The 83,188-nt window shown below is 69.7% G+C and carries 76 protein-coding genes; 21 read left to right on the top strand and 55 right to left on the bottom strand.

Features of this window, described 5'->3' with window-relative positions:
• The first annotated feature begins 403 nt into the window (after positions 1 to 403).
• Positions 404 to 952 carry a bactofilin family protein gene (locus tag FFS10_RS09350; RefSeq protein WP_137893871.1) on the top strand — a complete coding sequence of 183 codons (549 nt, stop codon included), beginning with the start codon at positions 404 to 406 and terminating at the stop codon, positions 950 to 952.
• Positions 953 to 1,229: 277 nt separating this feature from the next.
• On the opposite strand, the gene FFS10_RS09355 is transcribed toward FFS10_RS09350, so the two are convergent.
• Genes FFS10_RS09355 through FFS10_RS09370 form a run of 4 tightly spaced genes read right to left on the bottom strand, consistent with a single transcriptional unit; the run spans position 1,230 to position 5,353 of the window.
• Positions 1,230 to 1,865, bottom strand: coding sequence for a hypothetical protein (locus FFS10_RS09355; RefSeq protein WP_137893874.1), 636 nt, complete (start codon positions 1,863 to 1,865; stop codon positions 1,230 to 1,232).
• On the bottom strand, positions 1,862 to 2,842 hold the full coding sequence (locus FFS10_RS09360) for an MlaD family protein (RefSeq protein WP_137893876.1): 981 nt from the start codon (positions 2,840 to 2,842) through the stop codon (positions 1,862 to 1,864). The genes FFS10_RS09355 and FFS10_RS09360 overlap by 4 nt, the downstream gene beginning before the upstream one ends.
• A 6-nt stretch (positions 2,843 to 2,848) precedes the next feature.
• On the bottom strand, positions 2,849 to 3,646 hold the full coding sequence (locus tag FFS10_RS09365) for an MlaE family ABC transporter permease (RefSeq protein ID WP_137893878.1): 798 nt from the start codon (positions 3,644 to 3,646) through the stop codon (positions 2,849 to 2,851).
• 36 nt (positions 3,647 to 3,682) lie between these two features.
• Positions 3,683 to 5,353 carry a putative bifunctional diguanylate cyclase/phosphodiesterase gene (locus FFS10_RS09370; protein WP_171016128.1) on the bottom strand — a complete coding sequence of 557 codons (1,671 nt, stop codon included), beginning with the start codon at positions 5,351 to 5,353 and terminating at the stop codon, positions 3,683 to 3,685.
• A gap of 276 nt (positions 5,354 to 5,629) precedes the next feature.
• On the opposite strand from FFS10_RS09370, the gene FFS10_RS09375 reads away from it, so the two are divergent.
• Both FFS10_RS09375 and FFS10_RS09380 read left to right on the top strand, forming a co-directional pair.
• Positions 5,630 to 6,259 carry a chromate transporter gene (locus FFS10_RS09375; protein WP_137893882.1) on the top strand — a complete coding sequence of 210 codons (630 nt, stop codon included), beginning with the start codon at positions 5,630 to 5,632 and terminating at the stop codon, positions 6,257 to 6,259.
• On the top strand, positions 6,256 to 6,852 hold the full coding sequence (locus FFS10_RS09380; protein ID WP_137893884.1) for a chromate transporter: 597 nt from the start codon (positions 6,256 to 6,258) through the stop codon (positions 6,850 to 6,852). Before FFS10_RS09375 ends, FFS10_RS09380 begins: the two co-directional genes overlap by 4 nt.
• Positions 6,853 to 6,862: 10 nt before the next feature.
• Here the strand turns inward: FFS10_RS09380 and FFS10_RS09385 are convergent, their stop codons facing one another.
• The 3 genes from FFS10_RS09385 to FFS10_RS09395 are packed head-to-tail and all read right to left on the bottom strand — an operon-like array spanning position 6,863 to position 8,690.
• The gene (locus FFS10_RS09385) at positions 6,863 to 7,213 is read right to left on the bottom strand and encodes a hypothetical protein (protein WP_137893886.1); all 351 of its coding nucleotides are present in this window, start codon (positions 7,211 to 7,213) and stop codon (positions 6,863 to 6,865) included.
• An 11-nt stretch (positions 7,214 to 7,224) separates the two neighbouring features.
• On the bottom strand, positions 7,225 to 7,962 hold the full coding sequence (rlmB, locus tag FFS10_RS09390; protein ID WP_137893888.1) for a 23S rRNA (guanosine(2251)-2'-O)-methyltransferase RlmB: 738 nt from the start codon (positions 7,960 to 7,962) through the stop codon (positions 7,225 to 7,227).
• Positions 7,963 to 8,000: 38 nt separating this feature from the next.
• Entirely contained in the window at positions 8,001 to 8,690 is a 690-nt protein-coding gene (locus tag FFS10_RS09395) for an ABC transporter ATP-binding protein (RefSeq protein ID WP_137893890.1), read from the bottom strand.
• Here FFS10_RS09395 and FFS10_RS09400 point away from each other — a divergent pair.
• Together FFS10_RS09400 and mnmH are read left to right on the top strand one after the other, a co-directional pair.
• Positions 8,689 to 9,339 (top strand): arylesterase, encoded by a 651-nt coding sequence (locus FFS10_RS09400; protein WP_137893892.1) that lies wholly within the window; start codon positions 8,689 to 8,691, stop codon positions 9,337 to 9,339. The two genes, FFS10_RS09395 and FFS10_RS09400, sit on opposite strands and share 2 nt — an antisense overlap.
• A complete protein-coding gene (gene mnmH, locus FFS10_RS09405) occupies positions 9,336 to 10,397 on the top strand; it encodes a tRNA 2-selenouridine(34) synthase MnmH (RefSeq protein ID WP_137893894.1) in 1,062 nt (353 codons plus the stop codon). Before FFS10_RS09400 ends, mnmH begins: the two co-directional genes overlap by 4 nt.
• A 48-nt stretch (positions 10,398 to 10,445) precedes the next feature.
• On the opposite strand, the gene FFS10_RS09410 is transcribed toward mnmH, so the two are convergent.
• The 26 genes from FFS10_RS09410 to FFS10_RS09525 form a co-directional block, all read right to left on the bottom strand.
• Entirely contained in the window at positions 10,446 to 10,628 is a 183-nt protein-coding gene (locus FFS10_RS09410; protein ID WP_137893896.1) for a hypothetical protein, read from the bottom strand.
• 15 nt (positions 10,629 to 10,643) lie between these two features.
• Positions 10,644 to 11,195: a hypothetical protein gene (locus FFS10_RS23455; RefSeq protein WP_249931230.1), complete on the bottom strand. Its 552-nt coding sequence runs from the start codon at positions 11,193 to 11,195 to the stop codon at positions 10,644 to 10,646.
• A 23-nt stretch (positions 11,196 to 11,218) separates the two neighbouring features.
• Complete coding sequence (locus tag FFS10_RS23460) at positions 11,219 to 11,716, bottom strand: hypothetical protein (RefSeq protein WP_249931231.1); 498 nt, start codon at positions 11,714 to 11,716, stop codon at positions 11,219 to 11,221.
• Complete coding sequence (locus FFS10_RS23465) at positions 11,692 to 12,198, bottom strand: patatin-like phospholipase family protein (protein WP_249931232.1); 507 nt, start codon at positions 12,196 to 12,198, stop codon at positions 11,692 to 11,694. The genes FFS10_RS23460 and FFS10_RS23465 overlap by 25 nt, the downstream gene beginning before the upstream one ends.
• A gap of 52 nt (positions 12,199 to 12,250) precedes the next feature.
• Positions 12,251 to 13,141, bottom strand: coding sequence for a DUF2189 domain-containing protein (locus FFS10_RS09420; protein WP_502702734.1), 891 nt, complete (start codon positions 13,139 to 13,141; stop codon positions 12,251 to 12,253).
• 94 nt (positions 13,142 to 13,235) lie between these two features.
• Positions 13,236 to 14,468: a PLP-dependent transferase gene (locus FFS10_RS09425; RefSeq protein WP_502702736.1), complete on the bottom strand. Its 1,233-nt coding sequence runs from the start codon at positions 14,466 to 14,468 to the stop codon at positions 13,236 to 13,238.
• Between the two features lie 76 nt (positions 14,469 to 14,544).
• Positions 14,545 to 15,069 (bottom strand): phosphoribosyltransferase, encoded by a 525-nt coding sequence (locus FFS10_RS09430; protein WP_137893900.1) that lies wholly within the window; start codon positions 15,067 to 15,069, stop codon positions 14,545 to 14,547.
• A gap of 79 nt (positions 15,070 to 15,148) precedes the next feature.
• Positions 15,149 to 16,525 carry an adenylosuccinate synthase gene (locus tag FFS10_RS09435; protein WP_137893902.1) on the bottom strand — a complete coding sequence of 459 codons (1,377 nt, stop codon included), beginning with the start codon at positions 16,523 to 16,525 and terminating at the stop codon, positions 15,149 to 15,151.
• A 25-nt stretch (positions 16,526 to 16,550) separates the two neighbouring features.
• A complete protein-coding gene (locus FFS10_RS09440) occupies positions 16,551 to 17,711 on the bottom strand; it encodes an ATP phosphoribosyltransferase regulatory subunit (protein ID WP_137893904.1) in 1,161 nt (386 codons plus the stop codon).
• A gap of 51 nt (positions 17,712 to 17,762) precedes the next feature.
• Complete coding sequence (locus FFS10_RS09445; RefSeq protein WP_137893906.1) at positions 17,763 to 17,951, bottom strand: DUF2065 domain-containing protein; 189 nt, start codon at positions 17,949 to 17,951, stop codon at positions 17,763 to 17,765.
• 22 nt (positions 17,952 to 17,973) lie between these two features.
• Positions 17,974 to 18,873, bottom strand: coding sequence for a protease modulator HflC (gene hflC / locus FFS10_RS09450; protein WP_137893908.1), 900 nt, complete (start codon positions 18,871 to 18,873; stop codon positions 17,974 to 17,976).
• A 10-nt stretch (positions 18,874 to 18,883) separates the two neighbouring features.
• On the bottom strand, positions 18,884 to 20,269 hold the full coding sequence (hflK, locus tag FFS10_RS09455; protein WP_137893910.1) for an FtsH protease activity modulator HflK: 1,386 nt from the start codon (positions 20,267 to 20,269) through the stop codon (positions 18,884 to 18,886).
• 41 nt (positions 20,270 to 20,310) lie between these two features.
• The gene (gene hflX / locus FFS10_RS09460) at positions 20,311 to 21,489 is read right to left on the bottom strand and encodes a GTPase HflX (protein WP_137893912.1); all 1,179 of its coding nucleotides are present in this window, start codon (positions 21,487 to 21,489) and stop codon (positions 20,311 to 20,313) included.
• Positions 21,490 to 21,550: 61 nt separating this feature from the next.
• Positions 21,551 to 21,799, bottom strand: a complete 249-nt coding sequence (gene hfq, locus FFS10_RS09465) for an RNA chaperone Hfq (protein ID WP_502702739.1) — start codon at positions 21,797 to 21,799, stop codon at positions 21,551 to 21,553.
• 115 nt (positions 21,800 to 21,914) lie between these two features.
• Positions 21,915 to 23,255, bottom strand: coding sequence for a ribosome biogenesis GTPase Der (der, locus tag FFS10_RS09470; RefSeq protein WP_137893916.1), 1,341 nt, complete (start codon positions 23,253 to 23,255; stop codon positions 21,915 to 21,917).
• Between the two features lie 14 nt (positions 23,256 to 23,269).
• The gene (gene bamB, locus FFS10_RS09475) at positions 23,270 to 24,403 is read right to left on the bottom strand and encodes an outer membrane protein assembly factor BamB (protein ID WP_502702753.1); all 1,134 of its coding nucleotides are present in this window, start codon (positions 24,401 to 24,403) and stop codon (positions 23,270 to 23,272) included.
• A gap of 2 nt (positions 24,404 to 24,405) precedes the next feature.
• The gene (locus FFS10_RS09480) at positions 24,406 to 25,083 is read right to left on the bottom strand and encodes a YfgM family protein (RefSeq protein ID WP_137893920.1); all 678 of its coding nucleotides are present in this window, start codon (positions 25,081 to 25,083) and stop codon (positions 24,406 to 24,408) included.
• A 12-nt stretch (positions 25,084 to 25,095) separates the two neighbouring features.
• Positions 25,096 to 26,415 (bottom strand): histidine--tRNA ligase, encoded by a 1,320-nt coding sequence (gene hisS / locus FFS10_RS09485; RefSeq protein ID WP_137893922.1) that lies wholly within the window; start codon positions 26,413 to 26,415, stop codon positions 25,096 to 25,098.
• Positions 26,416 to 26,422: 7 nt separating this feature from the next.
• Positions 26,423 to 27,688 (bottom strand): flavodoxin-dependent (E)-4-hydroxy-3-methylbut-2-enyl-diphosphate synthase, encoded by a 1,266-nt coding sequence (gene ispG / locus FFS10_RS09490; protein ID WP_502702740.1) that lies wholly within the window; start codon positions 27,686 to 27,688, stop codon positions 26,423 to 26,425.
• The gene (locus FFS10_RS09495) at positions 27,688 to 28,656 is read right to left on the bottom strand and encodes a helix-turn-helix domain-containing protein (RefSeq protein ID WP_137893926.1); all 969 of its coding nucleotides are present in this window, start codon (positions 28,654 to 28,656) and stop codon (positions 27,688 to 27,690) included. Before FFS10_RS09495 ends, ispG begins: the two co-directional genes overlap by 1 nt.
• Entirely contained in the window at positions 28,649 to 29,464 is an 816-nt protein-coding gene (pilW, locus tag FFS10_RS09500; protein WP_137893928.1) for a type IV pilus biogenesis/stability protein PilW, read from the bottom strand. Before pilW ends, FFS10_RS09495 begins: the two co-directional genes overlap by 8 nt.
• Positions 29,465 to 29,500: 36 nt before the next feature.
• Positions 29,501 to 30,649 (bottom strand): dual-specificity RNA methyltransferase RlmN, encoded by a 1,149-nt coding sequence (gene rlmN, locus FFS10_RS09505; RefSeq protein WP_137893931.1) that lies wholly within the window; start codon positions 30,647 to 30,649, stop codon positions 29,501 to 29,503.
• A 20-nt stretch (positions 30,650 to 30,669) separates the two neighbouring features.
• Positions 30,670 to 31,095 (bottom strand): nucleoside-diphosphate kinase, encoded by a 426-nt coding sequence (gene ndk, locus FFS10_RS09510; RefSeq protein WP_137893933.1) that lies wholly within the window; start codon positions 31,093 to 31,095, stop codon positions 30,670 to 30,672.
• Positions 31,096 to 31,233: 138 nt separating this feature from the next.
• Positions 31,234 to 32,517 (bottom strand): pseudouridine synthase, encoded by a 1,284-nt coding sequence (locus tag FFS10_RS09515; RefSeq protein WP_137893935.1) that lies wholly within the window; start codon positions 32,515 to 32,517, stop codon positions 31,234 to 31,236.
• Positions 32,514 to 33,236, bottom strand: coding sequence for an SMC-Scp complex subunit ScpB (scpB, locus tag FFS10_RS09520; protein WP_137893937.1), 723 nt, complete (start codon positions 33,234 to 33,236; stop codon positions 32,514 to 32,516). The genes FFS10_RS09515 and scpB overlap by 4 nt, the downstream gene beginning before the upstream one ends.
• A gap of 129 nt (positions 33,237 to 33,365) precedes the next feature.
• Positions 33,366 to 34,388, bottom strand: coding sequence for an RluA family pseudouridine synthase (locus tag FFS10_RS09525; protein WP_502702743.1), 1,023 nt, complete (start codon positions 34,386 to 34,388; stop codon positions 33,366 to 33,368).
• Positions 34,389 to 34,402: 14 nt separating this feature from the next.
• On the opposite strand from FFS10_RS09525, the gene FFS10_RS09530 reads away from it, so the two are divergent.
• A complete protein-coding gene (locus tag FFS10_RS09530) occupies positions 34,403 to 35,209 on the top strand; it encodes an outer membrane protein assembly factor BamD (RefSeq protein ID WP_137893941.1) in 807 nt (268 codons plus the stop codon).
• On the opposite strand, the gene yoaA is transcribed toward FFS10_RS09530, so the two are convergent.
• Together yoaA and FFS10_RS09540 are read right to left on the bottom strand one after the other, a co-directional pair.
• Positions 35,172 to 37,199, bottom strand: a complete 2,028-nt coding sequence (yoaA, locus tag FFS10_RS09535) for a DNA repair helicase YoaA (RefSeq protein WP_137893943.1) — start codon at positions 37,197 to 37,199, stop codon at positions 35,172 to 35,174. The two genes, FFS10_RS09530 and yoaA, sit on opposite strands and share 38 nt — an antisense overlap.
• Positions 37,199 to 37,402, bottom strand: a complete 204-nt coding sequence (locus tag FFS10_RS09540) for an HP1242/YdcH family protein (RefSeq protein ID WP_137893945.1) — start codon at positions 37,400 to 37,402, stop codon at positions 37,199 to 37,201. The genes yoaA and FFS10_RS09540 overlap by 1 nt, the downstream gene beginning before the upstream one ends.
• Positions 37,403 to 37,528: 126 nt before the next feature.
• Here FFS10_RS09540 and FFS10_RS09545 point away from each other — a divergent pair, with 126 nt between their 5' ends.
• Positions 37,529 to 38,335, top strand: a complete 807-nt coding sequence (locus FFS10_RS09545) for a PP2C family protein-serine/threonine phosphatase (protein WP_137894007.1) — start codon at positions 37,529 to 37,531, stop codon at positions 38,333 to 38,335.
• 5 nt (positions 38,336 to 38,340) lie between these two features.
• On the opposite strand, the gene FFS10_RS09550 is transcribed toward FFS10_RS09545, so the two are convergent.
• The 11 genes from FFS10_RS09550 to FFS10_RS09600 form a co-directional block, all read right to left on the bottom strand.
• Positions 38,341 to 38,697, bottom strand: coding sequence for a hypothetical protein (locus FFS10_RS09550; RefSeq protein ID WP_137893947.1), 357 nt, complete (start codon positions 38,695 to 38,697; stop codon positions 38,341 to 38,343).
• Positions 38,694 to 39,791 carry a cell division protein ZapE gene (gene zapE, locus FFS10_RS09555; RefSeq protein ID WP_137894009.1) on the bottom strand — a complete coding sequence of 366 codons (1,098 nt, stop codon included), beginning with the start codon at positions 39,789 to 39,791 and terminating at the stop codon, positions 38,694 to 38,696. Before zapE ends, FFS10_RS09550 begins: the two co-directional genes overlap by 4 nt.
• Positions 39,792 to 39,867: 76 nt before the next feature.
• Positions 39,868 to 41,295, bottom strand: a complete 1,428-nt coding sequence (gene lpdA / locus FFS10_RS09560) for a dihydrolipoyl dehydrogenase (protein ID WP_137893949.1) — start codon at positions 41,293 to 41,295, stop codon at positions 39,868 to 39,870.
• A gap of 10 nt (positions 41,296 to 41,305) precedes the next feature.
• Positions 41,306 to 42,568 (bottom strand): 2-oxoglutarate dehydrogenase complex dihydrolipoyllysine-residue succinyltransferase, encoded by a 1,263-nt coding sequence (gene odhB / locus FFS10_RS09565; RefSeq protein WP_137893951.1) that lies wholly within the window; start codon positions 42,566 to 42,568, stop codon positions 41,306 to 41,308.
• Between the two features lie 41 nt (positions 42,569 to 42,609).
• Positions 42,610 to 45,486, bottom strand: coding sequence for a 2-oxoglutarate dehydrogenase E1 component (locus tag FFS10_RS09570; protein ID WP_137893953.1), 2,877 nt, complete (start codon positions 45,484 to 45,486; stop codon positions 42,610 to 42,612).
• Positions 45,487 to 45,684: 198 nt separating this feature from the next.
• Positions 45,685 to 47,580: a propionate--CoA ligase gene (locus FFS10_RS09575; RefSeq protein WP_137893955.1), complete on the bottom strand. Its 1,896-nt coding sequence runs from the start codon at positions 47,578 to 47,580 to the stop codon at positions 45,685 to 45,687.
• 167 nt (positions 47,581 to 47,747) lie between these two features.
• Positions 47,748 to 48,350 (bottom strand): isochorismatase family protein, encoded by a 603-nt coding sequence (locus FFS10_RS09580; RefSeq protein ID WP_137893957.1) that lies wholly within the window; start codon positions 48,348 to 48,350, stop codon positions 47,748 to 47,750.
• A gap of 62 nt (positions 48,351 to 48,412) precedes the next feature.
• Positions 48,413 to 48,784 (bottom strand): DUF2784 domain-containing protein, encoded by a 372-nt coding sequence (locus tag FFS10_RS09585; RefSeq protein WP_137893959.1) that lies wholly within the window; start codon positions 48,782 to 48,784, stop codon positions 48,413 to 48,415.
• Positions 48,785 to 48,826: 42 nt separating this feature from the next.
• Positions 48,827 to 49,717: a ribose-phosphate diphosphokinase gene (locus FFS10_RS09590; RefSeq protein WP_137893960.1), complete on the bottom strand. Its 891-nt coding sequence runs from the start codon at positions 49,715 to 49,717 to the stop codon at positions 48,827 to 48,829.
• Entirely contained in the window at positions 49,717 to 51,246 is a 1,530-nt protein-coding gene (locus FFS10_RS09595) for a thymidine phosphorylase family protein (RefSeq protein WP_249931237.1), read from the bottom strand. The genes FFS10_RS09590 and FFS10_RS09595 overlap by 1 nt, the downstream gene beginning before the upstream one ends.
• Positions 51,247 to 51,359: 113 nt before the next feature.
• Positions 51,360 to 52,442, bottom strand: a complete 1,083-nt coding sequence (locus FFS10_RS09600; RefSeq protein ID WP_137894011.1) for a PQQ-dependent sugar dehydrogenase — start codon at positions 52,440 to 52,442, stop codon at positions 51,360 to 51,362.
• A 204-nt stretch (positions 52,443 to 52,646) separates the two neighbouring features.
• Between FFS10_RS09600 and FFS10_RS09605 the strand changes: the two genes are divergently transcribed.
• From FFS10_RS09605 to FFS10_RS09620, 4 genes are all read left to right on the top strand, one after another.
• Complete coding sequence (locus FFS10_RS09605; protein WP_502702747.1) at positions 52,647 to 53,213, top strand: C40 family peptidase; 567 nt, start codon at positions 52,647 to 52,649, stop codon at positions 53,211 to 53,213.
• 351 nt (positions 53,214 to 53,564) lie between these two features.
• Positions 53,565 to 55,550 (top strand): TonB-dependent receptor plug domain-containing protein, encoded by a 1,986-nt coding sequence (locus tag FFS10_RS09610; RefSeq protein ID WP_171016126.1) that lies wholly within the window; start codon positions 53,565 to 53,567, stop codon positions 55,548 to 55,550.
• Positions 55,551 to 55,572: 22 nt separating this feature from the next.
• The gene (locus FFS10_RS09615; RefSeq protein ID WP_137893966.1) at positions 55,573 to 56,502 is read left to right on the top strand and encodes an ABC transporter substrate binding protein; all 930 of its coding nucleotides are present in this window, start codon (positions 55,573 to 55,575) and stop codon (positions 56,500 to 56,502) included.
• Positions 56,499 to 57,812: a diguanylate cyclase gene (locus FFS10_RS09620; protein WP_137893968.1), complete on the top strand. Its 1,314-nt coding sequence runs from the start codon at positions 56,499 to 56,501 to the stop codon at positions 57,810 to 57,812. Before FFS10_RS09615 ends, FFS10_RS09620 begins: the two co-directional genes overlap by 4 nt.
• 19 nt (positions 57,813 to 57,831) lie before the next feature.
• Here FFS10_RS09620 and FFS10_RS09625 read toward each other — a convergent pair whose 3' ends face one another.
• On the bottom strand, positions 57,832 to 58,155 hold the full coding sequence (locus tag FFS10_RS09625) for a hypothetical protein (protein WP_212744111.1): 324 nt from the start codon (positions 58,153 to 58,155) through the stop codon (positions 57,832 to 57,834).
• Positions 58,156 to 58,392: 237 nt separating this feature from the next.
• Between FFS10_RS09625 and FFS10_RS09630 the strand changes: the two genes are divergently transcribed.
• The 3 genes from FFS10_RS09630 (at position 58,393) to FFS10_RS09640 (ending at position 61,264) form a co-directional block, all read left to right on the top strand.
• Positions 58,393 to 60,051, top strand: a complete 1,659-nt coding sequence (locus tag FFS10_RS09630; RefSeq protein ID WP_137893971.1) for an MASE1 domain-containing protein — start codon at positions 58,393 to 58,395, stop codon at positions 60,049 to 60,051.
• Positions 60,029 to 60,697 carry a response regulator transcription factor gene (locus FFS10_RS09635; protein ID WP_249931233.1) on the top strand — a complete coding sequence of 223 codons (669 nt, stop codon included), beginning with the start codon at positions 60,029 to 60,031 and terminating at the stop codon, positions 60,695 to 60,697. Before FFS10_RS09630 ends, FFS10_RS09635 begins: the two co-directional genes overlap by 23 nt.
• A 195-nt stretch (positions 60,698 to 60,892) precedes the next feature.
• Positions 60,893 to 61,264, top strand: a complete 372-nt coding sequence (locus FFS10_RS09640) for a hypothetical protein (RefSeq protein WP_137893973.1) — start codon at positions 60,893 to 60,895, stop codon at positions 61,262 to 61,264.
• A gap of 113 nt (positions 61,265 to 61,377) precedes the next feature.
• On the opposite strand, the gene lpdA (FFS10_RS09645) is transcribed toward FFS10_RS09640, so the two are convergent.
• Genes lpdA (FFS10_RS09645) through aceE form a run of 3 tightly spaced genes read right to left on the bottom strand, consistent with a single transcriptional unit; the run spans position 61,378 to position 67,587 of the window.
• Positions 61,378 to 63,198 (bottom strand): dihydrolipoyl dehydrogenase, encoded by a 1,821-nt coding sequence (lpdA, locus tag FFS10_RS09645; protein WP_137893975.1) that lies wholly within the window; start codon positions 63,196 to 63,198, stop codon positions 61,378 to 61,380.
• Between the two features lie 12 nt (positions 63,199 to 63,210).
• Positions 63,211 to 64,848 (bottom strand): dihydrolipoyllysine-residue acetyltransferase, encoded by a 1,638-nt coding sequence (gene aceF, locus FFS10_RS09650; protein WP_137893977.1) that lies wholly within the window; start codon positions 64,846 to 64,848, stop codon positions 63,211 to 63,213.
• A 21-nt stretch (positions 64,849 to 64,869) separates the two neighbouring features.
• Positions 64,870 to 67,587 (bottom strand): pyruvate dehydrogenase (acetyl-transferring), homodimeric type, encoded by a 2,718-nt coding sequence (gene aceE, locus FFS10_RS09655; protein WP_137893979.1) that lies wholly within the window; start codon positions 67,585 to 67,587, stop codon positions 64,870 to 64,872.
• 178 nt (positions 67,588 to 67,765) lie between these two features.
• Here aceE and FFS10_RS09660 point away from each other — a divergent pair, with 178 nt between their 5' ends.
• From FFS10_RS09660 to FFS10_RS09680, 5 genes are all read left to right on the top strand, one after another.
• Entirely contained in the window at positions 67,766 to 70,303 is a 2,538-nt protein-coding gene (locus FFS10_RS09660; RefSeq protein ID WP_212744112.1) for a PAS domain-containing sensor histidine kinase, read from the top strand.
• A complete protein-coding gene (locus FFS10_RS09665) occupies positions 70,300 to 70,926 on the top strand; it encodes a response regulator transcription factor (protein ID WP_137893981.1) in 627 nt (208 codons plus the stop codon). Before FFS10_RS09660 ends, FFS10_RS09665 begins: the two co-directional genes overlap by 4 nt.
• Positions 70,927 to 71,014: 88 nt before the next feature.
• On the top strand, positions 71,015 to 71,866 hold the full coding sequence (folD, locus tag FFS10_RS09670) for a bifunctional methylenetetrahydrofolate dehydrogenase/methenyltetrahydrofolate cyclohydrolase FolD (RefSeq protein WP_137893984.1): 852 nt from the start codon (positions 71,015 to 71,017) through the stop codon (positions 71,864 to 71,866).
• A gap of 6 nt (positions 71,867 to 71,872) precedes the next feature.
• On the top strand, positions 71,873 to 73,903 hold the full coding sequence (locus tag FFS10_RS09675) for a M3 family metallopeptidase (RefSeq protein WP_137893986.1): 2,031 nt from the start codon (positions 71,873 to 71,875) through the stop codon (positions 73,901 to 73,903).
• Between the two features lie 44 nt (positions 73,904 to 73,947).
• Positions 73,948 to 74,583 carry a glutaredoxin family protein gene (locus FFS10_RS09680; protein WP_137893989.1) on the top strand — a complete coding sequence of 212 codons (636 nt, stop codon included), beginning with the start codon at positions 73,948 to 73,950 and terminating at the stop codon, positions 74,581 to 74,583.
• Positions 74,584 to 74,605: 22 nt separating this feature from the next.
• On the opposite strand, the gene rpiA is transcribed toward FFS10_RS09680, so the two are convergent.
• Positions 74,606 to 75,280 (bottom strand): ribose-5-phosphate isomerase RpiA, encoded by a 675-nt coding sequence (gene rpiA, locus FFS10_RS09685; protein ID WP_137893991.1) that lies wholly within the window; start codon positions 75,278 to 75,280, stop codon positions 74,606 to 74,608.
• 36 nt (positions 75,281 to 75,316) lie between these two features.
• Here rpiA and FFS10_RS09690 point away from each other — a divergent pair, with 36 nt between their 5' ends.
• Entirely contained in the window at positions 75,317 to 76,357 is a 1,041-nt protein-coding gene (locus FFS10_RS09690; protein WP_137893993.1) for a quinone-dependent dihydroorotate dehydrogenase, read from the top strand.
• A gap of 83 nt (positions 76,358 to 76,440) precedes the next feature.
• Positions 76,441 to 77,430 (top strand): tripartite tricarboxylate transporter substrate binding protein, encoded by a 990-nt coding sequence (locus tag FFS10_RS09695; protein ID WP_137893995.1) that lies wholly within the window; start codon positions 76,441 to 76,443, stop codon positions 77,428 to 77,430.
• A 7-nt stretch (positions 77,431 to 77,437) separates the two neighbouring features.
• Here FFS10_RS09695 and FFS10_RS09700 read toward each other — a convergent pair whose 3' ends face one another.
• The 4 genes from FFS10_RS09700 to leuA form a co-directional block, all read right to left on the bottom strand.
• Positions 77,438 to 78,541, bottom strand: coding sequence for an NAD(P)/FAD-dependent oxidoreductase (locus FFS10_RS09700; protein ID WP_137893997.1), 1,104 nt, complete (start codon positions 78,539 to 78,541; stop codon positions 77,438 to 77,440).
• Positions 78,542 to 78,548: 7 nt separating this feature from the next.
• On the bottom strand, positions 78,549 to 79,586 hold the full coding sequence (locus FFS10_RS09705; RefSeq protein ID WP_137893999.1) for a histone deacetylase family protein: 1,038 nt from the start codon (positions 79,584 to 79,586) through the stop codon (positions 78,549 to 78,551).
• A gap of 15 nt (positions 79,587 to 79,601) precedes the next feature.
• Positions 79,602 to 80,447: an N-formylglutamate amidohydrolase gene (locus FFS10_RS09710; protein WP_137894001.1), complete on the bottom strand. Its 846-nt coding sequence runs from the start codon at positions 80,445 to 80,447 to the stop codon at positions 79,602 to 79,604.
• Positions 80,448 to 80,795: 348 nt separating this feature from the next.
• Positions 80,796 to 82,472: a 2-isopropylmalate synthase gene (gene leuA, locus FFS10_RS09715; protein WP_137894003.1), complete on the bottom strand. Its 1,677-nt coding sequence runs from the start codon at positions 82,470 to 82,472 to the stop codon at positions 80,796 to 80,798.
• Positions 82,473 to 83,188: the final 716 nt, after the last annotated feature.

Consider the following 83,188-nt stretch of genomic DNA (forward strand, 5'->3'; position numbering starts at 1 on the left):
CCCGGACGTCCCGGCTGCTCGCCTCGCGCCTTCTTCACCATCTGCCACCTCGTGTCCGCATGCTTCGATCAGAGCATAACGCGCGAGATGTTGTTTTCGTCTACACCCTCTGAGAGGCTGTGAACAAATCCGTCACGCCCGCTCGGCCCGCCCAAACACGGCCACTCTGCGTTGCAAATGCTCGCCATAGCCCGAGCTATGGCTGTGCTTTGCGCCTTGATTGGCCGCGTTTGGACGACCCGCTCGGACGCGCCGAATTCATTCACAGCCTCTGAGCCTGCGGTGCGCCGCAAGCCCGGCACATACGCTGACAATTGCTGCAATTCGCTTACCGATCTTGCGTGATGGGTGGCATTTGTAAGCAATTCGAGGGCTAGGATCAACTTCTTTACAAGGAGATCGCATGGCCCTGCAAGCACCGTTTTTTGGCAAACGGGAAACCGACGTTTTCAATCCGCGACACCCCAACCCGAGCAGCCCCGGCGCCGGTACGGTGACATCCTCCAGCGCGGCCACCAGCGCGCCCGGCGCCAGCACCAAACCGGCTCCGGCGGCCAGCAGCCCGTCCACGCCGGCCACGCCGACCGCGCCGCCCAAGGAAAGCGGCAGCAAGCTCACCGTGGGTCCCAACATCAAGCTCAAGGGCGTCGAGATCACCGACTGCGACACCCTGGTGGTCGAGGGCCTGGTCGAGGCGACCATGGACTCGCGCGTGATCCAGATCGCGGAGCACGGGGCCTTCAAGGGCTCGGCCGAGATCGACATCGCCGAGATCCACGGCGCCTTCGACGGCGAGCTGACCGTGCGCGAGAAGCTCGTGATCTATGCCACCGGCAAGGTCAGCGGCAAGATCCGCTACGGCCGCGTGGTGATCGAGGAAGGTGGCCAGCTGGCCGGCGAGATCCAGGCCAGCGGCCTGCAGAGCCGGCCCGCGATCAGCGTCGCCGCCTAGGGCCTGTTCACACTATTTTTTGCGAGATGCGTTGCGGATCAAAAAGGCCATGCGCAAGGCGCGAAACGCAGCCGGGGTCGGGCCCCGGCGATGTTTCGCAACGCGGCGCATGGTCTTTTTGGCCGCAACCCGAAGGGAACGGGGCTGAAAAAGCGCCACTCGTCGTTGCACTCCTAGCCCAGGCGGCCAGCCTGGGCGTCGTCGCGCGCCTAGATTGGCGCTTTTTCAGCCTCATTCGCACTCGTAAAAATAGTGTGAACAGGCCCTAAGCGACCGATCAGCGCTGGCCCTGCACCAGGGCCATGCGCCGGCGCAGGCGCTCGGCCTCGGCCGCATCGCCGCCCTGTTCCGCCAGCCGCAGCTGCACCCCCAGCCAGGCCAGCAGCGGGCGGCGCCACCCTTGCGTCGAGGCCGTTTCCACGGCCTGGCCCCGCACCTCGGGACTGGCCCGTCCCGCCTGCAGCAGCACGCCGGCCGCCACCAGGCGGGCCAGCGGTTCGGCTTGCGGCAGTGCCGCGCCGCCGGCCGCCACGGCGCGCTGCGGCGCGGGCAGGCGTGCCAGCTCCTGGGCCGTGAGGGCCCGACCCGCCAGGTAGTCGGCGTAGGCGCGCTCGTCCGGGCCCGCATCGACGCGCAGGGCCTCGAAGCCGGTGCAGGGCTCGAGCACCAGGCTGGCCACCCGGGCCGCGCAGCGCATCAGTTCGGCGCGCGCCACCAGGTCGATGCGGCCGGTGCGCGCGAGTTCGGCACGGCCGCGCTCGAACTCGCGCTCGGCCACCCGGTTGTTCCCCTCCAGGTAGGCGGCGACCGCGCGCTCGAGCGCAGCATGCGCGCTCATATGCCAGTCGGGCGGTGGGGGGCCGCCGGCACAGGCGGCCAGCAGCAGCACCAGGATCCAGCAGGCCTTGTTCATGGCAGCTTCAGCTCCCGCTCGCGTGCAAACGGCCATTTGCGGTTGATCTCGTTGACCAATTGCTCCAGCTTGCGCAGGCTGGACTCCACATCGGCGCGCAAGTCACCGAGGTCGGTGGTCGCCTCGCGCGTGTTGGCGGCAATCCCCTGGGCCTCCTGCAGCAGAGCGTCGAAGCGCTTGAGGCTGCCGCGCGCCTCGGCCAGCAAGGCATTGAGCTGGCGCAGCGTGGCCTGCGCATCCCTCATGGCGCCCTCGGGCCCGAACACCTGGGCATCGGCCTTGGCCGCCAGGCCGTCCATACGGGTGAGCAAGGCGTTGGCACGGTCCAGCGCCTCGATGAACTTGCGCGCCTCGGCCTCGCTGCCGGTCAGTACCTGCAGCGCGCCCTGCGGCCCGGCCAGGCGGGCCGTCGTGGACTGCAGATGGCCCAGGCTGGCGGCCAGGGCCGCGTCGGGCGCGGTCAGGGCCTGCAGGTTCTGCACCAGCTCGCGCACCGAGGCCAGCAGGCGCGGCACCTCCTCCGAGGCGTCGCCGCGCAGCACGGTGCGCTCCGCGCCGTCCTCCAGCGGCTTGTCCTGCAGCATGCCGCTGAAGGCGCGCAGGCGGGTGCCGCCGACCAGGCTGCGCTCCAGCGTGAACACGCTGGACTGGCGCAGCCAGCGCGCGTCCTGGCGCGGCACGTCGATCAGGATGCGCGCCTTGCCGTCCTCGGCCAGCTCGATGCGGCGCACGCGGCCGATCGGGAAGCCGGAAAAGCTCATGTCCATGCCGACCACCACGCCTTCGGAGTCGTCGGCCACCAGCACCAGGCGCTGGGTACGCTCGAACACGCCGCGGGCGTACAGCAGGTACAGCGTCGAGCCCGCCAGCAGCAGCAGCATGAACAGCAGCAGCAGCGTGGCCTTGAGCGCCAGGTGCGGCACCGGCGGCGGCGCCTCGGGCGGCATGGGCGAAGGGGACTCGGCGGGCGGGTTCATCGGGGCTCAATAATAGTTGCCGACCAGCGAGGCCACCTCGACCAGCAGCACCAGCGACAACATGCGCACCAGGCCCTGGAGCTCGACGCTGGTGCGCGAGCGCAGCAGGTCCTGCTGCGAGGTGGCGATCGGGATCACCGAGACCGCCAGGCCGAAGAACAGGGTCTTCAGGCCCAGGATCAGCGCCACCGGGGCGTTGAACACATGGCCCACGGTGCGCGTGTAGCCGGCGAAGCCCCAGGGCGTGAAGCCGTAGACCGAGAGGTAGGCCAGTGCCAGCGCCAGCATGCCGCTCACCGAGGCCAGCGCGAGCACGGCGAACACGCCGGCCACCACGCTGGGCACCAGCTCTTGGCGCAGCGGGTCCTGGCCCCGGGCGCGCAGCGCGTCAAATCCGCCGCGGGTGCGCAGCTTGTAGAGCTCGGAGCCGCGCGGGATGCTGTAGCGCAAGGCGACGAACAGCGCGGCAAACAAGGGCAGCAATTCCAGCACCAGCACGCGCACCACCATCTCCAGCGCGTAATGCGACAGGTCGTAGCTCTGCGCCGTGACGATCACGATACGGATCAGCACCAGGCTGACCAGGGCGGACAACACGCTGAACCAGGCCAGGCTGGGCGCGGTCGCCAGGTAGAGATGGCTCACCAGCACGTCTCGGTGCTCGGCCCGGTAGCTGCTCGGAGACAGCGCGAGCACCAGGACCTCGGCGGCGAAGCGGACGATGCGCCACCACCCCCCCAGCCAGCGCCAGGCGCCCTGCCCCAGCTCGCGCAGCACGCCCGGCAGCGAAGTGACAAGCCTCATGCGGACATGATAGCGGCGCCGGCCAGGTCGCCCCCGCTACCAGGCGTGAGCCTCGGTCAGCATGCTGTCGATCTGGGCCGCGGGCACGGCGCTGGAGAACAGCCAGCCCTGGCAGGTGGCGCATTTGTGCTCGCGCAGGAAGCTCAGCTGGGCGTCGGTCTCCACGCCGCCGGCCACCAGTTCCAGCCGCAGGGCCTGGGCCAGCATCAGGATGAACTTGACCAGGATCGCCGACACCTCGTCCGTGACCAGGTTCTCGACGAAGGTCCGGTGGATCTTGAGCTTGTGCAGCGGCAGCTGCTTGAGGTAGGCGACCGAGGCGTAGCCGGTGCCGAAGCCGTCCAGCACGATGCAGGCGCCCAGGGCGGCCAGGGCGTGCAGCTGCGGCTCGATGAAGCGGTGGTTGGGCATGGCCTGCGACTCGGTGATCTCGAACTCCAGCCATTGGGCCGACACGCCATGGCGCTGCAGCACCTGCCTGACCCGGTCCGGGAAATCCTTGTGCCGCAGCTGATGCACCGACAGGTTGATGGCCACCCGCACCGGCCGGCCGCAGCGCGCCCATGCCGCGATCTGGCGGCAGGCGGTGTCCAGTATCCATTCGCCCAGCGGCAGGATCAGGTCGGACAACTCGGCGACGGCGATCACGTAGCCGGGCGCCACCATGCCGAGCTCGGGGTCCTCCCAGCGCAGCAGGGCCTCGACACCCACGACCTGGCCGGTGTGCACATCGACCTGCGGCTGGTAATGCAGGCTCAGCAGGTTCTGCTCCATCGCCTTCTTGAGCTTGCCCTGCAGCAGCAGCTTGTCGCTGACCTGGGTGTGGACCTGGCTCGAATAGGTGACGTAGCCGCCCCGGCCCGCAGCCTTGGCCTGGTAGGCGGCGAAGTCCGCGTAGCGCAGCAGGTTGTCGGCGTCCCTGGCGTCGTCGGGGTAGAAGGCGATGCCTATGCTGGCCCCCACCATCACGTCGTAGCCCTCGACCTGGTGTACCGCCGACAGGGCGAGCAGCATTTTCTCGGCCACGCGCGCGGCATCCGCATGCGAGTGGATATCGGTCAGCAGCACGGCGAATTCGTCACCGCCCAGGCGGGCGAGCTGGTCGTCGGCGCGCAGCGTGCGGCGCAGGCAGCGCGCCACCTCCACCAGCAGGGCGTCGCCGACCACGTGGCCGAAGCTGTCGTTGACCAGTTTGAAACCGTCGAGGTCGAGCACCAGCAGGGCCATGGGATGCAGTTCCCGCCCCAGCGACGCGCAGCGCTGCGCCAGCACCCGGCTGAACAGGCGCCGGTTGCCCAGCCCGGTCAGCGCATCGTGCGAGGCCTCGTGCTCGAGTTGCTCCTGCAGTTGCCGGTAGGCCGTCATGTCGCGCACCAGCACCACGGCACAGGCGCGCCCCATCAGTTGGGCCTGGCCGAGGGCGATGTCCACCGTGACCAGGCTGTGGTCCTTGCGCAGCAGCTCGAACTGGCGCACCGGGCCCATGCGGCGGGCCTGCGGCTCGGAAAAGTAGTCGCGCACCAGCTCCTGGTGCGGCAGGCGCGCCTCGACGGGAAGCAGCCGCTCCACCGGCTGACCGATCAGCTCGTCCGGCGCATAGCCGCTGAGCTCGTGCATGGCCCGGTTGGCGCTGAGCACGGTGCCGTCCTGGTCGACCAGCAGCAAACCGTCGGGGGACGCGTCCACCATGGCTTCCGCCACGCTCACCCAATTCTCCGGCAATCCGTACGAATCGCTGCTCGCTCGTTCCGACATAGGCCCCTGTTTCTTGTTCCAGGCTGGGTTTGACACCCGCTGACCGGTTTCGCGCACCCCTGTTCGTGCGTTCGCGCCTCTTCGGCGTGAAAACCGTTGTCGCCTTGGCCGAGTGTAACCGTAGCGCCAATATTGAAACCAAATATATCCAACCCCAAACCACCCTTGGCGCCGGGACCGTTGAAGCCATGCAACGGTGCGGGCCGGCACCCAAGGATAATCCCGCGCATGGCCTGCGATGAACCCATTCCCACTCAATCCGACGGCGCCGGACCGGCGCTGCGCCGCCCGCGCTCCAAGACCGACCTGTTCGTTTCCTTCACCGTGCTGGCCCTGCAGGGCTTTGGCGGCGTGCTGGCCGTGGTGCAGCGCGAGCTGGTGGACCGAAAGCGCTGGATGACGCGCGAGCAGTTCGTCGAGGACTGGGCCGTGGCCCAGATCATGCCGGGCCCCAATGTGGTCAACCTCTCGATGATGATAGGCGGGCGCTACTTCGGCCTGCCCGGCGCGCTGGCTGCCTTGGCCGGCATGCTGACACTGCCCTGCGTCATCGTGCTGCTGCTGGCGGTGCTCTACGGCGGCGTGGCCGAGACGCCAGTGGCCCAGGGCGCGCTGCGCGGCATGGGTGCGGTGGCCGCCGGGCTGATCACCGCGACCGGCCTCAAGCTGATCGGCGCCCTGGGCAAGAACGCCATGGGCCTGCCGGTCTGCGTCGCCCTGGCGGCTTTCACCTTCGTCGCGATCGCCCTGCTGCGCTGGCCCCTGGCCTGGGTGCTCGGGGGACTGGGCGGAGCGGCCTGCGTCTGGGCCTACCTGCGGCTGGGCGTTCACGCCGCCAGCCAGGAGCGACGGACATGAGCATCACCATGACCCCTTCCGACTGGATGGCCCTGTTCAACCATTTCGCCTCGCTCTCGCTGCTGGGCGTGGGCGGCGCCATCACCACCGCCCCCGACATGCACCGCTATCTGGTGCACGAGCAGCATTGGCTCAGCGAGCCGCAGTTCGGCTCGAGCATCGCGCTGGCCCAGGCCGCGCCGGGGCCGAACGTGCTGTTCGTGGCGCTGATGGGCTGGAACCTGGGCCTGAACGCGGGCGGAGGGCTGGCAGCCGGGCCCGCGGCCTGGACGCTGGCGCTGCTGGGCGTGGCGATCGCCCTGGCCGGCATCATGCTGCCCTCCTCCATCCTGACCTACAGCGCCACGCGCTGGGCGCACCGCAACCGCGAGCTGCGCGCGGTGCGGGCCTTCAAGACCGGCATGGCGCCCATCGTGGTCGCGCTGCTGGTGGCCACCGGCTGGCTGCTGAGCGCGGTGCACGACCAGCCCGCGCGCGACTGGCCGCTGTGGCTGCTGACGGCGGCCACCACGCTGATCGTCTGGCGGGCACGGCTGCACCTGCTGTGGCTGATCGGCGCCGGCGCCCTGCTGGGCGCGCTCGGCCTCGTGTAGGGGCGCGGCTTCAGCGCGGGTTCTCGAAGAACACCGCGTTGCTGTAGTCGCTGATCTCGAAGTAGACCTTCTTCTCGCCGGGGTCGACCTGCATGTTCAGGTTCTCGTCGAGCACGCCGTAGCCGTAGCGGTAGGCGCGCGGCTTGCCGTCGTCCGTGCCCAGGGCGGTGCTGACCTTGTCGATCTTGAGGAAGCGCCGCACCAGCTTGTCGCCGGCATAGACCTCGAGCACGCCGTTGGTGCCGGTCCAGTTCTGGATCTCGCGGCTCAGCTTGTTCTGCTGCTCCTGGGTGCAGGCCGCCAGCAGCAGCGCCACGCCCATGGCCAGCATCCCCCGTCCCATCGCTCCTGCCGTTCTCATCGTCACCCTCCTCAGGCCGTGCGCTGGCGCAGCGCCTCGTACAGGCACACGCCGCTGGCCACCGACACGTTCAGGCTCTCCACCGCGCCGCGCATGGGAATGCTGATCAGCTCGTCGCAGGTCTTGCGCGTGAGCTGGCGCATGCCGGTGCCCTCGGCACCCAGCACCAGTGCCACGGGCCCCTGGAGATCGATCTGGTACAGGGTCTTGGGCGCGTCGTCGCTGGTGCCAATGCACCAGATGTTGCGCTCCTTGAGCTCGCCCAGGGTGCGCGCCAGGTTGGTCACCATGAAGTAGGGCATGGTCTCGGCCGCGCCGCTGGCCACCTTGGCCACGGTGGCATTGATGCCGGCCGCGTGGTCCTTGGGCGCGATCACCGCGTGCGCGCCGGCGCCGTCGGCCACGCGCAGGCAGGCGCCGAGGTTGTGCGGGTCGGTGATGCCGTCCAGCACCAGCAGCAGCGGCGGCTCGCCCAGCTGGTCCAGCAGGTCGTCCAGCGAGCTCGCCTGCGCCAGCGGCTCGACCCGCGCCGCCACGCCCTGGTGGCCGTGGCTGCCGCAGAGCTTGGCCAGGCGCAGGCCGTCGGCCTCGATCAGGCGCGCGCCGACTTCCCGGGCGCGCTCGAGAAAGGCGCGCATGCGCGCGTCGCGCCGCGTCGGCTCGTAGTAGATCTCGATGACGGATTGCGGCGCGGTCTTCAGGCGCACGCCCACGGCGTGGAAGCCGAACAGCACTTTGGGAGAGGACATGGCCCGCATTATCGGGCCAGCGACGGGGCGCCCGGCGCTCAGGAAACCGGCTCGGCCTCTGGCAGCAGCCTGCCCGCCTCGATGGTGATGCGCCGGTCGCAGCGCGCGGCGATGCCGCGGTCGTGCGTGACCAGCACCAGGGTCGTGCCCTGCTCGCGGTTGAGCTCGAACATCAGCTCCATGATCTTCTCGCCGGTGGCGAAGTCCAGGCTGCCGGTCGGCTCGTCGGCCAGCAGCACGGCGGGCTGGACCACGAAGGCGCGCGCCAGCGCCACGCGCTGCTGCTCGCCGCCGGACAGCAGCTTGGGGTAGTGGCCCAGGCGCTGGCCCAGGCCCACGTGCGCCAGCATCTCGGTCGCGGCGCGGCGCGCGTCGCGGCGCTCGGCCAGCTCCAGCGGCAGCATCACGTTCTCCAGCGCCGTGAGGTTGCCCAGCAGCTGGAAGCTCTGGAACACGAAGCCCAGCTTCTGCGCGCGCAGCACGGCGCGCGCGTCCTCGTCGAGTGCGAACAGGTCCTGCCCGGCCAGCCGCACGGTGCCGCGCGTGGGTGTATCCAGGCCGGCGATGATGGACAGCAGCGTGCTCTTGCCCGAGCCGGAGGCGCCGACGATGGCCACCGTTTCCCGCGGCGCCAGGGCGAAATCGATATCGCGCAAAATGTCGAGCGTGCCCGTGGAGTCGGTGACCGACTTGAACACATGCTCCACTGAAATAATCGCCTCGCTCATGCAACCACCGTTTTTGTTGAACCGACGCCACTTTAGCGTGGCCGCCTTCTGGACCGGCGTCCTGGGGTCTTGTGCAGCAGGCGCGGCGCAGCCCGCCACCATCCTGGTGCTGGGCGACTCGCTGAGCGCCGAATACGGCCTGCGGCGCGGCAGCGGCTGGGTGGCGTTGCTCGAGCAGCGCCTGGCCAGGGAGAAGATCGCCGCGCGCGTGGTCAACGCCAGCATCAGCGGCGAGACCACCTCGGGTGGCCGCTCGCGCCTGCCGGCCCTGCTGTCCCAGCACCGGCCCAGCCACCTGGTGCTCGAGCTCGGCGGCAACGACGCGCTGCGCGGCCTGCCGCTGACCATGACCCAGGACAACCTGAGCTGGATGACACAGGCCGCGCAGAAAGCCGGCGCCAAGGTGCTGCTGGTCGGCATGCAGGTGCCGCCCAACTACGGCGCAGACTATGCGCGCCGCTTCGCGGCCCTGTTCGTCCAGGTGGCGCGGGCGCAAAAGGCGGCCGTCGTGCCGTTCCTGCTCCAGGGCGTGGCCGACGGCCCCGACCCGACGCGGCTGTTCCAGCCCGACCGCATCCATCCGCGCGAAGAAGCGCACCCGATCATGCTGGGCAATGTCTGGCCCGAACTGAAGAAACTGTTGTCATGAGCGTGCATCCCATCAGCGCCATCGAGGCCATGGCCCGGCTGGCCACCTTCGGCGCCATCATCGACGCGCGCAGCGAGGGCGAATACGCCGAGGACCACCTGCCCGGCGCCGTCAACTGGCCCTCGCTCAACAACGAGGAGCGGGCCCGGGTCGGCACCCTGTACAAGCAGGTCAGCCCCTTCGAGGCGCAGAAGATAGGCGCCGCCCTGGTGGCGCACAACATCGCCGCCCACATCCAGCGCGAGGTGCTGGACAAGCCCAAGAACTGGCAGCCCCTGGTCTACTGTTGGCGCGGCGGCAAGCGCAGCAACTCGCTGGCCCATATCCTCGGTCAGATCGGCTTTCGGGTGCACCTGGTGGAAGGAGGCTACAAGGCCTTCCGCAGCGCGGTGCTGGCCGACCTGCCGGCGCAGGCATTGCGCCTGCAGTACCGCGTGGTCTGCGGGCCGACCGGCTCGGGCAAGACTCGCCTGCTGCAGGCCCTGGCCGCCGCCGGCGCCCAGGTGCTGGACCTCGAAGCCCTGGCCTGCCACCGCAGCTCGGTGCTGGGCGTGATCCCCGGGCAGACCCAGCCGTCGCAGAAGCGCTTCGACAGCCTGGTCTGGAAGGCGCTGCGCGGCTTCGACGCGGCGCGCCCGGTCTACGTCGAGGCCGAGAGCAAGAAGGTCGGCAACCTCGGCGTGCCCGACAGCCTGATGGAGGCCATGCGCGCCAGCCCCTGCCTGCTGCTGAAACTCTCGGACGAGGAGCGGGTGGCCCTGCTGCTGGAGGACTACGCCTTCTTCGCCCGCGATGCCGAGTTCTTCTGCCAGCGCCTCGATGCGCTGACCATGCTGCGCGGCAAGGCCGTGGTCGAGGGCTGGAAGGCCCAGGTGCGGGCGGGCCAGGTGGAGCCTGTGGTGCGCGAGCTGCTGCTCAAGCACTACGACCCCGGCTACGCCGAGTCGACCCGGCGCAATTTCACGCAGTTCACCCAGGCGCAGGAGATCGCGCCCGACGACCGCTCCGCGGCCGCGATGGACCGGCTGGCGCGCCAGCTGCTCGCCCAGGCGGGCTGAGCGCCGGCGCAGGGCGGGCACCCGCGCCGCCTCGGCGCCCTGTGCCTGTCACTCGGGCTTGGACTCGACGCCAGCCGCCGCGTCGCCACCCTCGGCCGACTCGGCATCGGACTCCGTCTCGGGCTCCGTGCCCTGCTTGCGCTCGGCGCGCGCCTTGAGCTTCTCTTCCTTCTTGCGCTTTTTCGCCAGCTCTTTCTGGCGCTTCTCGTATCCGTAGTTGGGTGTTGCCAAGGTGTGTTCTCTCCTTCAGGGACGTTCACTGTACCAGCTGGGATTGGCGCGCAAGCTGCCCGGCGATTTTTTTGCGCGCCTCACAGCGGCTCCACGCGCTGGCGAAGCCTGGCGATCAGCTCGGCACTGAGCTTCAGCCGCGCGCCCTCCTCGTCCAGCACATGGCCGAAGGCGCGCCGCTTGAGGGCGCGAATGTCGAAATCGGCCGCCTCGAGCTGCGCCAGCTGGCCGAGCGCGACCCGGGGCCAGGCGCCCCCCCGCCTCGGGCATGAACAGCGCGCGGCAGGCGCTCACCGCGGGCATGCTCAGGAAGCGGATGTCCTCGTACACCGCCAGCTCGTCGATGCACTTGTGGATCTTGAGCTTGAGCAGGTCCAGCGACTCGGAGTCGACCACCCAGGACGGCTCGCTGTCGCCGCCCGGGTAGAGGTCGTTGACCTCGTACAGCACGAAGTTCAGGCGACGCTTCTTGTAGACCACGCCGAAGTTGAGCACCATCCTGCCGAAGGCCGGCAGCTCGGCGGTCTCGCGGACATGCTCGGGCATCACATAGCTGTCGCGAATCACGCCTTGCTGCCGGGCCCAGGCCTCTACGACCGCCTGGATGCGGCGCGCCTCCTGCGAATCGGGTAGCGGCAGGCGCCGAGGATCAGCCGAACCACGAAATCGAGCGCCTCGAACACCAGGGAGCGCATCCAGGCGTCGTAGACGATCAGCGAGCGGGACAGGAAATGGGTGGACGACAGCCGCCATTGGCGCAGCTCGTCGGCCGTGAACGGCCCGCCCAGCCGGCCCTCGGTGGCCTCCTCGATCAGCCGCGCGACCTGGGCGCGGGCGTCGAGGATGGCGCCCTTCAGGCGCCTGGCCTGGACGTTGTAGTGGCCGACGCCGGCCAGCTCGTTGTAGATCGGCGCCTGGCGCGGCAGGTCCACCAGGGCACCACGCAAGGTCGCGAAGAAGCCCGGCACGCCGGTGGACGCGGCGCCGCCGCTGCGCGGACGCGGGTCGACGAAGACCAGGCGGAGGTCGACCTCACGGAAGGCGCCGTGGCTGCGTATGGCGTCTATGCAGGCCTTGGCCGGCAGCACAGCCCCTCGCGGTTGAGCCGGGTCAGCAAGGGGCGCTCGAAGGGCCAGAAATACCACTTGCTCCACAGCCGCGCCCGGGCCTCCGGGGCCAGCAGGTTCAGCATGTCGGCCTCGGCGAGCCACAGGTTGGTGATCGGCGTCAGGCTCAGGTCGTGCGCGATCGCCGTGGCCAGCGCGACGCCGTTGATGCCGCCCGCCGACGCGCCGGCCACGATGTCGACGACGACCCGCAGCGACAGATGGCGGCCCAGGGTCTGCAGGAACTCGAGGTACAGGTCCCCGGTTGACGCCTGAGGCTCGTCCGGGTACTGGGCCTGCAGCGCGCCGCCGGCGGGGCGCTGCCCCCCATGTTCCGGATCGGCGTGGTAGGTGCGGGAGGCGCGGGCCAGGTTCAGGATCTCGCGGTTGATGCCGTGCTGGTAGATGGCCAGCGAGACACCGCCGAAGAAGACCACCGCGAGCCTGAGTTCCTTCTCCTTCATGGGCCAGCCCGTCGGCCTGCCGGGCGCCGTGCGGGACGACGGAGCATGTCGATCATGCCGCCGCCTCCGGCGCCGCCGGTGGCGCCTCCCGCCATTCGACCGCACCGCGGTAGGCGTGCCAGCTCGCGTGGCCCAGCCAGGGCCCGACCAGCCACAGGCCCAGGCCCCAGGGCAGCAGGGCCAGCACGACCAGGGCGGAGATCACGAGGCCCCACAGCAGCATCACGCCGGGGTTGGCGAACACCACGCGCAGGCTGGTGATGGCGGCCGACACGGCGTCCGTGTCGCGGTCCAGCACCATGGGGATGGACACCACGGTGGTGGCATAGACCAGGGCCGCGAACAAGGCGCCCACGCCCAGGTAGACCGCCACGAACTCCCAGTTCTGCGGATTGAACACCGCCTGCAGCACCCCCGTGGTCGAGGGCATGCCGGTGTTGAAGAAGACTGCGAACACCACCAGCGAGGCCCGGCCCCACAGCAGTTCCAGCACGATCAGCACCAGCACCAGCATGGCCATGCTGCGCAGGTGCGCGTCCCAGCAGGTCAGCGAGGCGCCGAGTTCAGGGCGCAGGCCCAGCTCGCGCCTTCGGCTGACCTCGTACAGGCCCATGGCGAGGAAGGGCCCGACCAGCAGGCAGCCCGAGGCGATCGACAAGGTGTACTCGGGCCGGTTGCGGAACACCAGCCCCAGCACCAGGGCCATGGTCCACAAGCAGGCCCCATAGAACAGGGCGATCCCGGGACTGGCCGCCAGGTCGCGCGCGCCGCGCGCCAGCCAGCGCAGCGGATCGGCCGGCCCCAGCGGCCGCATCAGCGCCTGCGGGCCGGAGGGCGACGGTGGGACATAGGGGTGGTCCATGACCGGCAGCTCGGCAGACGAGCTGGCCGGACGGGCCTCGGGGTCGGCCGGCGCAGCCGGGTCGGGCATGGGACGAGACATGCGGTACTTCTTCGGGTCTTGAAACCAGCTCAGACTAGCGGCCCGGGCCCGGCCCTGCCAGTCAGGAAAACACCGAGACTCCTCCGCCCCCCGGTCAGGGCGGAGGCGGCAGCGCCGCAGCCAGGGCCTGCTCGAGGTCGCGCCGCAGGTCGGCCACGGCCTCCAGACCGGGCGAGAAGCGCAACAGCGTGCCTTGCGCCAGGTGCTTCGGCCAGCCGGGCCGCATGGCGCGCAAATCGTAGGGCATGACCAGGCTGACCGGGCCGCCCCAGCTGTAGCCGAGCTTGAACAGGCGCAGCGCGTCGCAGAAGGCGTCGACCTGCTGCTGGCCGTAGCGCGCGTCGACCAGCACGCTGAACAGGCCGGCTGCCGCGCCCTCCCCGCCCTGCGGCGCGCAGAGCCGGCGCCAGTGGGCGTGGCCGGGCGAATCCGCCAGCGCCGGGTGCAGCACCTGCGCGAACTGCGGCTGGCGCGCGCACCAGGCGGCGAGCTCGCGCGTGGCCGCGTCGTGGGCGCGGTAGCGCAGCGCCATGCTGGGCAGGGAACGCAGCACGGCCTCGACGTCGTTGAGGCCCACGCCCAGGCCCAGCCGCATGTGGGTCAGCTTGAGCTTGAGGTGCAGGGCCTCGTCGCGCGTGACCACGCTGCCCATCAGCAGGTCGCCGCCGCCGCTGGGGTACTTGGTCAGCGCATGCACCGAGATGTCGACGCCCAGGCCTGGGGCCAGCTCGAAGGGGCGGAAGGCCAGGCCGGCGCCCCAGGTGTTGTCGAGCGCGCACAGCACGCCCCGCTCGCGACAGATGCGCACCTGCTCGGGCAGGTCGGGGAACTCCAGCGTCACCGAGCCCGGCGCCTCGAGCCAGACCAAGCGCGTGCGCTCGCCGATCTTGGCCGCCAGGTCGGCCGGATCCATGGCGTCGTAGAGCCTGTGGCTGATGCCCCAGGCGCGCAGCTCGCCCTCGGCCAGGGCCTTGTTGGGCCCGTAGGCGTTGTCGGGGATCAGCACCTCGTCGCCGCTTTTGAGCAGGGCCAGCGCCACGTTGGCGATCGCCGCCAGGCCGCTGGGCTGCAGCAGGCACTGCAGGCCGCCCTCCAGCGTGCACAGCCGCTCCTCGAGCGTGAAGGTGGTGGGCGTGCCGTGCAGGCCATAGGTGTAGCCAGCCTTGCCCTTCCAGTCGCGCTGCCGCATGGCCGCGACGCTGGCAAAGATGACGGTTGAGGCCTTGAACACGCCGGGCTGCGGCGCGGCAAAGCCCGCAGGCGGCTGGTAGGGGTGGTGGATCAGCTGGGTGGACAGTTCGGGCGGCGTCTCGTTCATGCGCAGCATGGTAGCGCCGTCGCGGACGGAACGCCGCCCGCGGCGCGGGCGTGCAGGCGCATGGCCCTTTGCGCCCGCAGGCGGATCAGAGCTTCCACTTCTCCATCAGCTTGTCCGGCGTCATGCTGTCGTAGCCTTCGAACGGCTGGTGGATCCAGGGATTGGTCGGCAGGACCTCGACCGAGTAGTCGGGCGTGAAGCTGGAGCAGCCCTTGGTCCAGATCACGGCGCTGCGCAGCTCGGAGATCGGCTCGTAGCTGCTCTTGAGCTGCTGGATCACGGCGTTGAGCGTATGGCCCGAGTCGGCCAGGTCGTCGACCAGCAGCACCCGCCCGGCGATCTCGCCCTTGGGCGTGGTGATGTAGCGCGCGATGTCCAGGTGGCCCTGCACCGTGCCGGCCTCGGCGCGGTACGAGCTGGTGGACATGATGGCCAGCGGCTTGTCGAAGATGCGCGAAAGAATGTCCCCGGGGCGCATGCCGCCGCGCGCCAGACACAGGATGGTGTCGAACTGCCAGCCCGACTGGTGGATTTTCAACGCGAGCTTCTCGATGAGGTTGTGGTACTCGTCGTAGCTCACGTAAAGGTGCTTGCCGTCTTCGGTCAACATGGGAGGGTTTCCTGTAGGGATGGCGGCCCCGGCCGCCTTGGCGCTGGCGATGCGCGGCCGGGCGGGTTCGATGGCGTCCTCAGTCGGCCAGGTAGGGGTGGTGCATCATGATCGTGTGGTCGCGGTCCGGACTCGTGGACACGATGTGGATCGGCACCCCGGTGACCTGCTCGATGCGCTGCAGGTACAGGCGGGCGGCGACCGGCAGCTTGTCGTACTGGGTGACGCCCACGGTCGAATCGCTCCAGCCCTCGAGGGTCTCGTAGACCGGCTTGCAGCGCGCGATCTCGTCCGCGCCCAGCGGCAGGATGTCGATGGTCTCGCCGTCGAGCTCGTAGCCGGTGCAGAGCTTGAGCTCCTCCAGGCCGTCCAGCACGTCGAGCTTGGTGATGCACAGGCCCGACAGGCCGTTGACCTGGGCCGAACGCTTGAGCAGCGCCGCGTCGAACCAGCCGCAGCGGCGGCTGCGCCCCGTGGTCACGCCCCTCTCGGCGCCCACGGTGCTCATGTGCCAGCCCGGCGTGCCTTCCTGCTCCCAGTCGAGCTCGGTCGGGAACGGCCCGCCGCCCACGCGCGTGCAATAGGCCTTGGTGATGCCCAGCACGTAATGCAGCATGCCGGGGCCCACGCCCGAGCCGGCCGCCGCGTTGCCGGCGACGCAGTTGCTCGAGGTGACATAGGGGTAGGTGCCGTGGTCCACGTCGAGCAGCGTGCCCTGCGCGCCCTCGAACAGCAGGTTGTCGCCGTTGCGGTGCGCCTCGTTGAGCTCGCGCGAGACGTCGGCCATCATGGGGCGCAGCAGCTCGGCATGGTGCATGGCCTCGGCGTACACCGGCTCGAACTGGACCTCGCCGCCCTGCACATAGGGCTGCAGGGCCTCGCCGAAGGCGAAATCGCGCGAGCCCAGGTAGCTGGTCAGCACGTGGTTGTGCAGCCCCAGCAGCTCGCGCAGCCTGGCGGCGAAGCGCTCGGGGTACTTGAGGTCCTGCACGCGCAGCGCGCGGCGCGCAATCTTGTCCTCGTAGGCCGGGCCGATGCCGCGGCCGGTGGTGCCGATCTTCTCGGAACCGCCCTGCTCGCGCGCGGCCTCGCGCGCCACGTCGAGTGCGGCGTGGAAGGGCAGGATCAGCGGGCAGGCCTCGCTGATGCGCAGGCGCGTACGCACCTCGACGCCGGCGCGCTCCAGGCCTTCGATCTCCTCGAGCAGCTTGGCCGCCGACACCACCACGCCATTGCCGATGTAGCAGGTCACGCCGGGGCGCATGATGCCGCTGGGGATCAGGTGCAAGGCGGTCTTCACGCCGTTGATCACCAGGGTGTGGCCCGCGTTGTGGCCGCCCTGGAAGCGCACCACGCCCTGCGCGCTCTCGGTCAGCCAGTCGACCAGCTTGCCCTTGCCCTCGTCGCCCCACTGGGTGCCGACGACGACGACGTTACGTCCTTTGGTAATGTTCATTTCGCTCTTCTCAGATCAAAGCAGATCAAAGGGCCTGCACGACCCACTGTCCCGCCAATTCGACCAGCTCGCGGTCGCACAGGAATTCGTCGATTTCACTCTCGTGGCCCGGCAGCACGCAGACCACGGTCTCGCCGCGCCCGCGCAGCGCGGCGACGGCTGCGCGCAGCTCGGCTGAATCGCGCCAGGGCGCGCGGATCGCCGCGCGCAGCGCACGCGGCGCGGCCACCCCTACCAGTTGCTTGAGGTCCAGGCTGAAGCCCACGGCCGGGCGGTCGCGGTCCAGCTTGTGGCCAAACACCGCGCCCACGCCGTCGTAGCGGCCGCCGCGAACCACGGCGTCGCTGGCGCCGCGCGCATAGACCGCAAAGCGCGCGCCGCTGTAGTAGGCGTAGCCACGCAGGTCGGCCAGGTCGAAGCTGACCGCCGCCCCGCCGAGCTGGCTGGACAGGCGTTTCAGCTGGGACAGGGCCTGGCCCACGGCCGGAAAGGCCTGCAGGGCTTTTTCGGCCTCGGCCAGCACCTGGGCGTCGCCGTACAGGCGCACCAGCGCCAGCAGCCCCTCGCGCACCGCGGCCGGGAGATCCCGGCTCAGGGCGGCCAGCTCGCTCGCGTCCTTGGCGGCCAGGGCCGCGTGCAACTGGGCCAGCCGGTCGGGCTCCAGCGCCACGCCGGCCAGCAGCGCCTGCACGATGCGCGCGTCGGCCATGTCCACGCTCAGGCCCTCGACCTGGGCCGCCTGCAGGCAGTCGAGCGCCAGTTGCAGCACCTCGAGGTCGGCCTCCAGGCCGGCATGTCCGTAGATTTCGGCCCCCAGTTGCAGCGGCTCGCGCGTGGCGTGGGGGCGGTCGGGCCGGGTGTGCAGCACCGGGCCGCAGTAGCACAGGCGGGTCACGCCGGCGCGGTTCAGCAAATGGGCGTCGATGCGCGCCACCTGCGGCGTGGTATCGGCGCGCAGGCCCATCATGCGGCCGGAAAGCTGGTCGACCAGCTTGAAGGTCTGCAGGTCCAGCGCCTCGCCGGTGCCGGTCAGCAGCGACTCCAGGTGCTCGATCAGCGGCGGCATGACCAGCTCGTAGCCGTAGCTGCGGGCAGTGTCTAGCAATTCGCGGCGGAGTTCTTCGATGTGCCGGGCCTCGGACGGCAGGACATCGGCGATGTGATCCGGCAGGACCCAGGCGGACATGTGGTTTCGGGGCGCTGTTAAAAACGTGATTCTACCGGGCTTGCGGCCGGCTCAGGCCGCCAGCCACAGCAGCACCAGGCCCAGCAGCACGCTGCACAGGCCGAAGAAGCGGATCTGGCCGTCGCGCCACTGCAGCAGCTGCGCGAACACGCGCCGCCAGCCCCCGGGCGAAGCCAAGGGGAGCAGGCCCTCGATCACCAGCACCAGGGCCAGCGCTGTCCACAGGCTGCCGCCGTCCAAGAATCCGTTCCCCCTGCAGGCTTTATTTCTTGGGCGCGGCCGCGGCAGCGCCGCTGCCGCGCATGGCCTTGAAGAACTCCGACGAGGGGTCCACCACCATCACGTCGCTCTTCTTGTTGAAGCTGGCCTTGTAGGCCTCCAGGCTGCGGTAGAACTGCGCGAACTGCGGGTCCCTGCCGAAGGCCTCGGCGTAGATGCGCGCGGCCTCGGCGTCGCCCTCGCCCTTGATCTTCTGGGCGTCGCGGTAGGCGTTGGCGACGGCCACCTCACGCTGGCGGTCGGCGTCGGCGCGGATCTTCTCGCCCTCGGCGCCGCCGGTCGAGCGCAGCTCGTTGGCCACCCGCTTGCGTTCGGCCTCCATGCGGCGGTAGACCGACTCGGTGATCGCGTCCACGTAATCGGCCCGGGTGATGCGCACGTCGACCACGTCGACGCCCCAGGGCTTTGCGCCCTTGACCACCTCCAGCACCTCGCGCTTGACGTCGGCCATCAGCGCCTCGCGCTTGAGCGACAGCAGGTCCTTCACGGTACGCTTGTTGATCTCCTCCTGGAAGGCGTTGCGCACCACGCGGTTGAGCTGGTTGGCGCCGGCGTTCTCGTCCAGGCCCACGTTGCGGATGTAGGCCTGCGGGTCGGTGATGCGCCAGCGCACGTACCAGTCGATCACCACGCGCTGCTTCTCGGCGGTGAGCATGGGCTCGGTGTCCACGCTGTCGAGCGTGAGCAGGCGCTTGTCGATGTAGGACACGTTCTGGAACGGCGGCGGCAGCTTGAAATTCAGGCCGGGCTCGGTTATGACCTCCTTGATCTGGCCGAGCGCGTAGAGCACGCCGAACTGGCGCTGGTCGACCACGAACAGCATGGAGCTCAGCAGCGCCAGCAGCACCAGGAGCGAAGAAGCAATAAATCCAACACGGTTCATTCCGGACTCCTTATCTCGTCTCGCGCTCGCGCGACCGCGACGCATCGCGCGAGCGCGCATCGCCGGCCGGGGCACTCGACGCCGCACCGCCGGCGGACCCGCTGCCGGCCGCCGGCGCAGACTGCGCCTCGGCCGCCGCCCCACCCTGGGTGGTCATCTGCACGATCTTGTCCAGCGGCAGGTACAGCAGGTTGGAGCCCTGGCGGCTCTCGACCAGGACCTTGGTCACGTTGCCGTAGATCTGCTGCATGGCGTCCAGGTACATGCGCTCGCGCGTGACCTGGGGCGCCTTCTGGTACTCGGCCAGCACGGAGCGGAAGCGCTGGGCATCGCCCTGGGCCTGGGCGACGATGCGCGCCTTGTAGGCATCGGCCTCCTCCTTGAGGCGGGCGGCGGAGCCGACCGCGCGCGGGATCACGTCGTTGGCGTAGGCCTGGGCCTCGTTCTTGGCGCGCTCGCGCTCCTGGCCGGCCTTGAGCACGTCGTCGAAGGCGGCCTGCACCTGTTCGGGCGGACGCACGCCGCCTTGCTGCAGGTTGATGCCGACCACCTCGATGCCGACCTTGTAGCGGTCCAGGATGGTCTGCATCAGGGCGCGCACGCGCGGCGCGATCTGGTCGCGCTCCTCGGCCAGCGCCGAGTCCATGCGCATCTTGCCGACCACCTCGCGCACCGCGGTTTCGGCCGCCTGCACCACGGCCTCGGCCGGGCTCTTGCTCTCGAACAGGTAGGCGCGCGCATCGCTGAGCCGGTACTGCACGGCGAACTTGATCTCGACGATGTTCTCGTCCTCGGTCAGCATGGCCGACTCGCGCAGCCCGGTGGACTTGATCACGTTGTCGCGCCCCACGTCGACCGAGCGGATCTGGGTCACGAACACCGGCTCATGGCGCTGTATTGGGTAAGGCAGGCGCCAGTTGAAGCCCGCGCCGACCGTGGCCTTGTAGCGGCCGAATTGGGTGACCACGGCCTGCTGGCCTTCCTGGACGATGAAGAAGCCCGTGCCCAACCAGATCAGCACCGCCACGCCGGCGATCAGCCCCACGCCCAGGCCCGCGCTCTTCATGTCGGGCTGGAAGCCCCCGCCGCTGCCGCCGAAGCGGCCGCCGTTGGGGCCGCGCCCATTGCCCTTGCCGCCACCGAACAGGCCGCCGAGCTTGCGATTGAAGTCGCGCCACAGCTCGTCCAGGTCCGGCGGGCCCTGGTTCGGCCCCTGGTCCCGTCCGTCCTGCCCGGGCCGCTGCGGCGGCGGGCTATCGGGCCGCTGCCCCTCGGGCCTGTCCCCTTCGTCGGACTTGTCCTCGCCGCGCCCCCAGCGCGGGTCGTTCAGGTTGAACATGCCCCGGATGCGCTGCGGCAGCACGGTCCATCGAAAGGCGCGTAGAGGGAGGTTCATTCGCATGCTTTTCTTGTCTAGGTGATTCCGATTGTGCCCAATCAGGGAGCCGCTTCGTCGAATGGTGCCGAAGCCGCCGCTGCCGACTCCGGCGGCAGCGCCGCCTTGGCCGTGGCGGCCAGCTGCGTGCGCAGCGCGGCCAGGCCCTCGCCGCTGCTGGCGCTGACGAACAGACGCGGCACCTGCTGGCCGTCGAGCTCCAGCGTGTCTTGCAGCAGGCGCGGGCGCCGCTCGCTGTCCAGGGCGTCGAGCTTGTTGAACACCAGTATCTGCGGCACATGGGTGGCGCCGATCTCGCCGAGCACGCGCCGCACCTCGGCCATCTGCTCGGGATGGCCGGGGTTGGCGGCGTCGACCACGTGCAGCAGCAGATCGGCATCGGCCGCCTCCTGCAGCGTGGCCTGGAAGGCGTCGATCAGTCCGTGCGGCAGGTCACGGATGAAACCCACGGTGTCGGACAGGGACACCGAGCGCCCCGCCTCGCCCAGGTAGAGCTGGCGCGTGGTGGTGTCCAGCGTGGCGAACAGCTGGTCGGCGGCGTATGCGCGCGCCTTGACCAGGGCGTTGAACAGCGTGGACTTGCCGGCGTTGGTGTAGCCGACCAGGGAAATGTTGAAGGTGTCGCGGCGGTCGCGCTGGCGGCGCTGGGTATGGCGCTGGCGCTTGACCTTCTCCAGCCGCTCCTTGGTGCGCTTGATGGCCTCGCCGATCATGCGGCGGTCCAGCTCGATCTGGGTCTCGCCCGGGCCGCCGCGCGTGCCTATGCCGCCGCGCTGGCGCTCCAGGTGCGACCAGCGGCGCACCAGGCGGGTACTCAGGTACTGCAGACGCGCCAGCTCGACCTGCAGCTTGCCTTCGTGGCTGCGCGCGCGCTGGGCGAAGATCTCCAGGATCAGCAGCGTGCGGTCGTTGACCGGCAGGCCGATGTGGCGCTCCAGGTTGCGCTGCTGCGCAGGGCTCAGCGCCTGGTCGAACAGCACCTCCTGGGCGCCGTGCTGCTCGGCCAGAAAGCGGATCTCGTCGGCCTTGCCGCTGCCGACGAACAGCGCGGCATCGGGCGCCCGGCGCTTGCAGGTCAGGCGAACGACCGGCTCCAGGCCGGCGGTCTGGGCCAGCAGGCCCAGTTCCTCCAGTTCGCCGTCGAAATGGGGAAGACCAAAGTCAACGCCGACCAGGATGGCCGGCGCGCGTGGGGAATCGGGTGAATCAGGCAAGCTCAATTGGGGAAAAGCGGAACCCGGTCCGGACCGCGCCGAAGCCGGGTGGGCTTCGGCAGGCGGATCAGGCCGCGCCCGGCTCGGCGCTTTCGGCGGCCTGGAAGTTGACGGCCCGGCCCGGCACGATGGTCGAGATGGCGTGTTTGTAGACCATCTGGGTCACGGTGTTGCGCAGCAGAACGACGTACTGGTCGAAGGACTCGATCTGCCCCTGCAGCTTGATGCCGTTGACCAGGTAGATCGACACCGGCACATGCTCGCGACGCAGGGTGTTGAGGAAGGGGTCTTGTAGGAGTTGCCCTTTATTGCTCACGATATTCTCCGTGTTCAAAAGTTGTTGGTAGGGGTGTGACCTTACCACAGCGGTGTGGGGTCACAAGAGCGCTGCCGCGCAATGCCCTCACAAAAATCCGGAACTGTGCAGGCGCTCAGGCGCCGTCCTTGTTGGCGAAGGGGTTTTTCGAGGTTTTCATCTCGATGCGCAGGGGGGTTCCGACCAGGTCGAACTCCTTGCGAAAGCGCCCTTCGAGGAAGCGCTTGTAGGCCTCGGTGACATGCTCGAGCGAGTTGCCGTGGACCACGATCACCGGCGGGTTCATGCCGCCCTGGTGGGCGTAGCGCAGCTTGGGCCGGAACATGCCGGCGCGCTTGGGCGCCTGGAACTGCACCGCCTCGAGCAGCAGGCGCGTGAGCACCGGCGTCGACATCTTGCACATGGCTGCCTTGTGCGCCTGCGCGATCGAGGCCCACAGCGGCGCCAGGCCCTGGCGCTTCTTGGCCGAGATGCAGTGCAGCGTGGCGAACTTCAGGAAGGCCAGGCGGCTCTCGATCGAGCGCTGCACCAGTTGGCGCTGGTACTCGTCGACCGCATCCCATTTGTTGACCGCCAGCACCACGGCGCGGCCGCTTTCCAGGACGAAGCCTGCGATGTGGGCGTCCTGGTCGGTCACCCCCTGCGTCGCGTCGAGCAGCAGCAGCACCACGTTGGCCGACTCGATGGCCTGCAGGGTCTTGACCACGGAGAACTTCTCGATCGCCTCGAACACCCGGCCCTTGCGGCGCAGGCCGGCCGTATCGATCAGCTCGAAGCGCTGGCCGCCGCGCTCGAAGGGCACGGAAATCGCGTCGCGCGTGGTACCCGGCATGTCGAAGGCGACCAGGCGCTCCTCGCCCAGCCAGGTGTTGATCAGGGTGGACTTGCCGACGTTGGGCCGTCCGGCCACGGCCAGCTTGATCACGCCGCTGTCGACCGCCTCCTCGCCATCCACCTCGGGCAGGTCCAGCGGCTCCAGCGCCAGCTCGACCAGGCTGCGCACGCCCTGGCCGTGGGCGGCCGAGACCGGGATCACCTGGCCCAGGCCCAGCTCGAAGAACTCGGCCAGCTGCGCGCCCTCGCGCATGCCTTCGGCCTTGTTGGCCACCAGCAGGCAGGGCTTGCCCAGCCGGCGCAGGTAGTTGGCGATGTCGTGGTCCTGCGCCGAGAGGCCGGCGCGGGCGTCGACGACGAAGATCACGACATCGGCTTCGGCCACCGCCTGCTGGGTCTGCTTGGCCATCTCCTTGTAGATGCCGCTTTCGGCATCGGGCTCGAAGCCGCCGGTGTCGATGACGATGAATTCGTGCTTGCCCAGGCGGCCCTGGCCGTAGTGCCGATCGCGTGTGAGGCCGGCGAAATCGGCAACGATGGCGTCACGGCTCTTGGTGAGCCGGTTGAACAGCGTGGATTTGCCCACATTGGGCCGGCCGACGATGGCCAGGACGGGTTTCACTTCTTTTTGTCCGTTCACTCCGGCCGGAAGCCGAAAATTCCGCCCGCGCGGGTCACCACGACCAGCGTGCCACCGGCCAGCGCGGGCGCGGCCGCTACGCCCGAGCCGTCGGTGGCCAGGCGGTTGAGCGGCGAGCCGTCCTCGCGCGACAGCAGGTGCACCAGGCCCTGGCTGTCGCCCACGACCACCGAGCGCCCCAGCGCCAGCGGCGCCGTCAGGCTGCGGAACTGCAGTTGGTCCGAGGTCCAGGCGCGCTCGCCGTCGGCGCGGCGCCAGGCCACCAGCTTGCCGTCCGACTCGCTGCCGAACACGAAGCGCTCGTCGCCATGCAGGCCCTGGGCGCCGTTGGCGGGCTTGGACCAGAGCAGGTTGCCGCGCACCGCGTCGACGCAGCCGACGGCGGCCTGGAAGGCGCGCGCGCAGACCACCTCGCCCTGCCGGCTCACGCGGCCGACCAGGTCGACCAGGCGCTCGACGTCGTTGGTGCCGCGCGGCGCGGCCAGCGCCGCTTCCCAGCGCACGCTGCCGCGCAGCGGGTCGAGCCCGACCAGGCGCCCGGACAACCCGGCCACCAGGGTGTCGCCCACCGGCAGCAGCACGCCGGCCTGTTGCAGCACCAGGGCCTCGCCCGGCCGCTGCTGGGTCCAGAGCTTGCGGCCCGTGCGCGCGTCGAAGCCAGTCACCGAGCGGTCGGCCGCCAGCACGAACACGCGGCCGCCGGCCACCAGGGGCGCGGTGTAGGACTGGGCCGGCAGCTTCTGGCGCCACAGCGTGCGGCCGCCTTCGAGCACCAGCACTTCGTTGCTGCGCGTCACGACGGCGGCCAGCCGCCCGTCGCTGCCCACACCGGCCGCCAGGGGCTCGGCCAGCGCCGCGCGCCAGAGCTCGCGGCCCGAGACGGCGTCCAGCCCCAGCACGGTGCCATCGGAGCCGGCCACGACCAACTGCTGGCCCTGCACGCTGACCTCGAGCGGGAAGGCAACGGCCGGCAGGCGCGCCTGCCAGGCCAGGCGCACGCCCTGCAGGGCGGAGATCGGCGCCAGCTCGGCGGGCTTGGGGGCCTGGCGGGTGCTGGAGCAGCCCACGAGCGCCAAGGCCAGACCCAGGCAGAGCCCGAGCCGGCGCGGGGAAAGCAGGTCGAGGCGGATCTTCACTTGGCCTCCTGCGCAGCGGCCGACGCCTTGGCCTCGGGGTCCACGCCCAGGGACGTGAGCTTCACGGCGACCAGCTGCCGGTAATCGGCCTGGGCGTCGAGCAGCTTGTAGGCCTTGCCATATTCGGCCGCGGCCTCGGCCTTCTTGCCCTGCAGCAGCAGCACGTCGGCCCGCCGGTCGGCCACCAGGGCCGCGAAATCCTTGGGGAACTCGCCGGAGAGCTGCTTGATCGCCTCGTCGTAGGACTTCTCGTCGACCAGCAGCGACACCAGGCGCAACCTGGCCACGGCGCGCAGGCCCTCGTCGGCCGAGGCTTCGGCCACCCAGGCCAGGGCGGCTTTGGCGGGCGCAGGCTGGGCCTTGTCGTGGAAGGTCCGGGCGGCCATCAGGCCGGCCTGCTGCGCATAGGTGGTGCCGCCGAAGCGTTCCTTCATGTCGGACAGCGAGCGCTCCAGGCGCGCCAGGTCGGGCGCCTGGGCCGCGCGCTCGACCTCGTCGTACAGGGCCGCGGCCTGTACCGCCTGGCGCCGCTGCCAGTACTGGTAGCCGTTCCAGGCCGCGATGGCGCCGAACACGACGATCAGCACCCAGGTGATGAGGTTGCCGTAGCTTTTCCAGAAATGCTTGAGCTGGTCAAGCTGCTCTTGTTCTTCGAGGTCGAGGTGTGTTGCCATGTCGCGCTGGAGTCAAGCTTTCGATTGTAGGCTGTGCGCCCATTCGGACACCCCGGCCAGCGGGCGTGTCTGCTGCGCGCCGCTGCCGTCGCGCAGCGCCTTGACCGTGACGCACTGGCTGGCCAGCTCGTCGGCGCCGAACACCAGGGCATGGCGCGCGCCGCTGGCGTCGGCCTTCTTGAACTGCGACTTCATGCTGCCCATGCCTTCGCCGGAGCCGGCGTGCATCTGCACGCTGACGCCGGCCGCGCGCAGCTGCTGCAGCAACTGCATGGCGAGGGGCAGAGCGCTGGCGTCGGGGATCACCGCGTAGGCGTCGGGCACCGGCTCGGCCACGGCCTCGCCCTGCTCCTTGACCAGCTCGAGCACGCGCTCGACACCGAGCGCCCAGCCCACGGCCGGGGCCGGCTTGCCGCCGACCTGCTCGATCAGGTAGTCGTAGCGGCCGCCGCCGCAGATCGTGCCCTGGGCCCCCAGGCTCTCGGTGACGAACTCGAACACCGTGAGGTTGTAGTAGTCCATGCCGCGCACCAGGCGCGGGTTGATGCGGTAGGCCACGCCGTTGGCCTCGAGGATGGCCTTGACCGCGTTGAAATGCGCCAGCGAGGCCTCGCCCAGGAAGTCCAGCAGCCGGGGCGCGGACTCGACGATCTCCTTCATGGCCGGGTTCTTGGTGTCCAGGATACGCAGCGGGTTGCTGTGCAGGCGGCGGCGCGCGTCCTCGTCGAGCTGGTCGGCATGGCGCTCGAAATGCGTGATCAGGGCCGCACGGTGCGCCTGGCGCTCGGGCGGCTGGCCCAGGCTGTTGAGCTCCAGGCGCACGTCGGAGAGGCCCAGCTCGCGCCACAACGCGTCGGCCAGCAGGATCAGCTCGGCGTCGACCTCGGCGCCGGCAAAACCCAGCACCTCGGCGCCGATCTGGTGGAACTGCCGGTAGCGCCCGCGCTGCGGCCGCTCGTGGCGGAACATGGGGCCCATGTAGTAGAGGCGCTTGCCGCCTTCGTAGAGCAGGTTGTGCTCGGCCACGGCGCGCACCACGCCGGCCGTGCACTCCGGACGCAGCGTGAGCTGCTCGCCATTGAGCCGGTCCTCGAAGGAGTACATCTCCTTCTCGACGATGTCGGTGACCTCGCCCAGGCCGCGCACGAACAGCGCGGTCGGCTCGACGATGGGGGTGCGGATGTTGCGGTAGGCGTAGCGCGCCATCAGATCGCGCACCTTGGCCTCCAGCCATTCCCAGCGCGCCGAGTCGGGCGGCAGCACGTCGTTCATGCCCTTGACGCCGGTCAGGCGGGCGGGCTTGGCCGCCGCCAGGTTCTTTGCTTCTGCCATGGATCTGTCAGTGCGCCCGGCCCGGGCCGAAGCGCTGTTCGATGTAGTTTTCGACGATGGCCTGGAATTCCCGCGCGATGCCTTCGCCGCGCAGGGTCAGGCGCTTCTCGCCGTCGATGAAGACCGGCGCCGCGGGCGCTTCGCCGGTGCCGGGCAGGCTGATGCCGATGTCGGCATGCTTGCTCTCGCCCGGGCCGTTGACGATGCAGCCCATCACGGCGACCTTGAGCGCTTCCACGCCCGGGTAGCGGCTGCGCCAGACCGGCATCTGCAGGCGCAGGAAGTCGTCGATCTGCTTGGCCAGCTCCTGGAAGGTGGTGCTGGTCGTGCGGCCGCAGCCCGGGCAGGCCGTGACGCTGGGCACGAACACGCGCAGGCCCAGCGCCTGCAGGATCTCGGAAGCGATCACCACCTCCTGGCTGCGCGCCTCGCCGGGCTGGGGCGTGAGCGAGACGCGTATCGTGTCGCCTATGCCCTCCTGCAGCAGGATGGACAGGGCGGCGGCCGAGGCCACCGTGCCCTTGGTGGCCATGCCGGCCTCGGTCAGGCCCAGGTGCAGGGCGTAGTCGCAGCGCCGCGCCAGCTCGCGGTAGACCGAGATCAGGTCCTGCACCCCGCTGACCTTGCAGGACAGGATGATCTGGTCGCCGTCCATGCCCATGGACTCGGCCAGCCGGGCGGAGTCGATGGCCGAGCTGATCAGCGCCTCGTACATCACCTGCTTCGCATCCCAGGGGACGGCGCGGCGGCTGTTCTCGTCCATCAGCTGGGCCAGCAGTTCCTGGTCCAGGCTGCCCCAGTTCACGCCGATGCGCACCGGCTTGTTCCAGCGCATCGCGGCCTCGATCATCTGGCCGAACTGCTTGTCGCGCTTGTCGCCCTTGCCGACGTTGCCGGGGTTGATGCGGTACTTGGACAGGGCCTCGGCACAGGCCGGATGCTCGGTCAGCAGGCGGTGGCCGTTGTAGTGGAAGTCGCCCACCAGCGGCACGTCCACCCCCATGCGGTCGAGCTGCTCGCGAACATGCGGCACGGCGGCCGCGGCCTCGGGCGTGTTCACGGTCAGGCGCACCAGCTCGGAGCCGGCCAGCGCGAGTTCCTTGACCTGGATGGCCGTGCCTATCACGTCCACGGTGTCGGTGTTGGTCATGGACTGCACGCGCACCGGCGCGTCGCCGCCCACGGTCACCAGGTTCTGGCCCCAGGCCACACGGGCCTGGCGCGAACGGCGCGCGCGCGGTGCCGCCACTTCGATGGGATGGGAGCCAGACACTATTTCACCTCGAAACGGGCCACGTTGTCGCGCGTGATCGGCGCCAAGTCCATGGGCTGGCCGCGCAGCTGCACGCGCGTCGCGTCGGCGCGCCCCACCACCACCGACAGCGGCAGCTGGCCGCTGGCGCCTGCGCTCTCGCCGGCCTTGAGCAGCCGGCTCAGCACCACGGTGCCGCGCGCGTCGGTGACCTTGATCCAGGAGTCGGCCGAGGCGCCGAATTGCAGCAGGCCAGCAGGTGCCGCCGCGGCAGAGGCCGGCGCCTGAGGCGTGGCCACCACGGGCGTGGTGACGACCGGCGACGGCGCTACCACGGCGGGCGCCATTGGGGTGGTCATGGCCGAAGTCGAGGCCGGCGCTGCGGCCGGCAAGGCCGTCGGCGCAGGGATCGGCGCCGCCGCAGAGGCGGCGGTGGCGGCCGGCGGGAGCAGCAGCTCGGTGACCATTCCGCCCCCCGCAGCCGGCGCAGCGCCCTGGGGCGCGGCCTGGGCCTGCTCGGACGGCGCCGCCGTCGACGCGGGCGGCGCCTCGTCCTTGGGCACGGGCATCAGCACCAGCACCAGCGCCCCCAGCAGCAGCGCCAGCACGCCCAGCACCAACGGGCGCGAGAGGTAGGCGCCGACGTCGGGCGAGGCGCGGTGCTGCGGCGCCTTGAAAGGCTCGTTCAGTTGGCCGCGCGGCGACAGCCGCGGCGCGGTCTGCGGCAGGCGCGCGAGCACCGGGGCCGCGTCGATCTTGAGGTTGCGGCAGACAGTGGCGGCCAGGGCGCGCGCAAACACGGCGTCGGGCAACAGGTCCCAGCGATCGGCCTCGAGCGCCTCGACCTGCTTGACCGTCACCTTGAGCGCGGCGGCCAGCGCGTCCACCTGCAGTCCGGCAGCCTCGCGCGCCTGCCGCACCAGTGCGCCGGCGGTAGGCCCCGCCAAGACGCCGTCCGCGCTTGCGCTCCCCTCGGACCCTTCACTCATCAAATGCTCCCCGTTCGAATGCTGAAAACTCTTGTGTCTGCGGGAACCGCCGCTTGAGCTGCTCGGCCAGCTGGCGCATGGCCTCGCGATTGTTCAGCTTGCGTTCCACGCGTATGCCCAGCCACAGCGACTCGGCGTTCGCGAGCTCGCTGTTGTTGATGCGGCGGATGTAGAACTGGGCGCGCGGGAACTCGCTGCGCCGGTACAGCAGCGCCGCCAGGTTGTAGCCGGTGATGGGGTTGCCCGCGTCGAGCTCGTAGGCGCGCTCCAGGCTGCGCTCGGCCTCGGCGGGCTGGCCGGCTCGCGCCTGGCACAGGCCCTGGGTCATCCAGGTCTTGGCGCGCTCGCCGTACTGCGGGTTGGCCAACGCCTTGCCGAAGGCCTGCAAGGACTCCGGGTAGCGGCCCTGCTGGCACAGCAGCCAGCCGTAGTTGTGCTGGGTGTTCGCGTCGCGCGGATTCAGCGCCACGGCGCGGCGGAAACTCTCCTCGGCCAAGCGTGGGTCGTTCAAGCGCATGTAGATCAGGCCGCGCAGGTTGTGCGCGTCGGAGAAGCCGGGGTCCAGCGTCAGCACCTGCTTGAGCTCGTCCAGGGCCACCGCGGTCTTGCCCTCCTCGAAGTAGCCCACGGCCAGCTCCATGCGCAGGCGGGCGCGCCGCCGGGCCTCGGGTTCGTCCGAGGCGGTGAGCATGTCGGCGCCGGCATCGGCCGCGCCGCGGCCCGGGCCGCCGGCACAAGCCGCCAGGCCGGCCAGCAGGGCCAGCGCCAGCACCAGCACCCAGCGGGGGCTTCCTTGTTCAAACTGCATCCTGCCTCCTGATGGTTGTTCTGTCGTCAGCCTGCCTCAGGCCTGCCCCGGGCCGGTCGGGACGACAGGCATGGGCCGCAGCACCACCGTGCGCTGCTGGGCGATGCGCTCGTCGACGCGCGTGCGGTCCCTCACGTCGCCGGCCAGCTGGCCGCAGGCCGCGTCGATGTCGTCGCCGCGCGTCTTGCGCACGGTCGTGACGATGCCGGCCTCGCTGAGCAGGCTGGCGAAAGCCGTCACCTGGGCCGCGGGCGAGCGCGTCAGGCCCGAGGCCGGGAAAGGGTTGAAGGGAATCAGGTTGAACTTGCAGCGCAGCCCCTGGCCGCCATGGCGGCGCACCAGCTCGATCAGCTGACGGGCATGCTCGGGCTGGTCGTTGACGCCGTCGAGCATGCAGTATTCGAAGGTGATGAAGTCGCGCGGCGCGTGCGCGAGGTAGCGCTGGCAGGCGTCGAGCAGCTCGGCGATAGCGTACTTGCGGTTCAGCGGCACCAGGTTGTCGCGCAGCGCGTCGTTGGGGGCGTGCAGCGACACCGCCAGCGCCACCGGGCAGTCCTGGGCCAGGCGGTCGATCATGGGCACCACGCCCGAGGTCGAGACGGTGACGCGGCGGCGCGACAGGCCGTAGCCATGGTCGTCCAGCATCACGCGCAGGGCCGGCACCAGAGCGCCGTAGTTCTGCAGCGGCTCGCCCATTCCCATCATCACCACGTTGGAGATCACGCGCTCGCTGGTGTGGAGGTGGCGGCGCAGGAAATGCTCGGCGAACCAGAGCTGGGCGATGATCTCGCCGGTGCCGAGGTTGCGGCTGAAGCCCTGGTGGCCGGTCGAGCAGAAGCGGCAGCCGACCGCGCAGCCGGCCTGCGAGGAGATGCACAGGGTGCCGCGGTCGTCCTCGGGGATGAACACGGTCTCGACCGCGTTGCCGTCGCCCACGTCGAACAGCCACTTGATCGTGCCGTCGGCGGACTCGTGCTGGGAGAGGACCGGCAGGCCCTGGACGCAGGCGCTGGTCTTGAGCTTGTCGCGCAACGACTTCGCCAGATCACTCATCTGGTCGAAATCCGAGGCGCCTTTCTGGTGAATCCAGCGAAACAGCTGGGTGGCGCGGAAACGCTTTTCCCCCAGCCTTTCGCAAAAGGCGGCCAGGCCCTCCAGGTCGAAGTCGAGCAGCTTGGCCGTCATGGCATGGTCGGCGCTGTCGCTCAGCGCGAGTAGACGTTCATGCCGGGAAAGAAGAAAGACACTTCCACGGCAGCGGTTTCAGGCGCGTCGGAGCCGTGCACGGCGTTGGCGTCGATGCTGTCGGCAAAGTCGGCGCGGATGGTGCCGGCGGCGGCCTTCTTGGGGTCGGTGGCGCCCATCAGCTCGCGGTTCTTCAGGATGGCGTTCTCGCCTTCCAGGGCCTGGATCATCACCGGGCCGGAGATCATGAAGTCGACCAGGTCCTTGAAGAAGGGGCGCTCCTTGTGCACGGCGTAGAAGGCCTCGGCCTCGCCGCGGGACAGGTGGGCCATCTTGGCGGCGACGATCTTGAGGCCGGCGGCCTCGAAGCGGGCGTAGATCTGGCCGATCACGTTCTTGGCCACGGCGTCGGGCTTGATGATGGAGAGGGTGCGTTCGATAGCCATTTGGGTCTTTCCAGGGGTTTTAATTAGCGTTTTTTCGCCTCTAGGGCAAAGCATTTGATTTTAACCTGCGCGCAGGAACTCCTTGCGTCGGCAGGGGCACGTGGGCGCCCCAAGGGCACCCCGGGCATGAGCCGCGACTCAGCGGCCGCGGCCGCCGGAGCGGCGCGGGCCGCCCCCGCCGCCAGCGCCACGCCGAGGGCCCTGCCCCTGGCGCTGGCGCGAGAAGCTGTCGGCGCCTATGTAGCCCAGCGAGGTCTTCATGGGGTCGGGCTGGGACGCCTCGTCGCGGCGCTCGCCGCGCTCCTGGCGCCGCTGGCCGCCGCCCGCATGCGGCGCCTGCCCGCCCCCGCCGCCCTTGCGGGGTGCCGCACCCGGCCCGCGGCCACCGCCACCGCCACCGCCACGGCGGTCGCGCGGTGCGCGCGCCTCGCCTTCGGCAGGCCCCGCGGACCGCTCGCTGCCGCCCGCCGCGCGCACCAGGGCACGGATGTCCTGCTCGTCGAGCTCCATCCAGGCGCCGCGCTTGAGGCCGCGCGGCAGCACCATGGCGCCGTAGCGGATGCGGATCAGCCGGCTGACCGCGTGGCCCACGGCCTCCAGCATGCGGCGCACCTCGCGGTTGCGCCCCTCGGAGATGGTCACGCGGTACCAGCAGTTGGACCCCTCGCCGCCGCCGTCCTCGATGGAGCCGAACTGGGCCTTGCCGTCCTCGAGCTGCACCCCGTCGAGCAGGCGCTGCTTCTCCTCGTTGCTCAGCGCGCCGAGCACGCGCACCGCGTACTCGCGCTCCAGCCCGAAGCGCGGGTGCATGAGTTTGTTGGCCATCTCGCCCGAGTTGGTGAACAGCAGCAGGCCCTCGGTGTTGAGGTCCAGCCGGCCGACCGACTGCCACTTGCCCTGGTAGAGCTTGGGCAGCTTGCGGAACACGGTCGGGCGGTTCTGCGGGTCGTCGTGGGTCACGACCTCACCGACCGGCTTGTGGTAGGCGATCACGCGCGCCGGCGGCGGCGCGATGCGCAGCTTGATCGGCTTGCCATTGACCTTGACCTGGTCGCCGAACTGGATGCGCTGGCCGATGTGGGCGGGCTCGTTGTTGACCGAGATCCGACCCTCCATGATCAGCTGCTCCATCTCCAGCCGCGAGCCCAGGCCCGCCTGGGCCAGCACCTTGTGCAGCTTGGGCGTCTCGGCCTGGGGCGCCAGCACGCGCTTGGGCGCCTGCACCTCGGCATCCGATTCGTCCGCGTCGTACTGGCCGGAGACCACGTCGGCGAAGGCGATCGCCTGCGGCGCCTCGGCACGCGCGGGCCGCGGCCCACGAGCCGGCGCAGCCACCGGTTCGGTGGCGACCTCGGCCTGCGGCTGGGCTTCTGGGTCCTCGGCGAGGGGTGCGGCCGGGATGGCGGGCGTGGCTTGGTTCATGGCGTGATCCCCTGAGGGGGCGTTGAGTCATCGGGCTCGGGCATGGCCGCCAGAGCCTCGGGGGGTTCGGCCACGGCCTCCGGGCCGGCGGCGTCCTCGGTCGGCAAGGCCGATGCCTGCTCTTCGCGCAGCGCCTCCTCCAGCGACAGCACGGGCGGCATGGCGTCGCCCTCGGGCTGCAGCGCCTCCAGGGCGATGGCCTGCTGGGCCGGCGTGTCCAGCAGCGGCAGCTGCTCCAGCGAGGACAGGCCCAGGTCGTCGAGGAACTGGCGCGTCGTCGCGTAGAGCGCGGGACGACCCGCGGCCTCGCGGTGGCCGATCACCTCGACCCAGCCGCGGTCCTCGAGCTGCTTGAGGATCATGGAGTTGATGGTCACGCCGCGGATGTCCTCCATGTCGCCACGCGTCACGGGCTGACGGTAGGCGATGATGGCCAGGGTCTCCAGCGCGGCGCGCGTGTACTTGGGCGGCTTCTCGGGATGCAGGCGGTCCAGGTAGGGCCGCATCTCCGGCCGGCTCTGGAAGCGCCAGCCGCTGGCCACCTGGATCAATTCGACGCCGCGCAGCGACCATTCCTGCTGCAGCTCCAGCAGCAGTTGCTTGACGGTGTCCGCGCCAAGCTCGTCGTTGAACAGCACGCGCAGCTCGCGGACCGGCAGGGGCTGCTGCGCGCAAATCAAGGCGGTTTCGAGGACACGCTTGGCATCCGTCGTATTCATGTGTCGAGGTTCCGGGAAATGGCGCCAGCGGCGCTCCGTCAGGGCCGATTCAATCGGGGCACCGCGCAGGCTGGGCGAGGCTCGGCGCCGCAAACCCGCAGGTCATGCCGCAAAGGGCGCCCCGGGGCATCAGGATTCATTGTAACTGAGGCCCCAGTCCACAAGCGCCTGGCGCAGGTCCTCGGGCAGCGGCGCGCGAAACTCCAATGCCTGCCCCGTGACCGGGTGCTCGAAAGCCAGCCGGAAGGCATGCAGGGCCTGGCGCTGCAGGCCGGCCGCGGGCTTGCCGCCATAGAGCTCGTCGGCCACCAGGGGATGGCCCAGGCTGGCCATGTGCACGCGGATCTGGTGGGTGCGGCCGGTCTGCAGCGTGCAGCGCACCCAGCAGCCCTGCTCGCAGTTCTGCAGCAGCTCGATGCCGGTGGCGGCAGGCTTGCCGGGGTGCTGGGCGAGGTCCACCACCGCCATGCGCAGGCGGTTGCGCGGGTCGCGGCCGATCGCGCCCTGCACCAGGCGTTCGGGCGCGCCGGCCCAGGGCCGGTGCCCCAGCGCCAGGTACTGGCGGCTGACCTCGCGCGCCGCGATACGCTGCACCAGCGCGTCCATGGCCTGGCGCGTGCGCGCCACCACCATCAGGCCGCTGGTGTCCTTGTCCAGGCGGTGCACGATACCGGCGCGCGGCAGCTGGCCGGCCTGCACATCGCGCGCCAGCAGGCCGTTCAGCAGGGTGCCGCTCCAGTTGCCCGGGGCCGGATGCACCACCAGGCCGGCCGGCTTGTTGATCACGCGCAGGTGCGCATCCTCGAACACCACGTCGAGCGCCATGGGCTCGGGCCGGAAGGCCTGGGTCTGCGGCGTCGGCCGCAACTCGACCTGCAGCCCATCGCCGGCCTTGAGCCGCTGCGAGGACTTGAGCGCCGGCGCGCCCTGCACCCGCACGGCGCCGAGCTCGACCAGCTGCTGCAGGTAGCTGCGCGAGAACTCGGGCACCAGGGCCGCGAGCACGCGGTCCAGCCGCTCGCCATGCAGTGCGGCAGGCACTTCGAGGGAGCGCAGCTCGGCCTCGGGGCCGAGTTCGCCCAGGTCGTCCGAGCCCCCCGCCGGGACGGTCTGCGCGGGGTCGGTCGATATAATCAATTCGGTCTGTTTCAACAAGGTTGCCAGTGATGTTTCGTGCCAAATTATCGGTGGTCCCGCGCTGGGTCCTGCTCTGCGCGGCGGGGCTGCTGGCAGCCTGCTCCTCGACCCCGGTAGACCCCACGGCCGGCTGGAGCCCGAATCGTCTCTACACCGAGGCGCGCGACGAAGCGGCGGCGGGCGCCTACGACAAGGCCGTGCCCCTGTTCGAGAAGCTCGAAGGCCGCGCCGCCGGCACCCCGCTGGCGCAGCAGGCCCAGTTGGAGAAGGCCTACGCCCATTACAAGCTCGGCGAGAAGGCCCAGGCCATCGCGACGCTGGACCGCTTCGTCAAGGTGCACCCGTCCAGCCCGGCGGTGGACTACGCGCTCTACCTCAAGGGCATCGTCAACTTCAACGACAACCTTGGCATGTTCGGCTTCCTGACCCGCCAGGACCTGTCCGAGCGCGACCAGAAGGCCGCCAAGGAGTCGTTCGAGGCCTTCCGCGATCTGGTCGCGCGCTTCCCGGAGTCCAAGTACGCGCCCGACGCGCGCCAGCGCATGACCTACATCGTGAACGCGCTGGCCGAGTACGAAGTCCACGTGGCGCGCTACTACTACCACCGCGGCGCCTACGTCGCGGCCGTGAACCGCGCGCAGATGGCGGTGGCCGACTACCGTAACGTGCCAGCCCTCGAGGAAGCCTTGTTCATCATGGTGCGCAGCTACGACGCCCTGGGCCTGGAACAGCTGCGCGACGACACGCGTCGCGTGCTGGAAAAGAACTACCCGAACAGCGAATACCTCACGCGCGGCTTCAAGCCGGATTCAAGCCCGTGGTGGAAGCTGTGGTGAGCGCCTCCAGCGCCGCCTGAAACTCTTCGTCGCTGGCGAGCCTCCGCATGGGCGGCAGCGCCGCCAGCAGGCGCCGGCCGTAGCCCATGGTGGCCAGGCGCGTGTCGCAGACCACCAGGATGCCGCGGTCGGACTCGCTGCGGATCAGCCGACCGGCCCCCTGCTTGAGCGCCACCGCCGCCTCGGGCAAGGCATGGTCGGCGAAGGCACTGCGCCCGGCCAGCGCCAGTTGCCGCGCCCGCGCCTGCACCAGCGGATCGCCCGGCGGCGGAAACGGCAGCTTGTCGATGACCACCAGCTGCAACGCATCGCCGGGCACGTCCAGTCCCTCCCAGAACGAGGCCGAGGCCACCAGGATGCAGCCCACGCCCTGTGTGCCTTCCCCGCCCTCGCGGAAGCGCTCCATCAGCTGACGCTTCGGGGCCTGGCCCTGCACCAACACGGCGACCGCCTGCGAGTGGGCGAAATGCGCGGCCAGCGCTTCACCGATCGCACGCAGCGCACGCAGCGTGGTCGTCAGCACCAGGGTGCGTCCGCCCAGCCGGGCCGCGGCCCGGGCCGCCAGCGCCGCGACCTGGGCGCTGTGCGCGGGGTCGGCCGGCGCGACCAGGCGCGGCACGTAGAGCGCCGACTGCCGGGCGTAGTCGAACGGACTGTCCACCCTCAGGCGCTGTGCCTGCAGCAGGCCGCAGGGCTCGGTGAACCAGCGCAGGCCCTCGTCGTCGCCCAGCGTGGCCGAGGTGAACACCCAGGCGCGCCCTCGCCCGCCCTCGTCCTCCCCCGCGCCTTCGTCGGCCTGCAGCAGCCGAGTTCGCACCGTCTCGGCGATGTCCAGCGGCGACTCCACCAGGCGCAGCTGGCCGCCGGCCTCCAGCCAGCGCACCGCGCCTTCCGCGCAGGGCCGGGCAAAGCTCGCGCAGCGCTCGGCCAGGCGGCTGGCGCGCTCGTGCAGGCGCACGAAGTCGGGTGCCATCTCGCTGACCATCTCCAGGGCCGCCATGGCCCGGGCGCAGGCCAGCTCCACGGCCAGCAGGGCCTGCTGCCAGCCGGGCCCGGGCACGCCCTCGGGCGCCTCTTCCAGCCAGCGCAGCCTGGCGCCCGGCGCCTGCCGGCCCACGCACAGGCGCAGCTCGCGCGCCGCCTGCTCTAGCGCCTCGGCCAGCGCCTGCCAGTCCGCCAGGCCGCGCGCGAGTTGCAGGCCGGCCGCGAGCAGGTCGCGCGCCAGATCGAGCAATTGCGCGGTGCCCAGCTGCTGGCCGAGGAACTGCACCCCGGTCTCGTTGAGCTGGTGGGCTTCGTCGAAGATCGCGACGCGCACCGTGGGCAGCAGCTCGGCCATGCCCGACTCGCGCACCGCGAGATCGGCAAAGAACAGATGGTGGTTGACCACCACCACATCGGTGGCCAGCGCCTCGCGCCGCGCCAGATTCACGTGGCAGGCGCGGAATCTGGGGCATTGGGCGCCCAGGCAGTTGTCGCGGGTCGAGGTCACGAGCGGGATCACCGGCGAGCGTTCGTCCAGATGGGCCAGCTCGGCCAGGTCGCCGCTGCGCGTGTGCTGCGCCCAGGACGCCACCAGTGCCAGCTCGCGCAGCAGGCCGCGCTGGCCCTGGCTGGCGTCCTGCTGCGCCTGCTCGAGGCGGTGCAGGCACAGGTAGCTGGCGCGGCCCTTGAGCAAGGCCGTGCGCACCGGCAGGCCCAGGGCCTGAGCCAGGCGCGGCAGGTCGCGCCCGTAGAGCTGGTCCTGCAGCGTCTTGGTGGCGGTCGACAGCAGCACGCGCTCGCCGCTCAGCAGCGCCGGCACCAGGTAGGCAAAAGTCTTGCCGACCCCGGTGCCGGCCTCCACGACCAGCGTGCCGCCCTGCTCGACCACGCGCCCTACGGCCAGGGCCATCTCGGTCTGGCCGGCCCGGGGGCGAAACTGCTGGACAGCCCGCGCGAGCAGGCCCTGCTCGGCGAACGCGTCGCGAACCGCCTGCTCCAGCCCCATCAGGCGGGCTCTTTGGGATCGAGCGCCAGTTCCAGGCGCGCCACCTGGTCGCGCAGGACCAGACGGCGTTTCTTGAGCCGCCGCAGCATGAGCTCGTCGACGGGCGAGGTATCGGCCAGCCGGTCGATCGCGGCGTCGAGCTCGGCATGCGCCATGCGCAACTCGATCAACTGTCGTCCGGGAGAGTGGAGATTGGCGTCCAACACGGAGCTCAGGTGAGGGCAAAGGGTCGGTGGCGGGCCACCGGCTTGTCGCCTTGCGGCTTCGTTCAATAATACGCGCTGGCACACAATTCCTCGATGACCGTCTCCGGCATCGATCCCAGCAACATGGTCACAGCCTTCCGACTCATCGCATCGACCGGCCTCCACAAGGGCGACCGCGAATACCAGCAGGACCAGGTCGGCCTGTTCAGCCACCCCCGGGCCAACGGTTGCGTGCTGGGCGTCGTGGCCGACGGCATGGGCGGGCGCAGCGGCGGCCGCAAGGCCTCGGACCAGGTCATGCTCACGGCCCGCCAGCTGTTCGAGCGCTACGCGCCGGAGACCGACGATGCGGCCGCGCTGCTGCGCCAGATCGCCGAGGAAGCGCATTTCGTGATCAAGCTGACCGCGGTGTCGGCCGAGCAGGAGCCGCACAGCACCATTGCGATGTTCCTGGTCAACCCCACGGGCGACTGCCACTGGCTGCACTGCGGCGACTCGCGCATCTACCATTTCAGCGGCAACCGCCTGGTCAAGCGCACGCTGGATCATTCCTACGTGCAGTCCCTGGTCGACGAAGGAGAGATCAGCGAGGATGAGGCGCACGACCACCCGGAGTCCAACGTGCTGACCGCCTGTCTGGGCACCGAGGAGGAGCCCGAGTTCGCGACCCACCAGATCGCCGAGCTGCAGCCCGGCGACTGCGTGCTGGCCTGCAGCGACGGCGTGTGGCATTACTTCTCGCCCGACGAGCTGGGTTCGGTGCTGGACTCGCTGTCGCCGCGCGAGGCCTGCGAGTTCCTGATCGACAAGGCCCGCACGCGCGCCCGCGGCGGCGGCGACAACCTGTCACTGGCGATCGTCAAGATCGAGGCCCTGGAGCCCGAGGGTTTGCTGCCCACCTCCGCGCGCGCCCGGCTGAGCCGGCGCTAGCCGGTTCAGGGCTTGGCTGCCGAAGCCGGGGCGGCGGCCGCCTCGGCCTGGCGCGCCTGCAGGCGCTTGACGCGCTCGGCCTCCCTGCGCCTGCGCTCCTCGGCGTTGAGGGCGATTTCCTCGCGTCGCAACACCGCCAGCGCATCGCGCTGCTGGCGGCGCGCCTCGCGCAGGCAGTCGTTGACCGCGAAGCGCTGGTAGCAGCCACGCTCCTGCTCGGCCAAAACTTCGGCAATGCGGGTGCGATCGGCGGCGATGCGCTCGCGCGTCTGGCGCACGGCCTCGGCCCCGCGCGGTTCGGTCTGGGCCTGCGCCAGGCAGGTGGCGCCGAGCAGCAGCAGGCAAACGAAGGCTTGTCTCATGTCAGATGGGTGTCCACGGTTCGGTGTTCCAGCGCCAGGAACTCGGCCGACTGCATCTCGGTGAGGCGCGAGACCGTGCGCGGGAATTCGTGCGCCAGCGGCCCCTCGGTATAGAGCGCCTCGGGCGGGACCTCGGCCGACATGATCAATTTGACACGACGGTCGTAGAGTACGTCAATCAGCCAGGTGAAGCGCCGCGCCTCGGACGCCATGCGCACCGGCATGTGGGGCACGTTGCTCAGCAGCACCGTGTGGAACTGCGAGGCGATCTCCAGGTAGTCGTTCTGCGAGCGCGGCCCGCCGCACAGGGTCTTGAAGTCGAACCAGACCACGCCGCCGGCGCGGCGCCGCGCGCGGATCTCGCGTGCCTCGATGTGCAGCACCGGCTCCTCGTCGTGGCTGGCGGCCAGACGCTCGAAGGCCTGGGCCATCTCGGCCTCGGCCTGCTCGCCCAGCGGCTGGTGATAGAGCCTGAGCTGCTCGAGCGTGCGGCCGCGGTAGTCGGTGCCGTTGTCGACGTTGACCACGTCCATGCGCTGGTTCAGCAGCGCGATGGCCGGCAGGATGCGGTCGCGGTGCAGGCCGTCGGGGTAGAGCTGGTCGGGCCGGAAATTCGAGGTCGTCACGAAGCCCACGCCGTTCTCGAACAGCGCCACCAGCAGGCGGTGCAGGATCATCGCGTCGGTGATGTCGGCGACGTGGAACTCGTCGAAGCAGATCAGGCGGTAGCGCCGCGCGATGCGGCGTCCGAGCTCGTCGAGCGGGTTCACCGTGCCCTGCAGGCCCGCCAGCTCGCGGTGCACCTCGCGCATGAACTCGTGAAAATGCAGGCGCGTCTTGCGGCGCAGCGGCACCGCCTGGAAGAAGCAGTCCATCAGGAAGCTCTTGCCGCGCCCCACCCCGCCGTACATGTAGACCCCGCGCGGGATCTCGGGCCGGTTGATCAGCTTCTTGAGCGGATTGGAGCGCCGGGCCTTGAACTCGGCCCATTCGCGCGCGCAGCGGTCGAGCAGCTCGACCGCGCGCAGCTGCGCAGGGTCGCTGCTGTAGCCGCGCGCCTTCAGTTCGGCCTCGTAGGCCTGTCGTACGGTAATGCCTGACATGCTCGTGGCGCGCAGACGCGCCGGAATGCGCGGCGGCCGGCGCGGGCGCCGGCACAACCGCGTCGGGTCAGAAGTTCAGCGTGCGCTTGTCGACCGCGAGCGCCGCTTCCTTGGTGGCCTCGCTGAGCGAGGGATGAGCGTGGCAGATGCGGGCGATGTCTTCCGCGCTGGCACGGAACTCCATGGCCACCACGGCCTCGGAGATCAGCTCGCTGGCCATGGGGCCGACGATGTGCACGCCGAGGATCTCGTCCGTGGCAGCGTCGGCCAGGAACTTGACCATGCCGGTGGTGTCGCCCAGGGCACGGGCGCGGCCGTTGGCCAGGAAGGGGAAAGTCCCCGCCTTGTAGGCGCGGCCGGCGCTCTTGAGCTGCTGCTCGGTCTGGCCGACCCAGGCGATCTCGGGGCTGGTGTAGATCACCCAGGGGACGGTGTTGAAGTTCACATGCCCGTGCTGGCCGGCGATGCGCTCGGCCACGGCCACGCCCTCCTCCTCGGCCTTGTGCGCGAGCATGGGGCCGCGCACCACGTCGCCCACGGCCCAGACGCCGGGCAGGCTGGTGCGGCACTCGTCGTCGACCACGATGGCGCCGCGCTCGTCGAGCTTGAGGCCCACGCCCTCGGCGTTCAGGCCGGTGGTGTTGGGCACTCGGCCGATCGAGACGATCAGCTTGTCGACTGCCAGCGTCTGGGCCTCGCCCTTGGCGTTGGTCCAGGCGACGCTCACGCCGGCCTTGCCGGTCTTGATCTCGCCGACCTTGGCGCCGAGCTCGATCTTCAGGCCCTGCTTGTCGAAGGCCTTCTTGGCCTCCTTGGCGATCTGCTCGTCGACCGCGCCGAGGAAGGTCGGCAGGCCCTCGAGGACCGTGACCTCGGCGCCCAGGCGGCGCCAGACCGAGCCCATTTCCAGGCCGATCACGCCCGAGCCGATCAGGCCCAGTTTCTTGGGCACGGCGCCGATGCGCAGCGCGCCGTCGTTGGACAGGATGTTCTCCTCGTCGAACGGCACGCCCGGCAGGGCCCGCGCGTTGGAGCCGGTGGCGACGATGACCTGCTTGGCCGTCAGGATTTCCTCGGCCGCGCCGGAGACCTTGATCTCGTAGCCGCCGTCCACGGCCTTCACGAAGGAGCCGCGGCCGTGGAAGAAGCTGACCTTGTTCTTCTTGAACAGGTAGAGGATGCCGTCGTTGTTCTGCTTCACGACGGCGTCCTTGCGGCCGACCATCTTGGCCACGTCCATCTTCACGTCCCGGGCGCTGATGCCGTGGTCGGCGAAGTGGTGGTTGGCGTGCTCGAAATGCTCGGACGACTGCAGCAGCGCCTTGGACGGGATGCAGCCCACGTTGGTGCAGGTGCCGCCCGGGGCCGGGCCGCCCTTGTCGTTCTTCCACTCGTCGATGCAGGCCACGCCGAAGCCCAGCTGGGCCGCGCGGATGGCGGCGATGTAGCCGCCGGGGCCGCCGCCGATGACGATGACGTCAAACTGTTTGGACATCTGGTGCTCCTCAGATGTCGAACAGCAGGCGGGCCGGGTCTTCCAGCGCTTCCTTCATCGCGACCAGGCCCAGCACGGCCTCGCGGCCGTCGATGATGCGGTGGTCGTAGGACATGGCGAGGTAGTTGATCGGGCGCACCACCACCTGGCCGTTCTCGACCACGGCGCGGTCCTTGGTCGCGTGCACGCCCAGGATGGCCGACTGCGGCGGGTTGATGATGGGGGTGGACAGCATGGAGCCGAACACGCCGCCGTTGGAGATCGAGAAGGTGCCGCCGGTCATCTCCTCGATGCTCAGCTTGCCGTCGCGCGCCTTGGCGCCGAACTCGGCGATCTTCTTCTCGATGTCGGCGAAGCTCATCTGGTCGGCGTTGCGCAGGATGGGCACGACCAGGCCGCGCGGCGAGCCCACGGCGATGCCGATGTCGAAGTAGCCGTGGTAGACGATGTCGTTGCCGTCGACCGAGGCGTTGAGCACCGGGTACTTCTTGAGGGCGTGCACCGCGGCCTTCACGAAGAAGCTCATGAAGCCGATCTTGACGCCATGCTCCTTCTCGAACTTGTCCTGGAAGCGCTTGCGCATTTCCATGACCGGGGCCATGTTGACCTCGTTGAAGGTGGTCAGGATGGCGTTGGTCGCCTGCGACTGCAGCAGGCGTTCGGCCACGCGGGCGCGCAGGCGGGTCATCGCCACGCGCTGCTCGGGGCGGTCGCCCAGCTTGACGGCCGGGGCCGCGACCTGCGGCAGCGCCGTGGTCGGCACGCCGGTCGGGATGGCCACCGGGGCAGCGGCGGGCTTGGCGGCGGCCTTGGCGATCACCTCGAGCACGTCGCCCTTGGTCACGCGGCCGTCCTTGCCGGTACCCGGCACGGCGCCGGCGGCCAGCTGGTTGTCGGCCATCAGCTTGGCGGCGGCGGGCATGGCCACGCTGGCCATGCTGCCACCGACGGCGGCGGCTGCCGCCAAGGGAGCGGCGGCAGGGGCCGCGGCGGCGGGCGCAGCGGCTGCCGCCACGGCGGCGCCGGCCTTGCCTTCGGTGTCGATCTTGGCGATCAGCTGCTCGGCCACCACCGTGCCGCCATCACCGACCACGAGCTCGGCCAGCACGCCGGCGGCCGGCGCCGGCACTTCCAGCACCACCTTGTCGGTCTCGATCTCGATCAGGATCTCGTCGGCGGCGACGGCCTCGCCGGCTTTCTTCTTCCACTGCAGCATGGTGGCTTCGGCCACGGACTCGGACAGCTGCGGAACTTTGACTTCTACGATAGCCATTTCAATTCTTTCCGTATCGATTGACGCGTTGTTCTGAAGACTTACTTGGTCAGCACGAAGCCCTTGAGCTTGGCGAAGGCGGCATCGACCAGGGCCTTCTGCTGCTCCTGGTGCAGGTGCGAATAGCCCACGGCCGGCGAAGCCGAGGCGGCGCGGCCGGCGTAGCCGAGCTTCTGCCCTTCGTGCATGTTCTCGTGGATGTAGTGCTGCACGAAGAACCAGGCGCCCTGGTTCTGCGGCTCGTCCTGGCACCACACCAGATCGGTCACGTTCGGGTATTTCTTGAGCTCGGCGGCAAAGGCCTTGTGCGGGAACGGGTAGAGCTGCTCCACACGCAGGATGGCCACGTCGTCGGCGCCCTTCTCGGCGCGCTTCTTGACCAGGTCGTAGTAGACCTTGCCCGAGCAGATCAGCAGGCGCTTGACCTTGTCGGCCTTCTTGACCACCTCTTCGCGGTTCTCCGGGATCACGGTTTGGAAACCGCCCTTGGTGAACTCGGACAGCGGCGAGGTCGCGTCCTTGTTGCGCAGCAGCGACTTGGGCGTGAAGATGATCAGCGGCTTGCGCAGATCCCGCACCATCTGGCGGCGCAGCACATGGAAGATCTGGCTGGCCGTGGTGGGCTGCACGATCTGCATGTTGGTGTCGGCGGCCAGCTGCATGAAGCGCTCCAGGCGCGCCGAGCTGTGCTCGGGGCCCTGGCCTTCGTAGCCGTGCGGCAGCATCAGGGTCAGGCCGTTGGCGCGGCCCCACTTCACCTCGCCGGAGGCGATGAACTGGTCGATCACCACCTGGGCGCCGTTGGCGAAGTCACCGAACTGGGCCTCCCAGATCACCAGGGTGTTGGGTTCGGAGCCGGCGTAGCCGTATTCGAAGCCCAGCACCGCCTCTTCCGAGAGGATGGAGTCGATGACGACGAACGGGGCCTGGTTCTCGGCCACGTTCTGCAGCGGCACGTAGGTGCCGGTGTCCCACTTCTCGCGGGCCTGGTCGTGGATCACGGAGTGGCGGTGCGTGAAGGTGCCGCGGCCGCAGTCCTCGCCCGACAGGCGCACCGCGTAGCCGCTGGCCACCAGCGAGGCGAAGGCCATGTGCTCGCCCATGCCCCAGTCCACGGGGGTGTCGCCGCGGCCCATGGCGGCGCGATCGTCGTAGACCTTCTTGACCAGCTGGTGCGGGCTCACGCTCGCGGGGATGGTGGTGATGCGCTCGGCCAGGCGCTTCCACTCGGCCAGCGGAATCGCGGTGTCGCCGGCGTCGGTCCACTTCTTGCCGAGGAAGGGCGCCCAGTCGACCGCGTACTTGCTCTTGAAGTTGGACAGCACCGGGTCGACCGTGTGCTTGCCCGCGTCCATGGCGGCGCGGTAGGCCCGGGCCATGTCGTCGCCCAGCGTGGCGCCCAGGCCCTGGGCGGCCAGCTTGTCGGCGTAGAGCCTGCGCGTGCCCGGGTGCTGCGCGATCTTCTTGTACATCAGCGGCTGGGTCAGGGCCGGCGTGTCCTGCTCGTTGTGGCCGAGCTTGCGGAAGCAGATGATGTCGACCACCACGTCCTTGCGGAACTCCATACGGAACTCCAGGGCGATCTGGGTGGCCAGCACCACGGCCTCGGGGTCGTCGCCGTTCACGTGCAGCACGGGCGACTCGGTCATCTTGACCACGTCGGTGCAGTACAGCGTGGAGCGGCTGTCGCGCGGGTCGGAGGTGGTGAAGCCGATCTGGTTGTTGATCACGATGTGCACCGTGCCGCCCGTGTGGTAGCCACGGGTCTCGGCCAGCGCCAGGGTCTCCATGATCACGCCCTGGCCGGCGAAGGCCGCGTCGCCGTGCACCAGCACCGGCAGCACCTGCTTGCCCTCGGGGTCGGCACGGCGGTCCATGCGGGCGCGCACCGAGCCCACGACCACGGGGTTGACGATTTCCAGGTGCGAGGGGTTGAAGGCCAGGGACAGGTGCACCGGGCCGCCGGGCGTGGTCACGTCCGAGCTGAAGCCCTGGTGGTACTTGACGTCGCCGCTGGGCAGGTCTTCCGGCGCCGTGTGCTCGAACTCGGCGAACAGGTCGGCCGGCATCTTGCCCAGAGTGTTGACGAGCACGTTGAGGCGGCCGCGGTGGGCCATGCCGATCACGATCTCCTGCACGCCCTGGGCGCCGGCCGACTGGATCAGCTCGTCCATGGCGGCGATGAAGCTCTCGCCGCCCTCGAGCGAGAAGCGCTTCTGGCCCACGTACTTGGTGTGCAGGAAGCGCTCGAGGCCTTCGGCGGCCGTGAGGCGGTCCAGGATATGCTTCTTCTTCTCGGGACCGAAGCTGGGCTTGCTGCGCAGGCTCTCGAGCTTCTGCTGCCACCAGCGCTTCTGGTTCTGGTCGGTGGCGTACATGTACTCGGCACCTATGGTGCCGCAGTAGGTCTCGCGCAGCGCGTTGAGCAGGTCGCGCAGCGACATGCTGTCCTTGCCGAAGAAGGTGTTGCTGGTGTCGAACACCGTTTCCTGGTCGGCGTCGCCGAAGCCGTAGAACGAGGGCTCGAGCTCGGGGATGGCCTGGCGCTCGGCGCGCTTGAGCGGATCGAGGTCGGCCCAGCGCTGGCCCACGTTGCGGTAGGCGGCGATCAGCTGCTGCACCGCGGTGCGCTTGCGGCCCATCTCGGCGTCGGTGCTGGCCAGCACGACCTTGGTGCCGCCGGCCTTGGCGCGCTCGGCGAAGGCGTTGATCACGGGCAGGTGTGGCACGTCCTTGCCGTTGCCACCGTCGACCGCCGGCACGTTCTGCAGGGCGTCGAAGTAGTCGCGCCAGTTGTCGGGCACGCTGCCAGGATTGGCGAGGTAATTCTCGTAGAGCTCTTCGACATAGGGCGCGTTGCCCCCGAAGAGATAGGTATTGCCTTGATAGGCGGCGTAGACGGACTTGGTCTCGCTCATGTTTCGCTGACCTCCGCTCCCCTCAGGGGAACATTAGCTGGTTGAAATACCTTCCGCGACACGGCTGAACCGGATGGCGGATGCGACTGTGGCTCGGGAAGGGCCTAGGTAAACCGTCGATTGTGCCACTGAATCGCCCGCCGCCTGTTTTTTTCGCCCTCGTTCCATCATCTGGAACGAGGGCGCCTGGGCGGGGGCTCAGCCGGCCACCAGGTCCCGGATCTGCTGCAGCGCGGCCGGGTCCTCCAGGGTGGTCAGGTCGCCCGGGTCGCGTCCCTCGCAGACCGCCTGGATGGCGCGGCGCAGCAGCTTGCCGCTGCGGGTCTTGGGCAGCACGGTCACGAAGCGCACGCGCGCCGGGCGCGCCACAGCGCCGAGCGAGCGGTCCACCACCTTCATCACCTCGCCCTCCAGCCGCAGGCGCGCCGCCTCGTCGACCAGCGCGCTCGCGTCCCGCGCGACCGCGAACGCCATGGCCACCTGGCCCTTGAGCGGGTCGGCCACGCCGACCACCGCCACCTCGGCGATGTTGGGGTGGCCGGCGATGCTCTCCTCGATCTCGCGCGTGCCCAGGCGGTGGCCAGCCACGTTGATCACGTCGTCGGTACGGCCGAGGATGAAGAAGTAGCCGTCCTCGTCGCGCATGCCCCAATCGAAAGTGCTGTAGACCATGCGCCCGGGCACGCTGGACCAGTAGGTCTTGACGAAGCGCTCGTCGTCGCGCCACACGGTCTGCAGGCAGCCCGGCGGCAGCGGCCCCTCGATCGCCAGCACGCCCTTCTGGTTCGCGCCGGTGAGCTCCTCGCCGGTCTGGTCGTCGAGCAGTTTGACGTCGTAGCCGTAGACCGCCTTGCCCGGCGAGCCGAGCTTGCCGGCCGCGGCTTCGACCCCGTTGCAGATGGTGAGAATCGGCCAGCCGGTCTCGGTCTGCCAGTAGTTGTCGATGATGGGCTTGCCCAGGCCCTGGGCTATCCACTGCGCGGTCGGCTCGTCCAGCGGCTCGCCGGCCAGGAACAGGGCGCGCAGGCTGGACAGGTCGTATTTCGCGAGCAAGGCCGGATCCTGTTTTTTCAGCACGCGCACTGCCGTCGGCGCGCTGAACATGACCGTGACCTTGTACTTCTCGACCAGGCGCCACCAGATGCCGCCGTCGGGCTGGGTCGGCAGGCCCTCGTACATCAGGGTGGCCATGCCGGCGATCAGCGGGCCGTAGATGATGTAGCTGTGCCCCACCACCCAGCCGATGTCGCTGGTGGAGAAGAAGGTCTCGCCGGCTTGGCCGCAATAGATGTGCTTCATGCTGGCGGCCAGCGCCACGGCGTAGCCGCCGGTGTCGCGCTGCACGCCCTTGGGCCGGCCGGTGGTGCCCGAGGTGTAGAGCGTGTAGCTGGGATGGGTGGCGTCCACCCACTCGCAAGGCACGGCGCTGTGCAGATGCCGCTCGCGCAGCTCGGACCACAGATGGTCGCGCCCGGCCACCCGCTCCAGGGGCGCGAGGCCGCGGTCCACCAGCAGCACCGACTCGGGCCGGTGCGAGGACAGGCGGATGGCCTCGTCGAGCAGGGGCTTGTAGGCCACGACCTTGCCGCCGCGCGAGCCCGCGTCGGCGCTGACCACCACGCGCGGCTGCGCGTCCTCGATGCGTGAGGCCAGCGAACCCGAGGCGAAGCCGCCGAACACCACCGAATGGATGGCGCCGATGCGCACGCAGGCCAGCATGGCAAAGGCAGCCTCGGCGATCATGGGCATGTAGATCAGCACGCGGTCGCCCTTTTGCACGCCCAGCGCCAGCAGCGCGGCCGCCATGCGCTGCACCTCGGCATGCAGTTCGCGGAAGTTGTAGACCTTCTCCTGCCGGGTCTCGGTGGACACGCAGATCAGCGCAGCCTGGTCGGCGCGCTGCGCCAGGTGGCGGTCGACCGCGTTGTGGCACAGGTTGGTGCTGCCGCCCACGAACCATTTGGCGAAAGGCGGCTGGCTGTAGTCGCAGATCTGCTGCGGGGGCTGGCGCCAGTCCACCAGCTGCGCCTGCTCGGCCCAGAAGGCATCCCGGTCCGCTATCGAACGTCGGTGAAAGTCTGCGTAGCGCGTCATCAAGGTCTCCTCGCTGCCCTGCCGTCGAATGGATGTCCTGGCCCGGCCAGAGCGGCAGCCGCAATCCATCTTCTGAATTCATAATTATTCATGACGGTCTTGCGGCAAACTGACAGGCCTGACGCGCAGGCTTGCCCGACAGCCAGTGCCGACCCGGCGCCCGCTCCCTACTTGATCAGGGCCTGGACGGCCTTGAACTCGGGATGCTCGGCCGTGCGCAGCCATTCGAAAGCCACCATCTCGGTGGTGACGAGCTCGGCCCCGGCACCGGCCAGGCGGTCGAAGGCCGCGTCACGGTTGCGCTCGCTGCGCGAGGCGCAAGCATCGGTGACCACCCAGACCTCGAACTCGTCCTCCAGCAGGTCCAGCGCGGTCTGCAGCAGGCAGACATGGGCCTCGCAGCCGGCCAGCACGATGCTGTTGCGCTCGGGCGCGGACGGCGCGCTCTTCTGCAGATGCCGGGGCAGGCTGCGCGCATTGCCCTGCTGCGCCTTGGCCGGCGGACGCAGCCATTCGCCCAGCCCCTCCTCCACGGCGCTGAACTGCAGCTTGGCCAGGGTCTTGTGGCACAGGCCGCGCAGCTCGGGCGGGTTCTCGCCGAGCCGGGAGGGGTTCTGCTCGGTGCCCCAGGCCGGCACGCGCATCAGGCGCGCGATCCTGCCCAGCCTCAGGGCATTGGCCAGCACGGCCTCGCCCTCGAACATGGCGGGCATCAGGCGGGCCTGGTAATCGATCAGGACCAGTTGGGATTCGGAGGCGTCGAGCAGCATGGTGTTCTGGTGGCAAGGGGGTGATCAGGACAGGATGGGCCGGATTGTCGCAGTCTCCAAGCTCAGCGGCCGCGCCGGCGGCGCCGCAGCAGCAGCCAGCCATAGAGTGCCCCATTGACGAGGACGACCAGCGCCGCCAGCAGGTACTGCACGGGCCGCGTCAGGCCCTCGGGATAGATCAGGGCCAGCAGGTAATGGGCCACGAAGCTGTCGCCGTAGCCGGTCATGCCGGCGCGGGCCCGCAGTGCGTTCTCCCAGGCGGTGAGCGGACAGGCCCCGCCCGTGAGCTCGACCCAGGCGCCCCAGAACGCGGCCGGCAGGTGAAGCAGCCAGGCCAGCGGCCAGCGGGCGCCGAGCAGCGCACCGAACAGCACGAACAGGATGAAGCCCAGGTGCAGCAGCAGGACCGCGTCGGCGGCGAATCGGTAGAGCATGGCCGCAGCACCTCGCCGGCTTCCGGCCCGCCCGACGCCGCCTCAGGCCGGCAGGCCCCGCAGGGCCTGCGCGATGGCCGGGATCATGCTGACGGCGTTGCTGGGGTGGGCAATGCAGTCGGTGCTCCAGACCTGGTCCACGCCGGCCTCGCGGATCGCCTGCAGCGCATCGCCGGCGAACAGCGCATGGGTGACAGCCACGTCGACCGAGGCCGCGCCGGCTTCGCGCAGCCGCCGGGCCGCCTGCGCCAGGGTGCAGCCGCTGCTGGCCACGTCGTCCAGCAACACCACGGCGCGACCGCGCCACGCGAGCGGCGGCAGGGCGATGTCCACCTCGGTGTCGCCATGCCTGAGCTTCTGGCACACCGCATGTTCCAGGCCTTGGCGCGCGGCCGCCTGCCCCACCCATTGGGCGGACTCGCTGTCCGGCCCCAGCAGCAGCGCCCCGGGCCGGCGCGCGGCGATCAGCTCGCCCAGCAGCGGCGCGCCGCTGAGCGCGATGGCCTGCGGCAGCGGCACCGCCTCGCCCAGCGAGGCGATGCGGTGCAGGTGCGGATCGACCGTGACGAGGGCGTCGAACAGTCCGGCCAGGAAGCCGCCCACGATGCGCTGACTCACGGCCTCGCCGGGCGTGAACGCCATGTCCTGCCGCATATAGGCCAGGTAGGGCGCGACCAGAGTGAGTCGCCGCACCCCGAGCTCGCGCGCGGTGCGCGCCGCCAGCAGCAGCTCGACCAGCTTCTCGTTCGGCTGGGCGAGGGTGCGCCAGAGCACCACATGCCCGGCCAGGCGCGCCGGCAGGCGCAGCCGCAGCTCGCCGTCCGGGAAGCGGTGGCGCGCGATGCAGGCGGGCTGCAGGCCCGCCGCCGAGGCCAGGCGCCGCGCGGGCTCGCGCTCATCGTCGAAATGCAGCAGGCTGGCCGCTTCAGGCATCAGAATTCCACGAACACATGGGGCACCTCGTCGGCGCCGCCTATGGCGTAGCCGCTGGACTTGTCGCAAGCCCCACGGGCGAAAGTCAGGTCGGTGGGAAAGGCCGCGTGCACCCGGTACAGCAGCTCGCCCTGGGCCACGCTGTCGCCGAGCTTGCGCAGCAGGTCCACCCCGGCGCCCTGGACCTTGGGCGCGCCGGCCAGGCGGGCCACGCGCGCGATCTGGAAGTTGTCTATGCCCGCCACCACGCCCGCGGCAGGCGCGCGTACCTCGAAGCTCAGCGCCCCGAGCTGCGGGTGGTTGTGGTCGAAGCCCTTGCCGCCTTGCGCCTCGATGATGGCATTCATGCGCGCCAGCGCACGGCCCGAGTCCAGGATGTCGCGCGCGATCGCATAGCCGTCGCCGCCGCGGATGTCGGGGTTGCATTCGATCAGGCGCCCGGCCAGGCGCAGCGCCTTCTGGCGCAGGTCGTTGGGCGCGCGCGGGTCGTTCTCGAGCACGCGCATCACGTCGCGCGCCTCCAACACCGGGCCGATGCCGTTGCCCACCGGCTGGCGGCCGTCGGTGATCACGACGTCCAGCGACAGCCGCATGCGCGAGGCCACGTATTCGAACAGGCGGCGCAGGTGCTGGGCTTCGGGCATGGAGCGCACCTTGGCCGTGGGCCCGATGGGGATGTCCAGCACCAGGTGGCTGGAGCCGGCGGCGATCTTCTTGGACAGGATGGAGGCGACCAGCTGGCCCGGCGAGTCGATGGCCAGCGGGCGCTCGACCGAGATCAGCACGTCGTCGGCCGGCGAGAGATCGGCCGTGCCGCCCCAGGCCAGGCAGCCGCGGTGCTCGCGCACGATCTCGACCAGGCGGCCGAAGGGCAGCGCCACGTCGGCCAGCACCTCCATGGTGTCGGCCGTGCCGGCCGGCGAGGTGATGGCGCGGGAAGAGGTCTTGGGGCACAGCATGCCGTGCGCGGCCACGATGGGCACCACCAGCATCGAGGTGCGGTTGCCCGGGATGCCGCCTATGCAGTGCTTGTCGACCACCAGGGGCTCGTGCCAGTCCAGCCGCCGGCCGCTGGCCACCATGGCCTCGGTCAGGTGGTAGACCTCCTCGCGATCGAGCTCGCCGCGGTTGGTGGCGACGACGAAGGCCGTCAGCTCGATCTTGGAGTAGCGGTGGTCGGCGATGTCGCGCACGATGGCGTGGAAATCCGCGCGCTCCAGGCGCTCGCCGGCGAGCTTGCGAAACAGCGCCCCCATGGACGCGGGCGGCTCGGCGTGCGACACGGCGGCCAAGTCGCCGTCGGCCACGCCGAGCTGGGCAAAGGCGTCCTCGGACAGGCCCAGTTCCGGGCAGTCGACGATGGCCGGATCGTCGACCACGTTCAACGTCGCCAGGATGCAGCGGCCGTTGGCGCAGACCTCGACCTTGGACAGGGCCTGAAAGCCCTCGGCGCGATAGACCGCGCAGTCGCGGTTCAGGTAGGCCACGTTCTCGCGGTAGGTGTCGATGGCGACACGCCGCACGGCCAGCCGGGACGCGGCGGTGCGGTTCTCGTTCGGCGGTGCAGACAGCGCCGGCTCGACCACGGTGACAGGGCTCATGATCATCAAGCCTACACCCGATCGGCTTGTCCGCGCCAACCTCAGGGCGGCTGCAGCCGCAACAGCCGGCCGCGCGGGCTGTCGGTCAGCAGGTACAGCAGGCCGTCGGGGCCCTGGCGCACGTCGCGTATGCGCTCGCCCAGATCGGTGAGCAGCCGGTGCTCGTGCCGTACGCGCTCCCCCTCGAGTTCGAGGCGGACCAGCAGCTCGGCGCGCAGCGCGCCCAAGAACAGGTTGCCGCGCCAGCCGGGCCCATAGCGCTCGCTGGTCAGGAAGGCCATGCCCGAGGGCGCGATGGAGGGCGTCCAGTGATGCAGGGGCTGCTCCATGCCGGGCTTGGCGCTCAGGCCTTCGCCGATCTTGCCGCCGCCGTACTGCTCGCCGTAGGTGATGACGGGCCAGCCATAGTTGCGGCCGGCCTGCGGCAGGTTGATTTCGTCGCCGCCCTGGGGGCCATGCTCGTGCACCCACAGCCGGCCATCGGGCGCCAGCGTGGCGCCCTGCGGATTGCGGTGGCCGTAGCTCCAGATCTCGGGCAGGGCCCCCGGCCGGTTCACGAAGGGGTTGTCGCGCGGCACGCTGCCGTCCTTGTGGATGCGCACGATCTTGCCCAGGTGGTTGTCCAGGCGCTGCGCGTCCTCGGCGCGGCGGAAACGCTCGCCCAGCGTCAGAAACAGGTGGCCGCCCTGCCCCTGCACGATGCGGCAGCCGAAATGCAGGCGGCTGGCCACCTTGGGTTGCTGGCTGAAGAGGATGCGCAGACCTTCGAGCCGGGACCGGTCGGCCGACAGGGTGGCGCGCGCCAGCGCTGTGCCGTTGCCGCGGCCGTCCGGCGCCGGCTCGGAAAAACAGAAATACAGCAGGCGGTTGCGCTCGAAGTCGGCATCGAGCAACAGGTCCAGCAGCCCGCCCTGGCCGCCCGCATCCGGCTCGGGCAATCCTTGCACCGCCGGCCCGAGCCTGCCGTCCGCCTCGATCACGCGCAGACGTCCGGGCCGCTCGGTCACCAGGAAGCGCCCCTCGGGCAGGAAGGCCAGGGCCCAGGGATGCTGCAATCCCGTGGCCACGGTCTCAACCCGCGGCGCCTGGGCGCACGCCAGCCCGGCCAGCAGCAGGCCGGCCATCGCCAGCGCATGGCCGGCACGTCGAATCAGGGAATCACCCACCTTGCACCTCCCGAAGGCTCGCGCCCGGCGCAGATTCCAGCACCAAGCCTGGACTTTGCCCAAGCTGGGCCGCAACCATGGCCAACAGCCGCCATCAGTAATTCCACTAAGCGATTGAAAATCAATCGGTTAAGCATATTTCTTAACTTGACTTCTCAGGCCATGACCCTTACCCTGCCAGGGATGTTCCGAGCCTTGGTATTTTTGTTGTTCTTCAGCGCAGCCGCGCATGCGGCGCCGGCCGACGACGACATGGAGCGCCTGCTGGCCGACAAGGGCCTGGTCGCCCGCCTTGGCAACCAGCTGCAGCAGGTGCGCCAATCGGTCGGCGAGAAAGCTTCGGAGCTGGTCGTGAACGCCATGGGCTTCCTGGGCGTTCCCTACAAGCGCGGCGGAAATTCGGCCGAATCCGGCTTCGACTGCAGCGGCTTCGTGCGCGCCATGTACGAGCAGACCGTGGGCCTGATCCTGCCGCGCCGCGCCGAGGAACAGGCCGCAGCCACCCAGGAAATCGACCGCAGCGAGCTGCGCCCCGGCGACCTGGTGTTCTTCAACACCATGCGCCGCGCCTTCAGCCATGTGGGCATCTACGTCGGCGACGGCAAGTTCATCCATTCGCCGCGCTCGGGCTCGCAGGTGCGCGTGGAGGACATGCGCCAGGCCTACTGGCAGACCCGCTTCAACGGTGCGCGCCGCGTGGGCGCTGCCGCGGGCGAGACCCCGAACTGACGGATGGTGCGCCGACCGGGCCAGGGCCTCAGCGGCACGCCTCGGCCTCCAGTGCGAGCCACTCGGCCCAGAGCTTGAGCCGCCGCACCGCGCAGCGGCAGCCGCCCCGCTGCCCCATGTTGCATGAGTTACAGTTGAACACATCGCGGCTGGCGCTGGTGTGTCGGCGCGCGCAGGGTATGGCCACGAAGCCGTCGAGCTTCGCGGCGGCCGGGCTTCTTCATCCAGGTGGGAAGGCGCCGGCATGGGACTGGCTTGGCGATGCAAGCCCTGCGACGCGACGACCCCGTGCGCAGCCGCCGCCCTTTGGATCCCATCCGCCAGCCACCGATGTCCCCCGCACGAGTTCCCATGCGCACCCCTGACCCACCGTTCGATCGGGAGCGCCGTCCCGTGGCACGGCGCTGGGCCCGCCTGGGCCTGCTGCTCATGCTGGCCTGGACGGCGGGCTCGGCCAAGGCCGAGCGCCAGCCCACCGAACACGACTACTTCGAGCAGCTGCCCGTGGTCCTGACCGTCAACCGCCTGGAGCAGGCGCTGAACGACGCGCCCGGCGCCGTCACGGTGATCGACCGCGAAACGATTCGGCGCTCGGGCGCGCGCGACGTGACCGACCTGCTGCGCCTGGTTCCGGGCTACCTGGTCTCGGGCTGGAACGGCGCCCAGCCCAACGCCGCCTACCATGTGCCACTGGACGACTTCGGCACGCGCAACCTGGTCATGATCGACGGGCGCTCGGTCTACTCGCCGCTTCACCTGGGCGACACCCACCGCGGCATGATGGGGGTGATGCTGGAGGATATCGAGCGCCTAGAGGTGCTGCGCGGCTCCAACTCGGCGGCCTATGGCGCCAACGCCATGTTCGGCGTGATCAGCATCATCACGCGGCACGCGGCCGACACCTTGGGCGGCGAGCTCTCGGCCAGCGCCGGCGGCGCCCATATCCAGGACCGGCGCGCCCGCCTGGGATGGGGAAACGAACACGCGGCCTTCCGCCTGTCTGCCGGCCAGCGCGCCGACAGCGGCTTGCGCAATGCCTACGACGACCGGCGGCTGCGCCAGCTGCATTGGCGCAGCGACCTCAGGCCCAGCGCACAGGACGATGTGCTGCTCGAGGCCGGCACCAGCGAGCTGGTTGCCGGCGAAGGCTTCCCCAGCAGCATCGGCAACCCGATCCGGACGGTGACATCGCGCGACCACTACCTGCTCGGCCAGTGGCGGCGTCAGCTGACGGAGTCGGAGCAGCTCAAGCTGTCGGCCGACTACACCGAGGAAGAGATCCACGATGTCGCGCCTTATCGGGCCGTGCCGGGGCTGAACCTGGACTTCAGCGGCAAGGGGCGGCGCCTGAACCTGGAGCTGCAACACCAGCGCCGTCTCGCCGAAGGGCTGCGCGCGGTCTGGGGGCTGGGTGCCAAGCAGGAGGACGCGCTGTCCCGGCCCCTGTACCACCGCGACCGCGTGACCATGCGGGAGCAGCGCGTGTTCGGCAACCTGGAGTGGCAGGCCCAGCCGCGCTGGCTGATCAACGCCGGCCTGTTCGTCGGGCGCCACAGCTGGACCGGCACCTATGCCGCGCCACGCCTGATGGCCAACTACCTGCTCACGCCCGACCACACCCTGCGCTTCGGCGCAACCCGCTCCGTGCGGGCGCCGACCCAGTTCGAACTGGCGGGTGATGTGCGCTACGTTCTCAACGACGTCCTGCTGGGCCGGACCGTGGCGGCCACCGGCCAGGTCCAGCCCGAGCGGCTGGCGAGCCGCGAGATCAGCTACCTGGGCCAGTTCCGCGATCTGCGCCTGACCCTGGACGTGCGCCTGTACCGTGAAGAGCTGAAGGGGCTGATCGGTACGGCCCCTTACCGCCTGCCGGTCTCTCTGCCGGGCACGGGCAGCCTGGTGGACGACTATGTCAACAAGCCGGGGCTGAGCACCACGGGCGTCGAGTACCAGCTGCGCTGGTCCCCGCGCGAGGGCACGGTGCTGTGGTTCAACCAGAACCTGATCGACCTCAAACGCGAGAACGCGGCGCTTTACGAACGCGAGCCGCCGCGCCACGCTTCCACCCTGGCCCTGTTCCAGAAGCTGCCGGCCGGCATGAACCTGACCGTGATGGTCCATGCCCTGGGACGCATGACCTGGCGCGGCAGAAAGGACCAGCTGCCCCCCACCCAGCGCCTGGACCTGAGGCTGGACTACCCGTTCCGACTGGGCTCCACGCGCGCCGAGGCAGCGCTGACCGTGCAGGCCCTGGGCGGCGATCAGTCCGAGTTCCTGCCCTCGTCGAGCTTCCGCTTCCAGCGCCGCGCGTTCGGCACATTGCGCCTGGAGTTCTGAACTGGACGCGCAGCGCCGCCTGATGCTGGCCGGGTCCCTGGCGGCAACCCTGCTGCCCCAGGGACGCGCCTGGGGCGCGGACCCGACCCTGTGGCTGGCGCTCACCGAGCCGGGCGGCGCCTATGCCGAAGCCGCCGCCGCCCTGCGCGAGGACTGGGCCGCGGCGCCGCGCCGCGCCGAGCTGCTGATCGCGCCGGCGCGAGAACTGCTGGCCTTGGCGTCAGCGCCGCCCAGGCTGGTCGTGAGCCTGGGCGCTGGCGCCTTGCGCGCGGTGGTCGACAGGATGCAGAACGATGCCGCCCTGGCCAGGGTGCCGCTGCTGGCGTCGCTGCTGCCCCGCGCGAGCTACGAGGCCGTCGTCGGCCACCGCATGCCCGCCAGCGCCTCGGCGGTGCTGCTCGACCAGCCGCTGGATCGCCACTTCGAACTGCTGCGCCAGGCCCTGCCCACGCGCAGGAAGGTCGGCATGCTGCTGGGCCCCGACACGGTCCCGCTCAGGCCGGCGCTGCTCGCGGCGGCCGCGGCGCGTGGCATGCAACTGAACGCGCTCGCCCTGCCCTCGGCCTCGCAAGACCTCTACCCTGCCCTGCGCGAGGTGCTGGACGACTCGGAGGTGCTGCTGACCCTGCCCGACAGCCTGCTGCTGCAGCCCGGCGCGCTGCAGAACCTGTTGATCGCGGCCTACCGGCAGCGCGTGCCGGTAGCCACCTACTCGGCCGCCCAGGTGAAGGCCGGCGCCACGCTGGCGCTGTTCACGTCGCCGGCGCAGGCTGCACGTCAGACCTCGGCGGCGATGCAGGCCTTCCTGGCCGGGCGCGGCCTGCCGCCGGTGCGTCTGGCCGAATCGTTTTCCGTGGCCGTCAATGCCCAGGTCGGCCGTTCGCTCGGGCTGGCACTGGACGATGCCAACACATTGGCAGCGGCCGTGCGTCGTCAGGAAGTTGCACGATGAAACCCATTCCAGGCATTCGCACGCGACTGTGGCTGGCAGCGGCACTGCCAGCCATGCTGACCGTCCTGCTGCTGTTGCTGCTGTTTCACGGACGGCAGGGATCGGCCCTGGAGGACGCCTTGCGCGACCGGGCCCATGCCTCGGCGCGACAGCTGGGCAGTGCCGCCGAGTTCCTGCTGTTTGCCGACAACCGGGACGGCCTGGCCCGCCTGGTCGAGTCGGCCATGGCGGTCGACCCGAACATGCGCGGCGTCGCCATCTATGCCCTGGACGGAAGGCTGCAGGCCGCCGCAGGACGGCTGTCGACGCCGCTGCCCGCCTTCGACGACCAGGTCCAGGTGCGGGTGGGCAAGGCGCTGACCGTGGTGGCGCCCATCTACCCTTCCGCACTGCCCGCTGACGAGCTGTATGCCCCGCTGGGCGCAGGCACCGCCGCCGCGGGCGAGCGCCGACAGGGGCTGGGCCATGTGGTGCTCGAGTTCTCGCTGGATGCCATGGCCGGGCAGCAACGCGACCTGCTGCTCTGGGCCCTGATCACGGCCGCGGGCGGTCTGCTGCTGGCGGGCCTGTTCTCGACCTGGATTGCCTCCAGCGTGACCCGGCCCATAGGCCATATCAGCCGCGTGGTCGAGCGCATGCGCGAAGGCGAGCTGGAAGCACGTGCCGACCCGGCGGCCAGCGGGGTGCTGCGCGCCCTGGCGGCGGGCATCAATACCATGGCCGCGCGGGTGGCCATGACGCAGGAGGAGCTGCGGCAGCAGATCGCGGCTGCCACGGACGAACTGCGGCGCCAGAAAGAGGCCGCCGAGCAGGCGGCGCGCATCGACCCGCTGACCGGCGTGGCCAGCCGCCGGGCCTTCACCGAGGTGGCGGAGGTGGAGATCCAGCGCGCCCTGCGCTACCGTTCGCCGCTGTCGCTGGTGATCATCGACCTGGACCACTTCAAGGCGGTCAACGACACCCACGGCCATGTGACCGGGGACGCAGTGCTGGTCAGCATTGCCCAGACCGTGGCCCGCGAGGCGCGCGAGGTGGACCTGGTGGCCCGCCTGGGCGGCGAGGAGTTCGTGGTCCTTCTGCCGAACTGCGCAGCCGAGCAGGCGGCCCTGGCCGCCGAGCGCATGCGGCTCGCCATCGAGCAGAGCAAGCTCCATGTCGAGGGGCGCCAGCTGAGCTACAGCGCCAGCTTCGGCGTCGCGCAGTTCGACCCCAGCGAGCTCAGCATCACGCGCCTGCTGGCCCGGGCCGACGCCGCCCTCTACCAGGCCAAGACCGAGGGGCGCAACCGGGTGGCAGTGGCCCAGGCCTGACCCGGGCCAGGGGCCGCCCTCACTCCTCGTCCAGCCGGGGCGGCGAATGCCCCTCCGCCGGCTCGCCCGTCTCGGGGTCTATCCAGTCGGAGATGCCGATCTCGTCCTCGGCCTCCTGCAGGCTCTCGCCCGGCTCGGGCTCATCCTCGTCGGCCACCTCCATGTCGGCCAGGGCGTCCTCCAGCGTATCGAAGGGCCCGAACTCCTGCCGGCCATCCAGGGCTTGCCAGTAATAGCCATCCGGTCGCACCAGGATCTGCCGAAGGCGCGGGTCCTCGGCCGACTCGCTGTCCTCCGCCGCGGGGGGACTGCCCGCACGGGTCGCTGGTGATTTGCGCGTCATGGTCATGCTCCTTGGGGTCAGCCCTTCGGATGAGGTCGAAGCCTGCAGCCGCGCGCCTTGCGGCCCCCGCCACGACGCGCAGCGGATCCATTGTGACGCCGCAGGCGTCCCGCGTCCACGAAGCACGAAGCACGAAGCACGAAGCGGCCCCCGCAAAGGATTGCACCTGCCAAGCCCCGGCATGAATCCTGCAGCGCACCGATCAAGTCGGCCACATGGTCGATCCGTGGGTGGTTCATGCACAACAATGGAACAGGCATCCGCTTCTGCGCCCAGTTAACGGGCGTGGCCTTGTTGTACACCGCCGCCGCCATAGGCGGCTTGATGTATGCCGTGGTCGGCAACACGGTCACCCTGCTCTGGGCGCCGAGCGGGATCGCGCTGGCCGCGCTGCTGGGCTATGGCTACCGATTGTCTGTCGGTATTGCCCTGGGCGCCTTCCTGGCCAATGCATGGACCGGCATCGCACTGCTGGTCGCCGCCGGCATCGCGCTGGGCAACACCCTGGAAGCCCTGGTCGGCGCCTATCTCCTGCAGCGCCTGGCCGGTTTTCGCAATGCCCTGGACCGGCGTCGGGACGTGCTCGCCCTGGTCGTCCTGGCCGCCATGCTCGGCACCATGGCCAGCGCCTCCGTGGGCGTGGCCGTGCTGGCCCTGGGCGGCATCGTCACCATGGGCGACTACGCCTCGGTCTGGCTGAAATGGTGGCTGGGCGACATGATGGGCGTGCTCGTGGTGGCGCCGCCGCTGCTGGTCTGGCTCAGCCATCCGCGCCGTGCGCTGTCGCCGCCCAGGTTGCTCGAGGCCCTGGGCCTGGGCGCCATGCTCCTGCTGGTCAGCCACAAGATCTTCGGCGCACCGGAACTGGCGGGCCATGGCTACTACCCGGCCTCGCTGGCCGTGTTTCCCTTCGTCATCTGGGCGGCACTGCGCTTCGGTCAATGGGGCGCCAGCCTGGTCACGCTGGCCGTCTCGCTGCTGGCCATCGTGGGCACGAGCCGGGGAACCGGGCCCTTCGTGGTCGACGACCCCGTGGACAGCCTGATGCGCTGGTGCACGTTCGCCAATGTGGTCGCGGTCAGCGGACTGCTGCTCGCCGCCTCGGTCGCCGAGCAGCAGCGCGCGCAGGCGGACCTCAAGCGCTCGCACGACGAACTGGAGCGTCGGGTCGACGAGCGCACCCGGGATCTGGCGGACAGCAATGCCGGCCTGCAGCGCGAGATGGCCGAACGCAGGCGCCTGGAGAGCGAGTTGATCCGGGCCAGCGAAGAACAGCAAAAAGCCATAGGCCGGGAACTGCACGACGGTCTGGGCCAACACCTGACCAGCCTGGCGCTGTTCAGCGCAAGCCTGCAGCAGACGCTTGCCGAGCGGGCACGCCCGGAGGTCAGCCTGGCCAGACGGATACGGGAACTGATCGAGCAGGCGATCGCCATGACCCGCTCGGTGGCCAGGGGGCTCTACCCGGCGGCCCTGGAGTCCGATGGCCTGGCGGCGGCGCTCGAGCAGCTGGCGGAGCACACCCGTTCGCTGCAGGGCGTGGCCTGTGTGTTCCGCGCGGACCCCCATCTCCGGGTGCGCGACCCGCTGGTCGCGATCAACCTGTACCGGGTCGCGCAGGAGGCCATCAACAACGCGGTGAAGCACAGCCAGGCCAGCCAGCTGCGCATCGACCTGGCCCAGGTCGAGGGCCAGCACAGGCTGGCCATCAGCGACGACGGCATTGGACTGGACCCGGAGCGCGTCTGGCGTGGACAGGGCCTGGGCATGCACAGCATGCGCTACCGCGCCAGCCTGCTCGGGGGCCGCTTTGCCGTCGAGCGCAATGCCCAAGGCGGCACGACCATCGCCATCATCTACCCAGGAGAGCCGCGTGAGCAGCCCGCCCTGTCCTGAGCGGGTGAAGACCCGCATCCTGATGGTCGACGACCACCCCATCGTGCGCGAGGGCATGGCCCAGTTTCTCAACCTCCAGGAGGACCTCGACCTTTGCCGCGAGGCCGGCACGGCCGAAGAGGCCCTGGCTGCCATGGCGGCTGCCGACTTCGAGCTGGCCATCGTCGACATCTCGCTCAACGGCGATTCGGGACTGGAGTTGATCAAGACCTTGCGGCACCGTCACCCCGGACTGGCGCTGCTGGCCATCAGCATGCACGACGAGTTCATCTTCGCGGAACGCGCCTTGCGGGCCGGCGCTAACGGCTACCTCATGAAGCAGGCGGCCACCAGCGACATCCTGCGCGCGGTGCGCCAGGTCCTGGTCGGCGAGATCTACCTCAGCGCCGCGATGCACAACCGGCTGTCGCAACGGCTGGTGGCGCCACACGGCGGCGTCCCCAGCCCCATCGCCGGGCTGAGCGAACGCGAATTCGAAGTCCTGCACCTGCTGGGCCTGGGCTTCGGTACCCGTCAGATCGCCGACAAGCTCCACCGCAGCATCAAGACCATCGAAGCCCACCGCGCCAGCCTCAAGGAGAAGCTGCAACTGAGCAATGGCGGGGACCTGGTCCGGTTTGCGGTTCACTGGCTGGAAGACCGTTGAACCGGCGGCTGTCCTCCTAGGGGAAGCCCTTAGCCAGAAATCGGAGTTTCCCCAAGCGCCATCGGGGACCCGCCCCGATGGCTCCCTCTGCTGGCCGGGCCTAAAGTGGTTTCCAGGCCATCGCCGCGGCGAGAGTCCCTCTGCCGCGCCGATGTCCAACCAAGGTAGCCCTTCGACTCAGAGAGGAACACGGCCATGAAGCAGTCAAACGCTCGTCTTTTCGCAACCACCCTCGCACTGGCGGCCTGGGTCGCCCCTGCCGCCGCCGGCGGCCGCGGGACCACGCCCCCGCCCGTAGTGGAAAGCGTCGAGATCGATCCCGCGGGGAATCGACTCAACCTCTCGGGCAGGCACTTTGGCAGCAGCGCGCCGCTGCTCGTGCTCGGCGCGCACCGGCTCGAGGTCAGCGAATCCACGCCAACGCAGGTGACCGCGAAACTGCCGGCACAGCTGCGTCCCGCCCTCTATCGGCTGACGATCAACAACCTGCAGCCGCCCTCCGAAGCGACATCGCTCTACCTGCAGTTCCCCACGCCCGCGGAGCCGGCTGCAAGTCCCGATCGCTGAGGCCTGTGACCCCGATGATGCGGCATGGCGGGTGCTGCGCCCGCTCGGCGCAGGCGACAAAAAAGCCCGGACCTGCGAAGGTCCGGGCTTTGCGAGCCGGCTGAGGACGCGGCTTACTTGCGCGCCGGCGGCAGGTCCGTGCAGCTGCCGTGGGCCACCTCGGCCGCCATGCCTATGCTCTCGCCCAGCGTGGGGTGCGGGTGGATGGTCTTGCCGATGTCCACCGCGTCGGCGCCCATCTCGATGGCCAGCGCGATCTCACCGATCATGTCGCCGGCATGGGTGCCCACGATGCCGCCACCCAGGATCTTGCCGTGGCCATGGGCCTCGGGGCTGTCGTCGAACAGCAGCTTGGTGTAGCCCTCGTCGCGCCCGTTGGCGATGGCGCGGCCCGAGGCCGTCCAGGGGAACAGGCCCTTCTTGACCTTGATGCCCTGCGCCTTGGCCTGGTCCTCGGTCAGGCCCACCCAGGCCACCTCGGGGTCGGTGTAGGCCACGCTGGGGATCACGCGGGCGTTGAAGGCGGCCGAGGCCAGCTCCTGGTTGCCCTGCAGTTCGCCGGCGATCACCTCCGCCGCCACATGCGCCTCGTGCACCGCCTTGTGCGCCAGCATGGGCTGGCCCACGATGTCGCCGATGGCGAAGATGTGCGGCACGTTGGTGCGCATCTGGATGTCGACGTCGATGAAACCACGGTCGGTGACGGCCACGCCGGCCTTGTCGGCGGCGATCTTCTTGCCGTTGGGCGTGCGGCCCACGGCCTGCAGCACCAAGTCGTAGGTGCCCTCGCTCTTGCTGCCGTCCAGGCCTTCGAACTGCACCTTGATGCCCTCGGGCGTGGCCTGCGCGCCCACGGTCTTGGTCTTGAGCATGATGTTGTCGAAGCGGTGCTGGTTCATCTTCTGCCAGACCTTGACCAGATCCCGGTCGGCGCCCTGCATCAGCCCGTCCAGCATCTCGACCACGTCCAGGCGCGCGCCCAGCGTGCTGTAGACCGTGCCCATCTCCAGGCCGATGATGCCGCCGCCGACGATGAGCATCTTCTTGGGCACGCCCTGCAGGGCCAGCGCGCCGGTGGAGTCCACCACGCGCGGGTCCTGCGGCATGAAGGGCAGGCGCACGGCCTGCGAGCCGGCGGCGATGATGCAGCGCTTGAACGCGATGACCTGCTTCTTGCCGGTCTTCTCCTGCGCCGTGCCGCCGGTCTCCTCGACCTCGACATGGTTGGCACCGGCGAAGGCGCCGTAGCCGCGCACCACCGTCACCTTGCGCATCTTGGCCATGGCGGCCAGGCCGCCGGTCAGCTTGGAGATGACCTTTTCCTTGTGGCCGCGCAGCTTGTCGACGTCGAGCTTGGGCGCGCCGAAGTCGACGCCGAGGTCGGCCATGTGGCCGACCTCGTCCATCACGGCGGCCACGTGCAGCAGGGCCTTGGAAGGGATACAGCCCACGTTCAGGCACACGCCGCCCAGGGTGGCGTAGCGCTCGACCAGCACCACCTTCAGACCCAAGTCGGCGGCGCGGAAGGCGGCCGAGTAGCCGCCGGGGCCGGCACCGAGCACGAGCACGTCGCACTCGAGGTCGGCCTGGCCGCCGAAGCTGGCGGCGACGGGGGCCGGGGCCGCCGCGGCGGGGGCCGGAGCAGCCGCCGCGGGTGCAGCGGCCGGCGCCGGTGCAGGCGCCGCAGCGCCGCCTTCGGCCGCCTCCAGCGTCAGCAGCACCGAGCCTTCGCTGACCTTGTCGCCCAGCTTGATCCTGAGCTCCTTGACCACGCCGGCATGGCTGGAGGGGATCTCCATCGAGGCCTTGTCGGACTCGACGGTGACCAGGCTCTGCTCGGCCTTGATGGTGTCGCCGGGCTTGACCAGCAACTCGATGACGGCAACTTCGGAGAAATCGCCGATGTCGGGAACCTTGATGTCAATCAGTGCCATGTTGCGGTCCCTTTACAGCAGCACACGGCGGAAGTCGCCAAGGATCTGGCCCAGGTAGGCGTTGAAGCGCGCGGCGGCGGCGCCGTCGATCACGCGGTGATCCCAGGTCAGCGACAGCGGCAGCATCAGGCGCGGCTGGAACTGCTTGCCGTCCCAGACCGGCTCCATGGTGGACTTGCAGACCCCCAGGATGGCGACCTCGGGCGCGTTGATGATGGGCGTGAAGTAACGCCCGCCGATGCCGCCCAGGCTGGAGATGGTGAAGGTGGCGCCGCTCATGTCGGCCGGCCCCAGCTTGCCGTCGCGCGCCTTCTTGGCCAGCTCGGACATCTCCTGGCTGATCGCGAGGATGCCCTTCTTGTCGGCGTCCTTGATCACGGGAACGACCAGGCCGTTGGGCGTGTCGGCGGCAAAGCCGATGTGCCAGTACTGCTTGTAGACCAGGGCGTCGCCGTCCAGCGAGCTGTTGAACTCGGGGAACTTCTTGAGCGCGGCCACGCAGGCCTTGATCAGGAAGGCCAGCATGGTGACCTTGACGCCGGACTTCTCGTTCTCCTTGTTGGTCGAGACACGGAAGGCCTCGAGCTCGGTGATGTCGGCGTCGTCGTGGTTGGTGACGGCCGGGATCATCACGGCGTTGCGCAGCAGGTTGGCGCCGCTGATCTTCTTGATGCGGCCCAGCTCCTTGCGCTCTATGGGGCCGAACTTGGCGAAGTCGACCTTGGGCCAGGGGATCAGGCCCAGGCCGGCACCGTCGCCGCCGCCGGCCGGGGCCTTGGCGGCCTGGGCCTTGGTCTGCTGGGCGCCGGCCATCACGGCGCGGGTAAAGCCCTGCACGTCGTCCTGGGTGATGCGGCCCTTGAGGCCGCTGCCCTTGACCTCCTCCAGCGGCACACCGAGCTCGCGCGCGAACTTGCGCACCGAGGGCGAGGCGTGCGGCAGGCCGACCGGCGCGCCGGTGGGCTGGTGGGCCGGCAGGGCGGCGGCGGGGGCCGCCACAGGCGCCGGGCTGGCGGGCACGCTGGCGGCCGCCGGAGCAGGCGCCGCAGCGGCGGCCACCGCGGGCGCGGCCGGGGCGGCGCTGCCCTCGAGCACGGCCAGCAGGTCACCGATGTTGATCTTGTCGCCGATCTTGACCTTGAGCTCCTTGAGCACGCCAGCGGCCGACGAGGGGATCTCCATCGAGGCCTTGTCGGATTCGACAGTGATCAGGCTCTGCTCGAGCTTGATGGCGTCGCCGGGCTTGACGAAGACCTCGATCACGGCGACGTCCTTGAAGTCGCCGATGTCGGGCACGCGCACCTCGACCGGGCCGGTGGCGGCGGCAGCGGCCACGGGGGCCGGCGCAGGCGCAGGCGCTGCCGCAGCGGCGGCAGGCGCCGGGGCCGCTGCGGCGGCCGGCGCGGCGGCACCTTCGGCCTCCAGCACCAGCACCACCGAGCCCTGCTTGACCTTGTCGCCCAGCTTGAGCTTGAGCTCCTTGACCACGCCGGCGGTGGACGAGGGAATCTCCATCGAGGCCTTGTCGGACTCCACCGTGATCAGCGACTGCTCGGCCTTCACGCTGTCGCCGGGCTTGACCAGCAATTCGATGACCGCGACTTCATCGAAGTCCCCGATGTCGGGGACCTTCACTTCTACCAATGCCATGTTTGTTCTCCGTCGTTCTTGTCAGGCGTACAGCGGGTTGACCTTGTCGGCCTTGATGTCGTACTTCTTGATCGCCTCGGCGACCTTGGCCATGGGCACGCTGCCCTCTTCGGCCAGGGCGCGCAGGGCGGCGACCACGATGTAGTGGCGGTTCACCTCGAAATGCTCGCGCAGCTTGCCGCGGAAATCGCTGCGGCCGAAGCCGTCGGTGCCCAGCACCTTGTAGTTGCGGCCCTTGGGCATGAAGGGGCGGATCTGCTCGGCATAGGCCTTCATGTAGTCGGTCGAGGCGACCACCGGGCCCTCGTGCTTTTCCAGCTGCTGCGCCACGAAGGGCACGCGCTGCGTCTCCAGCGGGTGCAGCAGGTTCCAGCGCTCGGCATCCTGGCCGTCACGCGTGAGCTCGTTGAAGCTCGGGCAGCTCCAGACGCTGGCGGCCACGCCCCAGTCCTGCTCCAGCAGCTCCTGGGCAGCGATGGACTCGCGCAGGATGGTGCCCGAGCCCAGCAGCTGGACCTGCGGGGTCTTGGCCTTGGCCTTGAGCACCGCGGGCTTGCACAGGTACATGCCCTTGATGATCTGCTCCTCGGTGCCGGCCGTGAGGCCCGGCATGGCGTAGTTCTCGTTGAGCAGGGTCAGGTAGTAGAAGACGTTGTCCTGCTTCTCGACCATGCGCTTCAAGCCATGGTGCAGGATCACGCCGACCTCGTGCGCAAAGGTCGGGTCGTAGCTGACGCAGTTGGGGATGGTGCCGGCCAGGATGTGGCTGTGGCCGTCCTCGTGCTGCAGGCCCTCGCCGTTGAGCGTGGTGCGCCCCGAGGTGCCGCCCAGCAGGAAGCCGCGCGCCTGCATGTCGCCGGCGGCCCAGGCCAGGTCGCCGATGCGCTGGAAGCCGAACATCGAATAGTAGACGTAGAACGGCACCATGATGCGGTTGCTGGTGCTGTAGCTCGTCGCGGCCGCGATCCAGCTGCTCATGCCGCCGGCTTCGTTGATGCCTTCCTGCAGGATCTGGCCGGCCTTGTCCTCCTTGTAGTACATCACCTGGTCCTTGTCGACCGGGGTGTACTGCTGGCCCGCCGGGTTGTAGATGCCGACCTGGCGGAACAGGCCTTCCATGCCGAAGGTGCGCGCCTCGTCGACCAGGATGGGCACCACGCGCGGGCCCAGGGCCTGGTCGCGCAGCAGCTGCGTGAGGAAGCGCACATAGGCCTGGGTGGTCGAGATCTCGCGGCCCTCGGCCGTGGGCTCCAGCACCGCCTTGAAGGTCTCGAGCGCGGGCACGGTGAAGTTTTCCTCGGCCTTGGTGCGGCGGTGCGGCAGGTAGCCGCCCAGGGCCTTGCGGCGCTCGTGCAGGTACTTCATCTCCGGCGTGTCGTCGGCCGGCTTGTAGAACGGGATCTTGGCCAGCTCGCTGTCGGGGATAGGGATATTGAAGCGGTCGCGGAAGATCTTGATGTCCTCGTCGGTCAGCTTCTTGGTCTGGTGCACGGTGTTCTTGCCCTCGCCGGCCTTGCCCATGCCGTAGCCCTTGACGGTCTTGATCAGCAGCACCGTGGGCTGGCCCTTGTGGTTGACCGCCTGGTGGTAGGCCGCATAGACCTTCTGCGGGTCGTGGCCGCCGCGGCGCAGCTTCCAGATGTCCTCGTCGCTCATCTTGGCAACCATCTCCAGCGTGCGCGGGTCGCGGCCGAAGAAATGCTTGCGCACGTAGGCGCCGTCGTTGGCCTTGAAAGCCTGGTAGTCGCCGTCCAGGGTGTCCATCATGATCTTGCGCAGCGCGCCGTCCTTGTCGCGCGCCAGCAGCGGATCCCATTCGCTGCCCCACAGCAGCTTGATCACGTTCCAGCCCGCGCCGCGGAACTCGCCCTCGAGCTCCTGGATGATCTTGCCGTTGCCGCGCACCGGGCCGTCCAGGCGCTGCAGGTTGCAGTTGATCACGAAGATCAGGTTGTCCAGGTTCTCGCGCGCGGCCAGGCCGATCGCGCCCAGGCTTTCCACCTCGTCCATCTCGCCGTCGCCGCAGAACACCCAGACCTTGCGGTTCTCGGTGTTGGCGATGCCGCGCGCGTGCAGGTACTTCAGGAAGCGCGCCTGGTAGATGGCCATCAGCGGGCCCAGTCCCATGGACACCGTGGGGAACTGCCAGAACTCGGGCATCAGCTTGGGGTGCGGGTAGCTCGACAGGCCCTTGCCATCGACCTCCTGGCGGAAGTTGAGCAGCTGCTCCTCGCTCAGGCGGCCTTCGAGGTAGGCGCGCGCGTAGACGCCGGGCGACACGTGGCCCTGGATGTAGAGGCAGTCGCCGCCGTGGTTCTCGCTCTCGGCGTGCCAGAAATGGTTGAAGCCGGCGCCGAACATGTGGGCCAGCGAAGCGAAGGAGCCGATGTGGCCGCCGAGGTCGCCGCCGTCGGCCGGGTTGTGGCGGTTGGCCTTGACCACCATGGCCATGGCGTTCCAGCGCATGTAGGCGCGCAGGCGCTCCTCGATCTCGATGTTGCCCGGGCAGCGCTCTTCCTGGTCCGGCTCGATGGTGTTCACGTAGCCGGTGTTGGCCGAGAACGGCATGTCGATGCTGTTCTCACGCGCGTGTTCGAGCAGTTGCTCGAGCAGGAAATGCGCGCGCTCGCCGCCCTCCTGTTCGATCACGGCAGACAGGGCGTCTTTCCATTCGCGGGTTTCCTGGCTGTCCGCGTCGTTGGCTGCGGCACCGAAGGGCTGACTGGGTAAGGCTGACATGGCGTCTCCTGAGGGTTTGTGGCGTAATTTAAGCGGTGCGCGGAGTTTCTCATAATTCCTCGCGTATTTCAAATAGTGCCAGTCATTTTCATATTATGGATTTTTTAAGCGCGTAAAAACTGTCCGGGTTCCGTTGCAAGCAGGGCCCGCCTGCGGGCGCTCACCTACACTTGCAGGCATGGAAGTACGCCCCGCAACGACGGACGCCCGCAGTACCGGCGTCGAACCGCTGGGATGGTGGCGCCGCTGGTGGCGCCGCCAGACACCCACCCGCCAGGACCGCTTCGCCATGCTGGCCCCGCTGGCCGCCGTGGTGCTGTTCATGGCCGCCATCGCCACGGCCTTCTGGTACCTGCGCGCCGAGGAGATCGAACGCGAGCAGGAGGCCGTCAAGCGCGACGTCGAGTACGCGCAGCAGCGCCTGCGCCTGCGCTTGCTCGAGCGCCAGGAGCAGCTGATGCGCCTGGCGCGCGACATTTCCAACAAGGAGGTCGATCCCGAGCAGTTCATGGGCCGCGCCGAGTCCCTGGTCGCGCAATACCCCGAGCTGCAGGCCATCACCTGGATCGACGAGCGCCGCAAGATCATTGCCAGCCAGGCCGCCCCCAGCGTGATCGCCTCCCAGCAATGGGTGGCCGGCGACGTGCTGCGCATCGGCGAGACCGAGGCCAGCTACGGCCTGGCGCGCGACCTGCTGCAACCGGTCTACGCCCTGCCCGCGGCCCCGGCCGGCACCCTGCCCCTGCTGCAGCTGCACAGCCCGCTGTCCGAGCAGGGGCGCTTTTCGGGCGTGATCCTGGGCGAATACTCGATCGACGGCCTGCTGCGCTACGGCGTGCCGACCGAGGTGCTGGCCAAGTACGCGGTGGCCCTGGTCGACGACAAGGCCAGCCTGCTGGCCGGCCAGTCCATCCCCAAGCGCGCCAAGGCGCTGGATCTGCTGCCCTGGACCTTCACGGCCAACGAGTACGAGGTGCCGGTTTCGCCGGTGGGCAACAGCCTGATCCTGCGCGCCCAGGCCTGGCGCACCTCGCTGGGCGTGATCGGCAGCGGCCTGTTCTGGCTGGTCAGCACGCTCAGCGTCATGACCGCCTGGATGCTGATCGCCAACTGGCGCCACACGCGCCGGCGCATGCAGGCGCAGCAGGCCCTGGTGGCCGAGACCAACTTCCGCCGCGCCATGGAGAACTCCATGCTGACCGGCATGCGCGCGCTCGACCTGCAGGGGCGCATCACCTACGTCAACGCCGCCTTCTGCCAGATGACCAGCTGGAGCGAGAGCGAGCTGGTGGGCCGCACGGCCCCCTTCCCCTACTGGCCCGACGAGGACCGCGACCTGCTGACCGCAAGGCTGGAGGACGAGATCGGCGGCCGCACCACGCCCGGGGGCTTCCAGGTGCGCGTCAAGCGCAAGGACGGCACCTTGTTCGACGCGCGGCTCTATGTCTCGCCGCTGATCGACGCGGTGGGCAAGCAGACCGGTTGGGTGACCTCGATGACCGACATCACCGAGCCGAATCGCATCCGCGAGCAGTTGCAGGCCTCGCACGAGCGCTTCACCACGGTGCTGGAGGCGCTGGACGCCTCGGTCTCGGTGGCGCCCCTGGGCAGCGAGGAGCTGCTGTTTGCCAACAAGCTCTACCGCCTGTGGTTCGGCGTGCAGGCCGTCGGCCACCTGCAGATGGTGCAGCAGGCCGGCGTGCCCGAGGCACGCATGCCGCACGAGGGACTGGACGACGTGGACGGCTATGCCGGCCTGCCCACGGGCGCCCTGACCACGGCCCAATCAGAGCATGCCGAGATCTTCGTGCCCGCGCTGGGCAAGTGGCTGGAGGTGCGTTCGCGCTACCTGAACTGGGTCGACGGGCGCCTGGCGCAGATGGTGATCGCCACCGACATCACGTCGCGCCGGCATGCCGAGGAATTGGCGGCGGCCCAGGCCGAGCGCGCGCAGTCGGCCAGCCGGCTGATCACCATGGGCGAGATGGCCTCCAGCGTGGCCCACGAGCTGAACCAGCCGCTGACCGCGATCAGCAACTACTGCAACGGCATGGTCTCGCGCATCCGCAACCAGCAGATCACCGAGGAGGACCTGCTGGGCGCGCTCGAGAAGACCGCCCGCCAGGCCCAGCGCGCCGGCCAGATCATCCAGCGCATACGCTCCTTCGTGAAGCGCAGCGAGCCCAATCGCACGCCCTCGGACGTCGCCACCATGGTGGCCGAGGCGGTGGAACTGGCCGAGATCGAGCTGCGCCGGCGCCAGGTGCGCCTCACGCACTACGTGGCCGCGCGCCTGCCCACGCTGCGCGTCGACCCCATCCTGATCGAGCAGGTGCTGGTCAACCTGATGAAGAACGCCGCCGAATCGATCGACGCGGCGCAGCGCCCGCCAGCGCGGCGCAATGTCGAGCTGCGCGTGGTGCCCAAGCAGGTCGATGGCCAGCCCGCGGTGCTGTTCACCGTGACCGACACCGGCAAGGGCCTGGCGCCCGAGGTCATGGAGCGGCTGTACGAAGCCTTTTTCTCGACCAAGGCCGAGGGCATGGGCATAGGCCTGAACCTGTGCCGCAGCATCGTCGAGTCCCACCAGGGGCGGATCACGGCGGAGAACCTCTACAATGGCCCCGAGGTGATGGGCTGCCGTTTCTCTTTCTGGATACCCTTGTCCGACACGGCCCCCTCTGAAGTACGCAAGGATTCCGGGGTGACTGCATGAGCTTGATTCCTAAAAAGGGCACCGTCTACGTGGTGGACGACGACGAGGCCGTCCGCGACTCCCTGCAGTGGCTGCTCGAAGGCAAGGATTACCGCGTGCGCTGCTTCGACTCGGCCGAGTCTTTCCTCAGCCGCTACGACGTGCGCGAGGTGGCCTGCCTGATCGTCGACATCCGCATGGGCGGCATGACCGGCCTGGAGCTGCAGGACCGCCTGCTCGAGCGCAAGTCCCCGCTGCCCATCGTCTTCATCACCGGCCATGGCGACGTGCCCATGGCCGTCAACACCATGAAGAAGGGCGCCATGGACTTCATCCAGAAGCCCTTCAAGGAAGACGAGCTGGTCGGCCTGGTCGAGCGCATGCTCGAGCACGCGCGCGAGTCCTTCGCCGAATACCAGCAGGCCGCCAGCCGGGACGCCCTGCTGTCCAAGCTGACCGGGCGCGAGGCCCAGGTGCTCGAACGCATCGTCGCCGGCCGCCTGAACAAGCAGATTGCCGACGACCTGGGCATCAGCATCAAGACGGTGGAGGCGCACCGCGCCAACATCATGGAAAAGCTCAACGCCAACACGGTCGCCGACCTGCTCAAGATCGCCCTGGGGCAGAACGCACCGAAAAGCTGACGCCTGCATTTCAAGCGCGACATACGCCCGTAGTTCAAGAACTAGCGGGCGTTTTCAATTCAACAGCCTGCACAGAATCAAATCGACAATGACCGCCCAACTCATAGACGGCAACGCTCTCTCCCGCCACCTGCGCACCGAAGTCGCCGAGCGCGCGGCCGCGCTCAAGGCGCGCGGCACCACGCCCGGCCTGGCCGTGATCCTGGTCGGCGACAACCCGGCCTCCCAGGTCTACGTGCGCAACAAGGTCAAGGCCTGCCATGACGCCGGCCTGCACTCGGTGCTCGAGCAATACCCCGAGAACCTGACCGAGGCCGAGCTGCTGGCGCGCGTGGCGGCGCTGAACCACGACCCGGCTATCCACGGCATCCTGGTGCAGCTGCCCCTGCCCAAGCACATGGACGGGCAGAAGGTCATCGAGGCCATCGCCCCGGCCAAGGACGTGGACGGCTTCCACATCGCCAGCGCCGGCGCGCTGATGACCGGCCTGCCCGGCTTCTGGCCTTGCACGCCCTACGGCTGCATGAAGATGCTGGAGTCCATAGGCTACGAGCTCAAGGGCAAGCACGCCGTGGTGATCGGCCGCAGCAACATCGTCGGCAAGCCCATGGCGCTGATGCTGCTGCAGCAGAACGCCACCGTGACCATCTGCCACAGCGCCACGCGCGACCTCAAGGCCCAGACCCTGCAGGCCGACGTGATCGTGGCCGCCGTCGGCAAGCGCAAGGTGCTGACCGCCGACATGGTCAAGCCCGGCGCCGTGGTGCTGGACGTGGGCATGAACCGCGACGACCACGGCAAGCTCTGCGGCGACGTGGACTTCGACGCCGTCAAGGCAGTCGCCGGCTGGATCACCCCCGTGCCGGGCGGGGTCGGCCCGATGACCATTACCATGCTGCTGGTCAACACCCTGGAGGCGGCCGAGCGGGCCGCTCGCTGAGCCACCATGAGCAATCCTCTCCTCGAATTTTCCGGCCTGCCGCCCTTCGACCGCGTGCGGCCCGAGCATGTGGCCCCCGCGGTCGAGCAGTTGCTGGCCGAGGCCGATGCCGCGCTCGAGGCCGTGACGGCGCCCCAGTTCCCGGCCAGCTGGAGCGCGATCGCGCAGCGGCTCGACGTGGCCACCGAGAGGCTGGGCCGGGCCTGGGGCGTGGTCAGCCACCTCAACAGCGTGGCCGACACTCCCGAGCTGCGCGCCGCCTTCAACGCCGCCCTGCCCAAGGTCACCGAGTTCTGGACCCGCCTGGGCGCGGACGAGCGCCTGTACGCCAAGTACAAGGCCATCGACGCCGCCACGCTGAACGAGGAGCAGCGCCAGGCGCACAAGAACGCGGTGCGCAACTTCGTGCTCGGCGGCGCCGAGCTGCAGGGCGAGGGCAAGGCGCGCTTCGCGCAGATCCAGGAACGCCAGGCCGAGCTGAGCCAGAAGTTCAGCGAGAACGCGCTCGACGCCACCGATGCCTTCGCTTACTACGCCACGGCCGAGGAGCTCGAGGGCGTGCCCGAGGACGTGCAGCAGGCCGCGCGGGCGGCCGCCCAAGCCGAGGGGAAAGAGGGCCACAAGCTGACGCTCAAGATGCCCTGCTACCTGCCGGTGATGCAGTTCGCGCGCAGCAGCGCCCTGCGCGAGAAACTCTACCGCGCCTATGTCACCCGCGCCTCCGACCAGGCCGAGGGTGAGGTGGCCCGCTTCGACAACAGCGCCCTGATCCGCGAGATCCTGGCCCTGCGCCAGGAGGAGGCGCAACTGCTGGGCTACGTCAACTTCGGCGAGGTCTCGGTCGTGCCCAAGATGGCCGAGTCGCCGCAGCAGGTCATCGCCTTCCTGCGCGACCTCGCCGCGCGCGCCCGTCCCCACGCCGAGAAGGACGTGGCCGACCTGCGCGCCTTCGCCGCGCAGCAGTTCGGCCTGGCCGACCCGCAGCCCTGGGACTGGCCCTACCTCGGCGAAAAGCTCAAGGAGGCGCGCTACAGCTTCAGCGAGCAGGAGGTCAAGCCCTACTTCACCGCGCCCAAGGTGCTGGCCGGCCTGTTCCTCATCATCGAAACCCTGTTCGAGGTCGGCATCCGGCGCGACAGCGCGCCGGCCTGGCACCCGGCCGTCGAGTTCTACCGCATCGAGCGTCAGGGCCAGTTGGTGGGCCAGTTCTACCTCGACCAGCCCGCGCGCACCGGCAAGCGCGGCGGCGCCTGGATGGACGATGTGCGCGCACGCTGGCTGAGGCCCGACACCGGCCAGCTGCAGACCCCGGTGGCGCACCTGGTCTGCAACTTCGCCGAGGGCGTGGACGGCAAGCCCGCCCTGCTCACGCACGACGACGTCATCACCCTGTTCCACGAATGCGGCCACGGCCTGCACCACCTGCTGACCCAGGTCAACGAGCGCGACGTCTCGGGCATCAGCGGCGTGGAATGGGACGCGGTCGAGCTGCCCAGCCAGTTCATGGAGAACTTCTGCTGGGAATGGGAGGTGCTCAGGCACATGACCGCCCATGTCGACACCGGCGAGCCCCTGCCGCGCGCGCTGTTCGACAAGATGGTCGCCGCCAAGAACTTCCAGAGCGGCCTGCAGACGCTCAGGCAGATCGAGTTCGCGCTGTTCGACATGCTGCTGCACACCGAGCACGACCCGGCGCAGGACTTCATGCCGCTCTTGGACCTGGTACGCGCCGAGGTGGCCGTGCTGCAGCCGCCGGCCTGGAGCCGCACGGCCCACACCTTCAGCCACATCTTCGCCGGCGGCTACGCGGCCGGCTACTACAGCTACAAATGGGCCGAGGTACTGAGCGCCGATGCCTACGCGGCCTTCGAGGAAAGCGCCGGCCAGGGCGGCCTGCCCAGCGTGGCCACCGGCCGCCGCTACCGCAAGGAAATCCTCGAGGCCGGCGGCAGCCGCCCCGCCATGGCGTCGTTCAAGGCCTTCCGCGGCCGCGAGCCCAGCCTGGACGCGCTGCTGCGCCACCAGGGCATGGCCTGAACCACCGGACCACCCGCACGGAGCACAAGAAAGGGGAGCACAGAATGAAGCAGCGCCATGTCCCACGCCTGATCGCCAGCCTCGCCGCCACCTTCCTGGGTCTGGCGCTGAGCGGCTTGCAGGCCCAGCCGGTCTACCGCAGCGTCGGCCCGGACGGCCGCGTGACCTTCTCCGACAAGCCCCCGCCGGCAGCCAAGGCCGTGGCCCCGGCCCCCGCCGCCGAGGGCGGCGGCACGGCCGCCCTGCCCTACGAATTGCGCCAGGTCGCGAGCCGCTACCCGGTCACGCTCTACACCGGCGACAACTGCACTCCCTGCGGCAGCGGCCGTGCCTATCTGACTGGCCGGGGCGTCCCGTTCAGCGAGAAGACCGTGACCACGCCCGATGACCAGGAAGCCTTGCAGCGCCTGAGCGGCGGCAACGGCCTGCCGCTGCTGACCATAGGGGCGCAGCAGCTCAAGGGCTTTTCGGACGCCGAATGGGGGCAGTTCCTCGACGCGGCCGGCTACCCGAAGACATCGCAGCTGCCGCGCGGCTACCGTGCACCGGCCGCCACGCCCCTCGTGACGCTGCAGCGTCCGGCCGAAGCGGCCGCGGCGCCCGAGGCCGCGGCATCCGCGCCGGCCCGGGCGGCGCCTGCCACGCAGGCCCCCGCCAACCCGGCCGGCATCCGCTTCTGAAGCCGGGCCGGACGCCGGCCCTTCAGCGAAACTCCAGCGTCCGCACGCCGCTGTCGGTGCCCAGCAGGCAGACGCCGGCCTTCTGGTGCGCGAACACGCCCACCGTGACCACGCCGGGCCACTGGTTGACCTCGGACTCGAAGGCCAGCGGGTCGGTGATGGCCAGCCCGGTCACGTCCAGGATCTGCTGGCCGTTGTCGGTCACCAGCGGCTGGCCGTCCTTCAGGCGCAGCCGGGCCTGGCCGCCCAGGGCCGCGAACTGGCGCGCCACGCGCTGCGCCGCCATGGGAATGACTTCCACCGGCAGCGGAAAGGCGCCCAGGGTCTCGACCAGCTTGGAGGCGTCGGCGATGCAGACGAAGAGGCGCGACTGCGCAGCCACGATCTTCTCGCGCGTGAGCGCCGCGCCGCCGCCCTTGACCATGTAGCCGCGAGAGTCGATCTCGTCGGCGCCGTCAATGTAGACCGCCAGCTCGCCCACCTCGTTGCAGTCGAACACCGGGATGCCGATCGCCTTCAGGCGCGCGGTCGAGGCCTCGGAGCTCGAGACCGCGCCCTTGATGGTGTCGCGCACCGTGGCCAGGGCGTCGAGAAAGAAGTTGACGGTGGAGCCGGTGCCCACCCCCACGATTTCGCCGGGCACGACGTATTGGAGGGCGGCCTGGCCGACCAGGGCTTTGAGTTCGTCTTGGGTCATTTGAGACAATCCAGGGAAGTTTCCAAGAATTATCCAATGTCCCTCCTGCCCTACGCCCTCGCCCGCCCCTTTCTGTTCGGCCTGGATCCCGAAACCGCCCACGAACTGACCATGAACGCGCTGGCGCGGGCCCAGGGCACGCCGCTGGCCTGGGCCTGGTGCAGCGGCTTGGTCGACGACCCCGTCACCCTGGCCGGCCTGCGTTTTCCCAACCGCGTGGGCCTGGCCGCCGGCCTGGACAAGAACGCGCGCTGCATCGATGGCCTGGGCGCCATGGGCTTCGGCTTCGTCGAGGTCGGCACCGTCACGCCCAAGCCCCAGCCCGGCAACCCCAAGCCGCGCATGTTCCGCCTGCCCGAGGCCCAGGCCCTGATCAACCGCCTGGGCTTCAACAACGACGGGCTGGACGCCTTCGTCGCCAATGTCAAGCGATCGAGCTTCCGGCAGAAGGGACGCATCCTGGGCCTGAACATCGGCAAGAACGCGGCCACGGCGATCGAAGAGGCGACCAGCGACTACCTGTGCGCCCTGGAAGGCGTCTACCCGCACGCCGACTACGTGACGGTCAACATCTCCAGCCCCAACACCCAGAACCTGCGCAGCCTGCAGAGCGACGCGGCGCTGGACGGCCTGCTCGGCGCCATCGCCGAGCGCCGCGCCGCACTGGCCGTCCAGCATGGCCGCAAGGTGCCGATCTTCGTGAAGATCGCACCGGACCTCGACGAGGCCCAGGTCGGCGTGATCGCCGCCACGCTCCAGCGCCATGGCATGGACGGCGTCATCGCCACCAACACCACGCTCTCGCGCGAGGCGGTGCAGGGCCTGGCGCATGCCGGCGAGGCCGGGGGCCTGAGCGGCGCCCCGGTGCTGGAAGCCAGCAACCGCGTGATCCGCCAGCTGCGCGCCGCGCTCGGCCCAGGCTTCCCCATCATCGGCGTCGGCGGCATCCTGAGCGCCGAGGACGCGGTGAGCAAGATCGAAGCCGGCGCCGACCTGGTGCAGATCTACACCGGCCTGATTTACAAGGGCCCGGAGCTGGTCCGCCAGGCGGCGCTGGCCCTGAAGCGGCTGCGCTGACATCCCGCCGTCACGCGAATGCAACCCGGCTGACACAACTGCAGGCTAAGCTGCTGGCCGCAACCCACCGTCCGAGAGCCGCCATGCACCATCACCCGAACCGTCGCCAGGCCCTGCTGGCCACCGCTGCCAGCCTCGCCGCCCTGTCCAGCGCGCCCCTGCGGGCCCAGGGCTGGCCCGACAAGCCCATACGCATCGTCGTGCCCTTCGCACCCGGCGCGGGCACCGACGCCGTGGGCCGCCTGATGGCGCAGAAGCTGGCCGAGCTGCTGGACAACCCGGTCGTGGTCGACAACCGCGCCGGCGCCTCGGGCGCGATCGGCACGCAGCACGTCGCGCAAAGCCCGGCCGACGGCCACACCCTGCTGCTGGTCGCCGCCCCCTTCACCACGGTGCCGGCCGCCCTGCCCGGCGCGGGCTACGACCCGGTGCGCCATTTCGCCCCGGTCGGCATGATCGCCAGCGGCCCCCTGCTCTGGGCCGTCAACAAGGACCTGCCAGTCCACAGCCTGCGCGAGCTGGTGGCGCTGGCCAGGCGGAAGCCGGGCTACCTCAACTACGGCTCGGCCGGCGCGGGCGGCATCAACCACCTGGTGCTGGAGATGCTCAAGAGCCGCAGCCAGAGCTACATCACCCACATCCCCTATCGCGGCATCGCGCCGGCCACCATGGACATGATCGCCGGCCAGATCCACCTGGTGACCGGCACCGTGCCGGCGCTGGCGACCTTCGTCCGCGACGGCCGCGTGCGCGCCCTGGCCGTGACCAGCGAGCGCCGCTCGCCCGCCCTGCCCGAGGTGCCCGGCATGGCCGAGGCCGGTTTTGCCGACTTCAACGTGCTCAACTACTTCGGCCTGGTGGCGCCGCGCGGCACGCCCGCACCGGTGCTCGAGCGCCTGAACGCCGCCGTCGCCAAGGCCGTTGCCCTGCCCGATGTGCGCGAGCGCTTCGCCAGGGACGCCATCGAGCCCGCCGCCGGCCCCGCAGCGCAGCTGGCGCGCTTCATCGAGCAGGACTTCCGCGGCTGGCAGCGCGTGGTGGCCGCGCAGAACCTCAAGGTCGACGCGGCCTGAGCGCTGTCTACCGCGGCGAGAGCAGTTCGCCGACATACTCGCCGATGGCCAGGCAACTGGTCAGCCCAGGCGACTCGATGCCGAACAGGTTGACCAGGCCCGGCACGCCATGCTCGCGCGGCCCCTGGATCAGGAAATCGGCGGCGGGCTGGCCCGGCCCGCTGATCTTGGGCCTGATGCCCGCATAGCCCGGCAGCAGGGCACCGTCGGGCAGGCCCGGCCAATAGCGGCGCACCTCGGCGTAGAAGGCCTGGCCGCGCGCCGGATCGACCACCAGGTCGTCGGGCCTGTCCACCCACTGCACGTCGGGGCCGAACTTGGCCTGGCCGCCCAGGTCCAGCGTCAGGTGCACGCCCAGCCCGGCCGCCTCGGGCACGGGGTAGATCAGGCGCTGGAACGGCGAGCGTCCCGACAGGCTGAAGTAATTGCCTTTGGCGTAGTGGGCCCTGGGCACATGGCGCGGGTCCAGGCCGGCAAAGCGCCGCGCCAGGTCCGTTGCACGCAGGCCGGCGGCGTTGACCAGGCTGCGGGCGGCCAGCTCGGTGCCGTCCTCGGCCGTCAGCACGATCGCGGCGCCTTCCACGCGGGCCGAGCGCAGCGGCGAGTTCAGGGCCAGCAGGCCGCCCGCATGTTCGAGGTCGCCGAGCAGCGAGAGCATGAGCGCGTGGCTGTCCACGATGCCGGTGCTGGGCGAATGCAGCGCCGCCACGCATTCGAGCTGCGGCTCCAGGGCCAGCGCCGCCTCGCGCGTGAGCGGCGCCAGGTCCGGCACGCCGTTGGCCGCCGCCTTGGCGCGTATCTCGGCCAACTGCGGGCGCTGGGCCTCGCTAGTGGCGACGATGAGCTTGCCGCAGCGGCGGTGCGCGATGGCGCGCTCGGCGCAATAGGCGTAGAGCAGCTCCTTGCCGCGCACGCAGAGCTGCGCTTTCAGCGAGCCCTGCGGGTAGTAGATGCCGGCGTGGATGACCTCGCTGTTGCGCGAGCTGGTGCCGGTGCCGATCGCGTCGGCCGCCTCCAGCACCATGACTTCGCGCCCCTGCAGGGCCAGCGCCCGCGCCACGGCCAGGCCCACCACGCCAGCGCCCACCACCACCACGTCGACCTGCTCCATGCCTTGCTCAGTCCTGTTCAAAAGCCTCGATCACGTTCACCGCGTTCACGCCCAGCTCGGCCGCCGCATAGCCGCCCTCCAGCACGAAGACCGTGGGCAGACCCAGCCGCGCCAGGCGCTGGCCCAGGCGAGAGAAGTCGCCCGCCTGCAGCGCGAAGCGGGAGATCGGATCGCCCGCGTAGGCGTCCAGGCCCAGCGACACCACCAGGGCCTGGGCCTCGTGCCGCGCGATGCGCCGGCAGGCCGCCTTCAGCGCCTCGAACCAGGCCGCCACGCCGCTGCCGGCCGGCAGCGGCAGGTTGAGGTTGAAGCCCGCGCCGGCCCCCTCCCCGGTCTCGTCGGCATGGCCCAGGTAGAACGGGTATTCGGTGCGCGGATCGCCATGCAGGCTGACGAACAGCACGTCGGCGCGCTCGTAGAAGATGCTTTGCGTGCCGTTGCCGTGGTGGTAGTCCACGTCGAGCACGGCCACGCGCGCAGCGCCCTGGTTGCGCAGCGCCTGCGCGGCCACGGCCGCGTTGTTGAGGAAGCAGTAGCCGCCCATGAAGTCGGCCCCGGCATGGTGGCCGGGCGGGCGGGTGGCGCAGAACACGCCGCGCTCGCCCGCGGCGAGCAGGGCGGCCGCGCAGGCGGCAGCGTCGGCGCCGGCCTTGGCCGCGGCCCAGGTGCCGGCCACGAGGGGACTGCCGTTGTCCATCGAATACAGGCCCAGGCGGGCGACGAAGTTCTGCGGCTCGATGTCGCTGCGCAGGGTGCGCACCGGCCAGACCGAGGGAAAGGGCTGGCGATCACCGTTGGCCGGGTCGAGCGCCAGCCACTGGTCCCAGGCCGAGGCCAGAAAGCCCAGGTAGCGCGGGCTGTGCACCTGGGAGAGCACCGCCCGGCTGTCCTGGTCGGGCTGGCGCAGCAAGTGGCCGCGTGCCTGCAGCCGCTCGCGCACGAACTCGGCACGGCTGGGCGTCTCGAAGCAGGGCACGCGCTCGCCGCGGAAGATCTCGTCGGCAGGCGCATGCAGGCCATGCTGATCGCTGAAGAAGGTGATCATGCGGCGCTGCGCGGCTCAGAGGCGGCGCGGGTCGGCGACCAGCAGCCGCTGGACCAGCGCGCGCAACTGGGCCTGCAGCGGCGCGAAGCCGGCATGCGGCGCCAGGGTCTGCTCGTCCATGTAGAGCTTGCGGTTGATCTCGAGCTGGATGCTGTGCCGGTCGGCGTCCGGCTGGCCATAGCGGCGCACCAGCTCCACGCCTTTGTAGGGATGGTTGTACGAGACGCTGTAGCCCTGGGCCTGCAACTGCTCGCCGACCAGCCGCAGCAGCGCGGCGCTGGCCGTGCTGTGGTCGCGGTTGCCGACCACGAAGTCGGCATGCACCAGGCCCGGGAAGTCGGTCGCGTGGCTGGACGCCACGGCAGGCATGGAATGGCAGTTGATGTGGATGCTGTAGCCGTGGCGCGCGTGCGCCGCGTCTATGGCCTGCGCCACCGCCGCGTGGTAGGGCTGCCAGCATTGGGCAATGCGCCGCTCCACCTCGGCCACCGAAAGCTTGCGCGCGTACAGCGACAGGCCTTCGTCGGTGCAGCGCCAGATCAGGCCCTTGCCCAGCCGCACCTTGGACAGCACCACCGGATCGGTGGCCACGGGGTGCGGCCAGGGCGCATCGAGCAGGCCCACGTCGAGCTCGGTCGTGTCGCGATTGGCGTCGAGGTAGCTGCGCGGAAAATGGGCCTCGATCCAAGCCACGCCCAGATCGGGCGCAAAGCCGTAGAGCTTTTCCACATGCGTGTCTTCGGCGCGGCGCAGCGCCGCCGGGTCGCAGGCGTAGCCGAAGTCGGCCGGGTAGTCGGTGCCGCTGTGCGGCGAGTCCAGCACCAGCGGCGTGGTGCCGGGGAGGTAGGTGACGAGAGACATGTGGGCATTGTGACGCATGCCTGCCGGCCTGGTGACGCTGCCCACGGCAGAGGCCGGGCCATTCGCGGCGGCACCCGCTCGCCGAGGCCACGCAGCTTTCAAGAGTTGCACCTCGACGCGCTCTTCCTGATTTTTTCCGACAAGTCCCGCCTCTACCTTTGGTTCAGTGGAGCAAAATTGGAGCAGGCGGGCTCCGATCACACTGCGGCATCCTGGCCAGAAGCGTGGACCTTGGGTGAACAGCCCGTGCTCGACAACGGGTGAAACCTACATGAGAGCACCGCGCCGAGCGACAGCCAGTAGCTTGTCGCGGAGCCAGACGGCTCTTGCTTCTGCCCCCTACGCCGATCAGGCCGCCTGCGCCGATGCGCCAGCCTGCACCCCCGAGCGCAGCAGGCCGGAGACGATCGCTTTCAGCGAGGCCGAGACGATGTTGGCGTCCATGCCCACGCCGAACAGGGTGTGCTCGCCGATGCGCAGCTCCAGGTAGGCCACCGCCCGGGCATCCGCGCCGGAAGCGATGGCGTGCTCGTGGTAGTCCAGCACGCGCACCGTCTCCCCCAGGGCCTCGCCGAGGCCCGTCACGAAGGCGTCGATCGGGCCATTGCCGCTGCCGCGCACCGCCAGCACCTGCTCGCCCTGGCGGATATCGGCGGCCAGCGTGACCCGGTCGTCGGGGCCGGACTCGATCACCTGGTGCGTCACCGTGGCCTGATCCAGCCGGTATTCGTTCTGGAACAGCGACCACAGGTCCCGCGCGCTCAACTCCTTGCCCGTGGTGTCCATCACGCCCTGCACCACCCGGCTGAACTCGATCTGCAGGCGGCGCGGCAGCTCGAGGCCATGCTCGGCCTCCAGCAGGTAGGAGATGCCGCCCTTGCCCGACTGGCTGTTGACGCGGATCACCGCCTCGTAGCTGCGCCCCAGGTCCTTGGGGTCGAGCGGCAGGTAGGGCATGTCCCAGACGTCATCTTCCCTGCGCGCGGAAAACGCTTTCTTGATCGCGTCCTGGTGCGAGCCCGAGAAGGAGGTGTAAACCAGGTCGCCGACATAGGGATGGCGCGGGTGCACCGGCAGCTGGTTGCAATGCTCGACCGTGCGGCGGACCTCGTCGATGTCGGAGAAGTCCAGGCCGGGGTCCACGCCCTGGCTGTACAGGTTGAGCGCCACGTTGACGATGTCGAGGTTGCCGGTGCGCTCGCCATTGCCGAACAAACAGCCCTCCAGCCGGTCGGCGCCGGCCATCACCGCGAACTCACCGGCGGCCGTGCCGGTGCCGCGGTCGTTGTGCGGGTGCACGGACAGCACGATGCTGTCGCGCCGGGCCAGATGGCGGTGCATCCACTCGATCATGTCGGCGAAGATGTTGGGCGTGGAATGCTCGACGGTCGACGGCAGGTTGACGATGCACTTGCGCTCGGGCGTGGGCTGCCAGACCTCGGTCACGGCATCCACCACGCGCTTGGCGAAGGCGAGCTCGGTGCCGGAGAACATCTCCGGCGAATACTGGAACACCCACTCGGTGTCCGGCTGCTGGGCCGCCAGTTCCGTGAACAGCCGGGCCTGCGAGGTCGCGAGCTCGACGATGCCGTCCTCGTCCAGGCCCAGAACCACCTTGCGCATCACGGGCGCCGTGGCGTTGTACAGGTGGACGATGGCGCGGCGGGCGCCCTGCAGCGCCTCGAAGGTGCGGCGGATCAGCGGCTCGCGCGCCTGGGTCAGCACCTGGATCGTGACATCGCTCGGGATCAGGTCCTCGTCGATCAGCTTGCGCACGAAGTCGAACTCGATCTGGGAAGACGAGGGAAAGCCCACCTCGATCTCCTTGAATCCGATGGCCACCAGGGTGTGGAACATGCGCAGCTTGCGCGCGATGTCCATGGGCTCGATCAGGGCCTGGTTGCCGTCCCGCAGGTCCACGCTGCACCACACGGGCGGCCTGGTCAGCACCGCGTCGGGCCAGGTGCGGTCCGTGAGGCGCACGGGGGCAAAGGGGCGGTATTTGCTGGCAGGATTCTTCAACATCGGCATGGTGGTATCCGCGGTGGGTGGATCAACCAGCAGCCCCAATTGAAAACGGCCCGCTGCTGGTGCAAACGGGCCGTGATACGGGAATGCGCGTGCGCTACCGTCTCCGCCCGTGGGCAGATAGAAGTAGGGACAGCGCGAGTCGGTTCATGTGGGCCACTCTAACACATGTGAGATTAGTGGGGCAAACAATCGACGATGAAATCCTGAACCGTGCTCGGCGCACCCTCGCGTCGGATTCAACGGCCGACCGCTCCTGGCAGCGCCTTGCATGCGTTGCCTCGCGGCGGCCCGCCCGCCCGCCGGCGTAGCCCCCGAACCAGCCCACCCCGCTCGATGTACGGAACGGACTTCAGAAACGCGTTGCGCGGCCATGGCCCCGGTGCCTCAATCCGTCCTCACGACGCGATGCAGTGTTCTTGGGGCCGGAATCACCGCAAGGGCATTCCAGCGCGACGCGCACCGTGTGATGCGAACGTCAAAGAACAGGGCCCTATCCAGGAGAAGACATGACAGCTGACTCGACGACCCTGGCCGGTGCCGCACGCCAGCGGGCCCTGGAGACCGCGCACCGCGCCGCCAATCTGGCCGGCGCCCCTGAGAGGGTGTAGACGAAAACAACATCTCGCGCGTTATGCTCTGATCGAAGCATGCGGACACGAGGTGGCAGATGGTGAAGAAGGCGCGAGGCGAGCAGCCGGGACGTCCGGGGC

Origin of the sequence: Ramlibacter sp. 2FC (assembly GCF_005503345.1) — a bacterium.
Classification (GTDB): domain Bacteria; phylum Pseudomonadota; class Gammaproteobacteria; order Burkholderiales; family Burkholderiaceae_C; genus SCMQ01.

Coding starts and splice junctions, on each gene's coding strand:
- FFS10_RS09350 (WP_137893871.1), top strand. CDS start 404: ATGGCCCTGCAAGCACCGTTTTTTGGCAAACGGGAAACCGACGTTTTC.
- FFS10_RS09355 (WP_137893874.1), bottom strand. CDS start 1,865: ATGAACAAGGCCTGCTGGATCCTGGTGCTGCTGCTGGCCGCCTGTGCC.
- FFS10_RS09360 (WP_137893876.1), bottom strand. CDS start 2,842: ATGAACCCGCCCGCCGAGTCCCCTTCGCCCATGCCGCCCGAGGCGCCG.
- FFS10_RS09365 (WP_137893878.1), bottom strand. CDS start 3,646: ATGAGGCTTGTCACTTCGCTGCCGGGCGTGCTGCGCGAGCTGGGGCAG.
- FFS10_RS09375 (WP_137893882.1), top strand. CDS start 5,630: ATGGCCTGCGATGAACCCATTCCCACTCAATCCGACGGCGCCGGACCG.
- FFS10_RS09380 (WP_137893884.1), top strand. CDS start 6,256: ATGAGCATCACCATGACCCCTTCCGACTGGATGGCCCTGTTCAACCAT.
- FFS10_RS09385 (WP_137893886.1), bottom strand. CDS start 7,213: ATGAGAACGGCAGGAGCGATGGGACGGGGGATGCTGGCCATGGGCGTG.
- rlmB (WP_137893888.1), bottom strand. CDS start 7,962: ATGTCCTCTCCCAAAGTGCTGTTCGGCTTCCACGCCGTGGGCGTGCGC.
- FFS10_RS09400 (WP_137893892.1), top strand. CDS start 8,689: ATGCAACCACCGTTTTTGTTGAACCGACGCCACTTTAGCGTGGCCGCC.
- FFS10_RS09395 (WP_137893890.1), bottom strand. CDS start 8,690: ATGAGCGAGGCGATTATTTCAGTGGAGCATGTGTTCAAGTCGGTCACC.
- mnmH (WP_137893894.1), top strand. CDS start 9,336: ATGAGCGTGCATCCCATCAGCGCCATCGAGGCCATGGCCCGGCTGGCC.
- FFS10_RS23465 (WP_249931232.1), bottom strand. CDS start 12,198: ATGAAGGAGAAGGAACTCAGGCTCGCGGTGGTCTTCTTCGGCGGTGTC.
- FFS10_RS09420 (WP_502702734.1), bottom strand. CDS start 13,141: ATGTCTCGTCCCATGCCCGACCCGGCTGCGCCGGCCGACCCCGAGGCC.
- FFS10_RS09425 (WP_502702736.1), bottom strand. CDS start 14,468: ATGCTGCGCATGAACGAGACGCCGCCCGAACTGTCCACCCAGCTGATC.
- FFS10_RS09430 (WP_137893900.1), bottom strand. CDS start 15,069: ATGTTGACCGAAGACGGCAAGCACCTTTACGTGAGCTACGACGAGTAC.
- FFS10_RS09435 (WP_137893902.1), bottom strand. CDS start 16,525: ATGAACATTACCAAAGGACGTAACGTCGTCGTCGTCGGCACCCAGTGG.
- FFS10_RS09440 (WP_137893904.1), bottom strand. CDS start 17,711: ATGTCCGCCTGGGTCCTGCCGGATCACATCGCCGATGTCCTGCCGTCC.
- hflC (WP_137893908.1), bottom strand. CDS start 18,873: ATGAACCGTGTTGGATTTATTGCTTCTTCGCTCCTGGTGCTGCTGGCG.
- hflK (WP_137893910.1), bottom strand. CDS start 20,269: ATGAACCTCCCTCTACGCGCCTTTCGATGGACCGTGCTGCCGCAGCGC.
- FFS10_RS09480 (WP_137893920.1), bottom strand. CDS start 25,083: ATGGCAACACACCTCGACCTCGAAGAACAAGAGCAGCTTGACCAGCTC.
- hisS (WP_137893922.1), bottom strand. CDS start 26,415: ATGGCAGAAGCAAAGAACCTGGCGGCGGCCAAGCCCGCCCGCCTGACC.
- FFS10_RS09495 (WP_137893926.1), bottom strand. CDS start 28,656: ATGAGTGAAGGGTCCGAGGGGAGCGCAAGCGCGGACGGCGTCTTGGCG.
- pilW (WP_137893928.1), bottom strand. CDS start 29,464: ATGCAGTTTGAACAAGGAAGCCCCCGCTGGGTGCTGGTGCTGGCGCTG.
- rlmN (WP_137893931.1), bottom strand. CDS start 30,649: ATGACGGCCAAGCTGCTCGACTTCGACCTGGAGGGCCTGGCCGCCTTT.
- ndk (WP_137893933.1), bottom strand. CDS start 31,095: ATGGCTATCGAACGCACCCTCTCCATCATCAAGCCCGACGCCGTGGCC.
- FFS10_RS09515 (WP_137893935.1), bottom strand. CDS start 32,517: ATGAACCAAGCCACGCCCGCCATCCCGGCCGCACCCCTCGCCGAGGAC.
- scpB (WP_137893937.1), bottom strand. CDS start 33,236: ATGAATACGACGGATGCCAAGCGTGTCCTCGAAACCGCCTTGATTTGC.
- FFS10_RS09530 (WP_137893941.1), top strand. CDS start 34,403: ATGTTTCGTGCCAAATTATCGGTGGTCCCGCGCTGGGTCCTGCTCTGC.
- yoaA (WP_137893943.1), bottom strand. CDS start 37,199: ATGGGGCTGGAGCAGGCGGTTCGCGACGCGTTCGCCGAGCAGGGCCTG.
- FFS10_RS09545 (WP_137894007.1), top strand. CDS start 37,529: ATGGTCACAGCCTTCCGACTCATCGCATCGACCGGCCTCCACAAGGGC.
- FFS10_RS09550 (WP_137893947.1), bottom strand. CDS start 38,697: ATGAGACAAGCCTTCGTTTGCCTGCTGCTGCTCGGCGCCACCTGCCTG.
- lpdA (WP_137893949.1), bottom strand. CDS start 41,295: ATGTCCAAACAGTTTGACGTCATCGTCATCGGCGGCGGCCCCGGCGGC.
- odhB (WP_137893951.1), bottom strand. CDS start 42,568: ATGGCTATCGTAGAAGTCAAAGTTCCGCAGCTGTCCGAGTCCGTGGCC.
- FFS10_RS09570 (WP_137893953.1), bottom strand. CDS start 45,486: ATGAGCGAGACCAAGTCCGTCTACGCCGCCTATCAAGGCAATACCTAT.
- FFS10_RS09575 (WP_137893955.1), bottom strand. CDS start 47,580: ATGACGCGCTACGCAGACTTTCACCGACGTTCGATAGCGGACCGGGAT.
- FFS10_RS09580 (WP_137893957.1), bottom strand. CDS start 48,350: ATGCTGCTCGACGCCTCCGAATCCCAACTGGTCCTGATCGATTACCAG.
- FFS10_RS09585 (WP_137893959.1), bottom strand. CDS start 48,784: ATGCTCTACCGATTCGCCGCCGACGCGGTCCTGCTGCTGCACCTGGGC.
- FFS10_RS09590 (WP_137893960.1), bottom strand. CDS start 49,717: ATGCCTGAAGCGGCCAGCCTGCTGCATTTCGACGATGAGCGCGAGCCC.
- FFS10_RS09600 (WP_137894011.1), bottom strand. CDS start 52,442: ATGGCCGGCCTGCTGCTGGCCGGGCTGGCGTGCGCCCAGGCGCCGCGG.
- FFS10_RS09605 (WP_502702747.1), top strand. CDS start 52,647: ATGACCCTTACCCTGCCAGGGATGTTCCGAGCCTTGGTATTTTTGTTG.
- FFS10_RS09610 (WP_171016126.1), top strand. CDS start 53,565: ATGCGCACCCCTGACCCACCGTTCGATCGGGAGCGCCGTCCCGTGGCA.
- FFS10_RS09615 (WP_137893966.1), top strand. CDS start 55,573: ATGCTGGCCGGGTCCCTGGCGGCAACCCTGCTGCCCCAGGGACGCGCC.
- FFS10_RS09620 (WP_137893968.1), top strand. CDS start 56,499: ATGAAACCCATTCCAGGCATTCGCACGCGACTGTGGCTGGCAGCGGCA.
- FFS10_RS09625 (WP_212744111.1), bottom strand. CDS start 58,155: ATGACGCGCAAATCACCAGCGACCCGTGCGGGCAGTCCCCCCGCGGCG.
- FFS10_RS09630 (WP_137893971.1), top strand. CDS start 58,393: ATGCACAACAATGGAACAGGCATCCGCTTCTGCGCCCAGTTAACGGGC.
- FFS10_RS09640 (WP_137893973.1), top strand. CDS start 60,893: ATGAAGCAGTCAAACGCTCGTCTTTTCGCAACCACCCTCGCACTGGCG.
- lpdA (WP_137893975.1), bottom strand. CDS start 63,198: ATGGCACTGATTGACATCAAGGTTCCCGACATCGGCGATTTCTCCGAA.
- aceF (WP_137893977.1), bottom strand. CDS start 64,848: ATGGCATTGGTAGAAGTGAAGGTCCCCGACATCGGGGACTTCGATGAA.
- aceE (WP_137893979.1), bottom strand. CDS start 67,587: ATGTCAGCCTTACCCAGTCAGCCCTTCGGTGCCGCAGCCAACGACGCG.
- FFS10_RS09660 (WP_212744112.1), top strand. CDS start 67,766: ATGGAAGTACGCCCCGCAACGACGGACGCCCGCAGTACCGGCGTCGAA.
- FFS10_RS09665 (WP_137893981.1), top strand. CDS start 70,300: ATGAGCTTGATTCCTAAAAAGGGCACCGTCTACGTGGTGGACGACGAC.
- folD (WP_137893984.1), top strand. CDS start 71,015: ATGACCGCCCAACTCATAGACGGCAACGCTCTCTCCCGCCACCTGCGC.
- FFS10_RS09675 (WP_137893986.1), top strand. CDS start 71,873: ATGAGCAATCCTCTCCTCGAATTTTCCGGCCTGCCGCCCTTCGACCGC.
- FFS10_RS09680 (WP_137893989.1), top strand. CDS start 73,948: ATGAAGCAGCGCCATGTCCCACGCCTGATCGCCAGCCTCGCCGCCACC.
- rpiA (WP_137893991.1), bottom strand. CDS start 75,280: ATGACCCAAGACGAACTCAAAGCCCTGGTCGGCCAGGCCGCCCTCCAA.
- FFS10_RS09690 (WP_137893993.1), top strand. CDS start 75,317: ATGTCCCTCCTGCCCTACGCCCTCGCCCGCCCCTTTCTGTTCGGCCTG.
- FFS10_RS09695 (WP_137893995.1), top strand. CDS start 76,441: ATGCACCATCACCCGAACCGTCGCCAGGCCCTGCTGGCCACCGCTGCC.
- FFS10_RS09700 (WP_137893997.1), bottom strand. CDS start 78,541: ATGGAGCAGGTCGACGTGGTGGTGGTGGGCGCTGGCGTGGTGGGCCTG.
- FFS10_RS09705 (WP_137893999.1), bottom strand. CDS start 79,586: ATGATCACCTTCTTCAGCGATCAGCATGGCCTGCATGCGCCTGCCGAC.
- FFS10_RS09710 (WP_137894001.1), bottom strand. CDS start 80,447: ATGTCTCTCGTCACCTACCTCCCCGGCACCACGCCGCTGGTGCTGGAC.
- leuA (WP_137894003.1), bottom strand. CDS start 82,472: ATGTTGAAGAATCCTGCCAGCAAATACCGCCCCTTTGCCCCCGTGCGC.